Origin of the sequence: Amycolatopsis vastitatis, from assembly GCF_002234595.1 — a bacterium.
GTDB lineage: Bacteria > Actinomycetota > Actinomycetes > Mycobacteriales > Pseudonocardiaceae > Amycolatopsis > Amycolatopsis vastitatis.
Genome location: NZ_NMUL01000064.1, coordinates 1 through 109,592 on the forward strand (window position 1 = coordinate 1; position 109,592 = coordinate 109,592).

100 protein-coding genes and 1 pseudogene are annotated in these 109,592 nt (G+C 71.7%); 60 read left to right on the forward strand and 41 right to left on the reverse strand.

Annotated features, from left to right (window positions below; translation table 11 throughout):
• The first annotated feature begins 95 nt into the window (after positions 1-95).
• The 10 genes from CF165_RS51935 (at position 96) to CF165_RS43180 (ending at position 11,380) form a co-directional block, all read left to right on the forward strand.
• On the forward strand, positions 96-2,126 hold the full coding sequence (locus CF165_RS51935) for a hypothetical protein (RefSeq protein WP_093953370.1): 2,031 nt from the start codon (positions 96-98) through the stop codon (positions 2,124-2,126).
• Positions 2,119-3,084 carry an HAD-IIA family hydrolase gene (locus tag CF165_RS43140; RefSeq protein WP_093953371.1) on the forward strand — a complete coding sequence of 322 codons (966 nt, stop codon included), beginning with the start codon at positions 2,119-2,121 and terminating at the stop codon, positions 3,082-3,084. Before CF165_RS51935 ends, CF165_RS43140 begins: the two co-directional genes overlap by 8 nt.
• 17 nt (positions 3,085-3,101) lie before the next feature.
• Positions 3,102-3,302, forward strand: coding sequence for a hypothetical protein (locus CF165_RS43145; protein WP_093953372.1), 201 nt, complete (start codon positions 3,102-3,104; stop codon positions 3,300-3,302).
• A gap of 5 nt (positions 3,303-3,307) precedes the next feature.
• The gene (locus CF165_RS43150) at positions 3,308-4,135 is read left to right on the forward strand and encodes a TlyA family RNA methyltransferase (protein ID WP_093953373.1); all 828 of its coding nucleotides are present in this window, start codon (positions 3,308-3,310) and stop codon (positions 4,133-4,135) included.
• On the forward strand, positions 4,132-5,058 hold the full coding sequence (locus CF165_RS43155; protein WP_093953374.1) for an NAD kinase: 927 nt from the start codon (positions 4,132-4,134) through the stop codon (positions 5,056-5,058). Before CF165_RS43150 ends, CF165_RS43155 begins: the two co-directional genes overlap by 4 nt.
• 90 nt (positions 5,059-5,148) lie before the next feature.
• Complete coding sequence (recN, locus tag CF165_RS43160; RefSeq protein ID WP_167441743.1) at positions 5,149-6,927, forward strand: DNA repair protein RecN; 1,779 nt, start codon at positions 5,149-5,151, stop codon at positions 6,925-6,927.
• Between the two features lie 70 nt (positions 6,928-6,997).
• A complete protein-coding gene (locus CF165_RS43165; RefSeq protein ID WP_093953376.1) occupies positions 6,998-7,990 on the forward strand; it encodes a zinc-binding alcohol dehydrogenase family protein in 993 nt (330 codons plus the stop codon).
• Complete coding sequence (locus tag CF165_RS43170) at positions 7,987-9,162, forward strand: DUF1266 domain-containing protein (protein WP_093953377.1); 1,176 nt, start codon at positions 7,987-7,989, stop codon at positions 9,160-9,162. The genes CF165_RS43165 and CF165_RS43170 overlap by 4 nt, the downstream gene beginning before the upstream one ends.
• 86 nt (positions 9,163-9,248) lie before the next feature.
• Positions 9,249-10,433 (forward strand): putative cytokinetic ring protein SteA, encoded by a 1,185-nt coding sequence (steA, locus tag CF165_RS43175; protein WP_093953378.1) that lies wholly within the window; start codon positions 9,249-9,251, stop codon positions 10,431-10,433.
• Positions 10,430-11,380 carry a copper transporter gene (locus CF165_RS43180; RefSeq protein ID WP_093953379.1) on the forward strand — a complete coding sequence of 317 codons (951 nt, stop codon included), beginning with the start codon at positions 10,430-10,432 and terminating at the stop codon, positions 11,378-11,380. Before steA ends, CF165_RS43180 begins: the two co-directional genes overlap by 4 nt.
• An 18-nt stretch (positions 11,381-11,398) precedes the next feature.
• Here CF165_RS43180 and CF165_RS43185 read toward each other — a convergent pair whose 3' ends face one another.
• From CF165_RS43185 to CF165_RS43200, 4 genes are all read right to left on the reverse strand, one after another.
• On the reverse strand, positions 11,399-11,827 hold the full coding sequence (locus CF165_RS43185; protein WP_167441744.1) for a peptidase inhibitor family I36 protein: 429 nt from the start codon (positions 11,825-11,827) through the stop codon (positions 11,399-11,401).
• Between the two features lie 102 nt (positions 11,828-11,929).
• Positions 11,930-13,195: an alginate lyase family protein gene (locus tag CF165_RS43190; RefSeq protein ID WP_240522072.1), complete on the reverse strand. Its 1,266-nt coding sequence runs from the start codon at positions 13,193-13,195 to the stop codon at positions 11,930-11,932.
• A 91-nt stretch (positions 13,196-13,286) separates the two neighbouring features.
• Positions 13,287-13,994, reverse strand: a complete 708-nt coding sequence (locus CF165_RS43195; RefSeq protein WP_093953380.1) for an aspartate/glutamate racemase family protein — start codon at positions 13,992-13,994, stop codon at positions 13,287-13,289.
• Positions 13,991-15,412 carry an NCS1 family nucleobase:cation symporter-1 gene (locus CF165_RS43200; protein ID WP_093953381.1) on the reverse strand — a complete coding sequence of 474 codons (1,422 nt, stop codon included), beginning with the start codon at positions 15,410-15,412 and terminating at the stop codon, positions 13,991-13,993. The genes CF165_RS43195 and CF165_RS43200 overlap by 4 nt, the downstream gene beginning before the upstream one ends.
• 210 nt (positions 15,413-15,622) lie before the next feature.
• Here CF165_RS43200 and CF165_RS43205 point away from each other — a divergent pair, with 210 nt between their 5' ends.
• The 5 genes from CF165_RS43205 (at position 15,623) to CF165_RS43225 (ending at position 21,494) form a co-directional block, all read left to right on the forward strand.
• Positions 15,623-16,294: a GntR family transcriptional regulator gene (locus CF165_RS43205; protein ID WP_093953382.1), complete on the forward strand. Its 672-nt coding sequence runs from the start codon at positions 15,623-15,625 to the stop codon at positions 16,292-16,294.
• Positions 16,295-16,481: 187 nt separating this feature from the next.
• Positions 16,482-17,681 (forward strand): S53 family peptidase, encoded by a 1,200-nt coding sequence (locus tag CF165_RS43210; protein WP_093953383.1) that lies wholly within the window; start codon positions 16,482-16,484, stop codon positions 17,679-17,681.
• A 236-nt stretch (positions 17,682-17,917) separates the two neighbouring features.
• Positions 17,918-19,078, forward strand: a complete 1,161-nt coding sequence (locus CF165_RS43215) for an acyltransferase (RefSeq protein WP_093953384.1) — start codon at positions 17,918-17,920, stop codon at positions 19,076-19,078.
• 89 nt (positions 19,079-19,167) lie between these two features.
• Positions 19,168-20,868, forward strand: a complete 1,701-nt coding sequence (pyrG, locus tag CF165_RS43220) for a CTP synthase (RefSeq protein ID WP_093953385.1) — start codon at positions 19,168-19,170, stop codon at positions 20,866-20,868.
• Positions 20,865-21,494 carry an NUDIX domain-containing protein gene (locus CF165_RS43225; RefSeq protein ID WP_093953386.1) on the forward strand — a complete coding sequence of 210 codons (630 nt, stop codon included), beginning with the start codon at positions 20,865-20,867 and terminating at the stop codon, positions 21,492-21,494. Before pyrG ends, CF165_RS43225 begins: the two co-directional genes overlap by 4 nt.
• A gap of 78 nt (positions 21,495-21,572) precedes the next feature.
• On the opposite strand, the gene CF165_RS43230 is transcribed toward CF165_RS43225, so the two are convergent.
• A complete protein-coding gene (locus tag CF165_RS43230) occupies positions 21,573-22,121 on the reverse strand; it encodes a DUF1707 domain-containing protein (RefSeq protein WP_093953387.1) in 549 nt (182 codons plus the stop codon).
• Positions 22,122-22,230: 109 nt separating this feature from the next.
• On the opposite strand from CF165_RS43230, the gene xerD reads away from it, so the two are divergent.
• The 6 genes from xerD (at position 22,231) to CF165_RS43260 (ending at position 27,220) form a co-directional block, all read left to right on the forward strand.
• A complete protein-coding gene (gene xerD, locus CF165_RS43235; RefSeq protein WP_167441748.1) occupies positions 22,231-23,133 on the forward strand; it encodes a site-specific tyrosine recombinase XerD in 903 nt (300 codons plus the stop codon).
• A gap of 147 nt (positions 23,134-23,280) precedes the next feature.
• Entirely contained in the window at positions 23,281-24,252 is a 972-nt protein-coding gene (locus CF165_RS43240; protein ID WP_093953389.1) for a ParA family protein, read from the forward strand.
• Positions 24,249-24,653: a cobyrinic acid a,c-diamide synthase gene (locus tag CF165_RS43245; RefSeq protein WP_093953390.1), complete on the forward strand. Its 405-nt coding sequence runs from the start codon at positions 24,249-24,251 to the stop codon at positions 24,651-24,653. The genes CF165_RS43240 and CF165_RS43245 overlap by 4 nt, the downstream gene beginning before the upstream one ends.
• Positions 24,653-25,555 (forward strand): segregation and condensation protein A, encoded by a 903-nt coding sequence (locus CF165_RS43250; protein WP_093953391.1) that lies wholly within the window; start codon positions 24,653-24,655, stop codon positions 25,553-25,555. The genes CF165_RS43245 and CF165_RS43250 overlap by 1 nt, the downstream gene beginning before the upstream one ends.
• A complete protein-coding gene (gene scpB, locus CF165_RS43255; protein ID WP_093953392.1) occupies positions 25,552-26,481 on the forward strand; it encodes an SMC-Scp complex subunit ScpB in 930 nt (309 codons plus the stop codon). Before CF165_RS43250 ends, scpB begins: the two co-directional genes overlap by 4 nt.
• Positions 26,468-27,220 (forward strand): pseudouridine synthase, encoded by a 753-nt coding sequence (locus CF165_RS43260; protein WP_086848010.1) that lies wholly within the window; start codon positions 26,468-26,470, stop codon positions 27,218-27,220. The genes scpB and CF165_RS43260 overlap by 14 nt, the downstream gene beginning before the upstream one ends.
• Before the next feature lie 15 nt (positions 27,221-27,235).
• Here CF165_RS43260 and CF165_RS43265 read toward each other — a convergent pair whose 3' ends face one another.
• Positions 27,236-28,051 carry an SAM-dependent methyltransferase gene (locus CF165_RS43265; RefSeq protein ID WP_240522073.1) on the reverse strand — a complete coding sequence of 272 codons (816 nt, stop codon included), beginning with the start codon at positions 28,049-28,051 and terminating at the stop codon, positions 27,236-27,238.
• Between the two features lie 103 nt (positions 28,052-28,154).
• Between CF165_RS43265 and CF165_RS43270 the strand changes: the two genes are divergently transcribed.
• Both CF165_RS43270 and CF165_RS43275 read left to right on the forward strand, forming a co-directional pair.
• On the forward strand, positions 28,155-29,984 hold the full coding sequence (locus tag CF165_RS43270; RefSeq protein ID WP_093953394.1) for a Xaa-Pro dipeptidyl-peptidase: 1,830 nt from the start codon (positions 28,155-28,157) through the stop codon (positions 29,982-29,984).
• An 83-nt stretch (positions 29,985-30,067) separates the two neighbouring features.
• Entirely contained in the window at positions 30,068-30,427 is a 360-nt protein-coding gene (locus CF165_RS43275; RefSeq protein WP_093953395.1) for a hypothetical protein, read from the forward strand.
• Positions 30,428-30,448: 21 nt separating this feature from the next.
• Here CF165_RS43275 and CF165_RS43280 read toward each other — a convergent pair whose 3' ends face one another.
• Genes CF165_RS43280 through CF165_RS43290 form a run of 3 tightly spaced genes read right to left on the reverse strand, consistent with a single transcriptional unit; the run spans position 30,449 to position 32,537 of the window.
• The gene (locus tag CF165_RS43280) at positions 30,449-31,642 is read right to left on the reverse strand and encodes a cation:proton antiporter (protein ID WP_093953396.1); all 1,194 of its coding nucleotides are present in this window, start codon (positions 31,640-31,642) and stop codon (positions 30,449-30,451) included.
• A gap of 7 nt (positions 31,643-31,649) precedes the next feature.
• Positions 31,650-32,132 carry a cation:proton antiporter regulatory subunit gene (locus CF165_RS43285; RefSeq protein ID WP_167441745.1) on the reverse strand — a complete coding sequence of 161 codons (483 nt, stop codon included), beginning with the start codon at positions 32,130-32,132 and terminating at the stop codon, positions 31,650-31,652.
• Positions 32,133-32,168: 36 nt separating this feature from the next.
• Positions 32,169-32,537: a DUF4267 domain-containing protein gene (locus CF165_RS43290; RefSeq protein ID WP_093953398.1), complete on the reverse strand. Its 369-nt coding sequence runs from the start codon at positions 32,535-32,537 to the stop codon at positions 32,169-32,171.
• Positions 32,538-32,628: 91 nt separating this feature from the next.
• Between CF165_RS43290 and CF165_RS43295 the strand changes: the two genes are divergently transcribed.
• The 6 genes from CF165_RS43295 (at position 32,629) to CF165_RS43320 (ending at position 41,823) form a co-directional block, all read left to right on the forward strand.
• Positions 32,629-33,195 carry a TetR/AcrR family transcriptional regulator gene (locus CF165_RS43295; protein WP_240522075.1) on the forward strand — a complete coding sequence of 189 codons (567 nt, stop codon included), beginning with the start codon at positions 32,629-32,631 and terminating at the stop codon, positions 33,193-33,195.
• Positions 33,196-33,285: 90 nt separating this feature from the next.
• The gene (cmk, locus tag CF165_RS43300) at positions 33,286-33,990 is read left to right on the forward strand and encodes a (d)CMP kinase (RefSeq protein ID WP_093953400.1); all 705 of its coding nucleotides are present in this window, start codon (positions 33,286-33,288) and stop codon (positions 33,988-33,990) included.
• Positions 33,987-34,646 carry a lysophospholipid acyltransferase family protein gene (locus tag CF165_RS43305; protein ID WP_205661157.1) on the forward strand — a complete coding sequence of 220 codons (660 nt, stop codon included), beginning with the start codon at positions 33,987-33,989 and terminating at the stop codon, positions 34,644-34,646. Before cmk ends, CF165_RS43305 begins: the two co-directional genes overlap by 4 nt.
• 17 nt (positions 34,647-34,663) lie before the next feature.
• Positions 34,664-36,124, forward strand: coding sequence for a ribosome biogenesis GTPase Der (der, locus tag CF165_RS43310; protein ID WP_167441749.1), 1,461 nt, complete (start codon positions 34,664-34,666; stop codon positions 36,122-36,124).
• A gap of 318 nt (positions 36,125-36,442) precedes the next feature.
• Positions 36,443-40,327, forward strand: a complete 3,885-nt coding sequence (locus CF165_RS43315) for a Pls/PosA family non-ribosomal peptide synthetase (RefSeq protein ID WP_093953402.1) — start codon at positions 36,443-36,445, stop codon at positions 40,325-40,327.
• Between the two features lie 80 nt (positions 40,328-40,407).
• A complete protein-coding gene (locus CF165_RS43320) occupies positions 40,408-41,823 on the forward strand; it encodes a M1 family metallopeptidase (protein WP_093953403.1) in 1,416 nt (471 codons plus the stop codon).
• Here CF165_RS43320 and CF165_RS43325 read toward each other — a convergent pair.
• Positions 41,820-42,665, reverse strand: a complete 846-nt coding sequence (locus CF165_RS43325; protein ID WP_093953404.1) for a class I SAM-dependent methyltransferase — start codon at positions 42,663-42,665, stop codon at positions 41,820-41,822. The genes CF165_RS43320 and CF165_RS43325 overlap by 4 nt on opposite strands.
• Before the next feature lie 55 nt (positions 42,666-42,720).
• On the opposite strand from CF165_RS43325, the gene CF165_RS43330 reads away from it, so the two are divergent.
• From CF165_RS43330 to CF165_RS43345, 4 genes are all read left to right on the forward strand, one after another.
• The gene (locus tag CF165_RS43330) at positions 42,721-43,362 is read left to right on the forward strand and encodes a TetR/AcrR family transcriptional regulator (RefSeq protein WP_093953405.1); all 642 of its coding nucleotides are present in this window, start codon (positions 42,721-42,723) and stop codon (positions 43,360-43,362) included.
• Between the two features lie 145 nt (positions 43,363-43,507).
• Entirely contained in the window at positions 43,508-45,802 is a 2,295-nt protein-coding gene (locus CF165_RS43335) for a glycosyl hydrolase family 95 catalytic domain-containing protein (protein WP_093953406.1), read from the forward strand.
• Between the two features lie 25 nt (positions 45,803-45,827).
• Positions 45,828-48,113, forward strand: coding sequence for a glycosyl hydrolase family 95 catalytic domain-containing protein (locus CF165_RS43340; RefSeq protein ID WP_093953407.1), 2,286 nt, complete (start codon positions 45,828-45,830; stop codon positions 48,111-48,113).
• A gap of 76 nt (positions 48,114-48,189) precedes the next feature.
• The gene (locus tag CF165_RS43345) at positions 48,190-49,149 is read left to right on the forward strand and encodes a peptidylprolyl isomerase (RefSeq protein ID WP_093953463.1); all 960 of its coding nucleotides are present in this window, start codon (positions 48,190-48,192) and stop codon (positions 49,147-49,149) included.
• 155 nt (positions 49,150-49,304) lie between these two features.
• On the opposite strand, the gene CF165_RS43350 is transcribed toward CF165_RS43345, so the two are convergent.
• Genes CF165_RS43350 through CF165_RS43365 form a run of 4 tightly spaced genes read right to left on the reverse strand, consistent with a single transcriptional unit; the run spans position 49,305 to position 52,472 of the window.
• Positions 49,305-49,658, reverse strand: a complete 354-nt coding sequence (locus CF165_RS43350; protein WP_093953408.1) for a VOC family protein — start codon at positions 49,656-49,658, stop codon at positions 49,305-49,307.
• Positions 49,659-49,675: 17 nt separating this feature from the next.
• A complete protein-coding gene (locus CF165_RS43355) occupies positions 49,676-50,947 on the reverse strand; it encodes a right-handed parallel beta-helix repeat-containing protein (protein ID WP_093953409.1) in 1,272 nt (423 codons plus the stop codon).
• Positions 50,948-50,990: 43 nt separating this feature from the next.
• Complete coding sequence (locus tag CF165_RS51940) at positions 50,991-51,893, reverse strand: phosphotransferase (protein ID WP_093953410.1); 903 nt, start codon at positions 51,891-51,893, stop codon at positions 50,991-50,993.
• The gene (locus CF165_RS43365; RefSeq protein WP_093953411.1) at positions 51,894-52,472 is read right to left on the reverse strand and encodes a LuxR C-terminal-related transcriptional regulator; all 579 of its coding nucleotides are present in this window, start codon (positions 52,470-52,472) and stop codon (positions 51,894-51,896) included.
• 23 nt (positions 52,473-52,495) lie between these two features.
• On the opposite strand from CF165_RS43365, the gene CF165_RS43370 reads away from it, so the two are divergent.
• The gene (locus CF165_RS43370) at positions 52,496-53,485 is read left to right on the forward strand and encodes a histidine kinase (RefSeq protein ID WP_093953412.1); all 990 of its coding nucleotides are present in this window, start codon (positions 52,496-52,498) and stop codon (positions 53,483-53,485) included.
• Here the strand turns inward: CF165_RS43370 and CF165_RS43375 are convergent.
• The 3 genes from CF165_RS43375 to CF165_RS43385 all read right to left on the reverse strand — a co-directional run bounded on the left by CF165_RS43375 (position 53,427) and on the right by CF165_RS43385 (position 55,864).
• The gene (locus CF165_RS43375) at positions 53,427-54,158 is read right to left on the reverse strand and encodes a polysaccharide deacetylase family protein (protein WP_167441746.1); all 732 of its coding nucleotides are present in this window, start codon (positions 54,156-54,158) and stop codon (positions 53,427-53,429) included. The two genes, CF165_RS43370 and CF165_RS43375, sit on opposite strands and share 59 nt — an antisense overlap.
• Positions 54,159-54,230: 72 nt before the next feature.
• Positions 54,231-55,037 carry an NAD-dependent epimerase/dehydratase family protein gene (locus CF165_RS43380; protein WP_093953413.1) on the reverse strand — a complete coding sequence of 269 codons (807 nt, stop codon included), beginning with the start codon at positions 55,035-55,037 and terminating at the stop codon, positions 54,231-54,233.
• Between the two features lie 23 nt (positions 55,038-55,060).
• Positions 55,061-55,864, reverse strand: coding sequence for an IclR family transcriptional regulator (locus tag CF165_RS43385; RefSeq protein ID WP_093953414.1), 804 nt, complete (start codon positions 55,862-55,864; stop codon positions 55,061-55,063).
• A gap of 150 nt (positions 55,865-56,014) precedes the next feature.
• On the opposite strand from CF165_RS43385, the gene CF165_RS43390 reads away from it, so the two are divergent.
• The 7 genes from CF165_RS43390 (at position 56,015) to CF165_RS43420 (ending at position 66,485) form a co-directional block, all read left to right on the forward strand.
• Positions 56,015-57,523, forward strand: coding sequence for a sodium:solute symporter family protein (locus CF165_RS43390; RefSeq protein WP_093953415.1), 1,509 nt, complete (start codon positions 56,015-56,017; stop codon positions 57,521-57,523).
• A 50-nt stretch (positions 57,524-57,573) separates the two neighbouring features.
• The gene (locus tag CF165_RS43395) at positions 57,574-58,509 is read left to right on the forward strand and encodes a 5-dehydro-4-deoxyglucarate dehydratase (RefSeq protein WP_093953416.1); all 936 of its coding nucleotides are present in this window, start codon (positions 57,574-57,576) and stop codon (positions 58,507-58,509) included.
• On the forward strand, positions 58,509-59,765 hold the full coding sequence (locus CF165_RS43400; RefSeq protein ID WP_093953417.1) for a glucarate dehydratase family protein: 1,257 nt from the start codon (positions 58,509-58,511) through the stop codon (positions 59,763-59,765). The genes CF165_RS43395 and CF165_RS43400 overlap by 1 nt, the downstream gene beginning before the upstream one ends.
• 4 nt (positions 59,766-59,769) lie before the next feature.
• The gene (locus CF165_RS43405) at positions 59,770-60,903 is read left to right on the forward strand and encodes a hypothetical protein (protein ID WP_093953418.1); all 1,134 of its coding nucleotides are present in this window, start codon (positions 59,770-59,772) and stop codon (positions 60,901-60,903) included.
• 4 nt (positions 60,904-60,907) lie between these two features.
• Complete coding sequence (locus CF165_RS43410) at positions 60,908-62,371, forward strand: aldehyde dehydrogenase (NADP(+)) (RefSeq protein ID WP_276209770.1); 1,464 nt, start codon at positions 60,908-60,910, stop codon at positions 62,369-62,371.
• A gap of 123 nt (positions 62,372-62,494) precedes the next feature.
• Positions 62,495-64,888: a polysaccharide lyase 8 family protein gene (locus CF165_RS43415; RefSeq protein WP_205661158.1), complete on the forward strand. Its 2,394-nt coding sequence runs from the start codon at positions 62,495-62,497 to the stop codon at positions 64,886-64,888.
• Positions 64,889-65,018: 130 nt separating this feature from the next.
• Positions 65,019-66,485: a flavin-containing monooxygenase gene (locus CF165_RS43420; protein WP_093953421.1), complete on the forward strand. Its 1,467-nt coding sequence runs from the start codon at positions 65,019-65,021 to the stop codon at positions 66,483-66,485.
• On the opposite strand, the gene CF165_RS43425 is transcribed toward CF165_RS43420, so the two are convergent.
• A complete protein-coding gene (locus tag CF165_RS43425) occupies positions 66,476-66,598 on the reverse strand; it encodes a ribosomal protein bL36 (RefSeq protein ID WP_093953422.1) in 123 nt (40 codons plus the stop codon). The two genes, CF165_RS43420 and CF165_RS43425, sit on opposite strands and share 10 nt — an antisense overlap.
• 61 nt (positions 66,599-66,659) lie before the next feature.
• Complete coding sequence (locus CF165_RS43430; RefSeq protein WP_093953423.1) at positions 66,660-67,124, reverse strand: MarR family winged helix-turn-helix transcriptional regulator; 465 nt, start codon at positions 67,122-67,124, stop codon at positions 66,660-66,662.
• Positions 67,125-67,224: 100 nt separating this feature from the next.
• On the opposite strand from CF165_RS43430, the gene CF165_RS43435 reads away from it, so the two are divergent.
• The gene (locus CF165_RS43435; RefSeq protein WP_093953424.1) at positions 67,225-68,715 is read left to right on the forward strand and encodes an FAD-dependent monooxygenase; all 1,491 of its coding nucleotides are present in this window, start codon (positions 67,225-67,227) and stop codon (positions 68,713-68,715) included.
• Here the strand turns inward: CF165_RS43435 and CF165_RS43440 are convergent.
• Genes CF165_RS43440 through CF165_RS43460 form a run of 5 tightly spaced genes read right to left on the reverse strand, consistent with a single transcriptional unit; the run spans position 68,685 to position 75,855 of the window.
• The gene (locus CF165_RS43440; RefSeq protein WP_093953465.1) at positions 68,685-69,848 is read right to left on the reverse strand and encodes a VWA domain-containing protein; all 1,164 of its coding nucleotides are present in this window, start codon (positions 69,846-69,848) and stop codon (positions 68,685-68,687) included. The two genes, CF165_RS43435 and CF165_RS43440, sit on opposite strands and share 31 nt — an antisense overlap.
• Before the next feature lie 5 nt (positions 69,849-69,853).
• The gene (locus tag CF165_RS43445; RefSeq protein WP_093953425.1) at positions 69,854-72,034 is read right to left on the reverse strand and encodes a DUF5682 family protein; all 2,181 of its coding nucleotides are present in this window, start codon (positions 72,032-72,034) and stop codon (positions 69,854-69,856) included.
• Entirely contained in the window at positions 72,031-73,119 is a 1,089-nt protein-coding gene (locus CF165_RS43450) for an ATP-binding protein (protein WP_093953426.1), read from the reverse strand. The genes CF165_RS43445 and CF165_RS43450 overlap by 4 nt, the downstream gene beginning before the upstream one ends.
• On the reverse strand, positions 73,116-74,501 hold the full coding sequence (locus tag CF165_RS43455) for a DUF5691 domain-containing protein (RefSeq protein WP_093953427.1): 1,386 nt from the start codon (positions 74,499-74,501) through the stop codon (positions 73,116-73,118). The genes CF165_RS43450 and CF165_RS43455 overlap by 4 nt, the downstream gene beginning before the upstream one ends.
• Before the next feature lie 49 nt (positions 74,502-74,550).
• Entirely contained in the window at positions 74,551-75,855 is a 1,305-nt protein-coding gene (locus CF165_RS43460; protein WP_240522076.1) for an SWIM zinc finger family protein, read from the reverse strand.
• 106 nt (positions 75,856-75,961) lie between these two features.
• Here CF165_RS43460 and CF165_RS43465 point away from each other — a divergent pair, with 106 nt between their 5' ends.
• Together CF165_RS43465 and CF165_RS43470 are read left to right on the forward strand one after the other, a co-directional pair.
• A complete protein-coding gene (locus CF165_RS43465) occupies positions 75,962-76,471 on the forward strand; it encodes a PadR family transcriptional regulator (RefSeq protein ID WP_093953429.1) in 510 nt (169 codons plus the stop codon).
• Positions 76,471-77,070, forward strand: a complete 600-nt coding sequence (locus tag CF165_RS43470) for a GyrI-like domain-containing protein (protein WP_093953430.1) — start codon at positions 76,471-76,473, stop codon at positions 77,068-77,070. Before CF165_RS43465 ends, CF165_RS43470 begins: the two co-directional genes overlap by 1 nt.
• Positions 77,071-77,217: 147 nt before the next feature.
• Here CF165_RS43470 and CF165_RS43475 read toward each other — a convergent pair whose 3' ends face one another.
• Both CF165_RS43475 and CF165_RS43480 read right to left on the reverse strand, forming a co-directional pair.
• Positions 77,218-79,284, reverse strand: a complete 2,067-nt coding sequence (locus tag CF165_RS43475; protein ID WP_093953431.1) for an AMP-binding protein — start codon at positions 79,282-79,284, stop codon at positions 77,218-77,220.
• Positions 79,285-79,448: 164 nt separating this feature from the next.
• Complete coding sequence (locus tag CF165_RS43480) at positions 79,449-80,387, reverse strand: helix-turn-helix transcriptional regulator (RefSeq protein WP_093953432.1); 939 nt, start codon at positions 80,385-80,387, stop codon at positions 79,449-79,451.
• Positions 80,388-80,472: 85 nt separating this feature from the next.
• Here CF165_RS43480 and CF165_RS43485 point away from each other — a divergent pair, with 85 nt between their 5' ends.
• Positions 80,473-80,865 (forward strand): VOC family protein, encoded by a 393-nt coding sequence (locus CF165_RS43485; protein WP_093953433.1) that lies wholly within the window; start codon positions 80,473-80,475, stop codon positions 80,863-80,865.
• On the opposite strand, the gene CF165_RS43490 is transcribed toward CF165_RS43485, so the two are convergent.
• The gene (locus CF165_RS43490; RefSeq protein ID WP_093953434.1) at positions 80,819-81,259 is read right to left on the reverse strand and encodes a hypothetical protein; all 441 of its coding nucleotides are present in this window, start codon (positions 81,257-81,259) and stop codon (positions 80,819-80,821) included. The two genes, CF165_RS43485 and CF165_RS43490, sit on opposite strands and share 47 nt — an antisense overlap.
• An 86-nt stretch (positions 81,260-81,345) precedes the next feature.
• Between CF165_RS43490 and CF165_RS43495 the strand changes: the two genes are divergently transcribed.
• From CF165_RS43495 to CF165_RS43515, 5 genes are read left to right on the forward strand one after another with little or no spacing between them, the layout of a single operon-like run.
• Entirely contained in the window at positions 81,346-82,197 is an 852-nt protein-coding gene (locus CF165_RS43495) for a helix-turn-helix domain-containing protein (RefSeq protein ID WP_093953435.1), read from the forward strand.
• Positions 82,194-82,388, forward strand: a complete 195-nt coding sequence (locus tag CF165_RS43500) for a DUF397 domain-containing protein (protein ID WP_093953436.1) — start codon at positions 82,194-82,196, stop codon at positions 82,386-82,388. Before CF165_RS43495 ends, CF165_RS43500 begins: the two co-directional genes overlap by 4 nt.
• A 49-nt stretch (positions 82,389-82,437) precedes the next feature.
• Entirely contained in the window at positions 82,438-83,187 is a 750-nt protein-coding gene (locus CF165_RS43505; RefSeq protein WP_093953437.1) for a 3-hydroxybutyrate dehydrogenase, read from the forward strand.
• Between the two features lie 32 nt (positions 83,188-83,219).
• Entirely contained in the window at positions 83,220-84,548 is a 1,329-nt protein-coding gene (locus CF165_RS43510) for an MFS transporter (RefSeq protein WP_093953438.1), read from the forward strand.
• A gap of 1 nt (position 84,549) precedes the next feature.
• Entirely contained in the window at positions 84,550-86,400 is a 1,851-nt protein-coding gene (locus tag CF165_RS43515) for a helix-turn-helix domain-containing protein (protein WP_093953439.1), read from the forward strand.
• Between the two features lie 11 nt (positions 86,401-86,411).
• On the opposite strand, the gene CF165_RS43520 is transcribed toward CF165_RS43515, so the two are convergent.
• Positions 86,412-87,140, reverse strand: a complete 729-nt coding sequence (locus tag CF165_RS43520) for a S1 family peptidase (protein ID WP_093953440.1) — start codon at positions 87,138-87,140, stop codon at positions 86,412-86,414.
• A 63-nt stretch (positions 87,141-87,203) separates the two neighbouring features.
• Entirely contained in the window at positions 87,204-88,385 is a 1,182-nt protein-coding gene (locus tag CF165_RS43525) for an extracellular catalytic domain type 1 short-chain-length polyhydroxyalkanoate depolymerase (RefSeq protein WP_093953441.1), read from the reverse strand.
• Between the two features lie 189 nt (positions 88,386-88,574).
• On the opposite strand from CF165_RS43525, the gene CF165_RS43530 reads away from it, so the two are divergent.
• The gene (locus CF165_RS43530; RefSeq protein WP_093953442.1) at positions 88,575-89,903 is read left to right on the forward strand and encodes an alpha/beta hydrolase family protein; all 1,329 of its coding nucleotides are present in this window, start codon (positions 88,575-88,577) and stop codon (positions 89,901-89,903) included.
• 97 nt (positions 89,904-90,000) lie between these two features.
• Here CF165_RS43530 and CF165_RS43535 read toward each other — a convergent pair whose 3' ends face one another.
• Positions 90,001-90,957 (reverse strand): glycoside hydrolase family 6 protein, encoded by a 957-nt coding sequence (locus CF165_RS43535; RefSeq protein ID WP_093953443.1) that lies wholly within the window; start codon positions 90,955-90,957, stop codon positions 90,001-90,003.
• Positions 90,958-91,266: 309 nt separating this feature from the next.
• Here CF165_RS43535 and CF165_RS43540 point away from each other — a divergent pair, with 309 nt between their 5' ends.
• On the forward strand, positions 91,267-91,683 hold the full coding sequence (locus tag CF165_RS43540) for a hypothetical protein (protein WP_093953444.1): 417 nt from the start codon (positions 91,267-91,269) through the stop codon (positions 91,681-91,683).
• A gap of 3 nt (positions 91,684-91,686) precedes the next feature.
• Here CF165_RS43540 and CF165_RS43545 read toward each other — a convergent pair whose 3' ends face one another.
• Genes CF165_RS43545 through CF165_RS43555 form a run of 3 tightly spaced genes read right to left on the reverse strand, consistent with a single transcriptional unit; the run spans position 91,687 to position 94,794 of the window.
• Positions 91,687-92,667 carry a TolB-like translocation protein gene (locus tag CF165_RS43545; protein WP_093953445.1) on the reverse strand — a complete coding sequence of 327 codons (981 nt, stop codon included), beginning with the start codon at positions 92,665-92,667 and terminating at the stop codon, positions 91,687-91,689.
• Positions 92,664-93,875, reverse strand: a complete 1,212-nt coding sequence (locus tag CF165_RS43550; protein WP_093953446.1) for an MFS transporter — start codon at positions 93,873-93,875, stop codon at positions 92,664-92,666. Before CF165_RS43550 ends, CF165_RS43545 begins: the two co-directional genes overlap by 4 nt.
• Positions 93,876-93,921: 46 nt before the next feature.
• The gene (locus CF165_RS43555; protein ID WP_093953447.1) at positions 93,922-94,794 is read right to left on the reverse strand and encodes an alkaline phosphatase family protein; all 873 of its coding nucleotides are present in this window, start codon (positions 94,792-94,794) and stop codon (positions 93,922-93,924) included.
• Positions 94,795-95,028: 234 nt separating this feature from the next.
• Here CF165_RS43555 and CF165_RS43560 point away from each other — a divergent pair, with 234 nt between their 5' ends.
• From CF165_RS43560 to CF165_RS43585, 6 genes are read left to right on the forward strand one after another with little or no spacing between them, the layout of a single operon-like run.
• Positions 95,029-95,283: a hypothetical protein gene (locus CF165_RS43560; RefSeq protein WP_093953448.1), complete on the forward strand. Its 255-nt coding sequence runs from the start codon at positions 95,029-95,031 to the stop codon at positions 95,281-95,283.
• Positions 95,280-96,284 carry an FAD:protein FMN transferase gene (locus CF165_RS43565; protein ID WP_093953449.1) on the forward strand — a complete coding sequence of 335 codons (1,005 nt, stop codon included), beginning with the start codon at positions 95,280-95,282 and terminating at the stop codon, positions 96,282-96,284. The genes CF165_RS43560 and CF165_RS43565 overlap by 4 nt, the downstream gene beginning before the upstream one ends.
• Positions 96,281-96,835, forward strand: coding sequence for a ferric reductase-like transmembrane domain-containing protein (locus CF165_RS43570; RefSeq protein WP_093953466.1), 555 nt, complete (start codon positions 96,281-96,283; stop codon positions 96,833-96,835). The genes CF165_RS43565 and CF165_RS43570 overlap by 4 nt, the downstream gene beginning before the upstream one ends.
• Positions 96,832-97,962: an NADH-ubiquinone oxidoreductase-F iron-sulfur binding region domain-containing protein gene (locus CF165_RS43575; protein WP_093953450.1), complete on the forward strand. Its 1,131-nt coding sequence runs from the start codon at positions 96,832-96,834 to the stop codon at positions 97,960-97,962. Before CF165_RS43570 ends, CF165_RS43575 begins: the two co-directional genes overlap by 4 nt.
• Positions 97,959-98,153 (forward strand): ferredoxin, encoded by a 195-nt coding sequence (locus tag CF165_RS43580; protein WP_093953451.1) that lies wholly within the window; start codon positions 97,959-97,961, stop codon positions 98,151-98,153. The genes CF165_RS43575 and CF165_RS43580 overlap by 4 nt, the downstream gene beginning before the upstream one ends.
• Positions 98,154-98,195: 42 nt before the next feature.
• Positions 98,196-98,948 carry an SIR2 family NAD-dependent protein deacylase gene (locus CF165_RS43585; protein ID WP_093953452.1) on the forward strand — a complete coding sequence of 251 codons (753 nt, stop codon included), beginning with the start codon at positions 98,196-98,198 and terminating at the stop codon, positions 98,946-98,948.
• Between the two features lie 164 nt (positions 98,949-99,112).
• Here the strand turns inward: CF165_RS43585 and CF165_RS43590 are convergent.
• From CF165_RS43590 to CF165_RS43605, 4 genes and pseudogenes are all read right to left on the reverse strand, one after another.
• Positions 99,113-100,319 (reverse strand): annotated as a pseudogene (locus CF165_RS43590) (glycosyltransferase).
• A 134-nt stretch (positions 100,320-100,453) separates the two neighbouring features.
• A complete protein-coding gene (locus CF165_RS43595) occupies positions 100,454-100,765 on the reverse strand; it encodes a hypothetical protein (RefSeq protein ID WP_093953453.1) in 312 nt (103 codons plus the stop codon).
• Between the two features lie 244 nt (positions 100,766-101,009).
• The gene (locus tag CF165_RS43600) at positions 101,010-102,524 is read right to left on the reverse strand and encodes a serine/threonine-protein kinase (RefSeq protein ID WP_240522078.1); all 1,515 of its coding nucleotides are present in this window, start codon (positions 102,522-102,524) and stop codon (positions 101,010-101,012) included.
• 48 nt (positions 102,525-102,572) lie between these two features.
• Positions 102,573-103,538 (reverse strand): SDR family NAD(P)-dependent oxidoreductase, encoded by a 966-nt coding sequence (locus CF165_RS43605; RefSeq protein WP_093953454.1) that lies wholly within the window; start codon positions 103,536-103,538, stop codon positions 102,573-102,575.
• 104 nt (positions 103,539-103,642) lie between these two features.
• On the opposite strand from CF165_RS43605, the gene CF165_RS43610 reads away from it, so the two are divergent.
• Positions 103,643-104,185, forward strand: coding sequence for a DUF6069 family protein (locus tag CF165_RS43610; RefSeq protein ID WP_093953455.1), 543 nt, complete (start codon positions 103,643-103,645; stop codon positions 104,183-104,185).
• Between the two features lie 2 nt (positions 104,186-104,187).
• Positions 104,188-104,604, forward strand: coding sequence for a nitroreductase/quinone reductase family protein (locus CF165_RS43615; RefSeq protein ID WP_093953456.1), 417 nt, complete (start codon positions 104,188-104,190; stop codon positions 104,602-104,604).
• 2 nt (positions 104,605-104,606) lie between these two features.
• Here the strand turns inward: CF165_RS43615 and CF165_RS43620 are convergent, their stop codons facing one another.
• The 4 genes from CF165_RS43620 to CF165_RS43635 all read right to left on the reverse strand — a co-directional run bounded on the left by CF165_RS43620 (position 104,607) and on the right by CF165_RS43635 (position 109,324).
• Positions 104,607-105,410 carry an ABC transporter permease gene (locus tag CF165_RS43620; RefSeq protein WP_093953457.1) on the reverse strand — a complete coding sequence of 268 codons (804 nt, stop codon included), beginning with the start codon at positions 105,408-105,410 and terminating at the stop codon, positions 104,607-104,609.
• A complete protein-coding gene (locus CF165_RS43625) occupies positions 105,407-106,384 on the reverse strand; it encodes an ATP-binding cassette domain-containing protein (RefSeq protein ID WP_167441747.1) in 978 nt (325 codons plus the stop codon). Before CF165_RS43625 ends, CF165_RS43620 begins: the two co-directional genes overlap by 4 nt.
• Before the next feature lie 79 nt (positions 106,385-106,463).
• Positions 106,464-106,973, reverse strand: a complete 510-nt coding sequence (locus CF165_RS43630; RefSeq protein WP_093953458.1) for an OsmC family protein — start codon at positions 106,971-106,973, stop codon at positions 106,464-106,466.
• A 74-nt stretch (positions 106,974-107,047) separates the two neighbouring features.
• Positions 107,048-109,324: a M4 family metallopeptidase gene (locus CF165_RS43635; RefSeq protein ID WP_093953459.1), complete on the reverse strand. Its 2,277-nt coding sequence runs from the start codon at positions 109,322-109,324 to the stop codon at positions 107,048-107,050.
• Positions 109,325-109,592 lie beyond the last annotated feature (268 nt).

Below are 109,592 nucleotides of genomic sequence, written 5' to 3' on the forward strand. Positions count from 1 at the left end.
ACCTTCCGTACGGCCCGTTAGGATAGCCAGTTGGCTGCCCTAGCGGGCCGTACGCGTATGTCCAGAACAAGATTTTTTCCATGGCAGGAGGCCAGGTGTCCGAGTTCGGTCGACGAGACTCAAGCGATGATGGGTCCGGCCGGTCGGCACGCCGGGACGAAGGCTCCCGGGGCCGGTCGGACGCACCCGGGGGAGACCGGCGCGGAGCGCGGCAGGACCGCGGCGGCCGCGACAGTCACCAGGGACGGCCTCGCCGTGACGACCGCGGTGTCCGCGGCGGCGGCAAGCCCTTCCGCAGTGGCGACGGTCCCCGCGACCGCGACCAGCGCGGAGGATACGCAGGTCAGGGCCGTGACAGCGGCCGCAGCTCCGGCGACCGCGACGACCGCCGCGGCGGCTACAGCAGCCGCGACTCCGGTGGACGGCCGGGCGGCAGCCGCTTCTCCGACGGTCCGAGCCGCTCCGGCGGCGGCCGCTACGAAGACCGGGGCGCCGGCCGATCGGGCAGCCGGTACGAGGACCGGGGCAACAGCCGCGCGGGCACCCGCAACGACAGCCCGGGCCGCGGCTCCGAGGACCGCGGCGGCCGGCCGCAGGGCAAGTCGTCGTACGGCGACCGCAAGCCCCGCTGGGAGGACCGCGGCGGTTCCGCCCGCCGCGACGACGACCGGGGAAGCCGCCCGGGTGGCTTCCGTTCGGACGACCGCGGCCGCGGCGGACACGACCGTCGCGATGATGCCCGCGGTACTCGAACGGGTGGTTTCCGCTCCGACGACCGGGACCGTCGCGACGATTCGCGTGGCGGACGCGGTGGCTACCAGCGGCGTGACGACGACCGCGGTCCCCGCACCGGCGGTTTCCGTTCGGACGACCGCGGCCGTCGTGATGACGACCGTGGTTCCCGTACCGGCGGTTTCCGCTCCGACGACCGCGGCCGGGCCGGCAGCGACCGTCGCGAAGACTCGCGCGGCAGCTACCAGCGGCGCGACGACGACCGTGGTTCCCGCACCGGCGGGCCCCGTTCGGACGACCGCGGTCGCGGCGGCAGCGATCGCCGTGACGATTCGCGTGGTGAGCGCGGCGGCTATCAGCGGCGCGACGACGACCGTGGCGCCCGCTCGGGTGGTTTCCGGTCCGACGACCGCGGCAGCCGTGACGATTCGCGTGGTGAGCGCGGCGGCTACCAGCGCCGTGACGATGACCGCGGTTCCCGTACCGGCGGTTTCCGGTCCGACGACCGCCGTGACGACTCGCGCGGTGACCGTGGTGGCTCCCAGCGCCGGGACGACAGCCGTCCCGCCGCCCGGGACCACGGCGACCGCAAGGACCGCCGGGACGAGCGGCCGCGTCGCGACCCTCGCCCCAAGGTCGGTGCCCCGCTCGACGACGAGGCCCTCGCCAAGGAACTCCTCGAGGCGCCCGAACTGCCCGAAGACGTCGAGTTCTCCGACCTCGACGAGGACGCTCGCCGCGAGCTGCGGACCCTGCCGAAGGGGCTGGCGGAGACCGTCGGGAAGCACCTCGTCGCCGCCGGTGGCCTGATCGACAGCGACCCCGAGGCCGCCCTCGAGCACGCCAAGTACGCCAAGGCCAAGGCCTCGCGCGTCCCGATCGTCCGCGAAGCCCTCGGGCTGGTTGCCTACCAGGTCGGCAACTGGTCGGAGGCTCTTTCCGAGCTGCGGGCCGTCCGGCGGATGACCCGCACCGACGACCACATCGCGGTCATCGCCGACGCCGAGCGTGCGCTCGGGCGCCCCGAGCGGGCCCTCGACCTCGCGAAGGAGGTCGACACCGCGAAGCTGGCGAAGGCCACTCAGGTCGAGCTCGCGATCGTCGCGGCCGGCGCCCGGCGGGATCTCGGGCAGATCGACGCCGCCGTGGTGTCGCTGCAGGGTGACGACCTCAAGCCGGAAAAGCGCGACCCGTGGAGCGCGCGGCTCTTCTACGCCTACGCCGACAACCTCGTCGCCGCCGGGCGCAAGGAAGAGGCCGTCCGCTGGTTCCTCAACGCCGCCGAGGCCGACGCCGAGGACGAGACCGACGCCGCCGAGCGGGCCGCGGATCTGTCGAACGAGAACACCGCCGAGACCACCGACGACAAGGACACCGAAGCGACCGATGAGTGACGCCCTGCTCGCGGCCTACGACGCGGTCCTGTTCGACCTCGACGGCACCGTCTACCACGGCACCCGGGTCATCCCGGGTGCCCCGGAGACGGTGCGGGCCGCGCGGGAGCACGGCACGCCCGTCCGCTTCGTCACGAACAACGCTTCCAAGGCACCGGACGAGGTCGTCGCGCACCTCACCGACCTCGGCATGCCGGCCGAGGTCGGCGAGGTGCACACCAGCGCCCAAGCTGGTGTCGTCCTGCTGAAGGAACGGCTCGAGGCCGGCGCCGAAGTCCTCGTCGTCGGCACCGAATCGCTCGCCGCCGAGGTCGCCCAGGCCGGGCTGAAGCCGGTGCGGGAGAACGGCGACGACGTCCGCGCCGTCGTGCAGGGGCACTCGCCCGACAACACGTGGGCCGCGCTGGCCGAGGCCTGCCTCGCCATCCGCGCCGGCGCGCTGTGGGTGGCCTGCAACGTCGACGCGACGCTGCCCAGCGAGCGTGGCCTGCTGCCCGGGAACGGCTCGATGGTCGCCGCCTTGCGCACTGCCACCGACGTCGAACCGCTGGTTGCCGGGAAACCGGAACCGCTGCTGTTCGAGACCGCGGCGCGGTCGGCGGGTGCGGAACGGCCGCTGGTCGTCGGCGACCGGCTCGACACCGACATCGCCGGCGCGGTCGCCGCGGGCATCGACTCCCTCGTCGTCCTGTCCGGGGTCGCGACGCCGAAACAGCTGATCGAGGCGGGCCCCGCCGAGCGCGGCACCTACCTCGCCGCCGACCTCACCGCGCTCACCAGCAACCCCGAGGACCTGCGGATCGGGCCACGCCCGGGCTGGTCGGTCAAGGCCGAGGACGGCGTCCTGTCCGTGACCGGCGAAGGTGACGACCTGGACCTGCTCCGCGCGCTGTGCCACACGGCCTGGGAGACCGGCGTCACCGAACTCGGCGAGCGAGCCAAAGCGAAACTGTCCTGACTGATACCGTTTGCACTGTGCAGGACCACCACCCCTACCCCGTCCCAGGCCCGCCGCCCGGTTCGTTCTCGCAGCAGACCGACCCGCGCGCGGGCATCGACGAAGCCGTCGCCGGGCTGGACGACCTGGACGCGCTGCCGCTCGCGGAGCACGTCGAGCGCTTCGACGCCGTGCACACCGAGCTGACGGTCGCCCTGTCCAGCATCGACAAGGTCTGATCGGCGTGCCCAAGCGGGCCCGCCTCGACGCGGAACTGGTCCGGCGCGGCCTCGCGCGGTCGCGCGAGCAGGCCTCGGCCCTGATCACCGGCGGCAAGGTCACCGTCCGCGGCATGGTCGCGTCCAAGCCCGCCACCGGCGTGGAATCCGACGCTCCGATCGTCGTCAAGGACGAGGACGACCCCGGCTGGGCCTCCCGCGGCGCGCACAAGCTCCTCGGCGCCCTGGAGGCGTTCACGGGCCTGAGCGTCGAGGGCAAGCGCTGCCTCGACGCCGGCGCGTCCACCGGTGGCTTCACCGACGTCCTGCTCCGGAACGGCGCCGCGACCGTGATCGCCGCCGACGTCGGGCGTGGCCTGCTCGACTGGCGGATCCGCACCGACGAACGGGTCGTGGTCATGGATCGCACCAACGTTCGCAACCTCACCCCCGAAGACCTCGGCGGGCAGGTCGACGTCGTCGTCGGCGATCTCTCGTTCATCTCGCTCAAGCTCGTGCTGCCCGCGCTCGCCGCCTGCGCGCGCGAAGGCGCCGACCTGGTGCCGATGGTGAAACCGCAGTTCGAAGTCGGCAAGGACCGCATCGGCAGCGGGGGAGTCGTCCGCGACCCCGAACTGCGCGCCGAATCCGTGCTCACCGTCATCGACGAGGCCGCGAAACTCGGGCTCGCGCTGCGCGGGGTGACGGCGAGCCCGCTGCCCGGGCCGTCGGGGAACGTCGAGTACTTCGTCTGGCTCACCAAACAAAACGTGGCCGAGTCCACTGTGGACGCGGTAGACAGGTCTGAGGCCGAGCGGCTCGTCCGAACCGCCGTCGAGGAAGGGCCCGCATGACCACCGAACGTGAAGTGCTCCTCATGGTGCACCCCGATCGCGAAGCGACAGGCGAGGCCGCGCGCGAGGTTTCGGCGCGCTTCGCCAAGGCAGGCATCCGGATCCGGGTGATCGAGGAGGATGTCTGCGCGCTGATCAACCCGGACGAGCACGGCGTCGGCTCGAGGTGCACCGTCGTCGCCCAGGGCGACAACCCCGCCGAAGGCGTCGAGCTGGTCTTCGTCCTCGGCGGCGACGGCACGCTGCTGCGCGCGGCCGAGGTGGCCCGCCCGGCCGGGGTGCCCGTGCTCGGCGTGAACCTCGGACGCGTCGGCTTCCTCGCCGAGGCAGACTCGGACGCGCTGGCCGACACCGTGCAGCGCGTCGTCGACGGCGACTACCAGGTCGAAGAGCGGATGACGATCGACGTCACGGTCACCCACGCCGGCGAAGAGGTCGCCCGCACCTGGGCGCTCAACGAAGCCAGCGTGGAGAAGAGCACCCGCGAACGAGTCTTGGACGCGCTGATCGAGGTCGACGGCCGCCCGGTGTCCGCGTTCGGCTGCGACGGTGTGCTGTGCGCCACACCGACCGGTTCGACGGCGTACGCGTTCTCGGCGGGCGGCCCGATCATCTGGCCGGACGTCCAGGCGCTGCTGGTGGTGCCGAGCAACGCGCACGCGATGTTCTCGCGCCCGCTGGTCGTCTCCCGCGACTCGGTGATCACCGTCGGGATCGACCCGGACGGCTCACCCGCGGTCCTGACCTGCGACGGGACCCGGCCCCTCGACCTGCTGCCGGGCGCGCGGGTGCGCGTGACCTGCGGCAAGACGCCGGTGCGGCTGGTCCGGCTGTGGGACGGGCCGTTCACGGACCGCCTGGTCCAGAAGTTCTCGCTGCCGGTGACGAGCTGGCGCGAGCGGCACGCGCGCCCCGTGGAGTAACTCCCGCTCAACGCTTTGTTCGAACATATCGGCGACTCGCCGGGCTCCCGCGCGCGCAGAGTGTCGGTGGGGGCCGCTACGGTAGGCGGCGTGCTGGCCGAGATGCGCATCCAGGGCCTCGGAGTCATCGAGGACGCCCTGCTGGAACTGCACGCGGGCTTCACCGTCGTGACCGGTGAGACGGGTGCCGGTAAGACCATGGTCGTCACCGGGCTGCACCTGCTGTCCGGGGGCCGCGCCGAGGTGTCCAAGGTCCGGACGGGAATGCTCAAGGCGTTCGTCGAAGGGCGGTTCACCTACTCCGGCGTCGAAGGCGCCGAGCGGATCGTCACCGATTCGGGCGCGGACGTGGACGAAGACGGCAGTGTGATCGCGCTGCGCGCGGTTGCCGTCGACGGGCGGTCCCGGGCCCACCTGGGCGGCCGGTCCGTGCCGGTCGGGGTGCTCGCGGAGCTGTCCGAGCAGCTCATCGCGGTGCACGGGCAGAACGACCAGCTGCGGCTGCTGCGCCCGGCCGAGCAGCGCGCGGTGATCGACCGGTTCGCCGGCGACGCGGTGGCGAAACCGCTGGCCGCGTACCAGGAAATCCGGTCCGAGTGGCTGGCGGTGATCGCCGAGCTGACCGAGCGGTCGACCCGTTCGCGGGAGATGGCCCAGCAGGCCGACCTGCTCAAGCACGGCCTCACCGAGATCGACGCCGTCGCGCCGGAGCCGGGCGAGGACGCCGAGCTCACCGCGCAGATCAAGCGGCTCGCGGCGGTCGACGAGCTGCGCGCGGCCGCCACCGAGGCGCACGTCGCCGTGTCGGGCTCGCCGGAGGGCGACCCGGACGCCCCGGGCGCGGCCGGCCTGGTGTCGGAAGCGCTGCGGCGGCTGTCCACGTCCGAAGACGCCGTGCTGCGCGAACTGGCGCCGCGGCTGGAGGAGGCGTCGGTGCTGCTCGCCGACGTCGGCGCCGAGCTGGGCAGCTACGTCGAGACGCTGGACGCCGACCCGGCGCTGCTGGAGAAGGTCCTGGCCCGCCAGGCCGACCTCAAGCGGCTGACCCGCAAGTACGCCGCGGACGTCGACGGCGTGCTCGCCTGGGCCGACGACGCCCGGCGCCGGCTGGAAACCATGGACACGTCGGAGGAGGCGCTCGCCGAGCTCGCCCTGCGGCGCGACCAGCTCGCGATCCAGCTCGCCGCGCACGCCGTCGAGGTGTCGGCAGCTCGCGTCGACGCTGCGGCATCGCTGGCCGCCGAGATCACCCGCGAGCTGTCCGGCCTGGCGATGGGCCAGGCCGCGATCGAGGTGACGGTCGAGCAGCGCCCCGCCGAGCACGGTGACACGCACGCCCTGACCATCGACGGCCGCGCGGTGCACGCGGGCTCCGACGGCGTCGACGACGTCGAGCTGCTGCTGCGCGCCCACGACGGCGCGCCGCCGCTGCCGGTCCACAAGGCCGCCTCGGGTGGTGAGCTGTCGCGGGTGATGTTGGCCATCGAGGTGGTCCTCGCGCACGCGGACACGGTCCAGACGCTGGTGTTCGACGAGGTCGACGCCGGCGTCGGCGGCCGCGCGGCGGTCGAGATCGGACGGCGGCTGGCCCGGCTGGCCCGCACCCACCAAGTCCTCGTCGTCACGCACCTGCCGCAGGTCGCGGCGTTCGCCGACCAGCACCTGGTGGTGGACAAGGGCCACACCGGCGGGGTCACGCGCAGTGGCGTGAAGAACCTGAGCCAGACCGAGCGGGTCTCGGAGCTGGCGCGGATGCTCGCCGGCATGGACAACGAGACGGGCCGGGCGCACGCCGAGGAACTGCTGGCCACCGCGGAGAAGGACAAGGCCGAGTTCGTGCCGAAGCGGAAGCGCGCCAAGAAAAAGTAGCTGCCGGGGAAATAGTCTTCGCGCGAACGGTTGTTGCTACGGCTGTTCGCCCGCGAAGAAAGGACCCCCGATGCGCGCGGTGGTACTCCGAGAGCCCGGACCGGTCGAGAACCTGGAGCTGAAAGAACTCCCGCTCCCCGAGCCGAAGCCGGGCTGGGTCCGGATCGCCGTCAAGGCGTTCGGCCTCAACCGCTCCGAGCTGCACACCCGGCTCGGGCTGGCCGAAGGCGTGACGTTCCCGCGCGTGCCCGGCATCGAAGCCGTCGGCGTGGTCGACGAGGACCCCGACGGGGAGTTCACCCCCGGGCAGCAGGTCGCCACGATGATGGGCGGCATGGGCCGCACGTTCGACGGCGGCTACGCCGAATACACGCTGGTCCCGCGCGGCCAGGTCCTCCCGTTCCACAGCGACCTGCCGTGGGAGGTCATCGGCCAGGTCCCGGAGACGCTGCAGACCGCGTACGGCTCGCTCACCACCGGCCTCGACCTCAAGAAGGGCCAGACCCTGCTGATCCGCGGCGGTACGTCCGCCCTCGGCTTCGCCACCGCGACGCTCGCTCGCGACCTCGGCGCCACCGTCTTCGCCACCACGCGGCAGAAGGACCGCCTGGACACCCTGGCCGAACACGGCGTCGACCACCCGCTCCTCGACGACGGCGACATCGCCGCGCAGGTCCGGAAGATCGTTCCGGACGGTGTCGACGCCGCCCTCGAACTCGTCGGGACGCCGACCCTGCCGGACACGCTGAAGGCCACGCGCGTGCACGGCACCGTCTGCTTCGCGGGCATGCTGTCCAACCAGTGGACGATCTCGAACTTCTATCCGATCGGCTACCTTCCCGCCGGCGTGCGGTTGACCGCTTATGGTGGTGAGGCGGACGACCTGCCCGTCTCCGTCCTCCAGCGCCACCTCGACCGGATCGCCGACGGCGAAGCGAGCCTCGGCCCGGCCAAGGTGTACGCGATGGACGAGATCCGGCAGGCGCACGACGACCTGGAGCACAACCGGACGGCGGGCAAGCTCGTCGTGCTGACCGGCCGAGCGGAGGGAGCCGCCCCGTGATCCTGCCGCCGCCGGCCGACCTCGAAGCCCAGCTCACCGCCGCCCGCCGGGACGGCGACCTCGACCGCTACCTCGGCCTTCTGGCGGGCGAGGAGCTGTTCGTGCCGATCCGGCGGGTGGACGCCCGGAGCATCCTCGACGAACGGGCGGAGACCTTCCCGAACGTCTACTTCGAGACCGGCGGCGACGAGTTCCTGCAGGTCTTCACCCGCGGTGCGCTGCCGGACCTCGGCCCGGACGTCGTGGCCATGAGCGGCGCGCTGGACTGGGCGGTCGACGGCGTCGGGCGGCACGAGCGGGTCGTGTTCAACCGCGGCACCCGCGCCGAATGGCGGCTTCCGGGGGCGACGCTGCAGCCGTGGCTCGACGCGCACCTCGACGACGTCACCCCGCTGGACGAGCAGGTCGAGCGGCTGATCACCGCACCGTACGGGCAGCTCGAAGGGCCGATCGCGCACGCGCTCGCCTGCGGCGCGCACCTGGCGGTGCTCAACGCGGCGCCGTGGAACACCCTCGACGGCCGGTACCACGACTACGTCGCCGAGGTGCGGAGCCTGCGGGACTGGTGGGGCGTGCCCGACCCGCCGGGCTGGCGCACGACCATGGCCGGCCTGATCGGCGACGGCTACGCGCTGACGCCCGGCAACCTGGCGCTGATGCTGCGGCTGCGGTTCGCCGCCGAATACGGCCTGCCGGGCGGCGAGTTCGACCCGGTGACCTGGGCGGAGCTGGCGGACCGCTGGTGCGAGGAGAACGACGCCGCCGACCAGGCGGCCGAGCTGCGGCACACCGTCCGCCGGGTGTCCCGCTACGAACAGCGGTTCCGCGCCGACGGCCTGCTCGACGGCGACGGGTTCGTCACGACCACGTTGTCCTGGGACGTCGGCCGCGCGGTCGCCATCGCCCGCGGCGGTCTGGCGGCGGGCTACTGCGACGCGCTGACCGCCGAGCTGATGGTGCTCGAAGCCGGTGCCCTCGCGCGCCGCTACCACCAGTCATGGGCCGACCTGTCGGCCGGGTACGTCATGGGACGGCTGCTGCACGGCGACGAAGACGAGTTCGGCGAGTGGTACGCCGCGGCCGTGCGCGTCCACCACCAGCTCCTTCAGGACCCGGCGAGCCCCTGGCTGAACCTCGGTTTCGGGTCGTTGTCGGAGGAGTCCGAGGCCTGAGCCGCGACGGTGCTCACCACAACGAGTCACAACGGCTACGGCGTGGCGTGCGTCGTCCCACGAGCAAATTTGTCACCATCGGCCACATGAAGCTCACGGGCCTGCTCACGCGGAACCAAGAACCCCTGCCGGGGATCACCGGGGTCGCCCGGGTCGACCGCCGCACCCGGGAGCTGCTGCGCCGGATCAGTCCCGGCGACATCGTCGTGCTCGACCAGCTGGACCTCGACCGCGCGACGGCCGACGCCCTGGTCGAGGCGGAGGTCGCGGGCGTGGTCAACGCGTCGCCGTCGATCTCCGGCCGGTTCCCGAACATGGGCCCGGAGATCCTCGTCGCGGCCGGCATCCCGCTCGTCGACTCGGTCGGCGGCGAACTGCTGCGCTCGGTCAAGGACGGCACGAAGCTGCGGCTGCTCGACGGCGTCGTCTACGTCGGCGAGCGGCAGGTCGCCTCCGGCATCGAGCAGACCACCGAGAGCGTCGCCGACCAGATGATCGAGGCCAAGGCCGGGATGTCGACGCAGCTGGAGGCGTTCTCGGCGAACACCATCGAGTTCCTGCGCCGCGAGCGCACCCTGATCCTCGACGGCGTCGGCGTGCCGGAGCTGAAGGTGCCGCTGCGCGACCGGCACGTGCTGGTCGTCGCGGGCGGCAACGGCCACGCCGAGGACCTGAAGAAGCTCAAGAAGTACGTCGCCGAGCACCGCCCGGTGCTGATCGGGGTCGACGCGGGCGCCGACACCCTGCGCGTCCAGGGGTACAAGCCGGACGTCGTCGTCGGCGACCCGACCGGCATCGGCAACGCCACGTTGCGCGGCGGCGGCGAGGTCGTCGTGCCCGCTCAGCCCGATGGGCACGCGCCCGGTGTCGAGCGCATCCAGGACCTCGGCATCGGCGCGGTGACGTTCCCGGCGTCGGGCAACGCCGAAGACCTCGCGCTGCTGCTGGCCGACGCGCACGGCGCGAGCCTGGTCGTCACCGTCGGGTTCCAGGCGACGCTGCGCGAGTTCCTCGACCACGGCCGGTCGGGTTCGAACCCCTCGACGTTCCTGACCCGGCTGAAGCTCGGCACGAAGCTCGTCGACGGGAAAGCGGTGGCGACGTTGCACCGCAACCGCGTGTCGATCGGCGCGGTCGTCCTGCTCGTGCTCGCCGCGGTCGTGGTGGTCGCCGCGGCCCTGCTGGTGTCCGACGTGGGCTCGGTCTACCTCGACTGGCTGAAGGGCACCTGGAATTCGTTCGCCGCCTGGGTCAAGGGACTCTTCACGTGATTTCGCTGCGCTACCACGTAGTTTCGATCGCCGCCTGCTTCCTGGCGCTGGCCGTCGGCGTCGTGCTCGGCTCGACGGCGCTGAACGGCACGCTGCTGTCCGGGCTGGCGGGGGAGAAGACGGACCTGGGCAACCAGGTCGCCGACCTGCAGGCGCAGCGCAACGCGCTCAACGCCCGGCTGGCCGACGCGGACGCGTTCGCCGGCTCGATGGGCCCGAAGGTCGTCGCCGGCGCGCTGGACAAGCGGTCGGTGGTGCTCGTGACCACCGACGACGCACGCCCGGCCGACCGCGACGCGCTCAAGACGCTGATCGGCCAGGCCGGTGCTTCGGTGACCGGCGAGGTCCAGCTGACCCCGGCGTTCGCCGATCCCGACAAGGCCGACCAGCTCCGCGACGTCGTGACGCGGCTGCAGCCGGCCGGCTCGAAGTTCCCGACCGCGGGCGACTCCGGCACGCTCGCCGGCGCGTTGCTCGGTTCGGTGCTGCTGCTGGACAAGACCACGGCGAAGCCGCAGTCCTCGGGCGAGGAGCTGGCGGCCGCGCTGGGCGGGCTCGCCGACGGCGGGTTCGTCAAGGCCGGCCAGGACGTCAAGCCGGCCCAGCTGGCGATCGTCCTCACCGGCGCCCCGGCGACCGGCGACGGCGCGGGCGACCGCGCGGCGACGATCGCCCGCTTCGCGACGCAGCTCGACCGCACCGGCGCGGGCACGGTCCTCGCGGGTGACGCGGGTTCGGCCGAAGGCACCGGCGCGCTCGGCGTCGTCCGCGCGGACACCGCGGCGACGTCGATCCTGTCCACTGTGGACAATGCGGACACGTCGGCGGGCCGGGTGAGCACGGTGCTGGCGTTGAAGGAACAGCTCGACGGCGGCGCGGGCCGCTACGGCGTGGCGGGCAACGCCCAGGCACCTGCCCCGGGCGTCACCGCGCCGGCCGGCAACTGACCCCGGCCGGCGCTGGGTTCAGCTGACCGGCTCGAACAGGTGGGAGGCGTTCTGCCGGGCGAGAGGGCCCAGATCTCCCGCGCCGCCGGGGTTGTAGGTGACGTTGGGGCCGCCGTACCTGCTGTTGTAGTAGACCTTCACCACGTAGCGCCGGGTGTTGTTCTTCGCCGATCGGGCGTTGTTCTTCACACAGAGCCCCTGCCCGGCGCCAGGTCCCTTGAACTCGTAGCAGTCCGGCTGGGAGTCGCCGTAGTTCGGTATCGACCCGCTGAAGTCCGACACCGATCCGGTTCCGCCGGGGCCGTAGTACAAGCAGAACTCGTCCATTTCGCAGATGCCGTTGCGAGCCACGGCCGCACTGGCCGCGGGCGCGGCAGTGGCGAGCAGGGCGACGGCTCCGCCCGTGGCGAGCAACACCCGGGCGAGACGCTTTCCCGTGGTTCCCAAAGTGACCTCCCGATCGACTGTGGTGCAGAGGGTGCCTTGGTGTAACACCCCGGCCGTCGTCCCGGTTGAGGATCGACGGCGATGATCACCCGTTCGGCCGAATCACTTCAGGGGCGGATCCAGCGGGAAGCAGGACACCCGCACCGGCCACGTGTCGCCGCCCGCGGGCAACGGCATCTGCCGCAACGCCGCCGCCGCGTCGGTGTCGTGGGCTTCCTCGGCCGCCGCGTGGAAGATGTCCGCCGCGATCGACTGGTCGAACACGCCGATCTGCTGGTGCGGCCAGGCTGCCGCGCCGTGCAGCGCGCCGGGGATCAGCTGGTCGACGACCTTCCGCAGCGTCACGCCGTTCGCCGCGCGGTACTTCCAGACGTCGACGCCGAGGTTCTTCCCCACCTCCGCCATGCGGCCCCACGCCGTGAGGTTGAAGTTGACGTAGTGCCACGACATCGTCCGCGACAGTTCCAGCGGCTGGCTGCCGTCGGCGGCGAACTGCACCGGGAACCGCTTCTGCTCGGCGTTGAGGACGATCTTCCGCGCCGCGTCCCGCTTGCCCAGGTACGCCGAGATCGTCGCGTTCTGCATGTCGAGGAACGTGCCGTGGTTGTTGGTGGCGGCCAGTTCCAGCTTGGCCTGCGGGCTGGTCTGCATCCAGTCCAGGTACTGCGTCAGCCACCCCTTGATGCCGGAGCGGTCCTTGCCGGTCCAGCCGGGCGCGCCGCCGTCGAGCAGCGCGAACGCGTCCATCAGCTGGCTGAACGACTGCGTGGAGTCGATGATCCCGGTGCCGCTGACGGTGTTCTTGCACGGGATGAGCTGCGAGTACGTCATGTTCGGGTTCATCCGGGTCGCGGGGTCGAGGAACCACGTGCGGATGTCCAGTGCCGCGCGCTTCGCGTACTTCGCGTCACCGGTGTAGTACCAGGCCAGCGAGAGGTAGTACATCGCGTCCCACGCCCACATCCGGTAGGTGTGGTCGGTGATCGCGTCGGCTTCCGGGTTGCGCTGGCCGTCCTTGCTGACGTACGGGCAGCCCTGCGGGTTCTCCGGCGTCTTCGGCTGGCTCGCCCACCAGTACGGCGCCTGGCTCATGTAGTCGTGCTTGTCGCCGCTCGGCGGCGCGGACGGCTTGTCCAGCACCGACCACGGCCCGGCCGTGAGCGCGGTGTTCGCCTTGTCCAGCACGGCTTTCAGCGCGGCGCGCTGCGCCTGCGTCGTGTGGCCACTGCGGACTGCTTGCCGGATCTTCGCGAGCTTGGCGCCGTCGGTGACGACGGTGTGGGGTGGGGACGCGGCCACCGCCGTCCCGCTCACCGGGACCAGGATCAGGCTCGCGGACAACGCAAGCGCGCCCAGAATGCTTCGCACCTCGACCGCCCTTTCGGGGACGTCAAAATCCCCAGTCGTCACCGGGCGGCGGTACGGCTGCAGGGATTCTGACCACGCGAAGCTGCGAGTGTCAACCAGGCCAGGTGCGGCGCTTGTCCAACGGCTTCGCGTACGACCCCGCGCGGCTGGTCTTCAAGCCGAGTGCGACGAGCGACTCGGCGAGCCGGACGGCGGCGGCCACGCTGTCGATGACGGGAATGTCGAGCATCGTCGCGATCTTCCGGTCGAGCCCGGTCATCCCGGCGCAGCCGAGCACGAGCACCTCCGCGCCGGCGTCACGCGCTCGACGTCCCGCGGTGAGCAGGGCCGATTCGGTCCGGCGTTCGTCGGTCAGCTCCAGCACGCCGAGCCCGGCGCCGGTGACCGTGACGCAGTTCTGCGCGACCCCGGCGGCGTGCAGGCTGTCCTCGATCAGCCCGCACGTCCGGTCCAAAGTGGTCACCACGCCGTAGCGGCGGCCGAGCAGGCAGGCCAGGTGCGCGGCGGCCTCGGTGATGTCGACGACCGGGACGTCCAGCAGCTCGCGCGCGCCCTCGCGGCCGTGCTCGCCGAACCCGGCGAGCACGACCGCGTCGAACGGTTCTTCCAGGCCCCGCAACAGATCCAGGACGGCCGCGGCGGACAGGAAGCTGTCCAGCCAGCCCTCGGCCGACTCCGGCCCCCAGCGCGGCGTCCTGGCGAGGATCTCGGTGCCGGGGCTCGCGGCCGCGCGGGCCCCGGCTTCGATCTCCTTCGTCATCGCCGCGGTGGTGTTGCAGTTGGTGACGACGATCCTCATCGGTGCTTCCTCGACACCGCGAAGTAGAGCAGCGCCGACGACGCCGTGCCGATGAACCACGAGTACGGCGCGGCCGGCGCGAAGTACGGCACCAGCGCGATGACCGCGGACAGCGCGGCGGTCGGGAAGAATGTCACCAGGGCACGCGGGTTCACCCGCGGGTAGATCCCGCCGTCGACGAACAGCTGCGCGACGTCGACCTTGCCGCGCCGGATCAGGTAGTAGTCGACGATCATGATCCCGAACAGCGGGCCGAGGAACGCGCCGAGACCGCCGAGGAAGTAGTTGACCACCGCGGGCGAGGAGTACAGCTTCCACGGCAGCACGCACAGGGCCGCGACCGCGCTGATCATCCCGCCGATGGTGAAGGTGATCCGCTTCGGCCAGATGTTGGCCAGGTCGTAGGCGGGGGAGACGAAGTTGGCGACGATGTTGACGCCCATGGTCGCGACCGCGAACGTGAGCGCGCCGATGATGAGCACCGGCGTGTTGTGCACCTTGGCCAGAAGCTCGGCCGGGTCGGTGATCGCCTCGCCGAACACCTGCATGCTGCCCGCGGTGACGACCACCGACAGCAGCGCGAACGCCGTCGAGTTGATCGGCAGGCCCCAGAAGTTGCCGCGCCGCACGGTCTTCTGGTCGGGGGCGAACCGCGAGAAGTCGCAGAAGTTGAGCATCAGCGTGCCGTAGGTGGCCAGGATGAGCCCGGCCGCGCCGAACCACTGCCGGATCTGCTCGCCGGTGGACAGCTGCTTCGGGCTGCTGGTGAAGGAGATGTTCCAGTGCCCGGCGGCGAGGACCCAGACGGCGAGGGCGATCATCACGACCCAGATCGCCGGCCCGCACCAGTCCTGGAACTTGCGCACCGACTCCATGCCGCGGGTCAGGATCAGCGCCTGGACCGCCCACAGCGCGACGAAACAGATCCAGCCGAGCGCGTGCAGGCCGAGGAAACCGTGCTCGGTCAGGGGTTTCAGGCCCGGGTCGATGGTGAGCACGAGCAGCGTGATGGCCACGCTCGCGAGGTAGGTCTGGATGCCGTACCAGAAGATCGCGATAACCGCCCGGATCAGGGCGGGCAGGTTGGCTCCGAACGTGCCGAAGCTGAGCCGCGCCACGACCGGGAACGGCACGCCGGTGCGCTGGCCGATGCGGCCCATCAGGTTCATGCCGGCGTAGATGATGATGAACCCGAACAGCAGGGCGGTGAACACCTGCCAGGCCGACAGGCCGAGCACGAAGAGCCCGGCCGCGAAAGTGTAGTTGCCGAGGTTGTGCACGTCGGACATCCACAGCGCGAAGATGTCGTAGACCTTCCACCGGCGTTCCTGCGCCGGGGCCAGGTCTTCGTTCCAGAGCCGGGGGTCGGGTGGCGTGGTTGTCTCTTGCGAGGGTTCGGTGAGCGGGGCGGCGGTCATGCGGGGCCCTCCGGTCGACGGATCTTTCGGGGGTTCCGGGTGGCGGAGCCCCCGGCCGGGGCGAAGCCCCGTTTCACGCAGTGCGGCGACGGCGATTTGGGATACCAAACTTTGGAATCCCAAATATCGCCCCGAGGTTCACCCGAGTCAACCCTCCGGCCGATAAACTCGTGTTACGGCCGGTTACGGCGGTGTTGAAGGAGGGGCGCGGTGAACGAGCGGCAACCCCTCGCGGCCACCCGGCAGCGGGTGCGCGAGGAGCTGCGGGAACGGATCCTGACCGGACGGCTCCGGCCGGGCGACCGGCTGGTCGAGCGCGAGCTGGCCGAAGACCTCGGCGTCTCGCGAGTGCCGGTCCGCGAGGCCATCCGCAGCCTGGAGGCCGAAGGCTTCCTCGTCGTCCAGTCGCCGCGGCGGGTCGTCGTCCGGCAGTTGGCGCGGGTCGACGTCGAGGAGCTGTTCGACGTCCGGGAGGCCCTCGAAGGACTCGCCGCGGGGCTCGCCGCCGAGCGCGCGGGGGCGGCGGAGCTGAAACGGCTCGAGCGGGTGCTCGCCGACGCCGGCCGCGCGACCGCTCGCGGCGACGCGGCCCGGATCACCGTGCTCAACTCGCGCTTCCACGACGAGATCGTCGCCATCGCGGGCAACGCGCTGCTCACCACGATGCTGCAGCCCCTCGAGGGCAGGCTGCGCTGGCTCACGAGCCAGAACGAGCACTGGGCCGAGCTGCTCGACGAGCACCGGCGGCTGTACGACGCGATCGCGTCCGGGAACGCCGAGCGGGCGAAGGCTTACGCGGCGGAGCATGTCCGGGTGAACCGCGAGGTGACGCTGCGGTCCCTCTTCGGCGACACCGAGCCCGGCGAGCGGCCGGCGGGCTGACCGCGCTACGCACAATAGAAACGGAGCGAAGTCCGGTTTGGCGGGAATTGCCGTCCGCTGCCCGGATTTTCCGCCATTGAGAGCAGCCGAAGCCCGACTTTGGTCTGTGTCACACGGCCGAACGGCTGCTTAGGGTCTTCGCTCACCGGTCTCGCCGACCGGGGTCCCCACCTCTCGGAGGTTCACTGTGCGTAGAGCGACAGTTTTCGCCGCAGCCTTCACCCTCACTCTTTCCGCCGCCGGTGTCGGCGCCGCCCAAGCCGCTCCGGTTCACCACGGGCACGTCCAGCGCGTCTGCTCGGCCGCCCCGGCCGGCTACGCGGCCTGCAACGCCTGGATCGACACCGACCACGTCACCGCCGCCGTGGCCGCGACGCCGTCCGGGCTCGGGCCGGCCGACCTGCTCTCCGCGTACAACCTCGGCTCGCTCGCCGGCAGCGCCGGCACCGGCCGGACGATCGCGATCGTCGACGCCGGCGACGACCCGACGGCCTTCGCCGACGTGAACGTGTACCGCGCCCAGTACGGCATTCCGAAGCTCGCTTCCTGCACGCCCTCCTCGGTCGACGCCAGCGCCACGCCGTGCTTCGCCAAGGCCGACCAGAACGGCGGGACCTCCTACCCGCGCAAGGACGGCGGCTGGGCCCAGGAGATCTCCCTCGACCTCGACATGGCGTCGGCGATCTGCCCGAAGTGCAACGTCCTGCTCGTCGAGGCGAGCACCGCGAGCATGGCCAACCTCGGTACCGCCGTGAACACCGCGGTCCGGCTCGGCGCCGAGGTGGTCAGCAACTCCTACGGCGGCGGCGAGTACTCCGGCGAGACCACCGACGAGGGCAAGTACTTCAACCACCCGGGTGTCGCGGTCACGGTCAGTTCCGGTGACTCCGGGTACGGCGTCGAGTTCCCGGCCGCGTCGCGGTACGTCACCGCGGTCGGCGGCACCAGCCTGAAGAAGGCGTCGAACACCCGCGGCTGGAGCGAGACGGCGTGGAGCGGCGCGGGCAGCGGCTGCTCGGCCTACGTCGCCAAGCCGTCGTGGCAGACCGACGGCGGCTGTGGCAGGCGTGCGGTCGCCGACGTCAGCGCCGTCGCGGACCCGGCCACCGGCGTCGCCGTCTACGACAGCACGGCCTACCAGGGCCGCTCCGGGTGGATGGTCTTCGGCGGCACGAGCGTCGCGGCCCCGGTCGTCGGCGGCGTGTACGCGCTCGGCGGTGTCACCGGCGTCACGGGCGCGAACACTGTGTACTCGCACACGTCTTCGCTGTACGACGTGAGCGGCGGGAGCAACGGCTCGTGCGGCGGCAGCTACCTCTGCACCGCCGTGACCGGCTACGACGGCCCGACCGGGCTCGGCACGCCGAACGGGGCCGCCGCCTTCTGAGTGCTTTCGCCGTGAGGGCCACCACGCGGACGGCGTCCCGCCCGTGTGGTGGCCCTTCACGCTGAGCACTAACATGATCACGGTAACCGCGCATCCCCAGCGGAAGTGGCATATCCGACACGCCCCAGGAGCCCGCTCAACAGGCACTTCCCAGTGGCTTCATGGGAAATTCACAGAATGGGTGGCAAGTCTGACAACGTGAACCACGCCGACGACGGTGCCGGATCGGCGGCACGATGACGACTGCCCAGACCACCCTCGAGACTCCCACCCGCGTCACCAGACCGGGTGGAAAAGCGCCCTACCTGCACCAGATCGACCTCTTCCGGTTGATCACGTTCGCCTGCGTCATCCTCATCCACGTGGTGGGGGCGACCAACTTCGCGCAGGACGTCGGTGCCAACGCCGTCGAGACACCGCTGCACTTCACGCGTGAGGCGTTCTTCGCGCTGACCGGGTTCGTGCTGGTGTTCCAGAACCGCGGCCGCGAGTTCACCGCCGGTGACTTCTGGCGCCGCCGGCTGCCGCTGGTCGCGACGCCCTACCTGGCGTGGTCGATGTTCTTCTGGGCGTTCGGCCTGGTGACCGGCGAGCAGCAGCCGGGCTCGCTCGAGGCGTCGATGCGCCTGCTGCTGACCGACCTGGTCACCGGCGGCGCCTGGTACCACCTGTACTTCCTGCTCGTGACCATGCAGGTGTACCTGCTGTTCCCGGTGCTGATGAAGCTCCTGCGGGCGACCGAGGGCAAGCACCGGTGGCTGCTGCTCGGCAGCGGGGTGGTGCAGGTCGGCGTGACGCTGTTCATGACCTACCAGCCGCTCGGCGTGAGCTACGAGACGATCACTCACCTCTACGGCACGATCCTGCCGTACCAGTTCTACACGCTGTTCGGCGCCGTGGTGGCCATGCACTTCGAGACCGTGCACGCCTGGGCGGGGCGGCACCGGCTGCTGCTCGGCGGCGCGCTCGTGGCCGTGCTGGCCGGCACCGAGTGGTTCTATCTCCGGACCGTCCACAGTGGAACATTCCCGCAGGTGGCCAGCGACCCGTTCCAGCCGTACCTGATCCCGTGGTTCCTCACCGTCATCGCGGCGATCTACGCGTTCACCACGAGATGGGCGGCACGCCGCCGCGAAGGCAGCCGCGGTGCCCGGGTGGTGTCGTGGGCGGCGAACCGGTCGTTCAGCATCTTCCTCGTGCACCCGCTCGCCCTGGCCCTGCTCGGGCCGGCGATCCCGCACGTCGCGGAGCGGTTCGGCGCGCCGTGGCTCAGCGTGGTCATCTACCTGGCGACGATCCTCCTGACCGTCCTGATCGTGGAGGTGCTGCGGCGGCTGCCGGGCAGCCGCGCGCTCACCGGGCGGCCCCGGCTGGCCCCCGCGAAGGCGGCGGCCTGACTCACCCGCGCGGGTGGTGGCGGCCGGATCCGGAGGTTCGGGCATGTCACAACGAGCGGATCCGCAGCAGTGGGATATGCTGGCGGCCCGTGGGACTTCAGTCACGGGCAACCAAGTACGTCTTTGTCACCGGAGGCGTTGCCTCCTCTCTGGGTAAGGGACTCACGGCTTCCAGCCTGGGTCAGCTCCTTACCGCACGCGGGCTTCGCGTCACGATGCAGAAGCTCGACCCCTATCTCAACGTCGATCCCGGGACGATGAACCCGTTCCAGCACGGTGAGGTGTTCGTCACCGACGACGGCGCCGAGACCGACCTCGACATCGGGCACTACGAGCGGTTCCTCGACCGCGACCTGGACGGCAAGGCCAATGTCACGACCGGCCAGGTCTACTCCGAGGTGATCGCCAAGGAGCGCCGCGGCGAGTACCTCGGCGACACCGTGCAGGTCATCCCGCACATCACCGACGAGATCAAGGCGCGGATCACAGCGGCCGCCGGGCCCGACGAGACCGGCCAGTCGCCGGACGTCGTCATCACCGAGGTCGGCGGCACGGTCGGCGACATCGAGTCGCTGCCGTTCCTGGAGGCCTGCCGCCAGGTCCGCCACGACGTCGGCCGGGACCAGTGCTTCTTCCTGCACGTCTCGCTGGTGCCGTACCTGGCGCCGTCGGGCGAGCTCAAGACGAAGCCGACCCAGCACTCGGTCGCCGCGCTGCGCAACATCGGCATCCAGCCCGACGCGCTGGTCTGCCGGGCCGACCGGGAGATCCCCGAGGACCTCAAGCGCAAGATCGGCCTGATGTGCGACGTCGACACCGAGGCCGTCATCGCCTGCCCGGACGCGCGGTCGATCTACGACATCCCGAAGGTGCTGCACCGCGAGGCGCTCGACGCCTACGTGGTCCGGCGCCTGGGCCTGCCGTTCCGCGACGTCGACTGGACGGTGTGGGGCGACCTGCTCGACCGGGTGCACAACCCGAACGAGGTCGTGCGGATCGCGGTCGTCGGCAAGTACATCGACCTGCCGGACGCCTACCTCTCGGTCACCGAGGCCCTGCGTGCGGGCGGGTTCGCCCACCGCGCCAAGGTCGAGATCGTCTGGGTCGCCTCCGACGACGCGCAGACCGCGTCCGGGGCGGCGTCGGTCCTGTCCGATGTGGACGGTGTGCTGATCCCGGGCGGGTTCGGCATCCGCGGCATCGAGGGCAAGGTCGGCGCGATCGAGTACGCCCGCACCCGCGGCGTCCCGCTGCTCGGGCTGTGCCTCGGCCTGCAGTGCATGGTCATCGAGGCGGCCCGGCACCTGGCAGGCATCGAGGACGCCGGCTCGTCGGAGTTCGACGAGAACACCAGGCACCCGGTGATCTCGACCATGGCCGACCAGCGCGACGTCGTCGCGGGGGAGCGGGACATGGGCGGCACCATGCGGCTCGGCGCCTACCCGGCGAAGCTCAAGGCGGGCTCGCAGGTCGCGAAGGCGTACGGCACCACCGAGGTGTCCGAGCGGCACCGGCACCGCTACGAGGTGAACAACGCCTACCGCAAGCAGCTCTCGGACGCGGGCCTCGTCTTCTCCGGCACTTCGCCGGACGACCGCCTGGTCGAGTTCGTCGAGCTGCCCGCCGAGGTGCACCCGTTCTTCGTCGGCACCCAGGCGCACCCCGAGCTCAAGAGCCGCCCGACCCGGCCGCACCCGCTGTTCAGCGCGTTCGTCAAGGCCGTCGTCGACCGCAAGGTCGCCGAGCGGCTGCCGGTCGAGCTGCCCGAAGCCCCGGTGGCGGCCCGGTGACCGCGCCGGGCGAGCACGAGTTCAGCGTCGCGGCCAGCCGCGACGTCCACATCGGACGGGTCGTCGGCCTGCGGATCGACGAGGTCGTGATGCCCGGTGGCGACACCGCGACCCGCGAGGTGATCGAGCACCTCGGCGCGGTGGCGATCGTCGCACTGGACGAGGACCAGCAGGTCACCCTCATCCACCAGTACCGGCACCCGATCGGGCACCGGCTGTGGGAGCTGCCCGCGGGCCTGATCGACCACCTCGGCGAGGACCCGGTCGGCACAGCCCGCCGGGAGCTGGTCGAAGAGGTCGGCTTGGCCGCTTCGGACTGGGTGACGCTGGTCGACGTCGCGGCGTCGCCCGGCTTCACCGACGAGGTGGTGCGGGTCTTCCTGGCCCGGGGACTGTCCGATGTGGACCGTGAGGTGCTCGGGGACGAGGAGGCGGACCTGGTCATCCGCAAGTTCCCGCTCGCCGAGGCGGTCCGGATGGCCATGGCGGGCGAGCTGCTGAACGGCGCCACCGTGTCCGGGGTGCTGGCCACGCACGCGGTGCTCACCGGAGCGGCCTCGCCGCGTCCGGCCGACGCTCCGTGGGAGGACCGCCCGACGGCGTTCGCCAAGCGCAAGCAAGCCTGAACCGCCGTTCCGATGTCATGAACGACTCTTTCCTGTCATCCGACGACAGGAAAGAGTCGTTCATGACGTTTCGGGGGGTCAGGGGCGCAGCGGGCGGCCTTGGGCGTCGAGGCCGCCGTTGGCCAGCAGCAGGATGCCGTCGATCACCGGCCAGAGCGCGCCGAACCCGGCCGTGATCACGACGACGAACAGCTGCAGCAGGCCGAGCCCGACCTGGCCGGTGTAGAACCGGCCGACGCCGCACGGCAGCACGATCTGCAGCACCCCGGCCACCGTCTTGGACCGGGGCGAGTAGGGCATCGGCATCGGCGGCGCGTACGGCATCGGGACCGGAGACGCGTACTGCATCGTGACCGGCGGTGCATACGGGTCCGCCGCCGGCGCGTACACCGGCATCTGCAAGGTGGGCCGGGCGTACAGCGGCGGTGGCCCGAAGAACCCCGGGTGCGGCGGCGGCAGGTCGCGGAACAGCGGCCGCAGGTCGCCCAGGGTCGTCGCCGCGTAGGCGTCCGTCACCCGCGTCTCGTACTCGTCCGGCGTGATGCGGCCCATGCCGAAGTGGTCGGCCAGCAGCCGCGCCGCTTCCTCCCGCTCGGCCGTGCCGATGCGGAGCTCGTCCGACTCCATGAAATCCAAGGTAACCGCGTGAAGCTGAGAACGGGGTTTCTGCCGGGTCACGGACCCCGGGCGGCCTAAGGTGACCGGCGTGGCCTCCAGCCCGCACAGCACGGCCGGCGTGATCGCCGCGTACCTCGACCACCTGGCCGTCGAACGCGGGACCGCACGCAACACCCTCGACAGCTACGCCCGTGACCTGCGCCGGTACCGCGCGTACCTGGACGGCGTGGGCGTCGCGAAGATCGCCGACGTCACCCCCGGGCACGTCACGGCCTTCGGCGCCGCCCTGCGGGAGGGCGACGACGGGCACCAGCCCCTGGCCGCGTCTTCGGCCGCCCGGGCGCTGGTCGCCGTCCGCGGGCTGCACAAGTTCGCCCACGCCGAGGGGCTCACCGAGCACAACCCGGCCCGCGAGGTCCGCCCGCCGACACCGGCGAAGCGGCTGCCCAAGGCGCTGCCGGTCGACGACGTGCTGCGGCTGCTGGAGACCCCGCCGCCGGACGGCGAGCGCGCGCTGCGCGACCGGGCGCTGCTGGAGCTGCTCTACTCCACCGGGGCCCGGATCTCCGAAGCGGTCGGCCTGGACGTGGACGACGTTGACGACGCCGAGCGCACGGTGCTGCTCGACGGCAAGGGCGGCAAGCAGCGGCTGGTCCCGATCGGCCGTCCGGCGCTCGCCGCGTTGCACGCCTACGCCGTCCGCGCGCGGCCGGCGCTCGCCGCGCACGGACGCGGCACCGCGGCGCTGTTCCTCAACGCCCGCGGCAGCAGGCTCTCGCGGCAGAGCGCGTGGCAGGTCCTCAAGGACACCGCCGAACGGGCGGGGATCAAGGCCGTCGTCTCACCGCACACGCTCCGCCACTCCTTCGCCACGCACCTGCTCGAAGGCGGCGCCGACGTCCGCGTCGTCCAAGAACTTCTCGGCCACGCCTCGGTGACGACGACCCAGGTGTACACGCTGGTCACGGTCAACACGCTGCGCGAGGTGTACGCGACAGCGCACCCGCGAGCGCTGGGCTAGACGGCCCTATAGAGCGGCAACAGCCTTCGTACGCTGGACCGACGGTCGAGTGACATTGCCCCGTCGGGTCCGGCGCGTTGCTTTGCCGGGGCTCCGACTCCGGACATAGGCTGCGGCGGACGCTGACGAACAAGGAGCTTTCGCGCCATGTCGACACCGAACCAGCCGGCCCCTTCGGCCGAGTCCGCCGGGTCGGCGGCGGCGAACCTCAGCCAGGTCACCATCGCCACGCCCGCGATCCACGACGGCGACGAATCACCCGAGCGCAACGGCAAGAAGGTCAAGCTCGACGGCATCGGGCCGACCGGCCGCCCGATCCGCGAGCACCCCGATCCGGCGCCGCTGGACAAGCACGGCCCGGCCAAGATCATGGCGATGTGCAACCAGAAGGGCGGCGTCGGCAAGACGACGTCGACCATCAACCTGGGCGCCGCCCTCGCCGAGTACGGGCGCAAGGTGCTGCTGGTCGACTTCGACCCGCAGGGCGCGCTCGCCGTCGGTCTCGGCATCCAGCCGCACGAACTCGACCAGACGGTCTACAACGCCATCATGGAGCGCTCGGTCAGCGCCACCGACGTGCTGATGAAAACCCGCGTCGACGGCGTTGACCTGCTGCCGAGCAACATCGACCTGTCCGCGGCGGAGGTCCAGCTCGTCGCCGAGGTGGGGCGCGAGCACACGTTGTTACGGGTCCTGCGTCCGGTCATGAACGACTACGACTATGTTCTTGTCGACTGCCAGCCCTCGCTCGGCTTGCTCACGGTGAACGCGCTGACCGCCGCGGACGGTGTGATCATCCCGCTGGAGTGCGAGTTCTTCAGTCTGCGAGGCGTCGCCCTCCTGATCGACACCATCGAGAAGGTCCAGGAACGCCTCAACCCCAAACTGGACATAGTCGGGATTCTCGCCACCATGTACGACCCGAGAACCCTGCATTCGAAGGAGGTCATGGCTCGCGTGGTGGAGGCATTCGGCGAGACCGTGTTCGACACGGTCATCAACCGCACCGTGCGGTTCCCCGAGACGACGGTCGCGGGTGAGCCGATCACGACCTGGGCGCCCAAGTCGGCCGGCGCGGCGGCGTACCGCCAGCTGGCCCGCGAGGTGATCGCTCGGTGAGCAGGCGCGCCTCCCTGCCCGGAGCGTCGGAACTCTTCCGCATCACCTCCAGCCCCGCCCTCGATCTCCCGCCCCAGGCGCCGCCCGAGCCCGCCGAGAAGCCCCAGCCTTCGGGTAACGGCCGAGCGGAACAGCTCGCGCGCAGCGCGGCCCCGCACGGCTCCGGCCGGACGAAGCACGACGCGAAGATCACCGTGTACGTCTCCGGCGACGAGCTCGTCGCCATGGAGCAGGCCCGGCTGACGCTGCGCGCCAAGCACGACCTGGTCGTCGACCGCGGCCGGCTGGTGCGCGAAGCCGTGGCGGTGCTGCTGGCCGACTTCGACCAGAACGGCGAGGAATCGGTGCTGGTACAGCGGCTGCGGGTGGTCGGCTCAGACGGCGGCGAAACCGAGGACTGATGGACGAGCCGGAACCGGCTCCGGAGGAACAAGTTCCCGAAGTGCACCAGACCGTGCACGGCGGGATGATCCCCGAAGGCGTCAACACCGAGGAACTGAGCACGTCGAAGTTCAAGGTGCGGCTGGCCAACTTCGAGGGACCGTTCGACCTGCTGCTGCAGCTGATCTCGCAGCACCAGCTCGACGTCACCGAAGTGGCGCTGCACCGGGTCACCGACGACTTCATCGCGTACACGCGCGCGCTGGGCACCGAGTGGAACCTCGACGAGACGACGGAGTTCCTGGTCATCGCGGCGACGCTCCTGGATTTGAAGGCCGCGCGGCTGCTGCCGTCGGCCGAAGTGGAGAGCGAAGACGACCTCGCCCTGCTCGAGGCCCGTGACCTGCTGTTCGCGCGGATCCTGCAGTACCGCGCGTACAAGCAGGTGGCGGCGCTGTTCGGCGAGCTGGAACAGGGCGCGCTGCGCCGGTACCCGCGCTCGGTCGCGCTGGAGGACCGGTTCGTCGGGCTGCTGCCCGAGGTCATGCTGGGCGTGACGCCGCAGAAGTTCGCCGACATCGCGGTGGCGGTGTTCCGGCCGAAGCCGCCACCGACGGTGTCGATCGCGCACATCCACATGGGCCGCATCTCGGTGCGCGAGCACGCGGCGATCCTGCGGGTGATGCTGGCCGAGCGCGGCCAGGCGACGTTCGGCGAGCTGGTGGACGACTGCGACCACACGGTCGAGATCGTGGCCCGGTTCCTGGCGCTGCTGGAGCTCTACCGCGAGGCGACGGTCCAGTTCGAGCAGAGCGAGGCACTGGCCGAGCTGCACGTCCGCTGGACGGGCGGCTCGAAGGAAGATGCCTCCGCGGCGGCCGAGCTGGACCGCGCCGCCGGAGACGAAGAGGAGTACGGGTGAACCCCGAGGACAACGAAGTGGCCGAGGCCCCGCAGCCGCCGGTCGGCGAGCCGGAGGAGGCCGCGGCGGAGCTGGCCCTGGAGGAGGCGCTGTCGGGCGAGCCGGTGACCGAGGACGGCGAGCCGGTCGAGCCGCTGGTCGAGGACCAGGCTGCCGCCGAGCCGGATGCGCCCGCTGAGCCTGAAGCTGCTGCTGGGGTGGGCGAGGATGCGCCTTCCGAGCCTGAAGCCGTTGCCGAGCCGGACCAGCCTGCCGAGGAAGCGGCCGAGGCGGAAGCGCCTGCCGAGGAAGCCGCCGAGGCCGCCGAAGCGGCCGAGCCCGGCCCAGCCGATCCCGAGTCCGGCCTGGTCGCCGCCGGGGACGCCGACGCCATGCCGGACGTCACCTCCGACGAGGCTCTCGAAGCCGCCCTCGAAGCGCTTCTCCTCATCGTCGACTCGCCCGCGAGCGAAGAGCTCCTCGCCGACACCCTCGGCCAGCCCAAGTCGCGGATCCTCGTCGCCCTCCGCACCATGGCGCAGAAGTTCACCGACCGGACCTCCGGGATCGACCTGCGGCGCGTCGGCGAAGGGTGGCGGTTCTACACTAGGGACGTCTACGCCCCGTTCGTGGAGAAGCTCCTGCTGGACGGCCAGCGGTCGAAGCTGACCAGGGCCGCGCTGGAGAGCCTCGCCGTGATCGCGTACCGGCAGCCGGTGACCCGCGCCAGGGTCGCCGCGGTGCGCGGCGTGAACGTGGACGGCGTGATCCGGACGCTGCTCGCGCGCGGCCTCATCGAAGAGATGGGGACCGATCCCGAGACGACCGGCACGCTGTACGTGACGACCGAGCTGTTCCTGGAGCGACTGGGGCTGTCGTCACTGAACGACCTGCCCGCCATCGCTCCGTTGCTACCCGAAGTGGACACCATCGATGACATCCAGTGAACACCCCGACGGCGTCCGGCTGCAGAAGGTGCTGTCGCAGGCCGGGGTCGCCTCCCGGCGCGCGGCGGAGGACCTGATCGTCGCCGGCCGGGTCGCGGTGGACGGCGAGGTCGTCACCGAGCTGGGCCGCCGCGTCGACCCGGATGCCGCGATCATCCACGTCGACGGCACCCGCGTGAACCTGCGCGACGACCTCATCTACCTCGCCCTGAACAAGCCCAAGGGCGTGCACTCGACTATGTCGGACGACCGCGGCCGCCCCTGCGTCGGCGACTACCTGCGCGGTCGCTACGAGGAGACGCCCGGTGTCGTGCACGTCGGACGGCTCGACGAGAACACCGAGGGCCTGCTGCTGCTGACCAACGACGGCGACCTCGGGCACCGGCTGATGCACCCGTCCTACCGGGTGCTCAAGACCTACCTCGCCGAGGTCGACGGCCTCGTGCCGCGCGGGCTCGGCAAGGAGCTGCGCAAGGGCTGGGAGCTGCCGGACGGCATCGTCAAGGTCGACCAGTTCCGCGTCAAGGACATGCACTCCGGCAAGTCGCTGGTCGAGCTGGTCATCCACGAGGGCAAGAAGCACATCGTGCGCCGCCTGCTCAAGGACACCGGCCACCCGGTGCTCAAGCTGGTCCGCACCGCGGTCGGCGACGTCCAGCTCGGCAACCAGCGCGTCGGCTCGATCCGGCGGCTGACGAAGACCGAGGTCGGCGCGCTCTACCGCAACGTCGAGCTCTGACGCCCGCCCCGGTTGTCACAGCACTGCGGTGACGAACCCGTCGGCGGTCGCGTTGTCGTCCGACGGGCGGCCGTACCCGGCGGCGACCTCGGCGCGCGTGACCGTCGACGGCTGCCAGCCGTGGGCGGCCAGCCACTCCGGTGCGGTGCTGCCCAGGCCGCCGCGCCAAAGGGCGGTGACGGACTCGCCGTCTTCGGTCGCGTGGGCGCGCGAGACCAGGCCGTCCGGTGCGCCCGTCCCGTGCTCGAACGACACCCGGCTGCCCGGTGCCGACAGCTCGCCGACGGTGGTCAGCAGCCCTTCGGCGTCCTTGCGCGAGAGGTAGATCAGCAGCCCCTCGATCAGCCATGCCGTCGGCACCGCCGGGTCGAATCCGCTCGCGCGCAACGCCGTCGCCCAGTCTTCGCGCAGGTCCGCGCGCACGACGACGCGTTCGCACGAGGGTGACGCGTCCTGGGTGGCCAGGACGTCGTCCTTGAACGCGAGCACCTCCGGCAGGTCGATCTCGAACAGGCGGGTGCCGGGCGGCCAGGCCAGGCGGAACGCCCGCGCGTCCAGCCCGGCGGCGAGCAGCACCACCTGCGCGCAGCCGGCTTGCAGGAGGTAGTCGTCGAAGAACCGGGTCCGGATCACGATCTGCGGGTACATCAGCTCGCCGAGCCCGGCCTGGGCCGAGTCCCGCCCGATGGGTGGCAGCACCGAGCGCCCGGCTTCGAAGAACGCCGCCGCGTACGGGTCGTCGAACAGCCTGTCCGGCCGGTTGCTCTCGTACGCGCGCATAGCGGCGACGCCGACGGCGGTCCGGCTCACCGCCGGGAGGGATTCGGTCACGGTGGTCAAGCTACTCCGATCGTGGGGCGTGCCGGGATCCCCGACTTTCCGCAGTAGCAGGGGTCGTTTTTGCGGCTCTAGCCTGGGCGTCATGCGAACCGGTGTGGTGTGCGGGATCCTCGCGGTGCTCCTGTCCGGCACGGTGGCTCCGGCCGCCGCGGCGCCGGTGGCGAGCGAACCGGTCTACGACTACGCGAAGGCGATCCGCGAGACTGTCTGGGTCGACATCGGCCGTGACGGCGACGGCGACGGCCGCTCCGACCGGGTCGCCGCCGACATCGTGCGTCCCGCCGAAGCGACGTCGCCGGTGCCGGTGATCATGGACGCGAGCCCGTACTACTCGTGCTGCGGGCGCGGCAACGAGAGTGAGCTGAAGTCGTACGACAGCGCCGGGAAACCCGTGAAGTTCCCGCTGTTCTACGACAACTACTTCGTGCCGCGCGGGTACGCCGCGGTGCTGGTCGACCTGGCCGGGACGAACCGCTCGGCCGGCTGCGCGGACATCGGCGGCGCCTCGGACGTCGACTCGGCGCGCAAGGTCGTCGACTGGCTGAACGGCCGCGCGACCGGCTACAACGCGAAGACCGGCGGCAGCGCGGTGACCGCGGGCTGGAGCACCGGGAACGTCGGGATGATCGGCAAGTCCTACGACGGCACGATCGCCAACGGCGTCGCGGCGACCGGTGTCGCGGGCCTCAAGACGATCGTCCCGATCTCGGCGATCAGCTCCTGGTACGACTACTACCGCTCGGACGGCGCGACCTTCGGCTTCGACCCGGCCGGCCTCGCGCAGACCGTCGAGTCGCGCAACAGCGGGCAGAACTGCTCGGCGCAGAACCAGGTCCTGGCCACCGGCGCCACCGCGAACGGCGACTACGGGCCCCTGTGGGCCGACCGGGACTACGTCACCCGCGCCGGCAACGTGCGGGCCAGCGTGCTGCTGTCCCACGGTGTCAACGACCTCAACGTCAAGACCATCCACTTCGGACAGTGGTGGAGCGCGCTGCACGTCGAGAAGAAGATCTGGCTGTCGCAGACCGGGCACGTCGACCCGTTCGACTACCGGCGGGCGGACTGGGTCGACCTGCTGCACCGGTGGTTCGACCACTACCTGCTGGGCCTCGACAACGGGGTCCAGAACGGCCCGCAAGCGAGCGTCGAGCGGCAGCCGGACCGGTGGGTGGACCAGAGCGCCTACCCGGCGGCGAACGCGGTCGCGACGACGCTGCGGCCGCACTCCTCCGGCACCCTCGGCACGGCGGCGGCCTCGGGCACGGCGTCGTTCACGGACAACCCGGGCGTCGGTGAGGACACCTGGGTGACGAACCCGGGCAGTGCCGCGCTCACCTACTCGACCGGGGCGCTGGCGTCCGACGTGCAGGTGTCGGGGACGTCTTCGGTGACGGTGACGGCCACGCCGAGCACGTCGTCGGCGCGGCTTTCGGCCCTGCTCGTCGACCTCGGCCCGGCGACGATCCGCAACTTCGCCGGGAGCGGCGAGGGGATCAAGACGGGGACTTCCGAGAACTGCTGGGGTTCCTCGACGATGGGCGACGACGCCTGCTACCGGATCACGTCGGCGGACGTGAAGAAGGTGAACTACACGATCGTCAGCCGCGGCTGGGCGGACCTGGCGAACTACGCGTCCCTGTCCCAGGAACGGCCTCTCGCGCCCGGGACGGCGTACACGATGACGTTCCGGCTGGCGTCCACGGACCACATCGTGCCCCGCGGTCACGCGCTGGCGCTGATCATCGGCGGCACGGACGGCAGCTTCATCCGCGGTCCCGCCCAGCCGGGCCGCGTGACGCTGGACCTGGCCCGGACGTCGGTTTCGGTGCCGGTGGCCGGCGTGGTGCCCGCCGCGACGACCCACCCGGCCCTCGGCACGGGCGCGTTCGTGCCGTCGGCGGGCCGGGCGGACCTGCGCTGACCGGTTGCCCCGGAAGGCCGATCCCGGTCGCGAATTCCGGTGCTAGGCTCGATTTTCCGTTGCCGCGTACCGAGGGGCCCGCCATGCCGGACCGGACGAAGCCGAGCACCGCGTGGGCCGCTGCCGTCGTCGTGACGGCGGCCTGTGTGCTGTCGCTGGCTTCAGCGTCGGCCGCTTCGGCGGCGACCACGACGTCCTGCGTGTCGGGGTACTCGATCGGCCCTCCCGGCTGGCACTTCCCTTCACCCACGGTCCACCTGGGGACGTCGTGCACGGGGTTCTCCGACGGAGGTTCGCCGTACGTCTTCAAGATCGCCTATTTCAACGCCATCTCGACCCAGCAGCCCTACAACACTCCCTACTACAACATCACGGCGACGTGCACCGCGTACTCCTACAGCGGGACGGATCTGGTCGCGACGGGCTGTACCTTCAGCTTCTGATCCGGCGCCGGCCGGTAGCCGTCAGTTTGCCTCAGCCGGGGCGGTCTTCGGCGCCGTTTTCCGCTGCAGGGCGCGGGCGATCGGCTCGACGACCCGGGCCGCGGTCGGGCCGAGGATCGCCATGAGCAGGACGTACGCCGTGGCCAGGGCCGCCAGTTCCCCGGAGACCGCGCCCGCCGTCACCGCCAGGCCGGCGATGACGATCGAGAACTCGCCTCTCGCGACCAGTGCCGCCCCGGCACGGGCACGGCCCATCTTCCCGATGCCCTGGCGGCGGGCCGCCCACCAGCCGGTGCCGACCTTCGTCAGCGTCGTGACCACCGCGAGGACCACGGCCCAGCCGAGCACCGGCGGGATCGACGCCGGGTTCGTGTTGAGGCCGAAGACCACGAAGAACACCGCCGCGAACAGGTCGCGCAACGGTTCGAGCATGCGCGTCGCGTTCTCCGCCGTCGAGCCCGAGATCGCGATGCCGAGCAGGAACGCGCCGACCGCGGCCGACACCTGCATCGCCGACGCCAGCCCGGCGACCAGCAGTGCCGCGCCGAGCACCTTGAGCAGGAACACCTCGCGGTCCGGGCTGTCGACCGCCGCGGAGACGTACCGGCCGAACTTCAGCGCGACCACCAGCACGACGGTGATCACCAGCAGCGAGATGCCGACGGCCTCCAGGCCGCCGAGCAGCGACACCCCGCCGAGGACCGCGGTGAGGATCGGCAGGTAGAGCGCCATCGCGAGGTCCTCGAACACGAGGATCGACAGCACCACCGGCGTCTCGCGGTTGCCGAGCCTGCCCAGGTCGCCGAGCACCTTCGCGACGATCCCGGACGACGAGATGTACGTGACACCCGCCATCACCATCGCGCCGACCGGGCCCCAGCCCAGCAGCAGCGCGACGGCCGCGCCGGGGGCCGCGTTGAGGACGATGTCGAGCAGGCCGGCCGTCCACGAGCGCCGCAGCCCGGTGAACAGCTCGGCCGCGGAGTATTCGAGGCCGAGCAACAGGAGCAGCAGCACGACGCCGATTTCGCCGGCCAGGTGCGTGAAGCCGCCGATGTCGGTCAGCGGGATCAGCCCGCCTTCGCCGAAACACAGGCCGCCGAGCAGGTAGAGCGGGATGGGGGAGAGGCCGACCTTGCCGGCCAGGCGCCCGAGCACGCCCAGCACGAAGAAGACCGCCCCCAGTTCGATCAGGGACAGCGCGGTGTGGTCCATGGGCCGCTCAGCCGTACTTGAGGATCTTGACGGCGGCTTCGAGGCCTTCGCTCGTGCCCACCGCGACCAGCAGGTCGCCCCCGGTGAACGTGAAGTCCGGCGTCGGCGACGGGTGCACCTGCCCGGCCCGCGCCACCGCGACCACCGAGACACCGGTTCGGGTGCGCATCGCGGTGTCGCCGAGCGTCCGGCCGTCGAACGGGCCGGACGGCCGGATCGGCAGCTGCCGCGTGCTGATCCCCGGCAGGTCCCGGTGCTCCTCGGTGAGCTGGGCGACCAGCTGCGGTGCGCCGAGCAGGTTGGCCAGCGCGCCGGCCTCGTCCGCGGTGAGCGGGATCGAGGCGGCGCAGGCGTCGGGATCGTCCGATTTGGACACGATCAGCTCGATGTGACCGTCCCGCTGGGTGACGACGCCGATGCGGCGGCCGGTACGGGTGGCGAAGTCCTTGCGGACCCCGATGCCGGGCAGGGGAGTTACTTCGACGTTCACCCAACCACCGTAACCCAGGTGTCCGATTCGTGGTGTTCAGCCGAGCAGCAGGAGCAGGCTCGCGACGACCATCACGAGGGCGGTCAGGCCGTGGACTCCGAAGGCGATGGCCTTCTTCCCCCGGTGGCGCAGGACGATCAGCATGTCGAAGAAGGGCCAGGCGGCCGCGGCGAGGAAGACCCAGCCCAGCGCGTGCGGGTCGCCGTAGATCAGCAGGGCCAGCGGGACCAGGCCGGCCCCGATGTCACGGCCGCCCTTGACGTTCAGGAACGCCTCGGCGTTCTCGGGAATCTCGTTGAAGCCGAAGCCCGCGGCGAACTTCTTCGGCGCGAAGAGGTAGTTGAGGCCGATGTAGATGATGCCGAGCGAGACGATCGCGACGAGGATGTAGCCGGTGACGATCATGGTGTTTCCTCCAGTTTTCTAGCATCGCTAGGATTGCTAGCAACGCTAATCTAGCGACGCTAGTTTGTCTAGCAGTGCTAGCATGTGACCTATGACCCAGCGACAACGGCGTGTGCGCGACCGGACCGAGCGGGGGCAGCGGATCGTCGCCGCGGCCCGGGAGCTCGCCGAGGCGGAGGGCTGGGACGCGGTCACCACCCGGCGGCTCGCGGCCCTGATCGAGTACAGCCAGCCCGTGCTCTACAGCCACTTCCCGGGCGGCAAGGAGGCGATCATGACCGCGGCCGCGCTGGAGGGCTTCGCCGAGCTGGCCGCGGCACTGGCCGGAGCGCGCGACGGTGGGCTGGCCGGAATCGCGGGTGCGTACATCGAGTACGCCGAGGCGAAACCGGCGCTCTACGACGCGATGTTCACGCTCGCGTCCGAGCTGCGGTTCGCCAGGGACGACACCCCGGAGGTGATGAAGGCGAACTTCGCCGAGCTGCTCGCGGTCATCGAGCCGGTGGCGGGGGAGCAGGACGCCGGCGTGCTGACCGAGGTGTTCTGGAGCACGTTGCACGGGCTGGTGACGCTGGATCGCGGCCACCGGCTGTCCCCGGCCCACCGTGACGAGCGCCTCGCGCTCGTGGTGGAGCGCTTCGGCGCGCGGGCCGACTGATCTCCTCCGCACCCCGACCGGCAGAATGGGGACAAAGCCGAACGGGACGAGAACGCGAGGAGAGTGCCGGTGACGGGAGCCCTACGTGGTGTGGTCGCGCTGGACGGCCCGTCGGGGACCGGGAAGACCACCGTCGCCCGCAAGCTCGCCCAGTGCCTCGGCGCCGGCTACCTCGACACCGGCGCGATGTACCGGATGGTCACCCTCGCCGTGCTGCGGGCCGGAGCCGACCCCGTCGACGCGGCCGCCGTCGCCGAGATCGCCGACCGCGCCGACTTCAGCATCGGCACCAGCCCCGACCGGCCCGAGATCCGCCTGGCCGGCGACGACGTCGCCGCCGACATCCGCGGGCCCGAGGTCACCAAGGCCGTTTCGCCCGTCTCGGCCGTGCCGCACGTACGTGAGCTGCTCGTCGCGCGGCAGCGGCGGATCATCGGCGAGGTGCTCGGCACCGTCGGCGGGATCGTCGTCGAGGGCCGGGACATCGGCACGGTCGTCGCGCCGGACTCGCCGCTCAAGGTCTTCCTGACCGCGTCGGCCGACGTCCGCGCGTCGCGCCGCAGCACCCAGGACACCGCGGCCGGGCGGAAGTCGTCGGTCGCCGACGCGCTGGCTTCGGTCGAGCGCCGCGACCACCTCGACTCGACCCGTACCGCCTCGCCCCTGCGCGCCGCCGACGACGCCGTGCACGTCGACACGTCCGAGCTGTCGATCGACCAGGTGATCGTCGCGCTGAGTGAGCTCGCCAGCCACCGCGGTCTGCTGGCGGGGTGCAACGCCGAGGTCGTGCGATGAGAGCTGACGGACTGCCTGAGGGCTCCGTCGGCGCACTCCACGACGCCGGGCGGGTCTTCGCCCGGTACCATCTGCGGTCGGCCTTCCGCATCCGCGTGCACGGCCGTGAGCGCATGCCCGCCACCGGGCCGGTGCTGGTGATCGCCAACCACAGTTCGATGATCGAACCGCAGCTGATCTTCGGAATGCTTCCGCGGCGTTCGGCGTTCCTGGTCAAGGCCGAGATGTTCGGCGGGATCGTCGGCAAGTTCATGCTGGCGATCGGGCAGATCCCGCTCAAGCGCGGCGAGATCGACCGCAAACCGCTGATGACCGCGGTCGGTGTCCTGAAGGACGGTGGTGTCGTCGGGATCTTCCCCGAGGGCACCCGCGGTGCCGGGGACGTCGGCGCGGCCGAACGCGGCGCGGCCTGGCTGGTCCGGGCCTCCGGCGCGACCGTGCTCCCGGTCGCGACGCGGGGCACGCGCAAGCCTGCCGACGGCAAGCGACGGTTCCGGCCACGGGTGGACATCCTCGTGGGCGAGCCGTTCTCGCTGAAGGTCGGACCCGGGAAAACCGGGCTCGACCAGGGCACCGAAGAGCTGCGCGGTGAGCTCGCGGCGCTCGTGAAGACTTTGGACGACTGGCGTGCCGAACACGGATTCGGCGCGGTATAAGGGAAATTGGGTCAGTGATGGAAGAGTACGACAGCGTCGGCGAAGTCGACGGCACCTGGTCGGAAGAGACCGAATTCGCCGCGCTCGACGCGCAGATCGAGGCGGCGGAAGCGGCCGAGGAGGCTGCCCTCGCGCAGCCGGTGCTCGCCGTCGTCGGTCGCCCGAACGTGGGCAAGTCGACGCTGGTCAACCGCATCCTCGGCCGCCGCGAAGCCGTCGTGCAAGACGTGCCGGGCGTGACCCGCGACCGCGTCGCCTACGACGCCTACTGGGGCGGGCGCAAGTTCACCCTGGTCGACACGGGCGGCTGGGAGCCGGACGCGACCGGGCTGCAGGCCTCCGTCGCCGCGCAGGCCGAGCTGGCCATGCAGACCGCCGACGCGGTCCTGCTGGTCATCGACGCTTCGGTCGGCGCCACGGCCACCGACGAAGCCGTCTCCAAGGTGCTGCGCCGCTCGAAGAAGCCGGTGCTGCTCGCGGCGAACAAGGTCGACGACGACCGGCTGCTCGCGGACACCGCGTCGCTGTGGTCGCTCGGCCTCGGCGAGCCGCACCCGGTCAGCGCGTTGCACGGCCGCAGCTCCGGCGACCTGCTCGACGCCATCCTCAAGGCCCTGCCCGAGTCGCCGCGCGAGGGCGGCGCCGCGACGTCGGGCCCGCGGCGCGTCGCGCTGGTCGGCAAGCCGAACGTCGGCAAGTCGAGCCTGCTGAACAAGCTGTCCGGCGAGGAGCGCTCGGTCGTCGACTCGGTGGCCGGCACCACGGTCGACCCGGTCGACTCGCTGGTCGAGCTGGACGGCGAGACCTGGCGGTTCGTCGACACCGCGGGCCTGCGCAAGCGCGTCAACTTCGCCGCCGGCGCGGAGTACTACGCCTCGCTGCGCACCAAGACCGCGATCGACGCGGCCGAGGTCGCGATCGTGCTGCTCGACGCGGCCGAGCCGCTGTCCGAGCAGGACCTGCGGGTGCTGACCATGGTCGTCGAGGCCGGCCGCGCCTGCGTGCTGGCGTTCAACAAGTGGGACCTGGTCGACGAGGACCGCCGCCACGCGATGGTCCGCGAGCTGGACCGCGGCCTGGTCCGCGTGCCGTGGGCCGAGAAGGTCAACATCTCGGCGCTGACCGGCCGTTCGGTGCGCAAGCTGGCGCCGGCGCTGCGCACGGCGCTGGCCTCGTGGGACAAGCGGGTGCCGACCGGCCAGCTCAACGCGTGGCTGTCCGACCTGGTCGCGGCCACCCCGCCGCCGGTCCGCTCGGGCAAGCAGCCGAAGGTGCTGTTCGCGACGCAGGCCGGCATCCGCCCGCCGACGCTGGTCCTGTTCACCACCGGCTTCCTCGAGGCGGGCTACCGCCGGTTCATCGAGCGCAAGTTCCGCGAGCAGTTCGGCTTCACCGGCAGCCCCGTCCGGGTGAATATCCGGGTCCGCGAAAAGAAGGCGAAGCCGAAGGTCGGCGGAAAAGCCGCCCGAACCCGGTGATTTCCTGACCCGTTTCGGACGACACGCGTGATCGGGAGGTCGACACGCGTGATCGGAGGGACGACACGGCGGATGTCCGGCCGGAACCCGTGTCGACCTTCCAATCACGCGTGCCGACCCTTCCGTCACGGTGGTTCGTCCGGAGCGTGAGGTCCGACACGCTAGCGTGATCCGGCGGATATCTTTCTTTCATCTTGCGTTAGAGTGGAAGGTCGTTGCGGGCGCCTCATTCAGGAGAGCGAGCCCGATTGAGGCTCCCGAAAGGTGAGTGGTGGGCTTGCGCGCCCATGGTTTTGTCCTGCCAGGGGTGAGTGGCCGATGACCGTCACCATCGAACCCGCCGAATCCGCCGCCGAGGTGACCCTCGCCCCGGTCGTCGGCCGCGCCCTCTTCTGGTCCGGTCCGGGCGCCGGTGAGCGCACCCTCCTCGACGTCCTCGCCGCCACGGCCGAGCGGTATCCGGCCGCCGCCGCGATCGACGACGGCACCACCACGCTCACCTACCGGCGGCTGCTCGAGGAGATCGACGCCTACGGGCGGCGCCTCAGGAGCTACGGCGTCGGCCTCGGCGACCGCGTCGGCATCCGGATCTCCTCCGGCACCGCCGAGCTGTACATCGCGATCCTCGCCACCCTGTCCGTCGGCGCCGCGTACGTGCCGGTCGACGCGGACGACCCGGACGAGCGCGCCGAGCTGGTCTTCGAAGAAGCCCAGGTCGCGGCGGTCGCCACCGACGGCAAGATCAACGTCCACAGCACGCCGGGCGGCCGCGACGGCGTCCCCGGCCCGGCCGACGACGCGTGGATCATCTTCACCTCCGGCTCCACCGGCAAGCCCAAGGGTGTCGCGGTCAGCCACGCGAGTGCCGCCGCCTTCGTCGACGCCGAAGCCGAGCTGTTCCTCACCGACGAGCCGATCGGCCCCGGCGACCGCGTCCTGGCCGGGTTGAGCGTCGCCTTCGACGCCTCCTGCGAAGAGATGTGGCTGGCCTGGCGCCACGGCGCCTGTCTGGTGCCCGCGCCCCGCGCGCTGGTCCGCACCGGCGTCGACCTCGGCCCGTGGCTGGTCGCGCAGCGCATCACCGTCGTCTCCACCGTGCCGACGCTGGCCGCGCTGTGGCCCGCCGACGCGCTCGAAGACGTCCGTCTGCTGATCTTCGGCGGCGAGGCTTGCCCGCCGGAACTGGCCGAGCGTGTCGCCGTCGAAGGCCGCGAAGTCTGGAACACCTACGGCCCGACCGAAGCCACCGTCGTCGCGTGCGCCGCTCAGCTGACCGGCGACGGCCCGGTCCGCATCGGCCTGCCGCTCGCCGGCTGGCAGCTCGCGGTCGTCAACGACGAGGGCGAGCCGGTCGCCATGGGGGAGACCGGCGAGCTCGTCATCGGCGGCGTCGGCCTGGCCCGCTACCTCGACGCGGCCAAGGACGCCGAGAAGTTCGCGCCGCTGCCGTCGCTGGGCTGGCAGCGCGCCTACCGCTCGGGCGACATGGTCCGCGCCGAAGAAGAAGGCCTGCTGTTCCTCGGCCGCCTCGACGAGCAGGTCAAGCTCGGCGGACGCCGCATCGAGCTGGGCGAGGTCGACGCCGCGCTGCAGGCCCTGCCGGGCGTGCAGGGCGCGGCCGCCGCGATCCGCCGCACCAAGGCGGGCAACCAGGTCCTGGTCGGGTACGTCGTCCCCGGCGGCGAGAGCTTCGACCTCGACCAAGCCGCGACGCGGCTGCGCGAGCACCTGCCCGCCGCGCTGGTGCCGCTGCTCGCCGTCGTCGACGACCTGCCGACCCGCACCTCCGGCAAGGTCGACCGCAACGCCCTCCCGTGGCCACTGTCCACAGTGGAAGCTTTCGGGCTGACCCCGACCGAGACGTGGCTCGCCGAAGGCTGGGCCGAAATCCTCGGTGTCTCGGTCGACAGCCCCAAGGCGGACTTCTTCACCCACGGCGGCGGCAGTCTGACGGCCGCCCAGGTGGTCGCCCGCATCCGCACCCGCCACCCCCAGATGTCGGTCGCCGACATCTACGCCCACCCCAAGCTGGGTGCGCTGGCCGCGATGCTGGACGCGCTGAGCGGCCAGGCCACCGAACGCCGGGACATCGCGCCGACGAAGCGCCGCGCCGGCGTCATCCAGACGCTGCTGATGGTCCCGCTGATGGGCCTCGTCGGGCTGCGCTGGGCGACGCTGGCCGCCGCGCTGTCGAACATCCTGTCCCTGCTCGGGTTCGCCTGGGCGCCGACGCTGAGCTGGGCCTGGATCGGCCTGGCCTGGGTGGTGCTGTTCAGCCCGGCGGGCCGGATCGCCATCGCCGCCGGCGGCGCTCGCGTGCTGCTGTCGGGGGTGCGTCCCGGCACCTACCCGCGCGGCGGGAGTGTCCACTTGCGACTGTGGACGGCCGAGAAGCTGGCCGAGTTCAGCGGCGCGGACAGCGTCGCCGGCGCGTCCTGGATGACGACGTACGCGAAGGCCCTCGGCGCGCGGATCGGCAAGGACGTCGACCTGCACTCGCCGCCGCCGGTCACCGGCTTCCTCAAGCTGGGCCGCGGTGCCGCGATCGAGCCCGAGGTCGACCTGACCGGGCACTGGGTCGACGGCGACGTCGTGCACATCGGCAAGGTCCACGTGGGCGCCGAAGCTCGTGTCGGCGCGCGCAGCACGCTGTTCCCGGGTGTCCGCATCGGCAAGGGCGCGGAAATCGCGGCGGGTTCGACGGTCCGCGGCGCCGTCCCGGCCGGGCAGCGCTGGGCCGGTTCGCCCGCCGCGCGCGTCGCCAAGGACGAGCGCGACGCGCTGAAGTGGCCGTCGAGCCGTCCGCCGCGGTCGCACTTCTGGGCCGCCGTCTACGGCGTGACGTCCCTGGCGCTCGGCTTCCTCCCCGGCGTGGCCGCGCTGGCTGGTGTCGCCGTGCTCGGCTACGCGATCGCGGGCGCCCCGACGCTCCTGGACGCCTTCACCCGCGCGCTGGTCTTCGTGCCGCTCGCGACCCTCGCGTACTTCGGCACGTACATGCTGCTCGTGCTCGTCGGCGTCCGGGCGCTGAGCATCGGCATGGTCGAGGGCTACCACCCGGTGCACGGCCGCGTCGCGTGGCAGGTCTGGGCCACCGAACGCCTGATGAGCATGGCCCGCGAAGGCCTGTTCCCGCTGTACGCCAGCCTGTTCACGCCGGTGTGGCTGCGGCTGCTCGGCGCGAAGGTCGGCCGCAACGTGGAGGCGTCGACCGTGCTGGCCCTGCCGAAGATGACCAAGGTCGACAGCGGCGCGTTCCTCGCCGACGACACCATGGTCGCCACCTACGAACTCGGCCACGGCTGGCTGCACGTCGCCCCCGCGCGCATCGGCAAGCAGGCGTTCCTCGGCAACTCGGGGATGACGGCGCCCGGCCGTTCGGTGCCGAAGCGCGGCCTGGTCGGCGTCCTGTCGTCGACGCCGCTGAAGGCGAAGAAGGGCTCGTCCTACCTCGGGATGCCGCCGCTGCCGGTCCGCCGCGCGATCGGCGACGCCGACACGAGCCGCACCTACACCCCGGCGCTGCACCTCAAGGCGGCGCGGGCGCTGGTCGAGCTGTGCCGGATCATCCCCGTCATGTGCGGTGTCGCGCTGACCGTCGTGGTCGCGTTCGGCCTGCTGTGGGCGGCGACGGCGTTCGGTTTCGGCGTCGCCCTGCTGCTGGCCGGGCCCGCGCTGCTGGCCGCCGGGATCGTCGCGGCGCTGACGGCGACGGCGATGAAGTGGCTGCTGGTCGGGAAGTTCCGCGAGATCGACCACCCGCTGTGGAGCTCCTTCGTCTGGCGCAACGAGCTGGCCGACACCTTCGTCGAGGCCCTCGCGGTGCCGTGGCTGATCGGCTCGGTCGGCGGCACCCCGCTGCTCACCGCCTGGCTGCGCACGATGGGGGTCAAGATCGGCCGCGGCGTCTGGCTGGAGACATACTGGCTGCCCGAAGCCGACCTCGTCGAGCTGGGCGACGGCGCGACGATCAACCGCGGCTGCGTCGTGCAGACGCACCTGTTCCACGACCGGATCATGAGCATGTCGAGCGTGACCCTCGGCGAGGGCGCGACGCTCGGCCCGCACGGCATCGTGCTGCCCGGCGCCGGCATCGGGGCGCGCACCACGGTCGGCCCGGGCTCGCTGGTGACCCGCGGCGACGAGGTGCCCGCCGACACCCGCTGGCTGGGCAACCCGATCTCCGCGTGGACCGGTAAGTAACGAAAGCAGGTCCAGGCGCGCCGGACTCACCCGTCCGTGCGAGCCTGGTTCCAGCACGCACGACGAAAGGTTCGCCACGGGTGATTTCGAAGGCTCCCGCTCCCGGCGCGGACACCTCCGGCGACCCCTACCTGCCCGCGCACGGCAACGGCGGCTACCGCGTCCGCCACTACGACCTGAACCTCGACTACAAGGTCGCGCCGAACCGGCTGTCGGCCTCGGCGGTGATCACGGCCGAGGCGACGCAGGCGCTTTCCCGCGTCAGCTTCGACTTCGCCGACTTCCGGATCAACCGCGTGCTGGTCGACGGCAAGCCCGCGAAGTACCTCAAGCGCGGTGCGAAGCTGCACGTCAAGCCGGTGAAGTCGATCCCGGCGGGTACCGGGTTCACCGTCGAGGTCCACTACGTCGGCAACCCGCGCCCGGTGGGGAGCCGCTGGGGTGACGTCGGCTGGGACGAGCTGACCGACGGCGCGCTGGTGGCGAGCCAGCCGGTCGGCGCGCCGTCGTGGTTCCCCTGCAACGACCACCCGTCGGACAAGGCCGCCTACCGGGTGAGCGTGACGACGGCGTCGCCGTACCTGGTCGCGGTCACCGGCACGCTGGTCGAGCGGTCCACCGCGGCCAGCACCACGAAGTGGGTCTACGAACGGCGTGAGCCGACGGCGACGTACCTGATGAGCGTGCAGATCGGCCGCTACGACGAGGTCGAGCTGACCGGCCGCGGCTGGTTCCCGCACAGCGGGGTGGGGCTGCGCCGGCTGAGTCTCGGCATCGGGCGCGCGAGCGGGCAGGTGGAGTCGGTCTTCGAGACGGTGCCGCAGCGGGCCGCCGTGCCGCCGCGGCTGCGTCGCGCGTTCGACCGCGACTTCGGGCGCCAGGGCCGGATGATGGAGTTCCTGCAGCGGCTGTTCGGCGCGTACCCGTTCGCCGAGTACGTCATCGTCGTCACCGACGACGACCTCGACGACCCGATCGAGGCGCAGGGCATGGCGATCTTCGGCGCCAACCACGTCGACGGCCGCCGCACCCACGAGCGGCTCGTGCTGCACGAGCTGGCCCACCAGTGGTTCGGCAACAGCCTGACGGTGGCCGACTGGCGGCACATCTGGCTCAACGAGGGCTTCGCGACCTACGCCGAGTGGCTGTGGTCGGAGGAGTCCGGCGGCCAGTCCGCTTCGGCGCTGGCTCGCGGCTGGTACACGCGGATCAAGGCCAAGCCGGCGGACGTCCGCATCGCCGACCCGGGCGTGTCCCGGATGTTCGACGAGCGGGTCTACAAGCGCGGCGGGCTGACGTTGCACGCGCTGCGGGCGGAGATCGGGGACCCGGCGTTCTTCGCGCTGCTGAAGTCGTGGGCCGAGGAGCACCGGCACGGGCTGGTCACGACCGAAGCGTTCGTGGCCGCGGCGGAAGCGCACGCGGGCCGCTCGCTGGGCGCGTTCTTCACCCGCTGGCTGGACACGCCGGCGCTGCCGCCGCTGCCGGGCACTTAGAGGGTGCCGGGGCGGGTGGCGCTGACCATCCAGACCGCGCCGGAGATGCGGACGCCTTCGGAGGTCTCGAACGCCGCGAGGTCCGCCCGCAGCTGCTCTCGCGTCCGCGCGACGACGCTCGGCTCGAGTGCGGCCAGGTTGCTGCGAACGGACCCTTGGCCGAGGATGAAGTCGGCCGCGTCGGCGGCGTCACGTCCGTAGTCCATGGGTGCGGTGACCGGTTCGATGCCGATGCCGGTGAACCCGGCCGCTTCGAGCACCGCGCGGATCCGGGCCGGGTCGACCAGCGAGCCCATCCCCCGCGAGGCGGGCGACGGCTCGCGCATCAAGGGCCGCAGCGCCGTGGTGGCGCGGGCGTAGGCACTGTCCGGAGTGCCGCGCTGCGGGCCCATGAACACCAGCCGCCCGGCGGGGCGCAGTCCTCGCCGGACGTTGGCGAAGGCGGCCACGGCATCTTCGAAGAACATCACCCCGCCGCGGCTGATCGCGACGTCGAAGCCGGCGTCCGGAAAGGGGTGGACCTGGGCGTCACCCTGGTCGAACCGGGCGTTGGCCAAGCCCTGGGCCGCCGCGTCGGCACGGGCGACGTCCAGCATCGGGGCCGAAAGGTCGATACCGACGACGTGTCCCTCCGTCGCCCGCCGCGCCGCCAGCAGCGTGACCTGTCCCGTGCCGCAGCCGATGTCGAGAACGCGGTGGTCCGGGGCGATCGCGGCGCTCTGGAAGAGCTCGTCGTTGAACGCGGCGACGATCGCGTTGTAGCGGGCGCGGTTCCGCGCCCAGTGGGCGCCTTCCCAGCCGTTCCAGGCGTCGGCCTGCCGGGTGTTCGCGATGGTGGGCATGCGGTCCTCCGGGGTGGCGATAACTAGAGTTGAACTCTAGAAGTACACTCTAGTAATGGAGCAGCGCAAGGCCGGGCCGAAGAAAGTCCGTGACGCCGCGCGGACGCGCCGGCGCATGCTGGAGGCCGCGCAGGAGCTGTTCGTGCGCAACGGATACGGCGCGACGACCCTCAAGGAGATCGCCGACCGGGCCGGGGTGGCCGTGCAGACGATCTACTTCACTTTCGGCAACAAGCGTGTGCTGCTCAAGGAACTGGTCGACGTGGCGATCGCGGGGGACGCCGAGCCGGTCGCGACGATGGACCGGCCGTGGTTCCGGGAGGCTCTCGCGGCCACGACCGCCGACGCCCACCTGCGGCTGCACGTCCGCGGAACGCGCGGGATCCTCGAGCGCGTCGCCCCGATCACGGAGATGCTGCGTGCCGCCGCCGCGAGCGATCCGGCGGTCGCCGAGCAGTGGCCCGGCGAAACCGACCCGAGGTTCGCCGTCCACCTGGCCGCCGCCCGCTCGCTGGTGGTCAAACCGGGGGCGCGCGCCGGGGTGACCGCCGAGCACGCCGCCGATCTGCTGTTCGGGCTGCTCAGTCCGGAGCTCTACCGGCTGTTCGTCCGCGACCGTGGCTGGTCGCTCGACCGGTGGGAGCGGTGGGCGACGGAAACCCTGATCGCCCAGCTGTGCCTCGAACGAGCGGGCTGATAAGTCACCTGCACCCCCGATTCATCGGATGTATCTGCCGCTTTCTGGGTGAACATCTCTGGCCTTTTGGGCACCTCTCTGCAAGTATGGCCGGACGCCGCCGCATGATCTCGCCGAAACGTAGTATGAATTCGGAGGATGCTTCATGGACGCAGTGTCCCGGCGGACGGTGCTCCGCTCGGCCTCGGTCCTGGCCGGGGCCGCGGCCTTCGGGGGTCTGTGGGCCCGCGCGGCGCCGCCCGCGCTCGCCGTCGGGGGGAACCCGCACTCCGGCGTCGCCGCCGATGCCCGGATGGTCTGGCGGCGGCTGCCGAAGAACTGGCAGGAAGGCCCGTTCCTCGCCAACGGCTACCTCGGCGCCCAGGTCTACGCCGGGGCGACGCCGCAGGTGCTCAAGGTGATGCTGAGCCACACCCAGGTGCAGGACCAGCGGATCCAGTGGGAAGCGGGCATCGGGCTGTCCCGGCTGCCGATCGGTTTCCTCACGCTCACCCTGGCCGGTGCGGTCACCGCCGTCGACTGGACGCTCGACCTGTACAACGCCGAACTGGGCGGCACCATCACCACCACCCAGGGCTCGGTCGCCTTCTCCGCCGTCGTGCACAACGACCTCGGCGTGCTGCTCGTCTCCCTGACGCCGAGCGCCGGCGAAACGAGCGCCGCCTGGGCGTTCCAGCCGCTGGAGTCGGCGACCACCCGGACCGTCCGCAAGCCGCCGGAGTACATCGCGAACCCCGCACCCCAGGCCGGGGACGGGTACTGCGCCCAGCCGATGCTCGCCGGGGGCGGGTACACGACGGCTTGGCGGGAACGCGCGATCGGGGCGCGGCGGCTGTTCGCGGCGGCCGTCGCGTACAGCTTCCCGGGCACGACGCACACGGCGGACGCCCTGAACGCCGTCCAGAAAGCGCTTGCCGCGAACCCCGACGTCCTGCTCGCCCGCCACCGCCGCTGGTGGAACGACTACCACCGGCGCAGCTTCGTTTCGGTGCCGGACAAGCAGGTCCAGCGGTTCTACTGGATCCAGCTGTACAAGATCGCGGCCGCCACGCGCGCGGACGGGCCGGTCGTGTCCGAGTGGGGGCCGTGGTTCCCCGAAGTCGGCAACAGCTGGACCGCGGTCTGGTGGAACCTCAACGTCCAGGTCACCTACCCGATCGTCAACAGCAGCAACCACCCCGAACTCGACGCCGTCACCGAGACCTTCCGGCGCGACCACGCGAACCTCGAGGTGTCCGTCCCGCCCGCCTACCGCGACGGCGACACCTACGCCCTCTCGCACCCGGGTGACTGGCGGCTGCGTCCCGGCGGCACGCGCTCGGTGGGCGTCCCCGGGACGACGTCCAAGACCGATCAGACCGGGAACCTGTTGTGGGGCTTGCACAACGTGTGGCTGGCCTACCGGCACCACCTGGACGGGCGCGTGCTCCGCGACGTCCTGTACCCGACGCTGGCGAAGGCGCTCAACTTCTACCGCCACGTCCTGTTCACCGGACCGGACGGGTTCCTGCACCTGCCGCTGACCCGGTCGCCGGAGTACGCCGACGCGCCGGACTGCACCTACGACCTGTCGCTGATCCGGTGGGCGGCGCGCACGCTCGTCGACTCCGCCCGGATCCTCTGCCTTGACGAACCGCGCGTGCCGATCTGGCGGGAAATCGGCGCGAAGCTCGTGCCGTACCACGAAGACCCCGCCAACGGCGTGCTGATCGGCGACGGCGTTCCGCTGGCCGCGTCGCACCGGCACTTCTCGCACCTGCTGTGGCTGTACCCGCTGCGGGAGAAGGTCTGGGACCGGGCGGGCGACCGCGACATCATGACGCGGACGTTCAACCACTGGATCGCCGACCAGACGGCGTGGCACGGCTACAGCTACGCGGCCGCGTCGTCGATGAGTTCGGTGATGGACGCGCCCGAAGAAGCGCTGCGGTACCTGAAGTTCTTCCTCGACCGGAACGTCGTGGCCGACACCGAGCTGACCGCGAACACGATGTACCGCGAGGGCTCGAACTTCGCGATCGAAAGCCCGATCACCGCGGCGCAGTCCGTTGTGGACATGCTGATGCAGGGCTCCGGCGGCGTGCTCAAGATCTTCCCGTCGGTGTCGGCGACCTGGCGGGACGCCTCGATCGCGGGCCTGCGCGCGGAAGGCGCGTTCCTCGTGGACGCCTCCCGCCGCGACGGCTCGACGGAGTTCGTCCGCGTCCACAGCGAAGCCGGTGAGCCGCTGGTGCTCCAGCACGGCGTCACCGGGGACGTCGACGTCCGCGACGAATACGGCAGGCGGCTGCCGTGGCGTGCGGCGGGACCCGGGCGGATCGCGATCGGGTTGCGCCGCGGCGGCACCGCCGTCGTCACCCCGCGAGGCTCGCGTCCGGGCTTCGCGCCGCGCGACGTTCCCGCGCTCGGCCCGGCACCGGCGTGGGGCCTGCCGAGCTGAATCCTGCTTTCGACAAGGAGGTCGAATGGACATCACCCGCAGAACCGTGCTCGGCGGGGCGCTCGCCGGGCTGGCCGTGGGCGCGGCCGGCATCACCCCCGCCTTCGGCGAAGCGGCCGCGGCACCCGGCAGCGACGACTTCGGCTGGGCCGGGTTCGTGGGCACCGCGGACCTGTACTGGCGGCGGCTGCCGAAGACCTGGTACGAGGGACCGTTCCTGGGCAACGGGTTCCTCGGCTCGGGCATTTACGCCGAGCCCGGGCAGAACGCGATCCGGTTCAACGTCCAGCACAGCCAGGTGCAGGACCACCGGCCGGAGTTCGGCTCGCTGTTCGGCCTGGCCCGGTTGCCGATCGGGTACTTCACGCTCGAACCGGTCGGCGCGATCACCGCGATCGACTGGCGGATGGACCTCTGGAACGCCGAGCTGACCGGCACGATCACGACGGCGGCGGGGAGCCTGAGCCTGCGCGCCATCGTCCACACCGGACAGTCGTTGCTCGCCGTCGAAATCCGGCCGTCCGAAGGGGAGCGGGCGTTCAAGTGGGTGTTCCACCCGGCGGTCGCGGTCAGCCCGCGCGCCGACCCGGTGTGGAACAAGCCGCCGCCGGCCGGGTACACCGCGAACCCGCCGGTCCAGCTGTCGGCGAGCGGTGACGCGCAGCTGGCCGTCCAGCCGCTGCTGGCCGGCGGCGAGCACGTGACGGCCTGGCGGGAGGTCACGCGCGGTGGCGCGCGGACGCTGTACACGTCGGTGGCGTGGTCGCACCCGGAGAAGACGTCGGTGGCGCGGGCGTTGGGCACGGTCCGCCGGGCGCTTCCGTTCGGCGCGCTGACCCAGGACCACCGGCGCTGGTGGCACGACTACTACCGGCGGAGCTTCCTGTCCATTCCGGACACCCGGCTGCAGAGCTTCTACTGGATCCAGCTGTACAAGGTCGCGTCGGCGGCCCGGCGGGAGGCGCCGGTGATGGCGACCTCGGGGCCGTGGCTGGAGAACACGCCGTGGCCGGCGACGTGGTGGAACCTCAACGTCCAGCTCGAATACTGGCTGATCCACGGCTCCAACCACCTGGAGCTCGACGCCGTCAGCTACGCGCTCGGCAAGTACCGCGGCAATCTCGTCAGCCAGGTCGCTTCGCCGTACCAAGCCGACTCCGCGGGCATCCCGCGCACGACGGACATGACCCTGCTCAACGGCGTTTCGAACGCCACCAGCGGGTTCCCCGTCGGCATCCCGGGGCAGGACACGCCCACCCCGGAGGTCGGGAACCTGACCTGGGCACTGCACAACGTGTGGCTGTCCTACCGGCACACGATGGACCGGCAGCTGCTGCGGGACACGCTGGTCCCGTTGCTGCGCCGGGCGATCAACTACTACCTGCACTTCCTCGCACCGGGCCCGGACGGGAAGCTGCACCTGCCGCCGACGTTCTCGCCGGAGTACGGCGTCAACGCCCCGGACTGCAACTACGACCTGTCGCTGATCCGCTGGGGCTGCAAGACGCTGTTGCAGCACGCGCCCGCCGATCCGCTGGCGGCGAAGTGGCGGAACGTCCTGGCGACGCTGGTGGACTACCCGGCCGACGTCAACGGCTACATGATCGGCGCCGGGGTGCCGTTCGCGAAGTCGCACCGGCACTACTCGCACCTGCTGCAGATCTACCCGCTCTACGACGTCACGTGGGAGCAGCCGGAGCACCGGCAGATCATCGAGACGTCGCTGAACCACTGGGTCGGCTTCGAGGGTGCGCTGCAGGGCTACACGTTCACCGGGGCCGCGTCGATCTCGGCGCAGATGCTGCGCGGCGACCAGGCCGCGTTCTACCTCGGCGAGCTGCAGCGGCGGTACATCCAGCCGAACACGATGTACAAGGAGTCCGGGCCGGTCATCGAGACGCCGCTTTCGGCGGCGAAGTCCCTCCAGGACATGCTGGTGCAGAGCTGGGACGGCGTGCTCCGCCTGTTCCCCGCCGTGCCGTCGGCGTGGGGCGACGTCGCGTTGCGGGACTTCCGCACCGAAGGCGCGTTCCTGCTCAGCGCGTCCCGGGCCGGCGGGAAGACGCGGTGGCTGAAGGTGCACAGCGAAGCCGGGGCGCCGTGCGTGCTGCGGCCGGGCATCGACGGCGAGCTCGCGGTGACCGACGCGCGCGGCCGGGCGCGCCGCTGGCGACGGCTGGCCAACGGGGACGTCCAGGTCGAGCTCGGGTGCGGAGAGGACGCCTTCGTGTACCGGAAGGGCGACAAACCGGACTTCGGCGTCCGGCCGGTCGCGCCGGGCGGGCCGAGCGTGCCCTGGGGACTGCCCTAGCGGGAGCTCCTTCCCGGATTCCCCTCCCGGGAGGAGGCTTACCCGGCACAATGGGCGGCCGACGAGGGGAGTGTGGATGAGCGAGCCGGGGGGACCGGGGCAGCGGCCCGAGGAGCAGTGGCCGCCGTACTCGTACCCGCAGCACCAGCCGTACCCGCAGCAACACCAGTATCCGCCGTGGCAGCCGCCGGTGCCGCCGAAGAAGGCGTCACCGGCCGCTGTCGTGCTGGTCAGCGGGTCGGCGGTGGTCGTCATCCTGATGACGCTGGCGTTCCTGGCCTGGGGCTACCCCGGTTTCCTGCGCGATCCCGACGTGAAGACCCTGCCCGGGATCTCGCCGGGCGGCTCGGCGACGCTCGCGTCGCCCACGCCGACGATCACGACCCCGAGCACCCCGGTGGCGCTCCCGGGCGGCCGCGCCCCGATGCCGAAGCGGACGAAGCCGCTGGCCAACCCGGTGACCTGCGCGTTCACCCCCGACTCCGGCTCGCCGGCACCGAAGAAGGTGGCGTTGCCGCCCGACGGCCCGGCACCGTCGTCGGGGACGGCCGAAGTGCGGCTGGCGACGAGCGCGGGCGACATCGGGCTCACGCTGGACCGCGCGCTGGCGCCGTGCACGGTCGTGAACTTCCTGAGCCTGGCGAAGCAGGGCTTCTACGACGGCACGTCGTGCCACCGGCTGTCGGTGACGGCCGGGCTGCAGATGCTGCAGTGCGGCGACCCGGTCGGCGACGGCACCGGCGGCCCCGGCTACACGATCCGCGACGAGGTGTTCCCGGAGCTGACGTACGGCCGTGGCGTCCTCGCCATGGCGAAGACGAACCAGCCGGACTCGGGCGGCTCCCAGTTCTTCCTGGTCTACGGCGAGATCAACATCCCACCCGAGTACACGGTCTTCGGCAGCATCGACGACGCCGGCCTCGAAGTCGTCGACAAGGTCGCCCGCGGCGGCATCGACCAGTCCAAGCCGGGCATCGGCGACGGCAGCGGCCCCCCGAAGATCCCGGTCAAGTTCACCCACGTCACCACCCCGTGACGGAAGCGCCGACACGCGTGATTGAGAGGTCGACACGCGTGATTGAAGGGTCGACACGAGCCATCGCGGCTGGGTTCGGCGTGTCGTCGCTCCAGTCACGCGTGTCGACCCTCTGATCACGCGTGTCGACTCCTCAAGCACGGCGAGAGGTGGTGTCAGGCGGGTTGCCAGAGCTCGATGCGGTTGCCTTCGGGGTCGGTGACCCAGCCGAAGCGGCCGACGCCGTCCATGTCCTGGGTTTCGGTGGCGACGTCGGCGCCTTGGGCGCGCAGCTGGGTGAGCATCGCGTCCAGGTCGCGGACCCGGAAGTTGAGCATGGTCCGCTGGGACGGCGAGCCGAAGTAGTCCGTCTCCGCCTCGAACGGCGCGAAGACCGTGGGGCCCGCCTCCGGGTACCACACGCCGTTTTCGTCGGTGTCGAGGCCGAGGCAGTCGCGGTACCAGGCCCCCAGGGCGGCCGGGTCCTGCGCGCGGATGAAGTACCCGCCGATTCCAAGCACACGTTCCATGCCGGGAGCTTGCCAGCTCAGCCGGTGAACTGGTAGGCGCCCGCGTCGATCCGGGTGCCGACGGTGTTGCCGTCGACGTCGATGCTCGCGTACTTCGTCGTGCCTAGGCCGATCGCCGGGCTGCCCGCGGTGAGGACGAGGTTGGTGGCCGAGGTGAACTTCGGGTCCGCGACCTTGTCCGTGGCGCCCGGGGTGAACTGCCGCTGACCGCCGTAGAAGACGTTGTGGTCGGTCGCGGTCCAGCCGGTGTCGGCGTACCCGATCTTCATCGCGGCCTGGATGACGTTCTGCGTGAGCTTCAGCGTCCGGTTCGTGCAGCCGCCGTAGCAGACGAAGCCCTCGGACTCGGCGTTGCTCAGCCGGATGGAGTTGTTGCGGAAGATCGTGCCGGTCACCGGGCCGTTCTGGTCGCCGGCGTCGCGCGTCACGATGCCGCCGCGGGTCTTGGCGCCGAAGACGGCGTTGTATTCGTAGACGTTGTCGCGGGACACGCCGTCCGGGTCGTCGGAGTAGGTGCCCAGCTCGGTGAAGGACTCGTTGTCCTCGGAAATGTTGTGGTGGATGATGTTGTCCGAGCCGTAGAAGAGCTCGACGGCCGCGCCGTCCAGGCCGCCGAAGTCGTCGCTCACCGCGATCGACCCGCTGATCCGGTTCCAGCCGATGTCGGAACCGTTGCCCTGCACCAGGATCCCGAAGGCGCCCGAGTCGTCGCTGCCGCCCGGGGTCACCCTGGTCATGTGGTTGTTGTCGACGAGGTCGTTCTGCGTGACCTCGGTGCCGTCGGCCGACGGCGCGATGTAGATGCCCGCGCCGGCACCGGTGATGTAGTTCGACAGGACCTTGTCGTGGTCGCCGCCCACCTCGACGCCGGCCCAGGAGCAGCGCCCGGCGTCGGCCGCGACGCCGACCTGCAGGTCCTGCACCCAGAGGTAGTCGCCGGGCAGGTTGACGCAGGCTTCGTCGTTGCCCTGCACGACCGGGCGGGCGCCGTCGCCGTAGGCGCCGATCTTCACCGGCGCCGACGCCGACCCGGACCCGCGCACGGCGAGCCCGCCGCTCCAGGTCCGGCCGCGGCGCAGCAGCACGGTTTGCCCGGGCTCGAGTTTGGTGGCGGCGACCTTGGCGAGGGACTTCCACGGCGCGGCCTGGGTCCCGGCCGCGTTGTCGTTGCCGAGGGCCTGATCGACGTAGTAGGTGGTCGGCGCCGCGGCGGCGCCGGTGGCGGTGACCGTGGTGGCCGCGAGGGCGGCGAACACGCCGAGGGAGAGCAGTTTCCACTGGTTCGACATGGCCCGCGACGCTAACCCGGGCGCGTACACGAGCCGTACAAGCTCAAGCGTTCGCCCGGCGAAGCCGTTCGGCCGCCTGGACGCGGACGGCCTCTCCGCACACCGGGCGGTCGCCGTGCAGGGCCTCCCAGCGGGCGTGGTGCGTCGCCGGCCAGAGGCCGGCCGCCCACGCGATCTCCCGTTCCTCGTCGGTGAACCGGCGTCCGCGCAGGTCCTGGTACGCCGCCAGGAACGCGGCCGAACTCTCGATCGGCGCCAGCGTCGGCGGCGTGACGCTGGCGAACATCCCGCACGCCGCTCCCGCCAGCGCCGCCTCCGGCTGCCACGCCAGGCTGTCCCAGTCGTCCACCGACCGGATGTCCCCGTCGCGCCAGCGGAGGTTCTGGGCTTCGAAGTCGGCGTGGCCGAGCACGCACGGCAGTTCTGCCGCCAGCAGCCGCTTTCGTGCCCGCGTCGCCGCTTCGACGACGTCCGCGGGCACGACGCTCTGGTCCCGTTCGTCGAGGAAGCCGATCGACGGCCACAGCCCCGGATCCGCGTGGTCCCACCGGGCCCAGCGCGGGTTCGGCAGCGGCGGCGGGACGGTCACGCCGGTCAGTTCGGCCATCAGCCGGGTGAAAACCGCCGCGCAGCGCACCGCGACGTCCGGGGTGCCGCCCGGCAGCGGGGCGCCGCCGGGGCGGAACTCCTCGGCGTGCACAGCCAGCGCACCGACGGCGATCACGGGCGTGAGCGGCCGCGGGCACGGGAATCCCCGTTCCGCCAGCCTGGCCTGCGCGGTGACGCACGCGGCGGCCCGGCCCTCGTCCTCGCGCGCCTTGACCACGACCTCCCGCCCGTCGGCCAGCCGCAGCCCGACTACGTCCGACAGGGACCGTCGTTCGAACAACACGGCCGCGGGCTCGGCGCCGAGATGGTCAGCGCACCACGACGCGAGCCAGTCCACTCAGCGGTCCCTGGCCACGAGCGCCGCCTGCGTGCGGCTGGTGACGCCGAGCTTGGCCAGCACGTTGCCGACGTGCACCTTCACCGTCCGCTCGGCCAGCCGGAGCCGGACCGCTATGTCCTTATTGGACAATCCGTCGCCGAGCAGCTCGAGCACGTCCCGCTCGCGCGGCGTCAGCGAACCGCCCGCGCCCAGCGCCGACGCCACCGCGGGACTCAGCGCGGTCACCCCTTGGTGCGCGGCCCGGACGGCGGCCGCGAGCTCGTCACCGGAAGAGTCCTTCAGCACGAACCCGGCCGCGCCCGCGCTGAGGGCTTCGCGGATCTCCCGGGGACGGCCGACCGTGGTCAGCATCAGCACGCGCGGCGACGCGGGCCCGAGCCGGCGCAGGACTTCGAGGCCGTCCATCCCGGGCAGGTAGAGGTCGAGCAGCACGACGTCGGCGTCGACGGACGAGGTGAGCAGCTCTGGCCCGCTCGCGTACTGCCCGACGACGTCGAGGTCCGGCCGCGCGCCCAGGATCAGCGCGATCCCCTCGCGCACCAGCGCGTGGTCGTCGACGACCTGAACGCGGATCATGCTTCGCACTCTACTGTCGGCGCATGCGTCACTCTCACGTCACGACAGCCGCGGTGGCTGCGGTGTTCTTCGCCAGCGGCGCGTGGACACCGCACCAGGGCTGGTTCGCGGCCGTGCTCAGTGCGGCGCAGCTCGTCCCGCTGCTGTGGTCCCGCCGTGCCCCGGTCGTCGTGCTGGTGGTGGTCACCGTCGCGACCGCCGGGCACCTGCTGCTCGACCACCCGCGCAACGCGATGTACGTGCCGGTCCTGATCGCCCTGTACGGCACGCCGCGGCGGTGGCTCGCGGCGTCGTCGGCGCTGGTGGTCGGCGCCGCCGTGTTCCCGGCGAAGGGCCCGCTCGACGGCACAGTCCTCGCCGTCACGATCTGCGCGGTCGCCTGGCTGCTCGGCGCCGAACGCCGTCGCGCGCTCGCCGACCGGGCCGAACGCGCCGCTCGGCGGCTGCACGACACGCTCGCCCAGACCACGGCCGTGATGCTGGTGCAGGCCGAGACGCTGCGCGCGGTCGGCGACCTGACCGAAGCCGACCGCGCGCGGCTCGACACCCTCCTGGCCGCCGGACGCGGGGCGCTGACGTTGGTCCGCCGCACCCTGGACGACCTGCGGGACGACGCCGAACGGGCCCCCGACCTCACCGAGGTGCTGGCCCGGCTGCGCACCGCGGGCCTGGTCCTCGACCGCGACCCGGTGCTGCCCGCCCTGCCGCGTCCGGTGCGGGAGCTGGCCGAGCGGTTCGTCGCGGAGACCGCCGTGAACGCGTTGCGCCACAACGGTCCCGGTGTCCGGCTGCGCCTCGACGTCGAAGCCGGCGACCGGGTGACGATCACCGCGCGCAACGCGCTCAAGGCGGCTCCACGCGTGCACACCGGCTACGGGCTGGCCGGGCTCGCGGAGCAGGCCGCGGCGGCCGGCGGCGCGCTGACCCACGGCGCGCGGGACGGCGACTGGGTCGTCAGTGTCGAGCTGCCAGCAGCTGCGACACGGTCACGAACCGGTAGCCACGCTGCTTGAGCCGGTCGAGGATCGGGACGAGCGCCTGCCGGGTCGGCTCGCGGGAGCCGTACATGCCGTGCAGCAGGATGATCGAGCCCGGCCGGACCTGGTCGACGGTGGCCCGTTCGATGGTGGCCGCGTCGGGGTCGCCCTCGGAGTCCGGCTCGACGTCCCAGGTGATCGTCGTGCGGTGGTGGTCGGCGAGGTAGCGGGGGAGGGCGAAGAGCTTCTTGCCGTTCGGCGGCCGGAAGAGGATCTCGCCGGTGTAGCCGGTGGTCCGGATCAGGGCGTCGGTGGCTTCGACCTCGTCGGCGACCCAGGACGGGGTCACGCCGATCATGCGGTCGTGGCTGAAGCTGTGGTTGCCGATTTCGTGCCCCGCGGCGGCGATGTCGTGCGCGAGGTCCGGGTGGGCCGCGATGTCCCGGCCGATGAGGAAGAACGTCGCGGGCACCTGGCGGCCGCGCAGCGTGTCCAGGATGGCGTGGGCACCGGCCGGATCGGGCCCGTCGTCCAAGGTGAGGGCGACGATCTTCTCGCTGGTCTCGACGCGGTTCACGAGGGTGCCGAAGAACTGGAAGGTCCGCGACTTCGAGACCTCGAACAGCGTGAACGCGCCGGCGAGGGCGACGACCAGCGCGCTCGTCACGACGATGGTCCACGTCCGGGCGCGGCGGGATTTCAAGATCATGGCGCCACCTTGGCGAGCGCGGTCCGCCCCGGGAAGCCGCGAAGGTACTAGTACCTTCGCGGCGGCCTCGGCTCAGAGCGGGTTGAAGACGCCCAGGGGAGCGGTGCAGAAGGGGCCGCCGACGTACTCGGCCGCCGCGCCTGTCGGCGCGGGCTTCGAAGCCAGCTGATCCGCGTACACCTCGGCGTCGTCCAGGGACTTGTAGCCCAGCGCTTCGGCTTCCGCGAGGGAGTAGATCCGGCGCGTGTTGTCCGAGACGCCCCAGATCAGCCGGTACCCGGGCGAAGGCGCGCTGAGGCAGGCCTCGAACAACCTCGCCGCGTCGTCGGGGGAGAGCCACGTCGTCAGGCCGCGCGGGCCCAGCGGCAACGGCGTCTCGAAGCACGAGCCGATCCGGATCACGATGACGTCCATGCCGAACCGGGAGTGGTACAGGCTGCCCAGCGCCTCGATCGCCGCCTTGCTGACGCCGTAGTAGGTGTCCGGGCGGGGCGAGGAGTCGGCGGGCAGGTCGGAGTCGATCCGGCGGAACCCGACCGCGTGGTTGCTCGAGGCCAGGATGACGCGCTGGATCCCCGCGGCCCGCGCCGCCTCCAGGACCGTCTGCGTCCCGTTGATGTTGACGTCGAGGGTCGCTTCCCACGTGTTCTCGCGGCTGTGCCCGCCCAGGTGGATCAGCGCGTCGACGCCCTCGCACGCCGCGGCCATCGCCGCCGGGTCGGTCACCGACGCCGTCACGATCTCTTCGGAGTCGTCCGACGCCGTCTGCGAGGCCAGGTCGAGCAGGCGCAGCACCCGGCCGGGGCGCCGCAGGCGGGGGCGCATCAGGGTGCCGACGACTCCCGCCGACCCGGTGATGAGCACGCGCTGGTCCGTCATGGGGTTCCTCTCACACAGAAGGGTTAACGGATGCCGGCCCGGCGCAGCTGCTGCCCGAGCTCGGCGGTGGTCTCGGCGAGCAGCTCGCCGACGCGGCGGGCGTCGTCGTCGGTGACCTGGTTGATCGGCATCGAGCAGCTGATCGCGTCGGTGCCGGGGATGCGGTAGGGGATCACCGCGGCCACGCACCGGACGCCGAGCGTGCCCTCCTCGACTTCGGCGGCGTACCCGCGTTCCCGGGTCGCGGCGAACTCGGCGTGCAGGCCTTCGAGCGTGGTGATGGTGTTCGGGGTCAGCGCGGGCAGCGTCGACGGCATCAGCGCCTCGATCTCGTCGTGCGTCAGCTCGGCCAGCAGGGCCTTGCCCAGCGCGGTCGCGTGCGCGGGCAGCGTGCGCCCGACGCGGGAGACGAGGTGCGTGGAGCGCTGCGACTCGCGCGTCTCCAGGTAGACGACCTCGGTGCCGTTGCGGCGGGCGAAGTGCGCGGTGAAGCCGGTCTTTTCCCGGATGCGCTCCAGCGCTTCGGTGGCGAACGGGACGACGGCGTCGCGGTCCAGGTACGCCGTGCCGCAGATCAGCGCGCGGACGCCGAGGCGGTAACGGGCGGTGTTGGTGTCGGCTTCCAGCCAGCCGGCTTCCAGCAGCGTCCGCAGCAGACCGTGCAGCGACGAGCGCGGGAAACCCGTGCGGGCGTGCAGGTCGGACAGCGACAGCCAGACGTCGTTCGCCGCGAAGGTCTCGATGAGGTCGACGGCCCGGCGCGCGGACTTCACACCCGAAGACTCGACCGGGGTGCTCTCGGCCGCGTTGTCCACCTTTTGCGGCATTTGTGCGCCTCCGTCCGGCCGTTGACTTGTGACTCCGGCCATATTAGCGTCCCGAACAACGTTCTTATAGATGAACATAATCACTATAACAGACTCCGTTCATGGATGTGAACATAACCGCATCGCCGTGGACGCGGAAAGGAGCCTGCGGTGCACGCACTCGACTGGGCGATGGTCTGCGCGTACTTCGCGCTGATGATCGTGATCGGCTGGTGGTCGCACAAGAGAGTCAGCGACGTCAAGGACTTCTTCACGGCCGGCGGCAAGATGCCGTGGTGGCTGGCGGGCATCTCCCACCACATGTCCGGCTACAGCGCCGTGCTCTTCGTCGCGTACGCGGGCGTCGCGTATACCACCGGCGTCACCGTGTACTTCTGGGGCTTCGCGAGCATCGGCATCGGCGTGGGGATCGGCAGCTGGCTGTTCGCCGCCCGCTGGAACCGGTTGCGCTCGAAGCTCGGCGTCGCCTCGCCGCTGGAGTACCTGGCCAAGCGGTACAACGTGCCGACGCAGCAGGCGCTGGCCTGGAGCGGCAGCCTGCTCAAGATCTTCGACATCGCCGCCAAGTGGTTCGCCGTCGCGACCCTGCTGCACGTCTTCGCCGGGCTGGACTACAACCTCGGCATCCTCATCACCGGCGCGGTCACCCTGGTCTACTGCACCATCGGCGGCCTGTGGGCCGACGCGCTCACCGACTTCGGCCAGTTCGTCATCCAGGCCATCGCCGCGATCGTGATGATCGTCGTGGTCCTCGGCAAGCTGGGCGGGATCTCGGCGCTCTGGACGATGTGGGACAACCTGCCCGAGGGCCACGTCGACCCGGTGACGTCCAAGTACACCACCATCTTCCTGCTCGTCTACGTGCTGGTGAAGACGCTGGAGTACAACGGAGGCATGTGGAACCTGGCGCAGCGGTACATGGCCGCGCCGACCACGAGCGCGGCCAAGCGCGGCGCCCGGCTTTCGTCGGCGCTGTACCTGTTGTGGCCGCTGGTGCTGATGTTCCCGATGTTCGCCGCGCCGTTGCTCATCCCCGGCGTCAAGGACCCGACGCAGTCCTACGCGATCATGACCACGACGTTCCTGCCGCCGGGCCTGGTCGGCCTGGTGCTGGCCGGCATCTTCTCGCACACCATGGCGATGGTTTCCTCCGACGCCAACGCGATCTCCGCGGTGATCACCCGCGACATGATCCCGGCGATGTTCCGCCGCACCCGGCAGTGGACCGACGTCCAGGGCCTCAAGGCGGCGCGGATCACCACGGTGATCTTCGTCGCGCTCACCATGCTCGTGGCCACCCAGGCGCAGAACCTCGGTGGCGTGCTGCAGATCGTCGTCAACTGGGTCGCCGCGCTGATGGGCCCGATCTCGATCCCGCTGCTGCTGGGCATGCTGCCGTGGTTCCGCAAGTGCGGCCCGCGCGCGGCGCTCATCTCCTGGGCGGGCGGCCTGATCGACTACGCCCTGGTCTACTACGTGTTCAAGGCGAACCAGACGGTGCTGGTCGCGACGCCGATCCTGGTCTCGCTCGTCTTGTACATCGGTCTCGGCCTGCTCGCCCCCGAGCGCAGCGCGGCCGCCGATGAGATCGTCGACACCGTGAACCTCGCCGACGACGACGTCGACCGCAAACAGGAAGGCACGACCGTGCCCGCCTGAGGCCGGCCACACCCGGGCCGAAACCGAAAAAGGACAGAGAGCGGAAACTGATGGCACAGAACGAGATCGAGCTGGACGGCCTGCTGGCGTTCCCCCTCACCCCGTTCACCGAAGACCTCGAGGTCAACCTCGACGCGCTCGCGGAGAACGTGGAGAGCCACATCGCGGCGGGCGCCGGTGCCCTGTTCGTCGCGTGCGGCACCGGCGAGTTCAGCTCGCTCTCGCCCGCCGAGGTCGCCTCGGTGCTCGCCCGGTCCCGGGAGGCGGCCGCCGGCCGTGTCCCGGTCTGGGTGGGCGCCGGGGGCGGCGCGGCGTCGGCGCGGGCCGGCATCGCGGCGGCCCAGGCCGGCGGCGCGGACGGCGTCCTGCTGCTGCCGCCGTACCTCGTCACCGGGCCGTCGTCGGGCCTGGTCGACTTCGTGCGGTACGCCGTCGGGGACTCGTCCGTGCCGGTCATCGTCTACCACCGCGGCACCGGCGTGTACACCGCGCCGGCCGCGGCTTCATTGCTTGAAATCCCCTCGGTCGTCGGGCTCAAGGACGGCTACGGCGACGTCGAATGCATGACCCGGATCGTCACCACGATCCGGTCGCTGGACACCGAGCGGGCGCGGAACTTCCTGTTCTTCAACGGCTTGCCGACCGCGGAGGTCTCCGCCAAGGCGTACGCCGCGATCGGCGTCGCCCGGTACTCCTCGGCGGTGCACTGCTTCGCGCCGGAGATCGCGCACCGCTTCCACCGCGCGCTCGGCGAGGGCGACACGCGGGTGATGGACGCCCTGCTGACCGGGTTCTACCTGCCGCTGGTGGCGCTGCGGGACGAGACGCCCGGGTTCGCCGTGTCGCTGGTGAAGGCCGCCGCCCGGCTGCGCGGCGACAAGGTCGGCCCGGTCCGGCCGCCGCTGATCGAACCGACCCCGGAGCAGGTCCGCCGGCTCGAGAAGGTCGTGGAGGACGGCTTCGTGACGCTGAAGGGGCTCGGCTGATGCGGATCCTCGACGTGGTGCTGACCCCGGTCGCGTTCGCGGACCCGCCGCTGCTCAACGTCATGGGCGTGCACGAGCCGTTCGCGCTGCGCGGCGTCGTCCAGGTGAAGTGCGAAGACGGCGTCGTCGGGCTCGGCGAGTCCTACGGCGACGAAGCCTTCCTCGGCGAGGTGCGCAAGGTACTGCCGCGGCTGCGCGGCCACGACGTGTTCGACCTGCCCGGCCTGCAGCGGCTGGTCGCCGAAGCGCTGTCGGACACGGTGCTGACCGACGCGCACGGCCTGATCGGCGGCTTCTCCATCCGCAAGACCATCGCGAGCGTGTACTCGCTGTTCGAGGTCGCCTGCCTGGACGCGCAGGGCCACTACCTGGGCCGTCCGGTGACCGACCTGCTCGGCGGCAAGGCGCGGGACGCCGTCGAGTTCTCCGCCTACCTGTTCTACAAGTACGGCAAGCACGTCGACGGCCGCGAGGACTCCTGGGGCGAGATCACCACGCCCGAGACGCTGGTCGGGTCGGCGAAGCGGATGTTCGACGAGTACGGCTTCCGGTCGATCAAGCTCAAGGGCGGGGTCTACGAGCCCGCGCAGGAGGTCGAAGGCGTCCGCGCGCTGGCCGAAGCGTTCCCCGGGCACCCGTTGCGGATCGACCCGAACGGCGCGTGGACGGTCGAGACGAGCATCCGTGTGGCGTCCGAACTGGACGGTGTGCTGGAGTACCTGGAAGACCCGACCCCCGGCATCGAAGGCATGGCCCGGGTGGCCGAGCGGGCGTCGATGCCGCTGGCCACCAACATGTGCGTGGTCAACTTCGGCGACGTCGAGCCGGGCTTCCGGGCGCGCGCCATCGGCGTGCTGCTGTCGGACCACCACTTCTGGGGCGGGTTGCGCGCCACCCAGGCGTTGTCGGTGACGTGCGAGAGCTTCGGCGTCGGCCTGTCGATGCACTCCAACAGCCACCTCGGGATCAGCCTGGCCGCGATGGTGCAGGTCGCCGCGGCGACGCCGCACCTGACCTACGCCTGCGACACGCATTGGCCGTGGAAAGTCGAGGACGTCATCGAGCCGGGTGTGCTGGAGTTCACCGACGGCGCCGTCGCGGTGCCCACGACCCCGGGGCTCGGGATCACGCTCGACGAGGACGCGCTGGCGAAGCTGCACGAGAACTACGTCCGATGTGGACTGAAGAAGCGAGACGACGTGACGTACATGCGCAAGTACGTGCCCGGGTTCGAGACGAACACGGCGAGGTGGTGAGCCGGTGAAGGTGACGGGATACGCCTATCCCTGGGACGTCCTGGCGGACGGGTTCGCCGCGCGCGTCCAGGCTCTCGGCGTCGACGAGGTGGCTGTGGCGCTGTCGTACCACAGCGCCCGTGCGGCGACACCGTGGTCGGCGTCGACCACGGCCGTCGTCGCGCGGCACGCGGCTTTCTACCGGCCGGTGCGTCCGGACGCGTGGGGCACGCTGCGTCCGTCCACTCCGGACTGGGTCGCTTCCGGGGACAGCGGTGGCGACGCCGTCCGGCTGCTCAACGAGGCCGGGGTCCCGGCCGCGGCCTGGATCGTGCTGACCCACAACTCCCAGCTCGGCTACGAGCACCCGGACGTCGTCGTCCGCAACTGCTTCGGCGAGGCTTACCCGTGGGCGCTGTGCCCTTCGCAGCCCGCTGTGCGCGAGTACGCGGCGAAGGTGACCGCGGAGGCCGTAGCCGGGCTGGAGCTGTCGTCGGTGATCCTGGAGGCCTGCGGGCCGCTCGGCGCGGTGCACCAGCACCAGCACGAGAAGACCGACGGCGTGTGGGCGCCCGCGGTGGCCCGGCTGCTGTCGATCTGCTGCTGCGACGCCTGTGCTTCTTCGTGGGACGTCGACGCGGACACCGTCCGTGCCCAGCTCGTCGAGGAGATCCGGCGGCTGATCGCGACCGGCGACCTCGGCGTCACGGCCGATGGTCTGCCGCCCTCGCTGACTCAGGAGCTGCTGCGCGTCCGGCAGAAGGCCACCGACGAACTGCGGGCCGCGGTTTTGGCCACGCTGCCGGAGGGCATCCGGGTCGTGCTGCACGGCGCGCTCGACCCCTGGGTCACCGGCGCGCTGCCCGGGCTGACGCCGTCGGCGCCCGACGACGTCGACGCGGTCGTATTGTTCGGGTGGGCCCCCGCCACGGGTGCCGAGGCCGTCGCGGCGGCCCGGGAAGCCCTGCCCGAACGGGTCGCGATCGCCAGCTACATCACGGCGGTCGCCGCCGCGCCGGTGCCGGACATCGCCGCGTACGTCGGCGAGCTGGCCAAGGCGGGCGCCGCCGAGCTGCACCTGTACCACCTCGGCTTGGCCGGTCCGGGTCGCTGGCCCGACCTGGAAACGGCCACCGCCGCCGCCCACGAGATCCACTGAGGAGCTGTACCGAATGAGCCAGGCAACTGACGCCGCCACGCTCGAGAAGATCTTGGCGGGAGCCGCCGAAGCCGCCCGTCCCGCCGCCGAAGCCACCCCGGCCGAGCGCGCCCGCTGGCTGACCGCCGTAGCCGACGCCCTCGACGCCGCCGCGGGCGAGCTGGTGCCGCTGGCGCACGCCGAGACGCACCTGCCCGAGTCGCCGCGGCTGCAGGGCGAGCTGAAGCGCACGACGTTCCAGCTGCGCCTGTTCGCCGAGGTCCTCACCGACGGCGAGTACCTCGGCGCCACCGTCGACCACGCCGACCCGGACTGGCCGATGGGCCCCCGCCCGGACATCCGCCGCGTCAAGACCGCGATCGGCCCGGTGCTGGTGTTCGCGGCCAGCAACTTCCCCTTCGCGTTCAGCGTCGCCGGCGGCGACACCGCGTCCGCGCTGGCCGCGGGCTGCCCGGTGATCCTCAAGGCCCACTCCGGGCACCCGGAGCTGTCCGCGCAGACCGGCTCGATCGTGCGCGAGGCGTTGATCAAGGCGGGCGCGCCCGCCGCCCTGTTCAACGTGATCTTCGGCCAGGAGCAAGGCGCCACCGCGCTGAAGGACCCGCGGATCTCGGCTGGGTCGTTCACCGGCTCGATCCCGGGTGGGCGCGCGCTGTTCGACATCGCCAACGCGCGGCCGCGGCCGATCCCGTTCTACGGCGAGCTCGGCAGCGTGAACCCGGTCGTGGTCACCGAGGCCGCGATCGCCGCGCGCGGGGAAGCCGTGGCCAAGGGCTACGCCGGGTCGTTCACCCTCGGCGCCGGCCAGTTCTGCACCAAGCCGGGCCTGCTGTTCCTGCCGGAGGACCACGGCCTGACCGACGCGCTGCGCTCGGCCCTGGACGGCGCCCCCGCCCAGCCGATGCTCAACGACCGCATCGCCGGCGGGTACTCGTCGCAGCTTTCCAAGCTGCGCGAGGTGCCCGGCGTCGAGGTCGTGTCTTCGTCGGCTTCCTCTTCGCCCGCCTTCACGCCGACGCTGCTCGCCACCACCGGCAAGCAGTTCCTCGAGGGCGGCGCCACCGTGCACGAGGAGTGCTTCGGCCCGGCGTCGCTCATCGTCACCTACGCCGACCAGGCGGAGCTGCTGCGCCTGCTCGACGTCATCGAACCGGGGCTCACCGCCACGATCCACGGCGAAGAGTCCGATGTGGACTGGATCCGGCCGGTGCTGCCGGCCCTGGCCCGCATCGCCGGACGGCTGCTGTGGAACGACTGGCCCACCGGCGTCACGGTGAGCTGGGCCCAGCAGCACGGCGGCCCCTACCCGGCCACGACGGCCCCGACCACGACGTCCGTGGGCACCGCCGCGATCGAGCGGTTCCTGCGCCCGGTCGCGTGGCAGGGCTTCCCGGACGCCCTGCTGCCCGAACCCCTGCAGGAGGCCAACCCCTGGCAGCTGCCCCGCCGCACCGACGGCACCCGCTGACCCCGTCGTGAGTGAGTAACAGTGTTAGAACACTGTTACTCACTCACGACCCCCATCCGCCGCCGCACAACTGAATCCGTTCCCCCGCAAGCCAAGGATGTCTTGATCCTGGGAGGCATTGTCATGCCCGTGAACCGGAGAAACGCCCTGCGCGGCGGTGCCCTGGCGGCCGCTTCCACCGTGCTCCTGACCCGCCCGGCCTTCGCCGCCGGCCGCGTGCCGACGGCCGCGGCCCCCGCCGCGAGCCCGGTGCCCGCCGCGAGCCCGGTGCCCGCCGCGACCGCGCCGATCGTCGCCGCCTACCGGCAGCTGCAGACCGGTATCAACCGGCCGTCGCCGGAACGCACCGAGGCGCTGGCCAACCTCGGCCACGTCGCCAAGGCCTACAACGCGAGCATGTCCGTGGCCGGCGGTGGTGCTCCACTGTGGACGGACCTGCCGCTCGGCCCGGGCAGCGACTACACGACGTCGATGTACGCCCGGCTGCGCGCGATCGCCGTCGACTGGGGCACGCCGGGTGCTGCGTTGTCGGGCGACCCGGTGGTGCTCGACCGGATCAAGTCGGCGCTGGAACTGATCTACGCGAGCCAGTACAACGAAAACCTCGGCGAGATCGGCAACTGGTACACCTACGAGATCGGCATCCCGTACTACCTGCTGCACACGCTTTCGGTGGTCGCCGACCAGCTGACCGTGGACCAGCTGGCCCGCTACCTCCGGCCGGTCAAGCGGTTCGTGGGCGACCCGAACCGGCGCGCGAACAACGCGGCGGTGGTCGAAACCGGTGCCAACCGCGCGGACAAGGCGCTCATCTCGATCGTGTCCGGCGCGATGCTCGGCGACACGGCGTGGATCAAGACCGGCATCGACGCGCTGACCGACGTCGCCGGCGGCGGCGCGGCGAGCGTCGTCGCGAAGCTGGACCGCGCGGCGGGCGACGGCTTCCACGTCGACGGCTCGTTCATCCAGCACGACACCATCCCGTACCCCGGGCACTACGGCATCGTGCTGCTGACCGCGCTCGCCGGGGCCATCCACGTCACCCGGGGCACCGAGTACGCGCTCCCGCAGGCGTTGAAGGACAAGATCTACGCGCTGGTCGCCGACAGCTACGCGCCGTTCGTCTACGCGGGCGCGCTGATGGAGCCGGTGCGCGGGCGGATGCTGTCGCGCCAGGGCGAGACGGGCCACGACATCGGCCACCAGCTCACCGTCGCGACGCTCGTGCTGGCCAGGACGGCGTCCGGCAAGACGAAGACCGACCTGAACTCCCTCGCCGCGAAGTGGATCAAGGAAGGCACGTACGCGCCGTTCCTGAAGATCCCGGACCCCGAGCGGTTCGCACCCGGCCCTGACCTGGTGGCCACCCCGGGCATCGAGTTCGCGCAGGAGATGCTGGCGTCGGGGGCGCGCCCGGCGCGGACCGAGGCCACGCACCGGATCTTCGGCCAGCAGGACCGGATGGTCCACGTCACCGAGGACTGGTCGGCGTCCCTCGGCGTCAGCTCGACGCGGATTTCGCGCTACGAAGCCATCAACGGCCAGAACATGAAGGGCTACTACGTCGGCGACGGCGTGCTCTACACGTTCCTGCCGAACGCCAAGGGCCACTACACCGACGCCTACTGGCCCACGGTGGACCCGCTGCTGCTGCCGGGCACGACCGAGAACGACGGCCCGCCCGACCCGAAGTTCGGCGGGGTGCCGGTGGGCCCGAACGCGCACACCGGCGGGGTCCGCTGGGACGCCCGGCACGGCGCCTACGCGTTCGACTTCAAGTCCTGGGACGGCTCCCTGGCCGCGAAGAAGTCGTGGTTCTTCACACCGTCCGGGATCGTGTGCCTCGGCGCGGGGATCACCAGCACGTCCGGGTACGCGGTGCGCACGGCGATCGAAAACCGCAACCTCGGCGAGGGCGGCCGGGGCACGGTGCTCGCGGACGGCCGGCGAGTGGCCACCGATCTCGGAAAAGCCGCCGCGTTGCGCAAGCCGCACTGGATGCACCTGGAGAACGTCGGCGGGTACGTGGTCCTGGACGGCGATGCGGTGACCGCGCTGCGTGAGGACCGGACGGGCGCGTGGCGCGACATCGACACCGGCGCCAACACCAAGGGCACCACGACGCCGAACACGCGCCGGTACCAGAAGCTGATCCTGGAACACGGCGTCAAGCCGACGGACGCGAAGTACGCGTACGCGGTGCTGCCGGGCGCTTCGGTGATCGACACGCTCACGGCGTCGTGGGCCTGGCGGGTGCTGGCGAACACCCCGGTGGTCCAGGCGGTCCGGGTGGCCGACGGCACGGTGCTGGCGAACTTCTTCGCGGCGGGCTCGGTCGGCGACGTCAGCGTGTCCGGGCCCGCGTCGGTGGCGATCGGGCGGTGCGGCACCCGGCGTCAGCTGGCGGTGTCGGACCCGACCCAGCTGCAGGACAGCGTCACCGTGACGGTCCGCGGCAAGTCCGTGGAGGTGCCGCTGAAGGGCACCTTCGGCGCGACGAAAGTGATGCCGCTGTGACAAGCGGGGCTTCGCCCCGGCCGGGGGCTCCGCCACCCGGACTCCCCGGAAAACAGTAAGCAGGTCTCCCTGCCGGGCCGGTGCCCCGACCCGGTCCGGCGGGGTCTCCACCTCGGTTAGGCTCCGGTGCATGACCGTTGCCGAGCACGTGGACGTGCTGATCGTGGGCGCCGGGCTGTCCGGCGTCGGCGCGGCCTGCCGGCTGCGGGAACGCCTGCCGGGCAAGAGCTTCGCCGTGCTGGAGGCGCGGGACGCCATAGGCGGCACCTGGGACCTGTTCCGTTACCCGGGCATCCGGTCCGACTCGGACATGTTCACCCTCGGCTACCCGTTCCGGCCGTGGAAGGACCCGAAGGCGATCGCCGACGGGCCGTCGATCCTGGCCTACATCCGGGAGACGGCCGCGGCTTTCGGGGTGACTGAACACATCCGCTTCGGCCACCGGGTCGTGCGGGCTTCGTGGTCGTCGCCGGACGCGCTGTGGACCGTCTCGACGGCGCACGGCGCCACGTTCACCTGCCGCTTCCTGTACCTGTGCAGTGGTTACTACTCGTACGAGTCCGGGCACGTCGTCGACTTCCCCGGACGCGCGGAGTTCCGGGGCGAGGTCGTGCACCCGCAGCACTGGCCCGCCTCGCTGGACTACGCGGGGCGCCGGGTGGTCGTGATCGGCAGCGGCGCGACGGCGGTGACGCTGGTCCCAGCGCTCGCTTCGCGCGCTTCGCACGTGACGATGCTGCAGCGGTCGCCGTCGTACATCGTGGCGCGGCCCGGGCACGACTCGCTGGCCGACCGGATCCGCGCGGTGCTGCCGGAGAAGCTCGCCCACCGGCTGGTCCGCGGCAAGAACGTGGTGACGGGGATGCTGTACTTCCAGCTGATGCGCCGGTTGCCGGGCCGGGCGGCGGAGGCGCTGCGCAAGCGCGTGGCCGCGCAGCTGCCGGCGTCGATCCCGGTGGACCCGCACTTCGTGCCGTCGTACGACCCGTGGGACCAGCGGCTGTGCCTGGTGCCGGACGCGGACCTGTTCCGGGCGCTGCGGTCGGGCAAGGCGGACATCGTGACGGACCGGATCTCGCGGTTCACCCCATCCGGCGTCGCCCTGGAATCGGGACGGTCGCTGGAGGCGGACATCATCGTGACGGCGACCGGGCTGCGGCTGGTGGCCTTCGGCGGGATCTCGCTGAGCGTGGACGGGCGGGCAGTTTCGCCGGGCGAGCTGCGGGCGTACAAGGGCATGATGTTCGGCGGCGTGCCGAACCTCGCCTGGTGCGTCGGCTACACGAACAGCTCGTGGACGCTGCGCGCGGACCTGACGTCCCAGTACGTGTGCCGGCTGGTGGCGTACCTGGACCGCCGCGGCTTCGCGTCGTGCACCCCCGACGTCGCTTCGGCGTCGACGGCGGGCACACCGCGCCCGATCGTGGACCTGGCGGCCGGGTACATCAAAAGGGCCGCCGCGGGCCTGCCGAAGCAGGGCGGGCGACGGCCCTGGATGATGCGCCAGAACTACCTGCTGGACCTGGCGGACATGCGGTTCAACCGCCTCGACGACGGGGTGATGCGCTTCGACGCGGTGGGCGCGGCTCAGCCCTGACGGGCCTTGGAGCGCGGGTTGCCCTTGTTGATCACGAAGACGCGGGCGCCGCGCCGGATGACCTGGGCGCCGGGCTGCCGGGCGAGCGAGCGGATCGAGCTGCGGACCTTCATGGTGAGCCGTCCTTCCCGTGGGAGCAGTCCCACACCCCGCTCAACCGCTCCCGGGGTCGGTTTAATCCCGCAACTCAGCTGACAGGTGCTCGGTCAGGTCGTCGACCATGCGGCCCAGCAGCCGGGTCAGCTCGCTGCGCTCCCTGGCGGTCCAGCCGGCCAGCGCGTCGGTGAACCAGCCCGAGACGGTGCCGAGATAGCGGTCGGTCACCGCGCGGCCGGCCGCGGTCAGGGCGATCAGCCGGGCGCGCTGGTCGCCGGCGTCGACCACCCGCTCCACCAGCCCGCGGTGCTCCAAGCCCTGGACGTGCCGGGTCACGTGCGGTCCGGCGACCTGCATCTGCTCGGCGATCCGGCCGATCCGCAGCGGCTCGCCCGCGGTCGCGAGCACGACCAGGATCGTCATCGCCGGCCGCTCCAGGGACACCCCGGCCGCCGCCGTGGCTCGCTCGTACAGCTGTCCCCGGCTCAATGTGGTGCTCAGCTGCGTCAGGCGGGGCAGCAGTTCCAGCAACGGTTCGGTCATCCGGGAACTCCCGCTTGTTGGTTACCTAAGTTAGGTATATGTTCTGCCTCGACGGAGAAAGCTTACCTAAGTTAGGTAACCGTGTCGAAGGGGGAGAACCATGACCGAAGTCCTGATCGCCGGCGCCGGGCCCACCGGATTGACGCTGGCCTGCGACCTCGCCCGCCGCGGGATCGCGGTCCGCGTCGTCGAGAAGGCCGCGCGGCACGCCACGGCGTCCCGCGCCAAGACCATCCAGCCCCGCACCCTCGAGGTCGCCGACGACCTCGGCGTCGCCGAGCGGCTCCTCGGCCTCGGCGCCGTGCACGTCCCCACCCGCCACTACGACCGGGCCCGGGTGGTCTCGGAGGCGGTCGAGGCCGCGGTGGGCGTCGATCCGGCGCCCGGATTCCCGTACCCGGCGCCGCTGTGGCTGGCGCAGCCGCAGTTCGAAGCCGTGCTGCGGGACCGCCTCGGCGAACTCGGCGGACGCGTGGAGCCGGACAGGGAGGTGCTCACGGTCGGCCAGGACGCCGACGCGGTCACCGTGACGGTCCGGACCGCCACCGGGATCGAAGAGATCCGCGCGCGGTACGTCGTCGGCTGCGACGGCGGCCGCAGCGTCGTGCGGCGGGAGGCCGGTCTCGAACTGCACGGCACCCGCTACGGCCGGCACCGCTGGTATCTCGGAGACCTGCGCGTCGACGGGCTCGACCGGCACTGCCAGCACGTCTGGATGAGCCCCGAGGACGGCATCTTGTCGCTGTTCCCGTTGCCCGGCACGGACGTCTTCCAGTTCCAGGCGTCGATCCCGGCCGGCGACGAAAACCCGGCGGAGCCGTCGCCGGAGCTGTATCGCAGGATCTTCGCCGAACGCGCGGGCGTGCCCGGGGTCGAGCTGCACGACGCGGGCTGGACGTCGCTCTACCAAATCAACGTCTGCATGGTGGACCGCTACCGCGCCGGGCGCGTGTTCCTGGCCGGCGACGCGGCGCACATCCACTCGCCGGGCGGCGGGCAGGGCATGAACACCGGCGTCCAGGACGCCTACAACCTCGGCTGGAAGCTCGCCGCGGTCCTGGTGGGCGCCGACCCGGCCCTGCTGGACAGCTACGAGCAGGAACGCCTGCCGGTGGCGCGCGTGGTGCTCGACGACAGCACGGCCCGCATGCACATGGTGATGCGCGCGGCCGGCGACGGCGACGGGTCGCACGCCCAGCGTCACCTCACCGACGACTTCACGACCGGCCTGACCATCGCCTACCCCGAAAGTGCCTTGTCGCACCGCGGTTCCGGGCCGCGGCGCCGGGTGGACGCCGGTGACCGCGCCCCCGACGCGCGGTACACCGATTCCGCCGGGCGGCCGGCGCGACTGTTCGACCTGTTCCGTGGTCCACAATGGACACTGCTCGCCTTCGGGGGTACCGAGGTGCGCCCGGCGGGCTCGCTCCACGTCCACGCGATCGACGACGAGCAGGTGCGCCGCGCCTACGACGTCACGGACGACGAGCTGATCCTGGTGCGTCCCGACGGCTACCTCGCCGGGCGCGGCGAAGCGGCGCTCGACGTCTGGCGCCGCACTCAGGACGTCTCGGCCGCCACCCACCCCTGAAGGTCGTCGCCGCGGATGGCGGCGGCCATCAGCTCCGGGAACTGGTCCGGGGTGCACGCGAACGCCGGGATGCCCAGCTCGGCCAGCGCCGCCGCGTTCTCGTGGTCGTACGACGGCGCGCCCGAATCCGACAGCGCCAGCAGCGTGACCACCTGGACGCCCGCGCCGGCCAGTTCGGCGATCCGGTGCAGCAGTTCGTCCTCGTCGCCGCCCTCGTAGAGGTCGCTGATCAGCACCAGCAGCGTCCGCTCGGGGCGTTCGAGCAGGCCCTGGCAGTAGGCGATCGCCCGGTTGATGTCCGTGCCGCCGCCCAGCTGGGTGCCGAACAGGACGTCGACCGGGTCGGCGAGGTGCTCGGTGAGGTCCGCGACCTCGGTGTCGAACGCGACGAACGACGTCTTCAACGCCCGCATCGAGGCCAGGACCGCGCCGAACAGCCCGGAGTACACCACCGACTCCGCCATCGAGCCCGACTGGTCGACGGCCAGGATCACGTCCCGCTGCACCGCCTGCTGCCGCCTGCCGAACCCGATCAGCTTCTCCGGCACGATCGTGCGCAGCTCGGGGGAGTAGTGCTTGAGGTTCGCGTGGATCGTGCGGGACCAGTCGACGTCGCCGGGCCGCGGCCGGTGCGTGCGCGACGCCTTGTCCAGCGCGCCCCGGATCGCCGCGCGGGTGCGCTCGGCGAGCCGTTCCTCCAGTTCGGTGACGACCTTGCGGACGACCTCGCGCGCGGTCTCCTTGGTTTCCTCGGGCAGCACGCTGTTCAGCGACAGGAGCGTGCCGACCAGGTGGACGTCCGGCTCGACCGCCGACAGCAGCTCCTTCTCCAGCAGCATCCGGGTGAGCCCCAGCCGGTCGACCGCGTCGCGCTGCATCACCTGCACGACGGTGCTCGGGAAGTACCGCCGGATGTCGCCCAGCCAGCGCGCGACCCGCGGCGCCGACGCGCCCAGGTTCGCACTGCGCGGCCCGCCCGCGGACTCCTCGTCCGGCTTGTCGTAGAGGGCGGCCAGCACCGCGTCCACCCCACTGTCCTCATCGGACAGTGGTGCGTCGGCCAGGCCCGAGCCGGGCCCCGCGCCGTCGCCGCCCAGCACCAGCCGCCAGCGTCGTACCCGGTCGGTGTCCATGGTGCTCACGCTCCCACCCCCAGCAGCGTCGCGAGGACGGGGAGCACGCGCTCCGCCCGGTCCTCGTCCAGTTCGTCGGCCGCCGCCACGACCCGCGCGGTGCCGGTGAGTCCGGCCGCGCGTTGTCCGATCGCCCGCTTTTCGGGACCGCTGAACGCCCCGAAAGTGCGGCGCAGCAACGGAAGTACTTCGGTGAAGACGTCGGCGGGAATCGCCGACAGCCACGCGTCGATCACGCGCAGCAGGCTTTCGTCGTGCACCAGCAGCAACGCGCCGCCGTCGAAGAAGCCCTCGACGTACGCCGCGCCTGCCGTCGGCGCGACGCCCGGCGTGAGCGCCCGGCCCAGCCGCAGTTCGACGTCGAGCGCGTCGAACAGCCCCGCGTCGTGGAGGATGCGGGTGAGGCGGCCGGCCAGCAGCGGAGGCAGCGACGGCCGTTCGGCCAGCCGGGCCAGCGCCGCCAGCCAGCGTTCCTTCGCGTCGTCACCCAGCAGGGACGTCGCGTCGTGCACCCCGTCGACCAGCTTGGCCAGCCGGGCCGCCGCGTCGTCGTCGATGCCGTGGGCGGCCGGGGGCAGCCCGGCGCAGATCCGGTCGAGCATGCGGTCGGCGACCGCCCGCAGCGCGCCGGTGTCGGTGCCGCGGACGTTGCCGTAGCGGGTCGCCCTGGCCAGCGCGGGCAGGGCCGACATCAGCCGGGCGACGTCCGCGTCGGCCGCCGCCCGGGCGTCGAGCGCCGCGAGCGCTTCAGGCAGCGCCTCCGGCAGGTCGGCGAGCAGGCAGTTCTCGACGGCCGTGGTGACCTCGTCGAGCGGGGGCGTGCCCTCGACGGTGCCGCGGACCGCGGCGGTGGCCGCCGACGGCACGGTGGTGCCGTGCACGGCGGCCGCGACCAGGTCGACTTCGAACGACGGTTCCCAGCACAGCGCCCACGTCTCGCGGAACGTGCCCTTGTTCCGCCGCGCCGACGCCTCGCGGCTGCCCCACTCGATGCCGAGGATCCGCAGCCGGTGCAGCAGCTTCGACCGGTCGAGCCCGCCCGGCGTCCGCAGGTCGAGGTCGAGTTCCTTGACGACGGGGTCCTTCTTGAGCCGCAGGCGTTTCGCGGTCGCGGTCAGGTCCGCGGCCAGCGGTGGCTGCGGCACCCGATCGGGCACCTCGCCGAGCCGTTCGCCGACCACCAGCCGCCGCGTGACCAGCTCGACCTGCACCTCGTCGCCGCCGCACAGCACGGACCGGGTGGCTTCGGTGACCTCGGCGAGCCCGGCGGACGACCGGCCCCGCAGCGTCGCCAGGGTTTCGGCCAGCCGGACCGCCTCGATGACGTGCGCGGTCGAGACGGGCAGGTCCTCCTCCCGCAGCACCGCGGCGACGCCGGTCAGCCAGCGCGTGGTGACGTCGTCGGCCGTGGTGAAGAGGTGGTGGTACCAGCCCGGCGAGCGCACGCCCGCGCCGTAGCCGCTGGCCGTGGCGAGGCGCCCGTGGGTCCACGGCACCCAGGTGCACGCGACCTTCCGCTTCGGGAGTCCTTTGAGGACGGACTGGTCGTGCGACGCCGTCGGCAGCGGGTCCGCCAGCGCGGGCACGTGCCAGGCGCCGCACACGACGGCGATGTTCCCGAAGCCGTCCTTGCGGGTGCGGCGCAGCACCGAGCGCATGTACGCCTCGCGCCGGGCTTCGTTGCCCTGCGGCGGTTCTTCGTCCTCCCGCACCGCGGTCATCGCCTCGGCGATCACGTCGAACGGGTTTTCGGTGTCCCGCCGCGACTCGACGACGTCGTCCCACCAGCGTTCGGGGTCGTCGTAACCCCCGGCCGAGGCCAGCAGGGCGAGCGGATCGACCGGCGGCCCGATGTGCTCGTCCGGGGCCGACGCGAACGTGTGCGCGGCCGGGAGGTCGCAGAACCGCACCGGGATCCCGGCGTCGCGGGCGTAGGCGAGCGCCTGCCACTCCGGGCTGAAGACGGCGAACGGCCAGAACGCGGCCCGCGAAACGTCGTCGGTCGCGTAGGCCAGCAGCGCCACCGGCGGCGCCATCGCCGGGTCTTCGGTGAGCTCGACCAGCGCGTCGGCTTCGGGCGGGCCCTCGATCAGCACGACGTCGGGTTCGAGTTCGGCCAGCCGCGCCGCCACGGCACGGGCGGACCCCGGGCCGTGGTGGCGGATGCCGAGCAGGTGGGTGGTCACGAAAGCTCCTGGCCCGCCCGGTAGAAGTCGGCCCAGCCGTCGCGTTCGCGGACGACCGTCTCCAGGTACTCGATCCAGATCGCGCGGTCGGCCACCGGGTCCTTGACCACCGCGCCGTGGATGCCGGCCGCGACGTCGTGCGGGCGCAGCACGCCGTCGCCGAAGTGGGCCGCCAGGGCGAGACCGCCGGTGAGCACGCTGATGGCCTCCGCGGTCGAGAGCGTGCCCGACGGCGACTTCACCGCCGTGCGGCCGTCCTCGGTGCGGCCCGAGCGCAGCTCGCGGAACACCGTGACGACCCGGCGGATCTCGGCCAGCTCGGCGGCCTCGGCGGGCAGCTTCAGCGACGCGCCCAGCTCGGCGACCCGCCTGCTGACGATCTCGACCTCCGCCTCGGCGCTGTCCGGCAGCGGCAGCACCACCGTGTTGAACCGCCGCCGCAGCGCGCTGGACAGCTCGTTGACGCCCTTGTCGCGGTTGTTCGCCGTCGCGATCAGGTTGAAGCCCGGCCGCGCCTGGACCTCGGTGCCCAGCTCGGGGACCGGCAGCGTCTTCTCGGACAGGATGGTGATCAGCGAGTCCTGGACGTCGGCCGGGATGCGGGTCAGCTCCTCGAGCCGCGCCAGCTTGCCGTCCCGCATCGCGCGCAGCACCGGGCTTTCGACGAGCGCGGCGGCGCTCGGGCCCTCGGCGATCAGCCGGGCGTAGTTCCAGCCGTAGCGGATCGACTCCTCGGACGTGCCCGCGGTGCCCTGCACCAGCAGCGTCGAATCGCCGCTGATCGCGGCGGACAGGTGCTCGGACACCCACGTCTTCGCCGTGCCGGGCACGCCGAGCAGCAGCAGCGCGCGGTCGGTGGCCAGCGTCGAGACGGCGACCTCGATCAGCCGCCGCGGGCCGACGTACTTCGGGGTGATCACGGTGCCGTCGGCCAGGGTGCCGCCGAGCAGGTACTCGACGACCGCCCACGGCGAGAGGTTCCAGTTCGGCGGCTTGGCCCGCTCGTCGGCGGCGGCCAGCGCGGCCAGCTCGGCGGCGTGGTCCTGCTCGGCGTGCGGCCGGAGGACGGTGGCGGGGGCGGTCATGCGAGCTCCTCGTACATTTCGCGGCGGAAGTTCAACGTTTCGGTGAGCGCCCGGCGCCACGGCCCGGCGTCCATGGTCAGGCGGGTGGTGGCCAGCGGGTGGCGCAGGCAGCCGCGGGGGACGGCGCGGGCGATCACGACGGCGGCGTGCGAAACCAGGCGGTGGTCGTCCTGGCGGGCGATCCAGTCCAGCAGTGCGGTGCCGAGCTCCTTCGTCCACGGCCGGGGCAGCTCGTGCACCAGCCGGGCGAACGACTCGACCGGCAGCCGGCCCACCAGGTGCCCGACGGTGGCGGCCTGGCTCGCCGGGCTCAGGACGCCGAGCAGCGGTGGCGTGGTGCGGCCGCCGGGGTCGGCGCCGATCAGCGCCTGCGCCCAGGCGGCGTCGCGCTGGCGCAGGGCGGCGGTGGCCCAGGAGTCGCGGAGCACGCCGGGCGGGCAGCCCTCGACGGTCATCCGCACGACCTCGGCGGGCGGCCCGAACTCGCTCCAGAACGCCAGGGGAGCGGCCGCGACGAGCGTGCGCAGCCGGACGGTGCCGTCGCCGCGTTCGCCTTGCGGGACCGAGATTTCGAGGACCCGGCCCCGGCGGCGGACCAGCGGCCGCAGCCGATCGGCCATGCCCTGCCCGTAGCGCGTGCCCGGCAGCCGGCCGAGCAGGTCGGCGGCTTGTTCGCGGACCGCGGCCGCGCGGTCGGCCAGCGCGGCTTCGAGGAACTCTTCGTCCCCGGCCCGGACGTGCGCGGCGAGCACGCCGAGGAAGTCCGCCCGGACGTCGGCGGGTTCGCTCTTCCACGACGTGGTCAGGGCGTCCCGGGCCGCGTCCGGGTCTTCGGCCAGCTTCGTGGCGAGCCAGCGGCGCCGCTGGGCGAGGCTGCCGTACTGCCAGACGTCGCCGGATTCTTCGGGCGGGGCCGAGAGGAAGGCCCAGTCCGGGTTCCGCTGCCCGAGCCACGCCCCGACCGGACCGGCGACCGCGACCAGCGGGGCGCGCAACGCGGCCTTGGTCCGGGCGGCCTCGGCCAGCAGCGGCAGGGTTTCCGGCGGGATGCGGTAGTCCGTGCCCGCGACGATGCCGAGCCATTCCAGCAGCAGGTCGGGGTGACTGGCGGCCAGCAGCCGGGCCAGCCGTTCCCGCGCGAGCGGCGGCACGAACGGCCGCTCGTCGGGCGCGGCGACCGGCAGCGGCCGGACGTCGTGCAGCGGCCGCCGCCCGGCCCGGCGGTAGGTGGTCAGCACGGCCGCGGCGGCGAGGAGCTGTTCGCCCGGGTCGGCGCGGTCCGCGGCGAGTTCCCGGACGGCGGCGGGCTGTGCGTCGAGGTCGAGCGTGCGCCGGCGCGTGCCGAGGAGGGCGGTGCCGACGAGGTCTTCCCAGGCTTTCACGGTCGCACCTCCTGTACGCCTATGGTTTGTGGGGCAAGGAAAACGAAAATCACAGCCGCACCGCCCGGTCCTCGTGCCAGCAGGTCAGCGGGCGGAGCCCGGACTGGCTCCACTCGCCGGCCACCGTCAGGGGTTTGCCAGCCGACATCGCCAGCAGCGACCACGGGAAGGCGTACGGCACCAGTGGCAGCGCCGTACCGTCCTTTTCGGACAGACACCAGCCGCCGGCGTGTTCGGCCGGGGTGACGCCCGACAGCAGGACCGGCCAGCGTTCCAGCCACGGGTCCGCGGCCAGCGCCCGCGCGTACGCCGCCAGCGCGTCCTCGATCGAGCCACCATCGGCCGCCGGCGCCGGCAACGGGATGCCGCGTTCCGCCACCAGGGCCCGCAACGGCGCCGCGCCCGGATAGAACGCCAGCTCCGCCGTCAGCAGATGGCCGGGCGGCAGTGACGCGTCCAGGGGGCGCCCGGGCGGCGCGAACGACAGCACCAGCGCGTCCCGCCCGCTGCGGCGGCCGCGCAGCCAGGTGCGCCGGGTGAGCAGCCGGTCGTTCTCCTCGTCGGCCGCGCCGGTGATCAGCCATTCGTCGGCGACGCGCTCGCCGCCCTCCAGGACCCGGGCCGTCTCCACGGAGAACCCGAGCCGCGTCCGGACGGTTTCCGCCAACGGAACCGGCAGAGCGTCCAGCCTGCTCGCCGCGTCCGCCAGCAGGTACGACAGCGACAGCTCGGCGAGCAGCGCCTCCGGCCAGTCCCGGCGGCCGACGATCCCGGCCGCCTTCCGCAGCCCGCCCGCGAGGCCGGACGCCTGGGCGTCGACCATTCGCGCGGCGACCGTGCGCAGCTCTTCGCCGCCGTTGCGGTCGAAGCCCGCGAACCCGGCGCCGATCCGGTCGGTGAGCCAGACCTTCAGCTCCGCGACGCCGCCTTCGACGCGGGCCGCCCGGTCGGAAGCACGCCGGGCGGCCGCTTCCTCGTCCTTCGGGCCCGCCGCCTCGGCGCGTTTCTCCGCCCGCCGCGCGCGGTCGGCCCGTTCGGCCAGCCACGCGTGGACCCACTCGGGCGCCGGACCCGTGTCGAGCCGGCCGGCCGCCCAGAGCAGCAGCAACCCGAGCGCGTGCTTGCACGGGAACTTCCGGCTGGGACAGGAACACCGGAACGCGGGCTCGGCGAACTCGACGCACGTCTGGTACGGCTTCTTGCCGCTGCCCTGGCAGAAGCCCCACACGGCGTCTTCGGACGCGCCCGCGCCCGACCACTTCGCGGGCGTGGCGAGCGCCCGGCCCGCCTTCTCCGAAGCGGGATCCGGCGCGAGCCCGGCCACGCGTTCCGCGGTCCACGGCACTGCCGTCACCACCTGTCCCCCCACTGTTCTCCCTCGCTTTCCGGTACGAGCTGAAGCATGCCAGCACCCACCGACAATTTCCGGCGACCGACTATTCTAGTGCTAGAGTACGGCCGTGCTGACCGACGCGGAGCTGACGGTGCTGGGCCTGGTGGTCGAGCGGCCGAGGCACGGCTACGAGCTGGACGAAGTCGTCTCGGAACGCGGCATGCGCGACTGGACCGCGCTCGGGTTCAGCTCGATCTACTACGTGCTCGGCAAACTCCGTGACCGCGGCCTGGTCGCCGAAGTCGACGGGGAACGCTCGCACCCGAAGGCCAAGAAGACGTACACGGCCACCGAAGCGGGCCGGAAGACGTGCGCGGCCGCCGCGGAGGCGGCCATCGCCCAGCTGCGCCCGGTGCACCCGCCGGTGCTGGTGGGGCTGGCCAACAGCCCCGTCCTCCCGCCCGGACGGCTGGCCGCGGCGCTGGCCGAGCGCGCCGAAGCGGTCGAGGAACGCCTGGCGGAGGTCCGCCGCGCCGCCGCGGCCCAGGCGGACGTCCCGCCGTTCGTCCGGGCGATCTTCGCCTACTCCATCGCGCAGCTCGAGGCGGAGGCCGAGTGGCTGGAAGGGATGACCTGATGCCGTACGACATCAAGAAAGAGCTGAAGCGGCTCTACGCCCCGAAGAACCGGGAGTGGGCACTGCTCGACGTGCCCGAGCAGCGGTTCCTCGCGATCGACGGCCGCGGCAACCCGAACACGGCGGACAGCTACAAGTCGGCCGTCGAAGCGCTCTACACCTTCGCCTACACGATCAAGATGGCGGCGAAACGCCGTGGCGAAGACTTCGTCGTGGGGCCGCTGGAAGGCTTGTGGTGGGCGGACGACTACGCGGCTTTCACCGTGCGGGCGAAGGATTCCTGGCAGTGGACGATGCTCATCGCCCAGCCGCCGTGGATCGGCGAGGACACCGTCGAGGAAGCCCGGGAAGCGGTGCGGCGCAAGAAGAAGCTCGATGCGCCGGTCCGGCTCGAGAAGCTGCACGAGGGCCGCTGCGCGCAGGCGCTCCACATCGGCTCGTACGACGACGAAGGCCCGCTGCTGGCCCGCCTGCACGACGAATTCCTTGCCGCGCAAGGGCTCAAGCCGACCGGACTGCACCACGAGGTCTACCTCGGCGACCCGCGGCGGACCGACCCGGCGAAGCTGAAGACGGTCCTGCGTCAGCCGGTCGGCTGAACCTCGGCCCGGTCTGTTGGCCGGTCGCCAGCGCCCCAATGTGGCGTTCGGTGCGTCCAACGCACCCAACGCCACATTGGGTGCGTTGGACGCAACCAACGCCACATTGGGGCGTTTGAGAGGCGCGGCCTGGTGAGCGGCAGCGGCTCAGTATTCGCTGGTGGCGGGCCAGGTGTCGTCGTGGAGGAGGCGCTTGAGGATCTTGCCCGTCGCGTTGCGGGGGAGGTCCGGGACGAAGTACACGTCCCGCGGCACCGCGAACCGGGCCAGGCGCTGGTGGATGTAGGCCCGGATGTCCTCCGCGTGCAGGGAAGCCCCGCGCCGCGGGACGACGTAGGCCGCCAGGCGCTGGCCCCACTCCGCGTCCGCCACGCCGACCACCGCCGCGTCGTGCACGCCCGGCAGGGCCACCAGGGCTTCCTCCACCGGGCGCGGGAACACGTTCTCGCCGCCCGAGACGATCATCTCGTCGGCCCGGCCGGTGACGAACAGCCTGCCCGCCGCGTCGAGGTAGCCGACGTCGCCGGTCGCCATCATGTCGGCCGCGCGGGCCGGGTCGGAGCCGCTCGTGTAGCCCTCGAACAGCATGTCGTTGCCGACGAAGATCTGGCCCTCGCCGCCCGGCGGTACCGGGGTGCGGTCTTCGTCGAGGATCGCCAGCCGCGTGCCGAGCGGGCAGCGGCCGGCCGTGGTCGGCGCGGCCCGCAGGTCGGCGGGGGTGGCGATGCTCGCCCAGGACACCTCGGTCGAGCCGTAGAAGTTGTAGAGGACGTCGCCGAAGGTGTCCATGAACGACGTCACGAACGCCCCGGACATCGCCGAGCCGCTGCTGGCCACGATGCGCAGCGACGAGAGGTCGTAGCGCGCGCGGACGCGCTCGGGCAGGTCCATGATGCGCTGCAGCATGATCGGCACCGCGAACAGCGCGTCGCACCGCTGCTCGGAGATCGTCCGCAACGTCTCTTCGGCGTCGAACTTGCGGGTCAGCGCGAGCGACGCCCGCAGTGCCATGCCGAGCTGCATCGCGGCGAGGCCCCAGGTGTGGAACAGCGGCGCCGCCACGAGGAGCCGGTCGCCCGAGCGCAGCGGGATGCGGTCGAGGATCGCCGCGGCCGTGCCCAGCCCCTTCGGCGTGGGACGGCGCGCGCCCTTCGGTGTGCCGGTGGTGCCGGAGGTGAGCACGATCAGCCGGCCCGGCCGCTCGGCGGGCTTCGGCGGGTCGGCGGGCGCGGCGTGGATCAGCTCGTCGACGGTCGGGTAGCCGGCGTCGGCGTCCGCCCAGGTGCTGATCCGGGCGAAGTCGCCCGGCACGTTCGCGATGGTCTGCGCGAACTCGTCGTCGGCCAGCACGGCGGACGGCTGGTGCTCGGCGAGCACGTCCTTGACCGAGGCCGCGGACAGGCCGGTGTTGAGCAGGATGACGTCGGCGCCGAGCTTGCTGGCGGCCACGAACGACTCGATCATCGCGGAGTGGTTGCGGCACATCAGCGCGATCCGGTCGCGCTCGACGACACCGAGCTCGCTCAGCGCGTTGGCGAGCCGGTCGCTGCGCTCCTGGACCTGGCGGAAGGTGCGGAGGCTGCGCTCGTCGTGCAGGGCGGGCTCGTCCGGGACGCGGGCCGCGGCGGCCTGGTAGCCGCCCGCGACCGTGGCGCCCCACTGTGCCAGGGAACTCAGTTGGCGGGCCAGCTTGTCGGGCCGGGCCGCGCTGACCACGCCGGCCCGCAGCAGGATGCTCGTGGTGCGCAGCTTGGTGGCCTTCTGGCCGTCGAGGTCGGCATCGGGGTCGTGTTCCCCGGCCAGGTGCAGGTCGAGGCGCCGGGCGACGGCGCGGACGTCCTTCTTGATCGACGACATCAGCTCGGCCTGCGACGGCGGCAGCATCATCCGGACGAACAGCTCGGTCTTGCCGCCCGCCAGTGGTCTCAGCTCGAGGGAAACCCAGGTGCCCTCGTCGGGGACGCCGCACCACACGACGTGCTCGCCCGGCCGGTACACGACGGCCTGCATCTGCGTCTGGAGCATCGGTCCCCGCTCGGGGACGATCCGGACCATTCCCTTCGGCCCGCGCCCGCGCGCGGCCGGCTCCTGGACCTCGCACCAGCTGATCTCCGGCACGAACCGCGAGTACCACTCCGGCGATCCGACGATCTGCCACACCACGTCGGGCGAGTGCCCTATCACAGCGCTCGCCTCAACCACATCGTCACGCATGTATGTCCCTCGCCCAAGTGTCACCGAACGCACGTTCAGGTCACGGAGGCGTCACATTAGCAGCAAACGGGTGATTCCGGATACTCCGAACGGCCAGATACCGGCGGGTAACGGACACCTGCAGTGGGTCCTCCGGATGTCCATTGTAGATCGATTAACGGTGTTCACCCAGCATAGCGGGCCACCAGCTCCGCACCCAGGCGCGCCAGCTCGGCCCGGACGGACATCGGACCTTCCACTTCGACCAGCGTGCCCCAGCCCGCCAGCTCCTGCGCGATCATGACCGGCGCGGGCGCCGCGACCCTCGCCCGGACCCGGTCGCCCGGCAGTTCGGCGACGAGTTCGCAGTGCCGCCCGAACCGGTCCCGCAGCACCCCGAAGTACCGTCGGTCGAGCACCACGTCCGCGCTGAGCAACGAGCGCCGTTTCTCGACCTCCTCGACGACCTCCTCCCACACCCGGGCGAGTTCCAGGTCCGACGGGCGGTCCGCGGCCTCCTCGGTCGGAACGGCCGCGACGATCCGGTCGGCCCGGAACGTGCGGCGGCCCTTCGCGGTCCCGGCGACGAGGTACCAGACGTCGTCCTTGTCGACCAGGCCCCACGGGTCCACGAGCCGCTCCGACCGTTCGCGGCCGGCGTAGGTCAGGCGGACCTTCCGGCGGGCGATGACGGCGTCGCGCAGCAGCTCGACCATCGGCGGCCGTTCCTTCGGACGCTCGCCCCAGCCCGCCTGGTCGACGAAGACCGCTTCCGCGGCGGCCTCGGCGCCGGCCCGGAACGTGCCGGGCAGCGCGCCCATCAGCTTCCGCAGCGCGGACTTGACCTCCGGCGTGGTGGCCGCGGCCGGTCCGCCCAGGAGGAACAGCGCCTGCGCTTCGCGCGCGCTCAGGCCGGAGAGGTCGGTGCGCGCCCCGCCGACGAGCTGCCAGCCGCCGCCGCGGCCCGGCTGCGGGTAGACGGGCACCCCGGCGGCCGAGAGCGCTTCGAGGTCACGGCGCGCCGTCGCGACGGAGACTTCCAGCTCCTGGGCGAGCTCTCCGGCGGTGACGCGGCCGCGGGACTGCATCAGCAGGAGGGTGGCCACGAGGCGGTCGGCGCGCATGGGAGAAGTCTCGCAAACAAAGTGCTCACTCGGTGAGCACTTTCGCCCCGCATGATGGCTCCACACCGCTTGAGAGGAACAGGACATGCTGCGAGGAATGGCCACCGTGACGTACTACGCCGAGGACCACGAAGCCGCGAAGACCTGGTACACGGAGTTCCTGGGGATCGAGCCGTACTTCACCGTCCCCGGGTACTTCGAGTTCCGGATCGGCGACTACCAGCACGAACTCGGCGTCGCCGACCGCAAGTACGCGCCCAGCACGCAGGCCGAGCCGGGCGGGCAGATCGTCAGCTGGCACGTCGACGACCTCGAAGCGACCCTCGCGCGCCTCCTGGAGCTGGGCGCGAAGGAGTTCGAGCCGATCACCGTGCGCGGGGAGGGTTTCGTGACGGCGTCCGTCGTCGACCCGTTCGGCAACGTCCTCGGGATCATGACGAACGTGCACTATCTCGCGGTGCTGGCGGAACGCTCATGAGGCGGTACGCCTCCTTGACGCACTTCTCGCACCGCTCGTGCCGCTCGGTCCTCCCGGCCGGGTCGGTGCCGTAGAAGGGGAAGCAGCCCGCGCCGCAGCTCGCGAAGTAGATCAGGCCGAGCCGGACCTCGCCGCGGCCGACGTAGTGGGCGAGCCGCCGGCGCGGATCCGGGCCGCATTCGGGGATCCAGCCGTGCGAGGGGAGGCGGGCGGCGGCGATCTCGTCGAGGACGCCCGCGCGGGTGATCAGGTCCCCGCCGAGGCAGCAGAGGCGCTCGCCGAGGTCCCGCAGGCCGTCCGCACGCAGGGGCGGGCCGGTGAGCCAGGCGAGGTCGCCGGGCAGCGTTTCGGCAAGGTCGCGGAGACGGGTCAGGAGTGCGTGGTCCGGGTCCATGCGGTGCAGGGAATCCGACGCGAATCCGCGACACCAGCCGACGTGCGGAGGGCGGAAGTGTCGGACCCCGGTGACAGAATGCGCTCATGGCGACACCCTTCGCGACACCGCGGGCGAGAGCGCTCGGCTTCGGGCTCCGGAAATGCCGGGAAGCCCGGAACTTCGGTGTGCGCGAGCTGGCCCGGTTGATCGGGGTGCACGCGCAGGAACTGTCCAATTGGGAGTACGGGAAGCGGATTCCCAAGGTGGAGCAGGTGGCTCTGCTGATGGGGGTGCTCGTCGTGGAGCCGGGGGAGCGGGCGAGGTTGCTGGAACTCGCCCGCACCGCCCGCGAGCCGAGCTGGCTCGAGAAGATGGTGCCCGGCGTGGAGCCGATCGTGTCGACCTACGCCGAGTACGAGCGTGATGCGACCGCGATCTTCGCCTGGCAGCCGCTGCTGGTGCCTGGACTGCTGCAGACCGACGGTTACGTGCGGGCCATGTTCACGGACCTCGGGCTGGCCGAAGTGCAGATCGAGAAGCTTGTTCAGGTCAAGAGGGCTCGGCGGTCGGTGATCACCCGCTATGACCCGCTGCCGTACCACGTGGTGGTGGACGAGGCCGCGCTCCGGCGGTGCATCGGCCCGCCGGCGATCATGCTCGAGCAGTTGCGTTCCCTGAGTGCGATGTCGAACCGGCGGCACATCCGCCTTCAGGTGCTGCCCGCGGGAGGCAAGTTCCATCCCGGCTACTGGGGACCCTTCATGATCCTTGAGTTCGCTCAGCTCCCGCCGATCGTCTTCGTGGAGCACTATCGCGCGAGTGCCTACCTCTACGATGAAGATCAGATCGCCGACTACCGGTCGGCCGCGAAGACACTGGCGGGCCTTGCCTTGAGCGAGCAGGAGAGCTGCGCGCTCATCGGGGAGGTGGCCGCCGAACTCGGAGGTGCCGGATGAACTCCACTGTGTGGCGAACTTCCAGCTACACGGGCAAGGAAGATTGCGTCGAAGTGGCGCTCGGACCTGCGGCAAAAATCCGCGACACCAAGGACCGCTCCGGCGGCACCCTCGAAATTTCCACCCGATCGTGGGAAGCCTTACTCTCCGCGTTGTGTCTACCGGCACCACTGGATCTTCCCGAGGTGTAGCCCTCGCACACATAGCTAGCGACCGGGGTCACGCTTACCGTTCCCGTCCATGACCAGCGATCTGGACGGGCGCACGGCCCTCGTCACCGGCGGTGCGAGCGGCATCGGCCTCGCCTGCGTCCGCGCCCTCGCCGCGGCCGGGGCCAAGGTGCACGTCGTCGACATCGACGCGCGCCGGACCGAAGCCGCCGCTGCCGAGGCCGGGGGCTGGGCGCACGTCGCCGACCTCACCGATCCCGCGTCGATCGGGGACCTCCCGGCCGAGGTCGACATCCTGGTCAACAACGCCGGGATCCAGCACGTCGCGCCGATCGAGGCCTTCCCGCCGGACGTCTTCGCCCGGATCCAGGCCTTGATGGTCACCGCTCCCTTCTTGCTCATCCGGCACACGCTGCCGTCGATGTACGCGCGGGGCTGGGGGCGGATCGTCAACATGTCGAGCGTCCACGGGCTGCGCGCTTCCGCCTACAAGGCCGCGTACGTCGCCGCCAAGCACGGCCTCGAAGGCCTCTCGAAGGTCGCCGCCCTCGAAGGGGCCGAACACGGCGTCACCAGCAACTGCGTCAACCCCGGCTACGTCCGCACCCCGCTGGTCGACGGCCAGATCGACGCGCAGGCCGCCGAGCACGACATCCCGCGTGAGGACGTCGTCGCCGAGGTTCTCCTCAAGCGGGCCGCGATCAAGAAGCTCATCGAACCCGCGGACGTCGCCTCCCTGGTGGTGTGGCTGTGCTCGCCGCACGCCGGCCACATCACCGGGGCATCCGTTCCCCTCGATGGCGGTTGGACCGCCGCTTAATCCCGCCCAACCACAAGGAAGTGGAGCCCGCAGTGAGCCAACCCCACCGGTCGGCGATCGCCAAGATCGTCGGCGCGAGCCTGATCGGCACCACCATCGAGTGGTACGACTTCTTCCTCTACACCTCGGCCGCCGCCCTCGTCTTCAACAAGCTGTTCTTCCCGACGGCGAACCCGCTCACCGGCACGCTGCTGGCGTTCCTGACCTACGCCGTCGGGTTCCTCGCCCGCCCGGTCGGCGGCCTGGTCTTCGGCCACTTCGGCGACCGGCTCGGCCGCAAGAAGCTCCTGATCGTCAGCCTGGTGCTGATGGGCGGCTCGACCTGCCTGATGGGCGTGCTGCCGACGTACGCGTCCGCAGGCGTCCTGGCTCCGCTGCTGCTCACGCTGCTTCGGCTCGTCCAGGGCTTCGCGCTCGGTGGTGAGTGGGGCGGGGCCGTCCTGATCGTCTCCGAGCACGGCGACGACCGCCGTCGCGGCTTCTGGGCGAGCTGGCCGCAGTGCGGCGCGCCCGGCGGCAACCTCCTGGCCACCGCCGTGCTGGCGATCCTGTCCGCGACGCAGTCCGATGCGACGTTCATGTCGTGGGGCTGGCGCGTCCCGTTCCTGCTCTCGGGGGTGCTGCTGCTGATCGGGCTGTGGATCCGGCTGGCCGTCGCCGAATCGCCGGTGTTCCTCGCCGCCCAGCGCCAGGCCGAGGCGCGCACCGAGAAGCACGTCCCGGTCGTCGAGGTCTTCCGCAACAGCTGGCGGCAGGTGCTGATCACCATCGGCGCCCGGATGGCCGAGAACGTCTCGTACTACGTGATCACCGCGTTCATCCTGGTGTACGTCACGACCGGGCTGCACCTGCCGAAGGGCCTCGGCCTGACCGCGGTGCTCATCGGCTCGGCCGTGCACTTCGTGACGATCCCCGTGTGGGGCGCGCTGTCCGACCGCGTCGGGCGTCGTCCGGTCTACCTGTTCGGCGCGATCGGGATGGCTTTGTGGGGCTTCGCGTTCTTCGCTCTTCTCGACACGAAGTCGTCGGCGGTGATCGTGCTGGCCACGACCGTCGGGCTGGTGCTGCACGGCGCGATGTACGGGCCGCAGGCCGCGTTCTTCGCCGAGCAGTTCCCGACCCGCGTGCGCTACACCGGCCTTTCGGTCGGCGGCCAGCTGTCGTCGATCGCGGCCGGGGCCGTCGCTCCGCTGGTCGCCGTGGCGCTGTTCTCGGCCTGGGGCAGCACCGTGCCGGTGTCGCTGTACGTCGCGGCGATGTGCCTGATCACGGTGATCGCGCTGCTGGCCGCCCGCGAAACCCGCGGTGCCTCGCTGCACGACGAGGACGTCGAGGCGGAGACGGCGGCCGTTTCGCCCTAGCATGACGGCCGTGACCGCACCCTCGGACGCGTTGCGCCGGCTGCTCGACCTGCTCGCCTCCGGAGCGAGCAGCGAGCAGCTGGCGCACGTCGTCGTCACGGCCCGCGCCGAAGGCGGCCTCGACGCGGCGGGCCTCGCCGCCCTGGCCGGTGCGGGGGAGCAGGCCCTGCGGATCCGCGAGACCCTGGCCGAGCACCGGCGGCGTGAGGCGCAGCTCGCCGCGCTGTTCGACACCGCGAGCGAGCTCGCCGCGCTGTCCGACCCGGACACCGTGCTGCGCTCGATCGTCCGGCGGGCGCGGGCGCTGCTCGGCGTCGACGTCTCGTACCTGTCGCTCAACAACGAGGCCGAGGGCAAGACCTACATCCGGGTGAGCGACGGCTCGGTGTCGGCGGAGTTCCAGCAGATCGTGCTCGGCATGGGCGAGGGCCTCGGCGGGCTGGTCGCGCAGACCGCGCGGCCGTACGCGACGGCGGACTACTTCAACGACGACCGGTTCAAGCACACCCGGCACATCGACTCCGGCGTCGAGGACGAGGGCCTGACCGCCATCCTCGGCGTCCCCTTGGCCATCGGCCCGAAGGTGCTCGGCGTGCTCTTCGCGTCCGACCGCGCGACGCGGGAGTTCTCGGCGGACGAGGTGGCGCTGCTGTCGTCGCTCGCCGACCACGCGGCGATCGCCCTGGACAGCGCGAACCTCCTCGACCAGACACGCCGCGCCGTCGCCGAGCTCAACGAGGCCAACGCGACGATGGAACGCGCCGAGGACGCGCACGACCGGCTCACCGACCTCGTGCTGCGCGGCGGCGACCTCCCGGACGTCGCCGACGCGGTCGCCGGGGTGCTGCACGGAGACCTCACGGTGTACGACGCCGACGGCACGCTCCTGGCGAGTTCGGCGGACCCGGTGGCGCTCGACCCGGACGCGCTCGCCGCCGCCCGCGCGTCAGGCCGCGCTGTGTCTACAAAGGACAACTGGGTCTGCGCGGTGCAGGCCGGTCCCGAGCTGCTCGGCAGCCTGGTGCTGGCCGGCCGCCCCGGACTCACCGACCCCGACCGCCGGCTGTTCGAACGCGCCGGCGTCGTGACGGCGTTGCTGCTGATGCTGCGCCGGTCCGTCGTGCGCGCCGAAGACGAGGTCCGAGGCGAGCTGCTGACCGACCTGCTCACCGCGCCGGACCGCAACCCGCGTGCGCTGCTGGCTCGCGGTCGCAGGCTGGGGATCGACCTGTCGGCACCGCACGCGGTGCTGGTCGCGCACGCGGACGGCGGCTCACGGCGGCGCCTGGCGAGCGCGGCCGCCCGGCACGCGACGCTGGTCGGCGTGCACGCGGAGGAGGTCGTGCTGCTCGGCACGGGCGACCCGGACGAGCTGGCCGGCCGCGTGGCGGCCGACCTCGGAGCGGCCACCGGCCGCCCGGTCACGGTGGGCGCGGCGGGCCCGGCGAGCGGCCCGTCGGCGATCGCGGACGCCCACGCGGAAGCGGCCCGCTGCGTCCGGGCCCTGCTGGCGCTGGGCCGGGCGGGCGAAGGCGCGGCGATGGCGGGCCTGGGTTTCCTCGGCCAGCTGCTCGGCGACCGCGCGGACCTCGACGCGTTCGTCCGCCGGACACTGGGCCCGGTCCTCGACTACGACGAGCGCCGCGGCACCGAGCTGGTCGCGACGCTGCGGGCGTACTTCGCGAACGGATCCCAGCTGGCGCGCACGAAAGACGTGCTGCACGTCCACGTGAACACGGTGGTGCAACGGCTGGAACGCGTGGCGTCGCTGCTGGGGGAGGACTGGCAGGCGCCGGACCGGGCTCTGGAAATCCAGCTGGCCCTGCGCCTGCACCGCCTCCGCGACGCCTGAGCCTTACCGGCCTACAAACCGCCGACCGTCGTGCTGATCCACGGCCGGACGTCCGGTGAGGTCAGGTCGACGTAGATCGACGGGCCGGCGCCGCAGGCCGACGTCGTGCCCCGGCTGTCGCTGCCGATCAGGGTCCAGGCACCGTCGACCTTCGTGATCTGCGGGCCACCGGAATCCCCGTAGCAGTCGCCGCCTTGGTTCGGGTTGTCGGTACAGATCTCCTGCGCCGCGTTGATGCGGTAACACCTGCTGTCCACGAGGATCGAGGTGTCGAACTCGTTGTTGTAGGTGGACATCGGCCCGCAGCCGGCGATGTCGCAGGTCTGTCCCCAGCCGAGCAACCGGGTCACGGTTCCCACCGCGGCGTCGGCCGGTGCGCCGATCGGGATCGGGGCGAACGGCACCGATTCGGCCAGTTTCAGCAGCTTCACGTCGGCGTAGCTGTGGGGGATGTCGTCGATGACCTGAACCTTCCGGCCCTTGGTCCGGTCGTTGTTGCCCACCCGGACCGAAGTCACCGCCGAGCAGTGCTTGGCCGTGATCACCCAGTTGGGCTTGATCAACGAGCCGGTGCAGCCATCGACGATGTAGGCCATGAAGGGATAGGGCTCGGAAGCCTTGTGGCCGCCGACGATCGAGGTGATCGGGCCTTCGCCGGCGGCCGCGGTGGCCGGAACGAGACCGGACGCCGCGGCCGCCAGTGCCGCGATCACCAATGCCAGCAGGGTTTTCGCCTTCATCGGAGGAATTCTAGGGGCAAGAACAACTTCGCCGGGACCGGCAAACGGCCGAATCGCGAAGTGCTAGCACTGGCCGTCGGCGAGGACCCAATAGCCGGGGGACGTTTCCCGCAGCGCGTGGATCGTGAAGGTGTTCCACAGGCCCATGGCCTGGTTCGAACCGTTCGCATACGTCTGACCGCCGCTCTGGTGCGCGCGGCCCGCCTGCGTGTGGGCGTAGTTGCTGGCACTGACACAGGTTCCCGCCGGAGCCGACGTGGTGGTGGCCGTCGTCGTGGTCCCCGATCCGTTGTCCAGCCCGAAGAACACGCCGGTGTAGTAGCTGGAGCAGATCCCGGCGAGGAAGTACGCGCCCGTGCTGCCGCACTGCGTCGGGCCGGTGCCCGGGTCGACCGCCGTACCGTGGCCCATCCCGGCGATCGAGTACAGCCGCACCTTGCCGGCGTAGTCCGTCAGAGTCGTGCTGCCGGGCAGGGACTGCGTGCTCGTCGGCGACTGCGAGACGCCGTGCACCGCGGTCCACTGGTCGCGCAATTCCGTTCCGTTGACCGGGTAGACCGTGTAGTCACCCGTGCCCTGCCAGATCGCGACGCGCGGCCACGGCCCGCTGTAGCCGGGGTACTGCGCCTTCACCCGCGACGCCCACTGCGCCGGGGTCAGGTGCTGGTCGTTCTGCTGGCAGTTCGTCGCCTCGGTGACGCTCGTGGCGCACTGCGCGGGCAGGCCGGCGTTGATGCCGCCGGCGGCGAAGACGTCCGGGTACGCGGCCAGCAGGTCGGCGGTCATCCCGCCGCCGGCCGACAAGCCGGTGACGAACACCCGCGAGGAGTCCGAGCCGTGGTCGGCGATCGCCTTGTCCACCATGGACTTGATGGACGCGGCTTCGCCGTTGCCTCGGGTGTCGTCCGCGGTGGAGAACCAGTTGAAGCACTTCAGCGAGTTGTTCGCGGTCGACTGCTGCGGGAACACGACCGCGAAACGCCAGCGGTCGGCCAGCGCCGGCCAGCCGGAATGGGCGTAGTAGTCCGCGGCGCTCTGCGTGCAGCCGTGCAGCGCGACGACCACCGGGCGGCCGGTTTCGAGCCCGGACGGCGTGTACGTGTACATCGCCAGCGCGCCGGGATTGGCGCCGAACGAGGAAATCTGCACCAGGGAGGACGGCGGCGGGTCGGCGGCGGCCACCCCGACGGTGGTGAGCACGGCGGCGGTGACCGCGGCGAGTCCGGCGAAAGCGAGTTTGCGCATCGTGAGTTCCTTCTCGTCGTTGAGAGGGTTCCCAGCGACGTTAAGGCGGTTCCGAGGTCCGGACCATGTGTCCGGCCACCACATCGGCCCGGCGATTCATGGTGGCCGGCGGGGTGGCTCCCGGCCGGGGTACGCGCTTGGGTTCAGGGCATCCGAGACCGGAGGTGAACCGTGCGCAGGTGGCTGGCTTTGGTTCTGGCGGGAGCATTCGCGGCGGCGCTGCCCCCCGCGGCGTCGGCGTCGCCTCGGCACTGCGAGGTGGACGTGCCCGGCGCCGAGCGGCAGATCGCCGTCTGCCTGGACGACCTGACGACGACCGGCACCCTCGCGTCGGGCCACACCGTCCAGGCCGACTGGGCCGGCCTGACGTCGGCAGGTCTGCCCGCGCCGAGCGGGGTTCCCGGCGTCCAGGTCGACGGGTACTTCCCCGACACGTCGACGGCGAACACCAACCACGGCTGGAACCACGACGCGCAGTTCGTGCTGCGCCTGCCGGATCGGTGGAACGGCGGCCTGGTCGTCTCCGGCTCACCCGGCGTGCGGCGGCAGTACGCGAACGACCGCGCGATCGGCGATCAGGCGCTGGCCGAAGGCTACGCGTTCGCCGCGACCGACAAGGGAAACACCGGCGCGGCGTTCTTCACCGACGGCGTCCGGCCCGGCGACGCGCTCGCCGAGTGGAACTCGCGCGTCACGCAGCTGACGCTGGCGGCCCGGTCGGCGGCGGCGCGGCACTACGGCCGGTGGCCGGCGCGGACCCTGGCGGCCGGGCTGTCCAACGGCGGGTACCTCGTGCGGTGGCAGCTGGAGAACCGGCCGTGGCTCTACGACGGCGGCGTCGACTGGGAGGGAACGCTGTGGCGTGCCGATGGACCGAACCTGCTCACGTTCCTGCCGCCGGCCCTGCGCGCTTACCCCGCCTACGCGGCCGGTTCGGCACCGGCCCATCAATCCATTTTGGACGCCGGGTTCGCGCCGGGCTCGGAGTTCCTCTGGGACTACCACTACCGCGTCTACTGGGATCTGACCCAGCGGATCTACCGCGAGGAGGTCGACCCCTCGTTCGACGGCGTCTTGCAGGCCGGGATCCCGTTCTGCGCTTCCGGAACACCGTCTTGTGACGCGGACTATGCGTATTCCGCGCGGCCTGCGCCGGTGGCGCGGGCGGTGGAGCGGATCTCCCTGACCGGGCGGATCGGCAAGCCGCTGCTGACGCTGCACGGCACGCTCGACACGCTGCTGCCGATCACGCGCGACTCCGACGTCTACGACCGGATGATCACCTCGGCCGGCCGTGGGGCGCTGCACCGGTACTACCGCGTCGAGGGCGGCAACCACGTCGACGGCCTGGTCGACGCCTACCCGGACAAGCTCCGCCCGCTGGGCCCGTGCTTCCGGACGGCGTTCGACGCGCTGGCGGGCTGGCTGCGCGGAGTGCGGCCACCGGCCTCGGCAACGATCGCCCGCCCCGCCGGGGCGACCCCGGCGGAGCTGGCGCGCGCCTGCTCGCTCGGCTGAGTCTCAAGCGCCCCAATGTGGCGTTCGGTGCGTCCAACGCACCGAACGCCACATTGGGTGCGTTGGACGCAACCAACGCCACATTGGGGCGCATTGGTCAGTCGCCCTTGATCAGGTGGTTGGCGAGGGCCGGGCTGAACGTGCCCGCCGGGATGCCCGAGCCGTAGCCGCAGCTGCCGTCGGAGTCGCCGGGGACCTTGATCCACAGCTGCATCTCCGGGCCGCCGCCGAGCCGGGACGTCACGCCGAGCTTGCGCTTCGGCGGGTTGCACCACTCGGAGTCCGTGCCGTGGCCGTTGCCGTTGCGGCTGGTGTCGACCACGAACGGGGCCGCGTAACCCAGGGCCGCGTCGACCGCCTTGCCGTAGGTCGTCGACTCGGCCGTGGTGTAGTAGTTGGACACGTTCAGCGCGAACCCGTGGATCGACTGGACGCCCACCGACTTCAGCCGGGAAGCCATCGTGGCGGCCGGGATCCACGTGGCGTTGCCGCCGTCCAGGTACGCCCACGTGTTGGGCGCCTTCTGGGCGAACTGCGTCGCGGCGTACTTCAGCAGGTCGATCCGCGTCTGCCGGGCGTCGCCGGGCAGGCAGTCGAGCTGGGCGAGCGCGTCCGGCTCGATGATCACGATCGCCGGCTTGCCGCCGATGCCGTCGGCGAACGCGGAGATCCAGTCGCGGTAGGCCTGCGGGCCGCCCGCGCCGCCGGTCGACTCGCCGCTGCAGTCGCGCCCGGGGATGTTGTAGGCGACCAGGACCGGCAGCTTGTCGGCGACGTCGGCGGCGTAGGTGTAGGAGTCGACCGCCGCGCGGACGTCGCCGCTCCAGTTGCCGAACCAGCGGGCACCCGGCTTCGTCGCGATCGACGTCCGGATCGGACCCGCCAGGCTGTCGTCCGGATGGTCGCGGACCCAGGTCGCCGGGTTCGAGTCCGGGTCGGCGTAGAAGCCGTTCGTCTTCTCGAGCGGGTTGCCGTCGGCGGCGACGGCGGGGGTCGCGGGGGCGAGGCCGGTGAGCGCGAGCGAAGCGGCCACGAGCCAGGTCGAAATGCGCATTCGGCGAGTGTGCCGTGACGCAGTACACGAATCGTACAAAAAAGAGGGTGAACCAAACCGAACCAGCGTCCGTATCACTGGGTGAGGGGCGCGGTATACCCGCCGCGAAACCCGCCCTGAGCTGCGCTTTTGCCGTCCGGATGGTCGACCCCGTTCGGCTGCTTGCGGGAGTGCTGCCCGTCGTTCATGATGGGCGTCGGGGTCCGCGAAAATTCGTTAATGTCGAATATTCAGGTGTCGGCCATGCTGCGGAAGAACCGTCCGTCCGGAAGTGAACGTCATGCTCCTACCTGCCCCCGGGGCCCGCTGATGGCCGTGGATCTGCCCGGCCTCGCCATCGTCGCCGGGCTGCTGCTGCCGGCGCTCGCCGCCGCGGCCTGGGCGATCGCCCTGGAACGGCGGCGTCCGCGCCGACCCGCGCCCGTGTCCATCCGGGAACCGGAACCGGAACCGGACTTCACCGTGGCCGGCATCCGGTCGCGCATCCGGCAGGAGCACGCCGTGAAGCAGCTGGCCGAAGCCAGGACGGTCGCCCTGCCGACGCTGCCGATCCCCGCGCAGACGCGGCGCGAAGCCGCGCCGGAGCCACTGCCGGCACGGGTGGCGGGCGCCCTCCCGCCGCCGCGCTCGGCGGCCGCCAGGGTGCCGGCTTCCCGGTTCGCCTTCGCGCCCCCGGACACGGACCTGATGCAGCGCATCCTCGACGGCTTGCGCAAAATGGACTGATCCTCAGGTGCCGAGGGCGGCGGGGGACTCCGCCTCCGGGACGAGCAGCCTGGGCGTGCCCGATCCGTCGGCCGGGACCGACCAGACGTCCGCGTGACCCGGGCCGCGGGGCACGCCGTAGCCGATCGTGTGGTCGTCGAGCCAGGCGGGCTGGTCGTCGACACTGCGGGTCTCGGCCAGCGCCGTCACCTTCGACGCGGCCAGGTCGAGCACCGACAGCCGCCAGCCCTTGGCCGGGTCGCCGTCCACAGCGGACTTGAACGCCACCCGCGTGCCGTCCGGGGAAAGGGACGGGCATTCGACGTTCTCGCGCAGCGTGCGGACCGTGTGCGCGGCGAAGTCGCCCGCGACCAGGTAGCGGTGGCCGGCCGTCGACATCGTCGCGTAGAAGTGGCGGTCGTCGCGGGTGAACGTGACGCCCCAGAAGTTGAGGTCGGCCGCCTGGTACGGCTTCCCGTCGAGCGTCACCGCGTAGTCCTCCAGCGTCCCCGCGAGGTCACCGGTCGCCGTGTCGAGGATGCCGGCGCGGGTGGAGAACAGGCCGCCGTTGTAGGAATCGCCGGTGACGAACACCGTCCACGCGAGCATCCGGCCGCTCGCCGACACCCGCGCCCGGTTCGGCAGGCCGACCAGCGGGATCTCCCGCTTCGACGCGAGTTGCGCGTCGAGCTGGACCAGCTGGTACGTGGTCAGATCGCCGTCCGGGCGCAGGCAGAGGCCGGTGCCGCCGGCGGCGTACACCCGCGTGCACGACAGCGGCGAGACCGTCCGCGGGCCGGCGGGGTCCGCAGTGGACACCGTGGCGACGTGCCCGCGGTCGGCGTCGGCCGTGCTGCGGAACAGCAGTCGCGGGCCGGGGGAGAGGCTGACCGCGCCGGTCGCGGCGACGTCGTGGCTGCGCGCGCTCGCGAACCCGACGTACGCGACCGCCGCCCCGGCGAGCACGAGCACCCCGGCGACGGCGATCAGGATCCTCGTCCTCACGCTGTCACCTTCCGCGGGGAGAGGACCACGAACGTCACGGCGATCGCGGCCACGGCCCCGCCCGCGGCGACCACGATCGCCCGGTCCGGACCCCAGAACTGCCACGCCAGTCCGAAAAGGACGGACGAGGCGAAGTACGCGAGCGCCTGTGCGGTCTGCACGAGCGAAATCCCCGTGGTGCGCAACGACTCCGGCAGCAGCGGACCGGCCAGTGCCATCAGGACGCCGTCGGTCGCCGCGTAGAACGCGCCGTACAACGCCAGCGCCGCCGCGAACAGCGGCCAGCCGGACACCGGCCCGGCCAGCAGCAGGTAGACCAGTGCGAGCGCGCCGTAGCCGCCGAGCACGACCGGCAGCCGCCCGACCCGGTCGGCCAGCGCGCCCAGCGGCGCGGCGAGCAGCAGGTAGCTGAGGTTGGTGCCGACCGCGAGCAGTGGGAACCAGCCGGTCGCGATGTCCTCCTTGTGCTGCAGCAGCAGGTAGACGAACCCGTCGCCGACCGTGGCCAGCCCGAGCACGCACGCCGCCGCCAGCAGCCGCCGCACGCCGTTGCCGCGCAGCAGGGCCGCCGCCGCGCGCGGCGAAACCGGGTTCGCGGTGGCTTTCGGCGTCCGGCGGTCGCGGACGAACAGCACCAGCAGCAGCACGCCGACGGCGGCGATGCAGAAGCTGACGAAGAAAACGGCGTTGAAGGCTTCGGGGTCGGTGGCGCCGACCGCGGCCAGCACGGCGAGCGCGACCAGGGGCCCGGCGAAGGCACCCATGCTGTCCATCGCGCGGTGGATGCCGAACGCCCGCCCGAGCAGCGGTTCGGGCGCAGACAGCGTGATCAGCGCGTCGCGCGGCGCGGTCCGCAGGCCCTTGCCGGTGCGGTCGAGCGTGATCACGGCGCCGATCGCGGCCGCCGACGCCCCGGCCGCGAGCAGGCCGAGCTTCGCCACCGCGGACAGCGCGTAGCCGGCTCCGGCGACGATCTTGCGCCGCCGGACCCGGTCGGCGACGTACCCGCCGACGATCCGCAGCAACGCCGTCGCGCCGGTGTAGAGGCCGTCGACCAGGCCGTACGCGGCGGGGCTCAGGTGCAGGCCGAGCACCAGGTAGACCGGCAGGACGGCGGTGACCATCTCCGAGGAGACGTCGGTGACCAGGCTGACGGCGCCGATCGCGAAGACGTTCGCGCCGACCGCCGAGAGCCTGGTCCGGGACATCGCCCCAGCATGCTCTCGGCGGCCGATGGTGGACAGGTACACGCGGTTACTGCCAGACGTCGAGGATCGGCGACTTGCTCGCGGCGCCGCCGATGCCCGGCAGGCCGTAGGACGCCTCGATCGTGCGCAGCACGGTGTAGTGTTTGATCGACTCGCTGTAGCTGCCGACCTTGACGCCGGCGCCGGTGAACGTCGTGAAGATCTGGTTGACCGACGTGCCGCTGTCCTCGTCGAAGGTGACGATCAGCAGGCTGTTGTGCGTCTTCGCCCACTGGGCGTAGGCGTCGAGGTTCTTCTTCAGCCAGGTGTCGCCGGTGCCGATCGAGCAGTCGTGCATGTCGTTGCACATATCGGGCGTAACGAACGCAACGGTCGGCAGCTGGGTGAAGTCGCTCGGGAAGCTCGAGTAGCGGAGGTTGCTCGCGGAGGGGACGTTCGAGAAGTCGGCCCAGCTGTTGTGCTTGCGCCGGTAGGTGCCGCTGGAACAGCCGGTGTAGCCGTCCGACGGCATGGCTTCGGAGTAGCCCGTGAAGGTCTTGCCCGCGTCGATCAGCTGCCGGCCGAGGTTGGCCTTCGCGCCGAGGTTGGCCGGGCAGGTGTCGTCGGTGACGCCCTGCGTCGCGCCGGAGAAGAGGGCGACGTAGTTGGGCTGGCTCGGGTGGGTGATCGCGAACGAGTTCGTGAACTTCGCGCTCTGCGAGGCGAGGGAGTTGAAGTAGGGGGCGCTGGAACTGCCGTTGATCGAGGAGTACTTCTTGTTCTCGAACATCACCAGGACGATGTGGTCGAACGCCGGCACGGTCGAAGCGGTCGGCCGCACGGCCGCGGACTCGTCCGTTCCGGTGACGACGGCGGTGGTGACCGCACCGGCGGTGACCAGGGCGGCGGCGAAGGCGGCGAAGATCCGCTTGCGGATCATGGGTCCTCCAGCGTGGGCGGGATGGGGCGCCTCATGGTGCCCGGGGCAGGGGGCCGGTGCGTGCCGTGCCGTGGTCCGGCTCGTGAACACCGGGAAACCACCGGCGGACAACGGAAAGAGTGGGTTAATGGCCCCCCGGTGTCAACCTTCTTTGGTAGTGTCCACAATGGCCGGTCAGGAATCTGACAGGTCGTTCCCAGCTCGTTCAAAGGAACGGCGCCGACACTCGGTGCCATGGAACCCCTCACCCCCGGCGGCGCCGCCCGCCGTGAGCGCGGCCGCCGCAAGGCCGCCCTGGTCACCGCGACCGCAGCGGTGCTGGGCGCGGCCGCGGTCGGTGCGATCGGCTTCGGCCTCTCGTCGGCATCGGCGGACACCACGCAGAGCACCACCGGTGACTCCACCGGCACGCAGGACCAGCTCCAGGCACCGGACAGCGGCTTGAGTTCGGGATCCGGCCAGGCGCACACCGGTTCGGGAGCGTCATGACCGCGGCGACGGCGTTCCGCGCGCTCGGCACGACGGCGGAGGTCCTGGTCACCGAGCCGGACCGGCTGGACGCGGCGGCCGAGCTGCTGCACGAGGAACTCGCCGCGATCGACGCGGCGTGCAGCCGGTTCCGGCCGGACTCGGAGATCTCCCGGCTGCACGAGAACGCCGGACGGCAGGTGCGGGTGGGGCCGCTGCTCGCGGAGGCACTCGGCGTGGCTTTGCGCGCGGCGCGGTTGACCGGCGGGCTGGTCGATCCGACGGTGGGCGCGGCCGTGCGGGCGCTGGGGTACGACCGCGACTTCGCCGAGGTTGCCGCTGATCGGTCCACGGCGGCTGATCCCGTGACGGGACGGGCATCTCGCGTGATTGGAGAGGCGTCTCGCGTGATTGAAGGGGCATCATGCGTGATTGGAGGGGCGACACGAGGACTGGGCGGTGCTGTGCCGGTGCCCGGCTGGCACCGGGTTCTCTTCGATCCCGCGCAGCGGCTGGTCGTCCTGCCTCGGGGCGTTTATCTCGACCTCGGTGCGACGGCGAAAGCTCTCGCCGCGGACCGTGCCGCTCGCCGGATCCACATCGCGACCGGCTGCGGCACGCTCGTCAACCTCGGGGGCGATCTGCGGGCCGCCGGGCCCGCGCCGTCCGGGGGCTGGCAGGTCGCGCTCGGCGATGACCACACCCGGGCCGTCGCCCTCCCGGACGCCACCGTGGCGCTGCGCGGCGGCGGGCTCGCCAGTTCCGGCACCACCCGGCGGCGCTGGCGCCACGCCGGCCGGACGGTGCACCACATCGTCGACCCGCGCACCGGGGACATCCCGGAACCGCGCTGGCGCACGGTCACCGTCGTCGCGGAGTCCACTGTGGACGCCAACGCCGCGAGCACCGCGGCGATCGTCCTCGGGGCGGCAGCACCAGCTTGGCTCGAGCGACGGCAGCTGCCCGCCCGGCTCGTCGGCGTCCGCGGCGACGTCGTCACCACGCCCGGGTGGCCGTCATGAGCTCCGCCGTCTGGTACTTCAGCCGCGCGACCGGGCTCGTTTCGCTGGTGCTCTTCACCGGCGTCGTCGTCCTCGGCGCACTCGGTGCCGGCCGGTTCGCGACGCGCGAGTGGCCGCGGTTCGCCGTTGCCGCCGTGCACCGGAACCTCGCGCTGACCAGTCTCGCCTTCCTCGCCGCGCACATCGCGTCGGCGGTTCTCGACGGTTACGTCTCGCTGAGCTGGCTCGACGTCGTCCTCCCGTTCGGCTCGGCCTACCGGCCGCTGTGGGTCGGCCTCGGCGCCGTCGCGCTCGACCTGCTGCTCGCGATCGTCGTCACCAGTCTCGTGCGCACCCGCATCCCGCCGCGGGTGTGGCGCGCTGTGCACTGGCTGGCCTACCTGTGCTGGCCGGTCGCGCTGGTGCACGGCTTCGGCATGGCCGAAAACGACGCCGCCCACGGCTGGATCGTCGCCCTCGACGTGCTGTGCGTGCTGGCCGCGCTCGGCGCCGTCGCCTACCGAGCCGGCGCGAAGCACGCCGGCCCCGAGCTCCTGGGAGGCACCCGATGAGCATCCTGCCCCCGCACCGGCTCGACCTGGCCGGGCACCGGCGCCACAACGGCGTCGTGCCGTGGGTCGGCTACCACGGCGACGACGGCCGCGACCGGCTGATCGAAGCCGTCGGCTCGGCCGGGCTGTGCGGCCGCGGCGGCGGGGGCTTCCCGACCGCCGTCAAGCTGCGCGCGGCCCGGGCGAAGCGCTCGGTCGTCGTCGCGAACGGGTGTGAAGGCGATCCGCTGAGCCAAAAGGACGCGGTGCTGCTCACGCTGTCGCCGCACCTCGTGCTGGACGGCCTGCAACTCGCCGCGCACGCCATCGGCGCGGTCGAGGCGGTGCTGTGCGTGCACGCCGGAAGCCCGGTGCTGCCGAGCGTCCTCGCGGCCCTCGCCGAGCGCGACGACCGCGTCGCGGTGCGCGTCGCGGAGATCCCGCGCCGGTACATCGCCAGCGAAGAGACCGCGCTCGTCCGCTATCTGACGTCGGGCGACGCGCGGCCGCTCGGCAAGGTGCCGCGGCCCGCCGAACGCGGGGTGCGCGGACGGCCGACGCTGGTCTCGAACGTCGAGACGCTGGCGCAGCTCGCGTCGGCGATCCTCCTCGGCCCGCACCACTACCGCGCGGCACAGACCGACCTGGTCACGGTCACCGGCGCGGTCCGGCGGCCCGGCGTCGTCGAGGTGCCCGCGGGATCGTCGCTGGCGGCGGTGCTGGCCGCGGCGGGTGGGGAAGCGGAACCGGTGCAGGCGGTGCTCGCCGGCGGCTCCGGCGGGACGTGGACGTCGGATCTCGGCGGCGGCCTGTCGGGAATCCCGGCGGTTCACGCGCTTCCGGCCCGCGCTTGCGGACTGGAGTACACCGCGAAAGTACTGGCCTACCTGGCGGCGGAATCGGCCCGGCAGTGCGGGCCGTGCACGTTCGGCCTGCCGTCGATCGCGGCGGACTTCGCCGAACTGGTCCGGGGCGGCCCGTCGGCGGTCCGGCTGGCCCGCCGCCTCCCGCTGCTCACCGGCCGCGGCGCGTGCGCCCACCCGGACGGCGCGGCCCGCCTCGCGGCGAGCGCGCTGGCCGTCTTCGCCGCCGACGTCCGGACCCACCAGGCCGGCGGCCGGTGCCGGGTCCCGGCGGGTGTGGCATGAAGATCGCGGTGGACCCGATCGGCTGCCGGGCGCACGGCTTGTGCGCGGACCTGCTGCCGGAGCTGGTAAGACTCGACGAGTGGGGCTATCCGGTGGTGGCCCCCGGTTCCGTGCCGCCGGAACTGGCGGCGGAGGCCCGCCGCGCGGCCGCGGCGTGCCCGGCGCTGGCGTTGCGGCTGCGGGCCCGGTAATCCCGTGGTGCGGCGGTGAATGAGCCGTTAACCTCCGCCACCATGGACGGCAAGCTCATCGACCGGATCCGCGGCGCGAAGCGGATCGCCGCGCTGACCGGCGCGGGCATCTCCACCGCCTCCGGGATTCCCGACTACCGCGGCCCCGAAGGCGTCTGGACTCGCACGCCGAGCGCCGTGAACGCCTTCACGCTCAAGAACTTCACCGCCGACGCCGCGGTGCGCCGGGAGTTCTGGCGCACCTACGCGGGACACAGCGCATGGCGGGCGGAGCCGAACGCGGCGCACCGCGCGCTGGCCGAACTGGACGGCGCGGGCGTTGCCGTCCGCGTGCTCACCCAGAACGTCGACGGCCTGCACCAGCGGGCCGGCCTCGCCGCGCGCAAGGTCCTCGAGCTGCACGGCACCATGCACACCACGCGGTGCACCCGGTGCCCGGCCCGGTTCCCGACCCCCGAAGTGCTGGCGCGGGTCGAAGCCGGCGACGACGACCCGGCCTGCCCCCGCTGCGGCGGGATCCTGAAGCTCGACGTCGTCCTGTTTGGACAGATGCTGGACGGCGAGGTCATCGGGCACGCGCGGAACATCGCGGCGGCCAGCGGGCTGTTCCTGGCCATCGGCAGCTCGCTGCAGGTGGAGCCGGCGGCGTCGCTGTGCACGGTGGCCGTGCAGGCCCGAGCGACGCTGGTGATCGTCAACCGCGACCCGACGCCGTACGACGAGGACGCCGATTTCGTGCTGCGGGACGACATCGAAGCCGTCGTCCCGGAACTCTGCGCGGCCGTGACGCGATGATCCGCGAAGCCCGCCACGACTGGCCGCGCCGGCTTCGCATCTCCGGCCGGTGAATCGCCCCAATGTGGCGTTGGTTGCGTCCAACGCACCGAACGCCACATTGGGTGCGCTGGACGCACCGAACGCCACATTGGGGCGCTTGAGCGTCCCGGCAACGTGACACCTCAGGCGGACGTCAGTGGCGCCGTGGCCAGCAGGTGGCGGGCGGCGACGCTCGCCCCGTCCGGGCGGACCCGGCCCGCGAACCGCCGCGCCCGCGTCGCCACCTCCGGCCGCAACGCGACCTCCAGCGCTGCCGTCAGTGCTTCGGCCGTCGGCACTCCCGGATCGGTCGCCGCGCCGACGCCCAGCTCGCGGACCCGGCCCGCGAAGTAGTGCTGGTCGTACATCTGCGGGACCACCACCTGCGGTGCGCCGGCGCCGGCTGCCGTTGTCGTCGTGCCCGCGCCGCCGTGGTGGACGACCGCCGCGACGTGTTTGAACAGCCGCTGCTGGTTGACTTCGCCGATGCCGAAGCAGTCCGGGTGCCCGTGCGCGGCCAAGTCCGCCCACCCGCGCGCGATGATCGCGCGCCGTCCGTGTGCCCCGCGCCGACGCGAGCATCACTTCGGCGACCTCGGGCGGGGTGTGCATGCTGCCGAACCCGAAGTACAGCGGCGGCTCGCCCGCGTCGAGGAACTCCACCAGATCGGGTGGCAGTGGCCGCTCGTCCGGCCAGATCCAGGCACCCGTCCGGATCACGTCCGGGTCATCCTGGTCGGGCCACGGGGCCAGCGCCGCGTCGGCGGCGAGCCAGGGACGGCCGGTGAAGACGTGGCTCTGGAGATCGTCCACCGGGGCCAGGCCGTTCGCCGCGCGGCACGCGTTGACCCGGCCGCCGAACAGCAGGTTCCAGCGGTGCCCGTCCTCCGCCCACAGCACCCGGTTGTCCGTCTTCCCCGGCGACCGCCACGGCATCGGCGGCGGCGCGTGGAGCGGCGACGGGAGCGTGATGGGGCAGAAGCTCGCGTAGACGTAACCGATGCCTGCCCGCTCGGCGACCGAACGGGCCGCGAACTGCAGCGCCCCGGCCGCCACCAGGACGTCGCAGCCCTCGGCCGCCACTGTGACCGTCTCGAACTGGCTCGAGACGGTGTCTTCGGCGGCCTTGCTCAGTTCTTCGGCGCTGGGACGGCCCTGGACCGCCGAGCCGAACCGGCGCACCTCGGGACCGATGGGCACGACGTCGAACCCGAGGTCGTCGAGCCATTCGCGGAAGTCCGGCGGTACGCACAGGCGGACGTCCTGGCCCAGCGCCCGCAGTTCCGACGCCAGCGCCACCACCGGCTGCACCTCGCCCCGCGAGCCGATCGTGGACAGCAGCACACGCATCAAGGAATCCCCTCGCCCGGAAAATGGTGAGCCCGCATTGTGGACCCGCACCGGGGTCTTGCCACAAGTCCCGGGGTCGGCTATACGTTTAAGTGGGGAGAGGGAAACCTCAGAGGGTCGACACTGTCCGCTGCTCAGCTCGCGACGCGCTCGGCGGCCTCGGGAACCGCGTCCCGCCCGGTCAGTTCTTCGGCGAAGATGGTGTCGATCTTCCCCGTCGCGGTCCGCAGTTTCGCGACGCTCGCGGCGAACAGCAGAAGCGCGGCAGCGGGCACCGCGAGCAGCACGGGCGGCCATCCGGCGCCGACGACCGCCACGGCCGCGATCACTGCGGAAAGCAGGAAGACTGCCCGGCGGCCGGCGACCCGCGGCCACGCGGGACGGGGCTTGGCGTGCCTGCCGCGCGAGGTGCCGATCGGCCGCGCGAGGGCAGCGTGGACACTCATCCAGACCTCCGGAATGTCATCGGACCGCCCGGGAGGGGATTCCCGGCGGCGGTGCCGGCGCGAAGAGGCGCGGACGGCACGTGGAGTGTGTCGGGCCGAGCCGGGTCCCGGTTACCTCTCGTTATTGCTTCGAGTCCGAATTCACGAAATCGAATGAATGTGCGGTCGCGGCTATTTCGGAGACATTTTCCGCACCAGGGCCGTTGGACCCGGATCCGTCCGCCGGAGGTCCCGACCCGCCGGCTCAGGAGTCGTGGCCCTTGCCTTTGCCCTTGCCGGGCGGCTCGGTCTTCTCGGGCTTGCCCGTCTTCGACGTCTGTTCCGCCGACGACGACGGGGTTTCGTGGGTCACCGCGGCGGGTTCCGGCGAAGCCGAAGTGCTCCCGGGCGGCGGCGGCACGATGTTCCCCGTTCCGGTCCGCGGCGCCGGGTTGCCGGATCCGGCAGGCGATGTGGACGACGGAGGCGTGACCGTCGCCGCCGGGGAGTTGGCCGCCGGGGGCTGCTGGGCCGGGGTCCCGGTCCCGTTTTCCTGCTCGACCAGCAGCATCGCGGAAACCACGGCGACCGCGGCGGCGGTCAGCCCGGCCGCGGCGGCGAGCCGGCGACGTGCCGGGTTGCCGGCCGCGGGCGCACCGGCCGCCGGGCCGGGGACCGCGAACGTTTTCGTCGCCGGATCGTGGTCGTGCGCCCGGTCCGCGGCGAGCCCGCCGCGGGGCACCGGGCTGGGGTTCGCGGGTGCGCCGGCTGCCGGGTCGCGGGGGAGCTCGATGCCGGCAGCGGCCTGGCGACGCCACACCGGGCGACGCTCGGACGCGTCCGGCGGCGCCTGGAGCAGGCCCACCACCTCCGCGGCGGTGGGCCGGTCGGCGGGAACCCGTTGCGTCATCCGGCGCAGCGCGTGCGCCAGCGACGGGGGCAGGTCGTCCGGGATCCGGGGCGGCCGGGTCAGCCGCGCCATCGCCGCCTCGACCATCGTGCCCGGGTACTCCCGTTCGCCGGTCAGGCACTCCAGCAGGATCAGGCCGAGGGCGTAGACGTCCGCGGGCGGCCCCGCCGGCTCGCCGGAAACCTGCTCCGGCGCCAGGTAGGCGGCGGTACCGGGGATCAGGCCCGTGCCGGTGATGTGGGTGGCGTCGAGGGCGTGCGCGATGCCGAAGTCACCGATCAGGGGACCGTCGGCGGACAGGAACACGTTGGCGGGCTTCAGGTCCCGGTGCACCACCCGCCGCTCGTGCACGTGGGCCAGCGCCTCGGCGAGCCCCTCGGCCAGCGCCGCCACCTCGGCCACCGGCATCGGCCCGCCGAGCAGCCGCTCCGCCACGTTCTCGCCCTCGACGAGCTGCATGACCAGGTAGGTCCGCCCGCTCTCGGTGCCGCTGTCGAGCAGCGCCACCACGCCGGGATGGCTGATGCTGCCCTGGATGGTCATCTCGCGCAGCCGGCGGCGCTGGTCGAGGGCCACCGCGTCCCGGTCGTAGATCTTGACGGCGACTTCGCGGGCGAGCCGCACGTCGAAAGCCCGGTAGACGCGGGCCGTGGCGCCGCTGCCGATCAGGTTCCCGACCTCGTACCGCCCGGCCAGCAACCCGGGCGGCCGCTCGTCGTCGAGGGCCCGGCGCGGCGTGATCGTGAATTCGCCCAAGGCGTAGCGCCCGCAGGTGACGTCGTCCGTCGGCGGGCGCCCCGTTCTACCGGCTTCGTCGGCCACGGGCGCCAAGTACCCCGGCCCCGTGAACGGCAAACGTCGGAAGATCACGAAAAGAGTATCGTCCGGACACCCGCCGATGTGACATCCAGGGCACGATCATCGCCCGGCGAACGCGTCCACGCCGGTGAGCTGCGCCGACAGCGTCCACAGGCGCGCGGCCTGTTCCCGGTCGACGGCGTACCGGCGGACGCCGGAGGCGGCGAGGCCCTCGGCGTCGGCCGGAGCGAGCTCGGCGACGTCGCAGTCCTCGAGGTACAGCCCGCCGCGCCCGGCCAGCTGCAGCGACGTCGCCGCCCAGACCGTGGTCGCGGCGCCCTGCTCCGGGGTCTTGAACTCCATCAGGTAGTTCCCGGCTTCGTCGATCCAGCCGCGTTCGATCATTTCCGCCCGCGGCAGGTGCCGCTGCAGCGGTGTCATGATGCCGCCGGGGTGCAGCGCGAACGCGTGGACACCCTGTTCGGCGCCCAGCTCGTCGAGCCGGACGGCGAAAAGCACGTTGGCGGTCTTGGCCTGCCCGTAGGCCTGCCACTTTTCGTAGCCGTTCGCGAACTGGACGTCGTCCCAGCGGATCGGCGAGTAGTGGTGGCCGCGCGAGGACAGCGAAACCACGCGGGCACCCTCGGCGACCGCCGGCCACAGCCGGTTCACCAGCGCGAAGTGGCCGAGGTGGTTGGTGGCGAACTGGGCTTCCCAGCCCGGGCCGACCCGGGTCTCGGGGCAGGCCATTATGCCCGCGTTGGCGATGAGGAGGTCGATCCGCCGTCCGGTCGCCAGGAAGCGCTCCGAGAAGGCGCGGACACTTTCGAGGTCACCGAGGTCCAGCTCGTCCACCTCGACGTTCTCGATGCCCGCCAGTGCTTCTTCGGCGGTCGCGCGGCGGCGGGCCGGGACGACGACGTGCGCGCCGGCGCCGGTGAGCGCGCGGGTGGTTTCGAGGCCGATCCCGGAGTACCCGCCGGTGACGACGGCGAGCTTGCCGGTGAGGTCGATGCCCGCGACGGCTTCGGCGGCCGTGGTGGTGGCGCCGAAACCCGAGCCGATCTTGTGCTGTGCGGAAGTCATGCCCCCGACGTTAAGAGCTGGAGTGCACTCCAGCGCAAATCGCGGCCGGGGCCGAAACGGGGGACAATCGGGGGGAGAGGCGCAGCCGACCTAGGAAGGCTCTGATGGCCGACTATTACGGGAACCAGCCCCAGGACGTCCGCCCGGGGATCGACGCGCGCCGGCTGTGGGCGGGCGGCGTGGCGACGGCGGTGGTCGCGGCCCTGCTCGCGGTGGTCGGGCTGCTGATCGCGCGGGGGATCTTCGAGGTCGAAGTGCTCGCCCCAAAAGGCGAAGGCGTCTGGGGCAACGCGAGCACCACGACGTACGCGCTGGTCGCCGCCGCGGTGGCCCTGCTCGCCACCGGGCTGATGCACCTGCTCAGCGTCGCCACGCCGGCGCCGTCCCAGTTCTTCGGCTGGATCATGGTGCTCGTCACGCTCATCGCGGTGGTGCTGCCGCTGACCCTCACGGTCGCGCCGAGCGCGAAGATCGCGACGGCCGTGATCAACCTGGTGATCGGCCTGGTCATCGCCGCGGTCGTGAACAGCATGGCGGCCAGCGCCCGGACGCTGCACCGCCGTCGCAGCCAGCAGAACGCGGCACCGCCGCCGACCCGGCAGCAGTGGACCCAGCAGGACCCGCCGACCCGTTACTACGACCGGTGACCATGGACGGCAAGGAGACCAACCGGCGGGTGATCGAGCAGTTCCGCGCGGGCGGCGAGGTGGACGGCATGCACCGGGAGCGGCTCGTGCTGCTCACCACGACCGGCCGGCATTCGGGCGAGCCGCGCACGGTCCCGATGATGGTCCACCGCGACGGCGACCGGATGCTGGTGGTGGCCTCGAACGTGGGCGCGCCCCGGCACCCGGACTGGTACCTGAACCTCGCGGACGACCCGCGGGTCACCGTGGAGGTGGCCGACCGGAAGTTCGAGGCCGAGGCGCTGCCGCTGCTGGGCGCGGACTACGTGCGGACGTGGACGGAGCTGGAGAAGCACTACCCGTTCCTGGCCGACCACGCGGCGAAAGCCCGCCAGGCCAAGCGCGTGATCCCGATCGTCGAACTGTCCGAAGAGGACTGACGCTACTTGCTGGCCACCCGGCGGTAGCGGGCCGTGGCGAGCGGGGCGAAGATCGCGATGATCGCCAGGCAGCACAGGATCGCGTACAGCGCCGCGTGCTCCGCCGGCCAGCCCGTCGGCGGTGCCCCGAACCGGTTGCCGAACAGGTCGCGCGTCGCGTTGATCACCGCGGTGAACGGATTCCAGTCCGCGATCGCCTTGAGGAACGGCGGCAGCGTCTGCGTCGGGACGAACGCCGAGGAGATGAAGCTCAGCGGGAACATCCAGATCAGCCCGGCGCTTTGGGCGACCTCGACGCTGCGCGCCGCGAGGCCGATCAGCGCGCCGACCCACGACAGCGCCCAGGCGAACATCAGCATCACCAGGTAGCCGAGCACCGCGTCCGCGAAGCTGCCGCGGATCCGCCAGCCCACGAGCAGCCCGCACAACGACATCACGACCAGCGCCACGACGCTGACGACGAGGTCCGACGTCGTGCGGCCGAGGACCACCGCGATCCGGGACATCGGCAGCGAGCGGAACCGGTCGATGATGCCCTTCTGCAGGTCGTTGGCGAAGCCGATGACCGTGAACGCCGAGTTGAACGCCACCGTCTGGGCGAAGATCCCGGCGATGAGGAACTCGCGGTAGGCCGCCCCGCCCGCTTCGCCGCCGATCGCGTTGCCGAAGACATAGGCGAACAGCAGCACGAACATGATCGGCTGCAGGGTCGCGGCCATCAGCCAGTCCGGGTTGCGGCGGACGTTCATCAGGTTGCGCCACGTGACGACACCGCCGTCCGAGATGCCCTTCGCGAACGCGTTCACTTCGCAGCCTCCTCGGTGGACTCGGCGCCGTGGCCGGTCAGGGACAGGAAGACGTCGTCGAGGGTGGGCCGGTGCAGGCCGACGTCCTGGACCGTGATGCCCTGGCCATCGAGCCGGCGCAGCGCCTCGATGAGCGCTTTCGGGCCGGTGTCGACGAGGATCTCGGCGCGGCGCGTGTGGTCGTCCCCGGACGGCTCGCCGGTGCCGACCTCGCGCAGCACCGCGAGGGTGGCCGGCAGGTCGGCGGCCGAGGCGACGACCAGCTCCAGCCGCTCGCCGCCGGTCTGGGCCTTGAGCTCGTCGGCGGTGCCGCGCGCGATCACCCGGCCGTGGTCGATCACCACGATCGAGTCGGCGAGCTGGTCGGCCTCTTCGAGGTACTGGGTGGTCAGCAGCACGGTCGTGCCGTCGGCGACGAGTTCCTTGATGACTTCCCAAGTGTCGAGCCGCCCGCCGGGGTCGAGGCCGGTGGTGGGCTCGTCGAGCACGACGACGGTCGGCTCGGCGACCAGCGCGCCGGCCAGGTCGAGACGCCGTCGCATGCCGCCGGAGTACCCCTTCGCGGGCCGGTCGGCGGCCTCTTCGAGCTGGAACCGCGCGAGCAGCTCCCGGGCGCGCGAGCGCGCGGCGGCCTTCCGCCTGCCGTAGAGCCGCCCGACCATGTAGAGGTTTTCGAACCCGGTGAGGTTCTCGTCGACGGCCGCGTACTGGCCGGACAGCCCGATCCGCCGCCGCACCTGGTCGGGTTCGGCCAGGACGTCGTAGCCGGCGACGAACGCCTCGCCCGAGTCCGGCCGCAGCAGCGTGGTCAGGATGCGGACGGTGGTGGTCTTCCCGGCGCCGTTCGGGCCCAGCAGGCCCAGCACCCGCCCGGCGGGGATGTCCAGGTCCACGCCGTCGAGCGCGCGGGTCGCGCCATAGGTCTTCACGAGCCCGCGTACGTGGACGGCGACGTCCGGTTCCGGCTGCGGCATTTCGGCTCCCCTTCCGATGACACCCGACAAGCTAGGGCACGGCGTCCGGTTTGTCCTCCGGGTTTCTCCCTGAGAAGACTCAGTTCGCCGAGAGCGTGACGGCGACCTCCGGCGGCGTCCGCAGCGACTGGAACACGACGCAGTAGCGCTCGGTCAGCTTCTTGAGCGTCGCCAGCTGCTCTTCTCCGGCGTCGGTGTCCAAAGCGAACGACAGCCGGATCGCGCGGAAGCCCACCGGCGCGTCCTTCGCCACGGCGAGGGTGCCGCGGAAGTCGAGGTCGCCTTCGGCCCGGACGCGCCCGCCGCGCACGGTGAGCCCGAGCGACGTCGCGACCGCCCGCAGCGTCACCCCGGCGCACGCGACGAGTGCTTCGAGCAGCATGTCACCCGAACAGGCAAAGGAGCCGTCGCCGCCGGTGGCCGGGTGCAACCCCGCTTCGACGACCGCGCGGCCGGTTTCGACCTTGCAGGAGATGCCGAGGCCGTCCAGTTCGGCGTCGGCGTGCAAAGTGACGAGCGCGCTCTCCGGCCGTTCCCGGTACTGCTCCTTCAACGGCGTCTGGACCGCGCGCAGCTCTTCGGCATCCATGCGCCGATTCTGCTCCGGAAAACACGAAAGCGGGGAGACCGGTCGCCCGGTCTCCCCGCCTCAGTGAATCAGCTTCAGCTCAGGGTGACGGCCACGTCGTCGATGACGAACGAGGTCTGCAGCGAGCTGTCTTCGGTGCCGGTGAACTTGAGCGCGAGGGTGCCGCCGGCCGCCGACGAGACGTCGACGGTCTTGAGCGCGTACCCGGACGCCTTGTTCAGGTTGGAGTAGCTGCCCAGCGTGGTGCTGCCGTTGGTCACGGTCAGCTTGTCGTAGGCGGTCGACGTGGTCGTCTCCGCCGTGTCGATGTGCAGGTAGAACGTCAGGCTGGCGTGGCAGCCCGCCGGGATGCTCACCGACTGCGCGATCGACTCGGTGGTGGTGGAGCCGTAACCGTCGAGCCAGGACGAGTAGGTGCCGCCGTGCGCGGCCTGACCCTGCGAGCCCCACTGGCCGATGGAGCCGGTGGTGCCGGTCCAGCTTCCGCTGCCGGATTCGAAGCCGCCGTTGACGATCTTCTGGCCGGAGCAGCCGCCGGTCGTGCCGACGGTCCAGGTGAACGACGCCGTGCCGGTCTTGGCCGCCGCGTCCTTCGCCGTCACCGTGACGTTCGAGGTGCCCGCGGTGGTCGCGGTGCCCGAGATCGTGCCGGTGGAGGCGTTGATCGACAGGCCGGCCGGCAGGCCGGTGGCGGACCAGGTGTACGGCGCGGTGCCGCCCGAGGCCGACAGCGGCAGGGAGACCGAAGCGCCGGTCACGGTCGACTGGTTGCCCGGGTTGGACACGGTGACCGTGCCGGTCGCCGAGCACGTCGGGTCGGCCGACTGGGCGGGCACGCTGATCGCGTCCCACGCCGCCTTGACCGTGTTGAACTCGGTGCAGCTGCCCGGGAACAGGTTCTTCGCCGCGGTCAGCGTCCAGGTGCGGTACTTCAGGTACGAGCTGCCGGAGGTCTTGAGCAGCATCGCGTTGTAGAAGATCTTCACCGCGTTCTGGACACCGAGGCCGGTGATCGTGGTGTTGTTGCACGTGGTGCTGGTCGGCTGCCCGTTGGTCGGGTTGGTGCCTTCGGCCAGCAGGTAGAACCAGTGGTTGCCGGGGCCGGCGGCCGCGTGCACCTCACCGTTGGGGACCGAGCTGTCGTAGCAGTTCTTGTCGCCCAGCGCCGACGGGTTGTACATGTTGCGGATCGGGCCGGAGCCGACGAGGTTGACCTGCTCGCCGACCAGGAAGTCCGGCACGTCGTACGGCGAAGGCTCGTTGGCGAACCACTCGGTCGAGGCGCCGAAGACGTCCGCGACGAACTCCTGCGTGCCGTTGCCCGAGATGCCGCCCGGGGTGTGGTCGTCGATGCCGTGCCCGTGCTCGTGGGCGACGACGTCGATCGAGCCGATCCAGCCGCCGGCGGTGTTCTTGCCGATCTGGACCTGGCTGCCGTCGTAGTAGGCGTTCTGGTCGTTCAGTCCGACGCGGATCGGCCAGCCGCCGCCGCTGCCGTCGAACCCGTTGCGGCCCAGCCACTGCGAGAGCATCTTGTTCTCGGTCTGCGCGGCGTACAGGGCGTCGACGCAGCCGGTCTCGCGGTTGCTGGCGGTGCCGTTGCCCCACAGGTCGTCCGGGCCGCTGAACGTGGTGTTGTTGGCCGCGTCCTGGCAGGACGTGTTGGTGATGTTCGGGTCCTTCAAGGAGTACGTGCTGCCCGAGTGCGTGGTGTCGAGGTGGACCGGGTTCGGCCCGTTCCACGCGCTGGTGCCGTCGCCGTGCAGGACGTGTTCCTGGGTGTGGAGCACCTTGCCGGTGGCGGCGTCGACGACGACGTCGAGCTTGCTCGGCCCTTCGGCGTCGCGGCCGACGACCGTGCTCTGCCAGGCCAGCGTCGGCTTGCCGAGCGCGAAGACGACCTGCTGGGCGGGGCTCACACTGTCCACGGAGGACAGCTGTTTCCGCGCGGTCGCCTCGGCCGCGGCCTTCGACACGGCGGGGGTGGTCGAGGTGAGGTCGATGGTCTGGTCCTGCGCGACCGAGGTGCCGAGCACCTGGCCCGTCGAGTTGGTCGCGACGACGAAGTCGCCGCCCACCACGCGCATGCCCTTGTAGCTGCGCTCGTAGGGGATGTACTTCAGCCCGTTGGTCGCGGAAATCGCTTTCTGGGCCACGAAAACGTCGTCGGTGCTCGCGTGCAGGGCGGCCGGCCTGCTCGCCACGAGACCGGCCGCCGCGGTCGCGGCCAGGGTCTGGGCGTCGGGGACGGCGTTCGGGGTCGCGGGCTGGGCCTGGGCGGTGGTGGTCGTGCACATCGCGGCGATCAGCGCGCCGCTCGCGGCCAAGACGAATGGACGTCTCAGTTGCATCGAAGGATCTCCTCCGGGCAGGGCGAACCGGCCCGGTGACAGGCCGGGCCGAGAACGGGGACGGTGGGGAAAAATGGTGCGGCTTAGCGGAAATCAGGATCCGGTGCCGAAGCCTCGTGAACAAGCGACGAACGTACGGACTTATGGGGAAGTCGCAATACTTCCCAAAAAGGACATTTACCCCTATTGGGATTTGCGGTCGACCGTCCACACTGGACTCGAAGGGGATCACCGCCGTTCGGGTGATCTTCTTTGCGGCCGAAACGAC

Coding starts and splice junctions, on each gene's coding strand:
- CF165_RS43140 (WP_093953371.1), top strand. CDS start 2,119: ATGAGTGACGCCCTGCTCGCGGCCTACGACGCGGTCCTGTTCGACCTC.
- CF165_RS43155 (WP_093953374.1), top strand. CDS start 4,132: ATGACCACCGAACGTGAAGTGCTCCTCATGGTGCACCCCGATCGCGAA.
- CF165_RS43165 (WP_093953376.1), top strand. CDS start 6,998: ATGCGCGCGGTGGTACTCCGAGAGCCCGGACCGGTCGAGAACCTGGAG.
- steA (WP_093953378.1), top strand. CDS start 9,249: ATGAAGCTCACGGGCCTGCTCACGCGGAACCAAGAACCCCTGCCGGGG.
- CF165_RS43195 (WP_093953380.1), bottom strand. CDS start 13,994: ATGAGGATCGTCGTCACCAACTGCAACACCACCGCGGCGATGACGAAG.
- CF165_RS43200 (WP_093953381.1), bottom strand. CDS start 15,412: ATGACCGCCGCCCCGCTCACCGAACCCTCGCAAGAGACAACCACGCCA.
- CF165_RS43215 (WP_093953384.1), top strand. CDS start 17,918: ATGACGACTGCCCAGACCACCCTCGAGACTCCCACCCGCGTCACCAGA.
- CF165_RS43230 (WP_093953387.1), bottom strand. CDS start 22,121: ATGGAGTCGGACGAGCTCCGCATCGGCACGGCCGAGCGGGAGGAAGCG.
- CF165_RS43240 (WP_093953389.1), top strand. CDS start 23,281: ATGTCGACACCGAACCAGCCGGCCCCTTCGGCCGAGTCCGCCGGGTCG.
- CF165_RS43250 (WP_093953391.1), top strand. CDS start 24,653: ATGGACGAGCCGGAACCGGCTCCGGAGGAACAAGTTCCCGAAGTGCAC.
- CF165_RS43260 (WP_086848010.1), top strand. CDS start 26,468: ATGACATCCAGTGAACACCCCGACGGCGTCCGGCTGCAGAAGGTGCTG.
- CF165_RS43275 (WP_093953395.1), top strand. CDS start 30,068: ATGCCGGACCGGACGAAGCCGAGCACCGCGTGGGCCGCTGCCGTCGTC.
- CF165_RS43280 (WP_093953396.1), bottom strand. CDS start 31,642: ATGGACCACACCGCGCTGTCCCTGATCGAACTGGGGGCGGTCTTCTTC.
- CF165_RS43290 (WP_093953398.1), bottom strand. CDS start 32,537: ATGATCGTCACCGGCTACATCCTCGTCGCGATCGTCTCGCTCGGCATC.
- CF165_RS43295 (WP_240522075.1), top strand. CDS start 32,629: ATGACCCAGCGACAACGGCGTGTGCGCGACCGGACCGAGCGGGGGCAG.
- CF165_RS43305 (WP_205661157.1), top strand. CDS start 33,987: ATGAGAGCTGACGGACTGCCTGAGGGCTCCGTCGGCGCACTCCACGAC.
- der (WP_167441749.1), top strand. CDS start 34,664: ATGGAAGAGTACGACAGCGTCGGCGAAGTCGACGGCACCTGGTCGGAA.
- CF165_RS43315 (WP_093953402.1), top strand. CDS start 36,443: ATGACCGTCACCATCGAACCCGCCGAATCCGCCGCCGAGGTGACCCTC.
- CF165_RS43325 (WP_093953404.1), bottom strand. CDS start 42,665: ATGCCCACCATCGCGAACACCCGGCAGGCCGACGCCTGGAACGGCTGG.
- CF165_RS43330 (WP_093953405.1), top strand. CDS start 42,721: ATGGAGCAGCGCAAGGCCGGGCCGAAGAAAGTCCGTGACGCCGCGCGG.
- CF165_RS43335 (WP_093953406.1), top strand. CDS start 43,508: ATGGACGCAGTGTCCCGGCGGACGGTGCTCCGCTCGGCCTCGGTCCTG.
- CF165_RS43340 (WP_093953407.1), top strand. CDS start 45,828: ATGGACATCACCCGCAGAACCGTGCTCGGCGGGGCGCTCGCCGGGCTG.
- CF165_RS43345 (WP_093953463.1), top strand. CDS start 48,190: ATGAGCGAGCCGGGGGGACCGGGGCAGCGGCCCGAGGAGCAGTGGCCG.
- CF165_RS43350 (WP_093953408.1), bottom strand. CDS start 49,658: ATGGAACGTGTGCTTGGAATCGGCGGGTACTTCATCCGCGCGCAGGAC.
- CF165_RS43355 (WP_093953409.1), bottom strand. CDS start 50,947: ATGTCGAACCAGTGGAAACTGCTCTCCCTCGGCGTGTTCGCCGCCCTC.
- CF165_RS43365 (WP_093953411.1), bottom strand. CDS start 52,472: ATGATCCGCGTTCAGGTCGTCGACGACCACGCGCTGGTGCGCGAGGGG.
- CF165_RS43370 (WP_093953412.1), top strand. CDS start 52,496: ATGCGTCACTCTCACGTCACGACAGCCGCGGTGGCTGCGGTGTTCTTC.
- CF165_RS43375 (WP_167441746.1), bottom strand. CDS start 54,158: ATGATCTTGAAATCCCGCCGCGCCCGGACGTGGACCATCGTCGTGACG.
- CF165_RS43380 (WP_093953413.1), bottom strand. CDS start 55,037: ATGACGGACCAGCGCGTGCTCATCACCGGGTCGGCGGGAGTCGTCGGC.
- CF165_RS43385 (WP_093953414.1), bottom strand. CDS start 55,864: ATGCCGCAAAAGGTGGACAACGCGGCCGAGAGCACCCCGGTCGAGTCT.
- CF165_RS43395 (WP_093953416.1), top strand. CDS start 57,574: ATGGCACAGAACGAGATCGAGCTGGACGGCCTGCTGGCGTTCCCCCTC.
- CF165_RS43400 (WP_093953417.1), top strand. CDS start 58,509: ATGCGGATCCTCGACGTGGTGCTGACCCCGGTCGCGTTCGCGGACCCG.
- CF165_RS43415 (WP_205661158.1), top strand. CDS start 62,495: ATGCCCGTGAACCGGAGAAACGCCCTGCGCGGCGGTGCCCTGGCGGCC.
- CF165_RS43420 (WP_093953421.1), top strand. CDS start 65,019: ATGACCGTTGCCGAGCACGTGGACGTGCTGATCGTGGGCGCCGGGCTG.
- CF165_RS43425 (WP_093953422.1), bottom strand. CDS start 66,598: ATGAAGGTCCGCAGCTCGATCCGCTCGCTCGCCCGGCAGCCCGGCGCC.
- CF165_RS43430 (WP_093953423.1), bottom strand. CDS start 67,124: ATGACCGAACCGTTGCTGGAACTGCTGCCCCGCCTGACGCAGCTGAGC.
- CF165_RS43435 (WP_093953424.1), top strand. CDS start 67,225: ATGACCGAAGTCCTGATCGCCGGCGCCGGGCCCACCGGATTGACGCTG.
- CF165_RS43440 (WP_093953465.1), bottom strand. CDS start 69,848: ATGGACACCGACCGGGTACGACGCTGGCGGCTGGTGCTGGGCGGCGAC.
- CF165_RS43450 (WP_093953426.1), bottom strand. CDS start 73,119: ATGACCGCCCCCGCCACCGTCCTCCGGCCGCACGCCGAGCAGGACCAC.
- CF165_RS43470 (WP_093953430.1), top strand. CDS start 76,471: ATGCCGTACGACATCAAGAAAGAGCTGAAGCGGCTCTACGCCCCGAAG.
- CF165_RS43475 (WP_093953431.1), bottom strand. CDS start 79,284: ATGCGTGACGATGTGGTTGAGGCGAGCGCTGTGATAGGGCACTCGCCC.
- CF165_RS43480 (WP_093953432.1), bottom strand. CDS start 80,387: ATGCGCGCCGACCGCCTCGTGGCCACCCTCCTGCTGATGCAGTCCCGC.
- CF165_RS43485 (WP_093953433.1), top strand. CDS start 80,473: ATGCTGCGAGGAATGGCCACCGTGACGTACTACGCCGAGGACCACGAA.
- CF165_RS43490 (WP_093953434.1), bottom strand. CDS start 81,259: ATGGACCCGGACCACGCACTCCTGACCCGTCTCCGCGACCTTGCCGAA.
- CF165_RS43495 (WP_093953435.1), top strand. CDS start 81,346: ATGGCGACACCCTTCGCGACACCGCGGGCGAGAGCGCTCGGCTTCGGG.
- CF165_RS43500 (WP_093953436.1), top strand. CDS start 82,194: ATGAACTCCACTGTGTGGCGAACTTCCAGCTACACGGGCAAGGAAGAT.
- CF165_RS43505 (WP_093953437.1), top strand. CDS start 82,438: ATGACCAGCGATCTGGACGGGCGCACGGCCCTCGTCACCGGCGGTGCG.
- CF165_RS43515 (WP_093953439.1), top strand. CDS start 84,550: ATGACGGCCGTGACCGCACCCTCGGACGCGTTGCGCCGGCTGCTCGAC.
- CF165_RS43520 (WP_093953440.1), bottom strand. CDS start 87,140: ATGAAGGCGAAAACCCTGCTGGCATTGGTGATCGCGGCACTGGCGGCC.
- CF165_RS43525 (WP_093953441.1), bottom strand. CDS start 88,385: ATGCGCAAACTCGCTTTCGCCGGACTCGCCGCGGTCACCGCCGCCGTG.
- CF165_RS43535 (WP_093953443.1), bottom strand. CDS start 90,957: ATGCGCATTTCGACCTGGCTCGTGGCCGCTTCGCTCGCGCTCACCGGC.
- CF165_RS43540 (WP_093953444.1), top strand. CDS start 91,267: ATGGCCGTGGATCTGCCCGGCCTCGCCATCGTCGCCGGGCTGCTGCTG.
- CF165_RS43550 (WP_093953446.1), bottom strand. CDS start 93,875: ATGTCCCGGACCAGGCTCTCGGCGGTCGGCGCGAACGTCTTCGCGATC.
- CF165_RS43555 (WP_093953447.1), bottom strand. CDS start 94,794: ATGATCCGCAAGCGGATCTTCGCCGCCTTCGCCGCCGCCCTGGTCACC.
- CF165_RS43560 (WP_093953448.1), top strand. CDS start 95,029: ATGGAACCCCTCACCCCCGGCGGCGCCGCCCGCCGTGAGCGCGGCCGC.
- CF165_RS43565 (WP_093953449.1), top strand. CDS start 95,280: ATGACCGCGGCGACGGCGTTCCGCGCGCTCGGCACGACGGCGGAGGTC.
- CF165_RS43570 (WP_093953466.1), top strand. CDS start 96,281: ATGAGCTCCGCCGTCTGGTACTTCAGCCGCGCGACCGGGCTCGTTTCG.
- CF165_RS43575 (WP_093953450.1), top strand. CDS start 96,832: ATGAGCATCCTGCCCCCGCACCGGCTCGACCTGGCCGGGCACCGGCGC.
- CF165_RS43580 (WP_093953451.1), top strand. CDS start 97,959: ATGAAGATCGCGGTGGACCCGATCGGCTGCCGGGCGCACGGCTTGTGC.
- CF165_RS43585 (WP_093953452.1), top strand. CDS start 98,196: ATGGACGGCAAGCTCATCGACCGGATCCGCGGCGCGAAGCGGATCGCC.
- CF165_RS43595 (WP_093953453.1), bottom strand. CDS start 100,765: ATGAGTGTCCACGCTGCCCTCGCGCGGCCGATCGGCACCTCGCGCGGC.
- CF165_RS43605 (WP_093953454.1), bottom strand. CDS start 103,538: ATGACTTCCGCACAGCACAAGATCGGCTCGGGTTTCGGCGCCACCACC.
- CF165_RS43610 (WP_093953455.1), top strand. CDS start 103,643: ATGGCCGACTATTACGGGAACCAGCCCCAGGACGTCCGCCCGGGGATC.
- CF165_RS43615 (WP_093953456.1), top strand. CDS start 104,188: ATGGACGGCAAGGAGACCAACCGGCGGGTGATCGAGCAGTTCCGCGCG.
- CF165_RS43625 (WP_167441747.1), bottom strand. CDS start 106,384: ATGCCGCAGCCGGAACCGGACGTCGCCGTCCACGTACGCGGGCTCGTG.
- CF165_RS43630 (WP_093953458.1), bottom strand. CDS start 106,973: ATGGATGCCGAAGAGCTGCGCGCGGTCCAGACGCCGTTGAAGGAGCAG.
- CF165_RS43635 (WP_093953459.1), bottom strand. CDS start 109,324: ATGCAACTGAGACGTCCATTCGTCTTGGCCGCGAGCGGCGCGCTGATC.